This window comes from Micromonospora sp. WMMA1976, assembly GCF_027497335.1.
Lineage (GTDB): Bacteria > Actinomycetota > Actinomycetes > Mycobacteriales > Micromonosporaceae > Micromonospora > Micromonospora aurantiaca.
The window spans coordinates 2838409-2952826 of sequence record NZ_CP114912.1; the positions used below are offsets into that span (position 1 = coordinate 2838409).

The following is a 114418-nucleotide window of genomic DNA, read 5'->3' on the forward strand; positions in this document are numbered from 1 at the left end:
GCGCGCCGACAGTACCGTTCCCGCGCACGGTGAACGATTCCCGGCGGCGGTGCGTGAGAGCCGGTGAGCATCACCGGCGGCCGCCGGGGGTACTGCTGCGGGACACGGGAACGAACAGCCGGGAGGTCATGGTGGGGGACAGGGCGGGACGTCAGGGGCGCGGCCCGGTCGCCGGACTGGTGGTGGCCGCGCTGGTGGCGGCCGGTTGCATGGCCGGCGGCTACGACCAGGGCGAGCCGCAGCAGCCCGCACCCCCGCGCAGCGCGCAGCCCGAGTCGCAGACCACCCGCGCGGACGGCACGACGAGCGTGGCCGAGTTCAAGCAGGACATCCAGGACGCGGTCCGGCTGGCCGAACGCTACTGGGCGGAGCAGTTCCGCGCCTCGGGTCAGCGATTCACCCCGATCCGGCGGGTGGTGGCCTACAGCCGCGAGGGCGAGGTGGCCTGCGCCGGGCAGGGCCTGCCGCGCAACAACGCGGTCTACTGCTCGGCCGGCGACTTCATCGCCTACGACGTGAACTGGTCGGTGGCGGCGTTCCGGCAGATCGGCGACGCGTTCCTGTTCTACCTGCTCGGCCACGAGTACGCCCACGGCATGCAGGTGCGGCTGGGCATCCGCTACAACTTCACCATCCAGCAGGAGCTGCAGGCCGACTGCATGGCCGGGGCGTACCTCGGGGACAGCGTGCGGTCCGGGGCGCTGGAGCTGGAGGACGGTGACCTGGAGGAGTTCCGGGAAGGGCTGCTGGCGGTCGGCGACGACCCGGACCAGCCCTGGTTCGCCGAGGGCTCGCACGGCACCGCCGAGCAGCGCAGCGAATCGTTCTTCCGGGGGTACGAGAAGTCGCTCGGCGCCTGCGGCCTCCGGTGATGCCGCGGGTCACCCCGATCGGGGACGGTGACTGGCGCACCGGACGCGGCTGGCAGGATCGGCGGGGTACGCGTACCGAAGGAGGCCCCCGCTGAGCAGCAAGCACCCCGCCGCCGTGCTCTTCGACATGGACGGCACCCTGGTCGACAGCGAGAAACTGTGGGACGTCGCGTTGCAGGAACTGGCCGCCGTGTACGGCGGTGTCCTGTCCGATGACGCCCGCCGCGCGATCGTCGGCACCGGGATGGCCGACGCGATGCGGATCGTGCACGACGACCTGGGCCAGCCGGAGCGGGACGTGCAGGAAAGCGCCGACTGGATCAGCGCCCGGATCCTGGAGCTGTTCCGCACCGGGCTGCAGTGGCGCCCCGGCGCGCTGGCGCTGCTGCGGGCGGTACGCGACGCCGGCATCCCCACCGCGCTGGTCACCTCCAGCGGCCGGTCCCTGGTCGAGGTGGCCCTGGACACGTTGGGCCGGGACAGCTTCGACGCGGTGGTCTGCGGCGACGAGGTGGACTCGGCGAAGCCGCACCCGGAGCCGTACCTGACCGCCGCGCGTCTGCTGGGCGTGCCGGTCGAACGGTGCGTGGCGATCGAGGACTCACCGACCGGGGTGGCGAGTGCGCTCGCCGCCGGGGCGGCGGTGCTGGCCGTACCGGCCGAGGTGCCGCTCGCGCCCGCCGACGGCGTACACCAGATGGAGAGCCTGCTCGGGGCGGACCTGGAGTTGCTCGCGGCCCTGCTCAACCGATAGCGGAAAGGGGCCCCTCTCGACGAGAGGGGCCCCTTTTCCGGTGTGTCAGTCGTGGGCGATGGCGCCCAGGACGTTGATCCGCGCGGCGCGGATCGCCGGCAGCACCGCGGCGACCACGCCGATGATCGCGGCCAGGATCAGGAACGTCACCATCTGACCCCACGGCAGGACCAGGTCGCTGATGCCCTCGTCCTTGAGCGCCTCGACCACCGCCGCCCCGAGACCCGTGCCGACCACCACGCCGAGCAGCGCGCCGAAGATGGAGATCACCACCGCCTCGACCGTGATCATGCGCATGGTCTGGGCGCGGCGCAGGCCGATCGCCCGCAGCAGACCCAGCTCCCGGGTCCGCTCCAGCACCGACAGCGCGAGCGTGTTGATGATGCCCAGCACCGCGATCACGATGGCCAGCGCCAGCAGGATCTGGATCATCTGGAGCAGGGAGTCCAGCTGACCGGTCTGCTGCTCGATGAACCCGGCCCGGTCGGCCACCGACACCTCGGGGCTGTCCGCCAGCAGCCGCTCGATCTGCGGCTGCACCGCGTCCACCGACGTGCCGGGGGCGAGCTGCAGGAACCCCTGGATCGGCTGCGGGATGGCGAAGTCCGCGGCGGCCTGCGGCGGCAGCGTCACCGGGTTGGTCAGCTGCGAGCTCTCGTAGATGCCGCTGACCGTGTACGTGCGGGCGTCGCCGCGGGACAGCTGCACCGGCACCGTCGAACCGACGCTGAGGTTGCGTGCCTTCGCCGTGTCCGAGCTGACCAGCATCTGGTCCGGTGCCAGCTTGCCGATGTCACCGGCGGTGGCCTTCGCCCCGAAGATCTGCTGCAGCGCGGCCACGTTGCTCGACACGGCCACCCAGGTCCGCTCGCCGCCGACCACTGCCATGTCGCCGTACTCGCCGTCGACCATCTGGACGCCCGGGATCGCGGCGGCCTTCTCCAGCACCGCCGGGTCGAAGCTCGCCGGACGCGGCCCGGACGTGGACCCGGAGATCACCAGCTCCGCCTTGATGGTGTCCTCGGCCAGCTTGCCGATGCTGCCCTTGGCCGAGTCCAGGATCACCGTCACGCCGGTGACCAGGGCGATGCCCACCATCAGCGCGGCCGCAGTGATCGCGGTACGGCGCGGGTTGCGGCCCGAGTTGAGCCGGCCCAGCTTGCCCGGCACCGACCAGGAGAACATCGCGCCGAGCAGCGAGACCACCGGCCGGCTGATGATCGGCGTCAGCAGCGCCACCCCGATGAACGCGAACAGCACGCCGCCGAGGATGGTCGCCAGGGTGCTGTCGCCGGCGTGCCCGCCGAGACCGAGGAACAGCAGCACCGCGCCGATGCCGGTCACCACGGCGCCGCCGATGGTGACCTTCGTCAGCGGCCGGTCCGGCGTGGCGACGTCCTGCATCGCGGCGATCGGCGGGATGCGCGAGGCACGCAGCGCCGGCAGCAGCGCGGCGATCACCGTGATCAGCATGCCGACCGCGAACGCGCCGATCACCGCCGAGGCCGGCACGCCCAGCCCGGCCAGGGTCAGACCTCCGGCGAGCTGACCGAACAGGTACGCCAGCAGCGCGCCCACACCGATGCCGGCGGCGAGCCCCAGCACCGAGGCGATCAGGCCGACAGCGAGCGCCTCCAGCACCACCGAGCCGATGACCTGCTTGCCGCTGGCCCCGATCGCGCGCATCAGGGCCAGCTCACGGGTCCGCTGGGCCACGATGATCGAGAACGTGTTGAGGATCAGGAACGTGCCGACCAGCAGCGCCACCGCGGCGAACCCGAGGAGGATCTTGTTGAAGAACGACAACCCCTCCTTGAGGCCGGCCGACGCGTCGGCGGCGAGCTGCTCGCCGGTCTTGACCTGGTAGTCGGCGCCGAGCGTGCGGGCCACCTCGTCGCGCAGCGCGGCCGGCGTGGTGCCGTCGGCGGCCTGGACGCTGACGTTGCTGAACACGTCCGGCTTGCCCAGCATCAGCTGCTGCGCCACCGGAGTGGTGAAGTAGACCTCGTTGGCGCCACCGATCGAGTCCCGGCCGCCGCTGTAGCCGAACACGCCGACGAGCGTGAACTCCTTCTTCGGTGCGAGGGTCAGCACGCCGACCCGGTCGCCGACCTTGACCTTGCCCGCCTCGGCCAGCGCTGTGTTGATCACGATCTCGTCGTCGGCCTGCGGCGCGCGGCCCTCGCGGATCTCCACCAGGTCGCTCTCACCGAGCCAGTTCTGGCCCAGCTGCGGCGGACCGAACGAGGTGACCACCTTGCCGTTGCTGCCGATCATGCGGGCGCCGTCGGCGGCGACCACGCCCTTGGCGTCGGCGACGCCGGGCACCGCCTTGATCCGGTCGAGCACCGACGCCGGCATCGGGGTGCTCAGCGGCATGCCCTCCGCGGTGGAGACGTCGATCTTCGGCTTCGCCTCGACGCTGACGTCGACCTCGGCGTACGCGTCGGCGAAGACCGCGTCGAAGGACCGCCCGAGCGTGTCGGTGAGCACGAACGCGCCGGAGACGAACATGACGCCGAGCACCACCGCCAGGCCGGACAGCAGCAGGCGCAGCTTGCGCGCCAGCAGGCTCTTGAGCGTTGCCCGCAGCATCAGTTGCCCACCTCGACCGGGGCGTCCAGCTTCTTCATCGTGTCCAGCACCGTCTCGGCGGTCGGCTCGATCAGCTCCGAGACGATCTGCCCGTCGGCGAGGAACACGACGCGGTCGGCGTACGCGGCGGCGGTCGGGTCGTGCGTGACCATCACGATGGTCTGGCCGTGCTCGCGTACCGAGTTGCGCAGGAACTTCAGCACCTCGGCGCCGGAGCGGGAGTCCAGGTTGCCGGTCGGCTCGTCCGCGAAGATCACTTCGGGGCGGGCGACGAGCGCCCGGGCGCACGCCACGCGCTGCTGCTGGCCGCCGGAGAGCTGCGCCGGGCGGTGCCCGAGCCGCTCCCGCAGGCCGACCGTGTCGATCACCGTGTCGTACCAGGCCGGGTCGGGCTTGCGCCCGGCGATCGACAGCGGCAGCAGGATGTTCTCCTGCGCGGTGAGCGTGGGCAGCAGGTTGAACTGCTGGAAGATGAAGCCGACCTTGTCCCGGCGCAGCTTCGTCAGACCCGCGTCGTTGAGACCGGTCACCGTCGTGTCGCCGATCATCACGGTGCCCTTGGTCACCGTGTCCAGACCGGCGAGGCAGTGCATCAGCGTGGACTTACCCGAGCCGGACGGGCCCATGATCGCGGTGAACCGGCCGCGTTCGAACTCGGCGCTCACCCCCCGCAGCGCGATGACCTGAGCCTCACCGCTGCCGTACACCTTCCACACGTCGTTCGCCCGGGCCGCGGCCTGCTCTCGGCCTACCGTCGCGGTCACGTCATCTACCTCTTCCGTCTGTCGTTCTCATGCCGCACCGCCCCCGCTGGCCGGTGCGGCGGAATCCATCCTCGAGGTCGCGAGCCCGAAAGCCCTCCGACCTGGGGTGGAATCCGTGCCGATCTTCCGGTGAGGGTCGACCCCCATCCGGGCTCAGGGTGACCCCTGACCGGCAGGCGACGCCGACGTTAGGGCCTCACCTGGCGTGATGGTCAACACATCAGCCCCGCCGCTGGTCACGGTAGGTGACCCGCGCCACCTCAGCCGCCGGGACGGACCAGTCCCGTCTCGTACGCGAGCACGACCGCCTGCACCCGGTCGCGCAACCGTAGCTTCGTCAGCACGTGCCCGACATGGGTTTTCACGGTGGTCTCGCTGACCGACAGCACCCGGGCGATCTCCGCGTTGGACAGTCCGCGCGCCATGTGGGTGAGCACCTCGCGCTCCCGGTCGGTCAGCGGCGCCAGCGCCCGCGCCGGCGCGGCGGCCGGGTCCGGCAGCACCTGGGCGAAGCGGTCCAGCAGCCGCCGCAGGATGCGCGGGGACATCACCGCGCCCCCGGCGGCCACAGTGCGGATCGCCGCGACGAGGTCCTCGGCCGGCACGTCCTTGGTGAGGAAGCCGCTCGCCCCGGCGCGCAGCGACCCGACGACGTGTTCGTCCTGCTCGAACGTGGTGAGCACGAGCACCCGCACCGGCAGCCGGGCCGACACGATCGCCCGGGTCGCGGCCACCCCGTCCAGGCGCGGCATCCGGACGTCCATCAGTACCACGTCGGGCAGCAGCCGCCGGGACAGGTCCACCGCCTCCGCGCCGTCGCCGGCCTCACCCACCACGTCGAGGTCGTCCTCCGCGCCGAGCACCATCCGGAATCCGGTACGCAGCAGCGGCTGGTCGTCGGCGAGCAGAACCCGCACCGGCCGGGACACGGCGCCCTCGGTCATGCGTCCCCCTCGTCGTCCGGGGCGGGTGGTCCGGCCGGGACCCGGGCACCGGCACGCGCCCGCGATCCGTCCGGCGTGGAACCGGGCCGCCGCGAACCACCGTAGAGGGCGACGGCCGCCCGGCCGCCGATCAGGCCGCCCGATCCCGCGGGTTGGCCGGGCTCTGCGCGCCCGGCGAACACGGGATCGCGGGGCACCACGGTGACCCGGCGCCGCATTCGTCCGAGGGTGACCGGCATCCGATTCGCCCCGCGGTGACCTGCCACGGGACTCGCCCGGCTCGGGGAGCGCGGCGCGCCGGCTCGGCGAACCCGTCCCGGCCGGTGGTGCACGCCCCACACGCTCGATCGACTCCATTTCGCCGAGGTGGCTGCATCCCACCCCCGTCGACCCCGCCACCTCCCCGAGGTGGCGCGTCTACCCCGCCACCTCGGCGAAGTGGCCGCATGCGCCCAGGTGGCGGGAAGCGGGCGGTCAGGCGGGGGTTGGTTTCCCAGCGGGATCGCGGGCGGCTTGCGTGCTGGCCCTGCACGGGAGCGCCTGCCGATCCGGTGCCGCCCGGCCCGGCGTCAGCCCGGGCATCCTCCGGCGGGAACGGAGGTCACTCGTCGGCGCCGGGTGGCGCCGGGCGGGAGCGGGCGTCCACGAGCGGGTCGGGTGCGGCGGCAGCCACCGGGAACGGCGGCGGCGTCCCGCCGTAGCTCGGGCACAGCGCCTGGTGGTTGCACCAGTCGCACAGGCGGCTCGGCCGGGGACGGAAGTCCTGCCGGTCGGTGGCCTGCTCGATCGCCCGCCACAGCGCCACCACGGTGCGCTCGAAGCGCACCAGCTCGTCGGCGTCCGGCGCGTAGTCGCAGACCTCGGCGTCCTTGAGGTAGAGCAGGCGCAGCACCCGCGGCACCACGCCCCGGGTGCGCCACAGCACCAGGGCGTAGAACTTGAGCTGGAACAGCGCCCGCGCCTCGAACGCCTCGCGCGGAGCCCCGCCGGTCTTGTAGTCGACCACCCGCAGGGCGCCGTCCGGCGCGACGTCGAGCCGGTCGAGGTAGCCACGGATGAGCAGTTCGTCGTCCACCACCGCGGAGATCAGCGCCTCGCGCTCGGCCGGCTCCAGCCGGCGCGGGTCCTCCACCGCGAAGTAGCCGTCGAGCAGCGCCGTCGCCGACCGGAGGAACTCCTGCGGCCCGACGGCGTCGCCGTCGGCGAACAGCGTGGCCAGCTCCGGCTCTTCGGTGAGCAGCCGGTCCCACTGCGGGGCGACCAGGTCACCGGCCGACTCCGGGGTGCGCGCCGCGGCCGGCAGGTCGAACAGCCGCTCCAGCACGGCGTGCACGAGCGTGCCCCGGGCCTGCTCGACGGTCGGCCGCTCGGGCAGCCGGTCGATGCTGCGGAACCGGTAGAGCAGCGGGCAGGTCTTGAAGTCGGCCGCCCGCGACGGCGACAACGAGGCCCGCACCGTGACCGGCGCCGCTGCCGCCGTCTGGTCGCCGGGACTGTCGATCATCGGTTCCGCCGTCATGCCCGGAAGGTTAGGGCACGCGTGTGACAGGGCCCCCGTCGCCGCACCGAAGCATGATCGGAACCGCGCGACCGCGGCGGCTCGCTCCCCGCGCTCACGTAGCATCGGGCCGGTGCAGCAGCGGAGCCGAGGACCCCGCCGGCCGGGCCTCAGCCTCGGACGGGTGCTCGGGGTGCCGCTGCGCGTCGACGCCTCGATGCTGCTGCTCACGGTCGTGGTCACCGTGCTGTACGCGGCGCTGGCCCGCCGTCAGCTCGACCTCGGCCCGCTCGGCGGCTACCTCGTCGGCCTCGGGTTCGTGATCTCGCTGCTCGGCTCCGTGCTGCTGCACGAACTGGGCCACGCGCTGACCGCCCGCCGGTACGGCATCGGTGTGCGGGGGATCACGCTGGAACTGCTCGGCGGGTACACCGAGATGGACCGCGACGCCCCCAGCCCCCGGGTCGAGCTGCTGATCTCCCTGGCCGGGCCGGCCGTCTCCGCGGTGCTCGGCGCCGGCGCGGTCGCCGCCACCCTCGCCCTGCCCGCCGGCACGCTCGGCCACCAGCTCGCCTTCCAGCTCGCGGTCAGCAACGTCGTGGTGGCGATCTTCAACAGCCTGCCCGGGCTGCCGCTGGACGGCGGCCGGGCGCTGCGCGCCGCCGTGTGGGCGCTCACCCGCGACCGGCACCGCGGCACCGAGGTGGCCGGCTGGGTGGGCCGGGCCGTCGCGCTGGGCACGCTGGCGCTGGTCGTGGTGCTCACCATGCGCCGGGCGCTGGCCCCGCTGGCCCTGCCGCTGCTGCTGCTCGTCGCGCTGACGCTGTGGCGCGGCGCCGGCCAGTCGATCCGGCTGGCCCGCATCGGCCGCCGGCTGCACCTGATCGACCTGGCCCGGCTGGCCCGCCCGGTGCTGCCGGTGCCCGCCGGTACCCCGCTGGCCGAGGCGCAGCGCCGCCGCGACGAGGCGGGCACCCCCGACGCGGCGCTCGGCGTGGCCGACTCGGCCGGCCGTACCGTCGCCCTGGTCGACCCGGCGCGCGCCGCCCGCGTACCCGCGGAACGGAGGCCGTGGGTCGCGGTGGACGAGGTGGCCCGCGACCTGGCCGCCGTGCCGGCCCTGCCGCTCGGGGCCGACGGCGAGCGGGTGCTGGAGACGGTGCGCACCCACCCGGGCGCGCAGTACGTCGTGACGGCAGGCGAAGATGTGGTCGGCGTGCTGCACATCGCGGATCTCGCCCAGCTCCTGGAACCCGAACGGAAGACGAACACGTGACCGCAGAGATCTCCACCGTCCCGGCGTTGCCCCCGGTCCATCGCGGGCCGTTCCGGCCGGGCGACCGGGTCCAGCTGACCGACCCGAAGGGCCGGATGCACACCGTGACGCTGGAGCCCGGCAAGGAGTTCCACACCCACCGCGGGATCCTCAAGCACGACACCCTGATCGGCCTGCCCGACGGCAGCGTGGTCACCACCGCCGGCGGCGGCACGGCGTTCCTGGCGCTGCGGCCGCTGCTGTCGGACTACGTGCTGTCCATGCCGCGCGGCGCCCAGGTGATCTACCCGAAGGACTCGGCACAGATCGTCGCGATGGGCGACATCTTCCCCGGCGCCAAGGTGCTGGAGGCCGGCGCCGGATCCGGCGCGCTGTCCTGCTCGCTGCTGCGGGCCGTCGGCACCGAGGGCGAGCTGCACTCGTTCGAGGTACGCGACGACTTCGCCCAGATCGCCCGCCGCAACGTCGAGGCGTTCTTCAACGGCCCGCACCCGGCCTGGAACCTGCACGTCGGCGACGTCGCCGACTGCGCCGAGACCGGATTCGACCGGATCATCCTGGACATGCTCACCCCGTGGGAGATGCTCGACATGGTCGAGCGGGCGCTCGTGCCCGGCGGCGTGCTGATCGGCTACGTGGCCACCACCCCGCAGCTGTCCGAGCTGGTCGAGGCGCTGCGCGAGCGCGGCGGCTGGACCGAGCCGCGCGCCTGGGAGTCACTCGTGCGCGACTGGCACGCCGAGGGGCTCGCGGTCCGCCCGGACCACCGGATGATCGCCCATACCGCGTTCCTGGTGTCCGCCCGCAAGCTCGCCCCCGGGGTCACCGCGCCGCCTCGCCGCCGCAAGCCCAGCAAGGGCGCCGAGGCGTACGCGCAGCGCCGCGACGCCCTGCGCGCCGCCGCCGCGGCCCGCGCGGCGGAGGAGCCGCAGGAGTCCTGACCCCCGCCGCGCGGGCGCGCGCGCACGGGCGGATCATGTGTGCCGGTGGGGACGACACCTGAGCGGGTGGAGACGGTGGCATGAGCGAGCGGATCGGGGCGCGCGTCGGGCGGCGTGCCCGTGCCGGTGACCGGGACCGGTGGCAGTACGGCGGCGCGGCCGGGCGGGAGGCGGCGTGAGCAACCCCGGCTACGGCAACGGCGACCTGCCGGCCGTCTTCCCGGACTGGTCGCCCTACACGGATCTGGAGTCGGCCGCGCGGGCGTACCTGCGCGACCCGGACATCGCGCTGGAGGCGCTCGACGGCGTGCTGCGCGGCGCCTCCGTGCTCGGCTTCACGCTGGAACGCTTCGTCAACGAGGTGAACGGGGTGTGGCAGGAGGTCGTCGTCTGCGACGGCAGCCGGCTGGTGCTCTGGCACGGCGAGGACGTGCCGCCGGGGGAGGGGCCGCCCGGCGCGATGACCTCGTCGCTGCGGGTGGTGCCGTTGTCCACCGTCACCGAGGTCGGCTGCCGGCGGCGGCTCATGCGCGCCGACAACGGCACCGTACGGGTCGACAGCATCGACGTTTACCTGCTGCTCAGCTCGCTGGACGAGGCGCCGCCCAGCGACGAGGCGATCGGCGCGCCCCGGCACGACGCGCTGCGCTTCGGCAAGACCCTCGACGACGGCGGGGCCGGGCAGATCGCCCGGCTGGAGGAGTTCGCCCGGCTGGTCGCCTCGGTGGTCGGCCGGCCCCTGCTCTGAGGCGGACGCACGACGGGCCGGGGACGTGTCGTCCCCGGCCCGTCGTCTCCGTCCACGGTCAGTCGTCGGCCTCCGGGCCGGCCACCTCCACGCCGTCACTGCCGCGCACCACGTGGATGCACTCGCCCGGGCACTCCTTCGCCGAGTCGATCACCTCGAGGCGCAGGTGCTCCGGCACGTCCACCCGGGCGCCCGGGGCCTGCCGCAGCTCGCCGTCCGGGCCCTTGACGTACGCCAGGCCGTCGACGTCGAACTCGAAGACCTCCGGCGCGTACTGCACGCAGAGCCCGTCACCGGTGCAGAGGTCCTGATCCACCCAGACCTGCAACTGGTCGGTCGCGACGTCGGTCACGAAGCACCCCCCATGTTCTCCCGTCCCACACTCCGACGGTACCCGAACGCCCGTACCCGCCCCGCGACCAGCCCTTCGCGATCAAGCTTCGGTGACGAGCGCGTTGCTGTGGACCGAATCGGGCTCATAGCGGCTAGTGTTAGGTCAGAACGTTCAAGCCCCCCGGGGAGGTGGGACGTGGCACGCAGCGACGACGCGGACTCGCGCGCCGCACGGTGGGAAAAGGAAGCCCACGATCTCTCCACGCAGGTCGCGTTCCTGCAAGAGGAACTCGCTCTGGTGCGGCGCAAGTTGACCGAAAGCCCCCGACACGTCCGGCAGCTCGAAGAGCGGCTGGCGGCCACCCAGGCACAGTTGGCGCGGCTGACCGAGAACAACGAACGGCTCGTGAGCACCCTCAAGGAGGCTCGCGCGCAGATCGTGACGCTCAAGGAGGAGATCGACCGTCTCGCCCAGCCGCCGAGTGGCTACGGCGTGTTCCTGGCCAAGCACGACGACGGCACGGTGGACGTGTTCACCGGCGGGCGCAAGCTCCGGGTGGCCGTCTCGCCGTCGCTCGAGGTCGACGAGCTGCGCCGTGGCCAGGAGGTCCTGCTCAACGACGCGCTCAACATCGTCGACGCGTTCGGCTACGAGCGGGTCGGCGAGGTGGTGATGCTCAAGGAGATCCTGGCGGGCCCCGAGGGCGCTCCGGGTGACCGGGCGCTCGTGGTCTCGCACTCCGACGAGGAGCGCATCGTGCACCTCGCCGAGACCCTGATCGGCAGTGCGATCCGGGCCGGCGACTCGCTCATGATCGAGCCTCGCTCGGCGTACGCGTACGAGCGGATCCCGAAGAGCGAGGTCGAGGAACTGGTCCTGGAGGAGGTGCCCGACGTCAACTACGAGGACATCGGCGGTCTCCAGGCGCAGATCGAGCAGATCCGCGACGCGGTGGAACTGCCCTTCCTGCACTCCGACCTGTTCCGTGAGCACCAGCTCCGGCCGCCGAAGGGCATCCTGCTCTACGGCCCGCCCGGCTGCGGCAAGACGCTCATCGCCAAGGCGGTGGCGAACTCGCTGGCCAAGAAGATCGCCGAGCGTGAGGGCAAGGAGCGGCACACCAGCTTCTTCCTCAACATCAAGGGCCCCGAGCTGCTCAACAAGTACGTCGGCGAGACCGAGCGGCACATCCGGCTGATCTTCCAGCGGGCGCGGGAGAAGGCCGGCGAGGGCACTCCGGTGATCGTGTTCTTCGACGAGATGGACTCCGTGTTCCGCACCCGCGGCTCCGGCGTCTCCTCCGACGTGGAGAACACCATCGTCCCGCAGCTGCTCAGCGAGATCGACGGCGTCGAGGGCCTGGAGAACGTCATCGTCATCGGCGCCTCCAACCGGGAAGACATGATCGACCCGGCGATCCTGCGCCCCGGCCGGCTCGACGTGAAGATCAAGATCGAGCGGCCGGACGCCGAGGCGGCGAAGGACATCTTCTCCAAGTACATCCTCGCCGGCCTGCCGCTGCACGCCGACGACCTGGCCGAACACGGCGGCGACGCCCAGGCCACCGTCGCGGCGATGATCGACGCGGTGGTCCTGCGGATGTACTCCGAGACCGAGGAGAACCGCTTCCTCGAGGTCACCTACGCCAACGGCGACAAGGAAGTCCTCTACTTCAAGGACTTCAACTCCGGCGCGATGATCCAGAACATCGTCGACCGGGGCAAGAAGATGGCCATCAAGGAGTTCCTCACCTCCGGACGCAAGGGTCTGCGGCTGCAGCACCTGCTCGACGCATGCGTCGACGAGTTCCGCGAGAACGAGGACCTGCCCAACACCACAAACCCCGACGACTGGGCGCGCATCTCCGGCAAGAAGGGCGAGCGGATCGTCTACATCCGCACGCTCGTCTCCGGCGGCAAGGGCGCCGAGGCCGGACGGTCCATCGAGACCGCCAGCAACACCGGCCAGTACCTGTAGTCCGACCCCCTCGACGAAGGCCCGTGGCGTACGCGCCACGGGCCTTCGCGCGCATCCGGGCAAGCCGCCACACCGGACCCGGCGCTGCCGCCACGCCCCCTGCACGCGTGACGGCGACTACGCTCGACGTGACGGGGACCGGGACGGCGAGCGGAGCGGGCAGGTCGATGAGCGTTAGACGGATCATGGGCACCGAGGTCGAGTACGGCATCTCCGTGCCCGGTCAGGCCGGAGCCAACCCGATGGTCACCTCCTCCCAGGTGGTGAACGCCTACGGGGCGCGGCCGGAACTCAACCGGGGCGGCCGGGCCCGCTGGGACTACGAGGAGGAGTCGCCACTGCGCGACGCCCGCGGGTTCACCTACTCCGGCGCCGCGTACGACCCGGCCGAGGCGCTCGCCGACGAGGACCTCGGACTCGCAAACGTCATACTCACCAACGGCGCCCGTCTCTACGTCGACCACGCGCACCCGGAGTACTCCACGCCCGAGGTGACGAACCCCCTCGACGTGGTGCGGTGGGACAAGGCGGGGGAGCGGGTGATGGCCGAGGCGGCCCGCCGCGCCGCGACCATCCCGGGCACCCACCCGATCCACCTGTACAAGAACAACACCGACAACAAGGGCGCCAGCTATGGCGCGCACGAGAACTATCTGATGCGCCGGCAGACGCCGTTCGCCGACATCGTGGCGTACCTGACGCCGTTCTTCGTCACCCGGCAGATCGTCTGCGGCGCCGGGCGGGTCGGCATCGGCCAGGACGGCGGCCAGGCCGGTTTCCAGATCTCCCAGCGGGCCGACTTCTTCGAGGTCGAGGTGGGGTTGGAGACGACGCTCAAGCGGCCCATCATCAACACCCGGGACGAGCCGCACGCCGACGCCGACAAGTACCGCCGGCTGCACGTCATCATCGGCGACGCCAACCTCTCCGAGATCTCCACGTTCCTCAAGGTCGGCACCACCTCGCTGATCCTCGCCATGATCGAGGAGAAGGCGCTCGGCGCGGACCTGGGCATCGCCGACCCGGTGGCCGAGCTGCGCGCGGTCAGCCACGATCCGTCGCTCAAGCACCTGATGCGGATGCGCGACGGCCGCAAGCTGACCGCGCTGGACGTGCAGTGGGCGTACCTGGAGCGGGTGACCTCCTTCGTGGACGACCGCTACGGCAAGGACGTGGACGCGCAGACCGCCGACGTGTTGCGCCGCTGGGAGAGCGTGCTGGACCGGCTCGGCCGGGACGCCTTCGAGTGCGCCGACGAACTGGACTGGGTGGCCAAGCTGCGGCTGCTGGAGGGTTACCGGGAGCGGGAGAAGCTCGCCTGGGGCTCGCACAAGCTGCAACTGGTCGACCTGCAGTACTCCGACGTGCGGCCGGAGAAGGGCCTCTACCACCGGCTGGTGCAGCGCGGCTCGATGAAGACGCTGCTCACCGACGAGCAGACGCGTACCGCGATGACCGAGCCGCCGGAGGACACCCGGGCCTACTTCCGGGGCCGCTGCCTGGACCGGTACGCCTCCGAGGTGGTCGCCGCGAGCTGGGACTCGGTCATCTTCGACGTGGGCCGGGAGTCGCTGGTCCGGGTGCCGATGATGGAGCCCGAGCGGGGCACCCGCGCGCACGTCGGTGAGCTGTTCGACCGCTGCGAGAGCGCCAAGGATCTGCTGGAGACGCTCACCGGCGGGTGACCCCGATGCCGGAAGGCCCGCCGGGTGCCGGAAACGGGCACGCGACGGGCCTTTCGTCGCTCCCGCGAGGTAAGTTGATCGCAGGCGATCGTGGAGGAGGCACCACCATGGCGACGCAAGAGGGTGGGCAGACCCAGTCCGGCAAGTCCCGCGAGGAGGTCGACGAGGTCACCGCTGAGGCCAACCCCGAGGTGGCCGAGCGGCACGCCGAGATCACCGAGGACGTGGACGACCTGCTCGACGAGATCGACTCCGTCCTGGAGGAGAACGCAGAGGAATTTGTGAGGGGCTACGTACAAAAAGGGGGCCAGTAGGGCATAGCCGATCAAATCGGACATGCCCAGGGCTCTCGGCGACCGGGACGGCTACCGCCGTTGCCGGGACTGTGGCGAGTGGAAGCCGCTTGAGGAGTTCTGCGCCAACAGTCGTCGCCCTGACGGTCGGGGCAGCTACTGCAAGCCGTGCCACAACGAGAAGGGCAAGGAGACGAGGCTACGCCTGTACGGCGGTAGCCGCGAGTACCACCTGCGCCGTCGCTACGGGGTCGGGGAGAAGGAGTTCCAGGAGCTCCTGGCCGAGCAGGGCGGCGTGTGCGCGATCTGCCGGCGCCCCGATCCGGAACATCTGGACCACGATCATCGCACCGGATGGGTGCGCGGGATACTCTGCTTCAACTGCAACGGTGGTCTTGGCCAGTTCAAGGACAACGCCGACGTCCTGGCCAGGGCGATCACGTACCTGAGAGGAACCACGTGGCAGCGGGTTTTGATCCATCCGGGCGTCTTCCAGATGTGTTCACCAACGCGGGGACGTCCTCCTTCACAGCGTTCCTGAGCAAGGTGGCCCCCGAGATGCTGCCCGGCCGTCGGCCGCTGCCGCCCGGCATGGCCGCCGACATGGCGCCGCACGCGACCACCATCGTGGCCATCTCGGCCGCCGGTGGTGTGGTCATGGCCGGCGACCGGCGCGCCACGATGGGCAACCTGATCGCCCAGCGCGACATCGAGAAGGTGCATCCGGCCGACGCGTACTCGCTCGTCGGCATCGCGGGCACGGCCGGCATCGGCATCGAGCTGATGCGACTGTTCCAGGTGGAGCTGGAGCACTACGAGAAGATCGAGGGCGCGATGCTCTCGCTCGACGGCAAGGCCAACCGGCTGGCGTCGATGATCCGGGGCAACCTGGGCGCGGCCATGCAGGGCCTCGCCGTGATCCCGTTGTTCGCCGGCTTCGACCTGGCCGCGAGCGACCCGGCGCGGGCCGGGCGGATCTTCAGCTTCGACGTGACCGGCGGCCCGTACGAGGAGACCGGTTACGACGCGATCGGCTCCGGATCGCTGTTCGCCAAGTCCGCGCTCAAGAAGCGGTTCCGGGCCGGTCTGTCGGTCGAGGACGCGACGCGGCTGGCGGTCGAGGCGCTCTACGACGCGGCGGACGACGACACCGCCACCGGCGGCCCCGACCTGACCCGGCGGATCTACCCGGTCGTGATGACCGCTACCGCCGAGGGCACCCACCGGCTCACCGACGCCGAGACGGCGGCGATCGCGGAGAGCGTGGTGTCCGGCCGGATGGAGAATCCCGGCGGCTGATGCCGCTCCGCACCGTCCACCGAGTCAGCAGTCCCGCAGAAGGAGAACCGCCGCCGTGGCCATGCAGTTCTACGCCTCGCCCGAGCAGATCATGCGCGACCGCTCCGAGCTGGCCCGCAAGGGCATCGCCCGGGGCCGCAGCGCGGTGGTCCTGAGCTACGCGGGCGGGGTGCTCTTCGTCGCCGAGAACCTGTCCAGCACGCTGCACAAGGTCAGCGAGATCTACGACCGGATCGGCTTCGCCGCTGTCGGCCGGTACAACGAGTTCGAGAACCTGCGTCGCGCGGGCGTGCGGATGGCCGACCTCAACGGGCTCAGCTACGACCGCCGGGACGTGACCGGCCTGGCGCTGGCGAACGCGTACGCGCAGACGCTGGGCGCGATCTTCACCGAGCAGTCGAAGCCGTTCGAGGTGGAGATCTGCGTGGCCGAGGTGGGCGCCACCGCCGAGGACGACTCCCTCTACCGGGTGACCTACGACGGCTCGGTGAACGACGAGCCGGGCCGGATGGCGATGGGTGGCCAGGCCGAGGCGATCAGCGGGGTGCTGAAGAACGAGCACCGGCCGGAGATGTCGCTGTCGGAGGCGGTCCGCGCCGCGATGAAGGCGCTGAGCAGCGTCGGCGGCGAGGGCGGTGCGGCCCGCACGATCGCCGCGAACCAGCTGGAGGTGGCGGTCCTGGACCGGCGCCGGGTCGGGCGTACGTTCCGGCGGGTGACCGGCGCCGCGCTGACCGCGCTGCTGGAGGGCGACGCCGAGGCCGACACCGCGCCGGCACCGGGCCGGGCGAAGACGCCGGCCGTGCCGACGGAGGAGGCGAAGAAGCCGACCACGTCGGCGGGTTCGGCCGATCTGGAGGGCAACGCGCAGGACAAGCCCGGCGAGTGAGATCCGCGCTCGCGGACCCCGCCACCTCGCCGAGGTGGCGGGGTCTTTCGTGTACGGAGCCCGCCACCTCCACGATCCGGTGGGGGAGATCGCAAGCGGCGAGCGTCGGCGCTGCCCATCGGAGGCTCCGGGCGGCTAGTGTCTCATCATGGAGCGGCGAATCTTCGGCCTCGAAACCGAGTACGGCGTCACCTGCACCTATCGCGGGCAACGCCGACTGTCCCCCGACGAGGTCGCGCGGTACCTGTTCCGGCGGGTGGTGTCGTGGGGCCGGTCGAGCAACGTGTTCCTCCGCAACGGCGCCCGCCTCTATCTGGACGTGGGCTCGCACCCGGAGTACGCGACTCCGGAGTGCGACTCGGTGACCGACCTGGTGGCCCACGACCGGGCCGGTGAGCGGATCCTGGAAGGGCTGCTCGTCGACGCGGAGAAGCGGCTGCACGACGAGGGCATCGCGGGCGAGATCTACCTGTTCAAGAACAACACCGACTCGGCCGGCAACTCGTACGGCTGCCACGAGAACTACCTGGTGTCCCGGCACGGCGAGTTCGGCCGGCTGGCCGACGTGCTCATTCCTTTCCTGGTCACCCGGCAGTTGATCTGCGGCGCGGGCAAGGTGCTGCAGACGCCGCGCGGCGCGGTCTACTGCCTGTCCCAGCGGGCCGAGCACATCTGGGAGGGCGTCTCCTCGGCGACCACCCGCAGCCGGCCGATCATCAACACCCGGGACGAGCCGCACGCGGACGCCGAGCGCTACCGCCGGCTGCACGTGATCGTCGGTGACTCGAACATGAACGAGGTCACCACGCTGCTGAAGGTCGGCACCGCCGACATCGTGCTGCGAATGATCGAGGCCGGCGTGGTGATGCGCGACCTGACGCTGGAGAACCCGATCCGGGCCATCCGCGAGGTGTCGCACGACATCACCGGCCGCCGCAAGGTGCGGCTCGCCTCCGGCAAGGAGGTCTCGGCGCTGGAGATCCAGCAGGAATACCTGGCCAAGGCGACGGAGTTCGTGGAGCGCCGGGGTGGCGACCAGACCGCGAAGCGGGTGGTCGACCTGTGGGGGCGGGTGCTGCGCGCGGTCGAGACCGGCGACCTGGACCCGGTGGCCCGGGAGATCGACTGGGTCACCAAGCTGAAGCTGATCGAGCGCTACCAGCGCAAGCACGACCTGCCGCTGTCGCACCCGCGGGTGGCGCAGATGGACCTGGCCTACCACGACCTGCGGCGCGGGCGTGGCCTGTACGGGCTGCTGGAGCGCCGCCGCGAGGTGGACCGGGTGGCGACCGACCCGGAGATCTTCGAGGCGAAGGAGACGCCACCGCAGACGACCCGGGCACGGCTGCGCGGCGAGTTCATCCGGCACGCGCAGGAGAAGCGGCGCGACTTCACCGTGGACTGGGTGCACCTGAAGCTGAACGACCAGGCGCAGCGCACGGTGCTGTGCAAGGACCCGTTCCGGGCCTACGACGAGCGGGTGGAACGGCTGATCGCCAGCATGTGATCGTGCGGGCGGCCGGTGCCCGGCACCGGCCGCTCGTCCACGGGTACGCTGGCGTCGCGATGAACACTTCCGAATCCGCCGGTGGGCCCGGCCGCGAGACGTCCTCGGGCCGTGACGGCACCGAGAAGCTCAACTGGATCGACCGCCGCCGGGAGAAGATCCGCGCCGAGATCGAACGCAACAGGCGCGGCGACTACACGGTGCCGACGTGGGTACTGGCGGTGGCGCTGGCGCTGATCGTGGGCGCCTGGCTCGGGCTGATCATCTTCCTCGGCTGAGCGCCGCGCCGGTCGGCCCGGTCCCGCGACGCCGGCCACCGCGGTCCGGCGGCGGGCCGCGCCGGTCAGGTCAGCAGGCCCGCCGCGTACCGGCCGGCGGCGGCCGCGGCCAGGAAGTAGGCGTGGTCGGCGTCCAGGCCCCGGCCCATCGTGGACAGGCCGACCGGGCTGTTCCGCAGCGCCGCGTCCAGGCCGTCTGTGGGCACGGTGACGATCCGGTGCCGGTCGGCCAGCGGCCTCAGCGCCGCGGTGATCTCCGCGGCCAGGCCGGGGTCGAGACCGTCCGGCACGACCAGCTCCGCGGGGGCCAGCGCGACCCGGCCGTACGCGGTCAGGCTGTGGTGGGAGACGCCACGGTGCCGGGGCCGGGCGTCGGCGTCGGAGATGCGCAGCGAGCCGACCGGGCGTCCGCCCAGCGTGGCGATCGCGTTCACCGCCTCGCCGACGGCGACGCCGGAGAAGCCCCACCGGGTGCCGGTGCCGAGGTTGCCCGGCCCCTGGGCGACGATCGTCAGGTCGGCGTCGAGCACGTGCCGGGCGGCGAGCAGGCCGCTGTGCAGCGTGCTCGCCTCCAGGTCGCCGCCGAACGCCTGGCCCACGCTCACCGTGCCCACGAGGTGCCCGGCCAGCCCGGCCAGGGTGCGGGAGAACCAGGCCGGCAGCGCCCCGCCGTCGGTCAGCACGTACGCGACCCGGGCGTCGGGCGCGTCGGCGCGTACCCCGGCCAGGATCGCCGGCAGCGCGGAGTGCAGGTCGGCGATGACCACCGGCATGCCGTCGACGGTGTCGGCGGCGGCGAGCCGGTCGTGGTGCGGTGACGCTTCCTCGTCCACGCCGAGCAGGATCGGTTGCAGTGGCGTGTAGCGGGCCTTGACCAGATGCCCGGCGTCGCGGCTGTCGCCGGCCTGCGGCGGGTCCGGGGGCAGCCGGTCGGGCAGCGCGACGACCAGCGCGTAGCCGCCGGTGCCCAGGCCCATCAGCAGCGCGCCGGCGTTGAGCAGCACCCGGTCACCGGGTTCCGGCTCGCCGACCAGGGCCGGGTAGGCCAGGGCGCGCATCCTGGTGCCGTCGGGCAGGTCGACGTCGAGTTCGACGGCGCCGGTCCACCGTCGCCGTACCGTCGTGACCGTGCCGGACCGCCATCGCACCATGCGGTGCACGGTATCGGCCGCCACCGGGACGGGCGCCGGGCGGGTCAGGCGTCCGGGTCGTCGACCGGGCGGCCCGCCTCGTCCTGGGTGGTGCGGGCGGGCCGGCCGGCGGAGCGGGACCGGGTGGGGTCGAGGAAGACGTACGCGATCTCCGGGAAGTGCCCGAGGAGCCGGCGTTCGGCCTCGTCGGCGGCGGCCTCGATGTCGGCGCCGGTGGCGTCGTCGCGGAAGTCGACCTTGGCGGCGACGAGGATGTCGTCCGGGCCGAGGAACATGGTCATCAGCGTGTCGACCCGGTCCACCGTCGGCACGTCCGCCAGCTCCCGTTCGATGCGCCGGTGCAGCCGGTCCGACACCGAGCGGCCCACAAGCAGCGAGATGTTGCTGCGGGCCAGGACGGCGGCGACCACCAGCAGCAGCACGCCGATGAGGATCGAGGCGATGCCGTCGTACAGTTCGTCGCCGGTCAGGTGCGACAGGGTGAGCCCGCCGGCGGCGATCAGCAGGCCGATCAGCGCGGCGCTGTCCTCCAGGAAGACGGCCTTGACGGTGGTGTCGGCGGTCAGGCGCAGGTAGCGGCGCGGGGTGGTGCCCCAGCGGCGGGACTCGCCGCGCACCTGCCGGACCGCCCGGGCCAGCGACACCGACTCGATCGCGAAGGAGACCGCCAGCACCACGTACGCGACGAGGTATTCGCCGCTGTGCTCGTGCACCAGGATGGTGGTGACGCCGTGCGTGATGGCGAAGCCCGCCCCGGCGACGAAGGTGAACAGCGCGGCGAGGAACGCCCAGATGTAGCTCTCCTTGCCGTACCCGAAGGGGTGCCGGGTGTCGGCAGGCCGCGCGCCGCGGCGCAGCGCCAGGTAGAGCAGCACCTCGGTGGTGGTGTCGGCGAGCGAGTGGGCGGCCTCGGAGAGCATCGCCGCGGAGCCCGAGATCAGGCCCGCGACCAGCTTCGCGACGGCGATGGCGAGGTTCGCCGCGCCGGCCACCACGACGGTGCCCACGCTCTCGGTCTTGACCTCCGGTTCCGCCATGCGATCACCCTATGACCGGTCGATGCCCGCCGCCGTGTGGGAAGACCCCCGCGCCGCGCCGCGCGGGTGCCCGCGCGCCACGCGCGGGCTGCTAGCGTTTGGGCGTGTCCCGGACCCGTACCGAACGCCTGGTCAACCTGGTGATCTGCCTGCTGTCGACGCGACGCTTCCTGACCGCCGCGCAGATCGCCGCGACCGTGCCCGGCTACGAGCACGACCCGGACGACGCCAAGGACCACGAGGCGTTCCAGCGCAAGTTCGAGCGTGACAAGGCCGAGCTGCGTGAGCTGGGCGTGCCGCTGGAGACCGGCACGGCGAGCGTCTTCGACGCCGAGCCGGGTTACCGGATCGCGCCGCGCGCGTACGCGTTGCCCGACATCCCGCTCGAACCGGACGAGGCCGCCGCGGTGGGCATCGCCGCGCGGCTGTGGCAGCACGCCGGCCTGGCCGCTGCCGCGTCGTCCGGGCTGGCGAAGCTGCGCGCCGCCGGCATCGACGTCGACCCGCAGGCCACCCTGGGCCTGGAGCCGATGGTGACTGTCGACCCGGCGTTCGCGCCGCTCACCGCCGCCGCGCGGGACCGCCGCGAGGTGAGCTTCGACTACCGCGTGCCGGACCGGGACGCGCCCACCCGGCGCCGGGTGCAGCCGTGGGGCGTGGTGTGCTGGCGCGGCCGGTGGTACGTCGTCGGCCACGACCTGGACCGCGCGGCGACCCGCTGTTTCCGGCTGTCCCGGGTGGTGGGCACGGTGCGGGCGACAGGTGAGCCGGGCGCCTACGAGCCGCCCGCCGGTGTCGACCTGATCAGCCACGTGGCCCGCTGGTCCGGGCCGGTGGAGCGCACCGGCCGGGCCACCGTGCTGGCCACGCCGGGCCGGGCCGCCGGGCTGCGCCGCTGGGCGGTGGAGTGCCAGGCCGGTCCGGACGGCGACCGGCTGGTGCTGCCGTACGCCGACGCCGACTACCTGGCCGGCCAGATCGTCGGGTACGGCCCGGACGTGCGCGTGCTGGAGCCACCGGAGGTACGGGAGGCGGTCATCCAGCGGCTCAAGGAGGTCGCCGCCCGCCACGACGAGCTGGCAGTGACCGGGGGTGCCCGGTGACCCGCCCGGCGGCCCGCGCGGGCCGTGCCTCCGCCGACCGGCTGGCCCGGCTGCTCAACCTGGTGCCCTACCTGCTGGCCCGCCCCGGCATCGAGATCGCCGAGGCGGCGCACGACCTCGGGGTGACCGAGAAGCAGCTCCGGGAGGACCTGGAACTGCTCTGGGTGTGCGGGCTGCCCGGCTACGGCCCCGGCGACCTGATCGACATGGCGTTCGACGGCGACCGGGTGACCATCACCTACGACGCGGGCATCGACCGTCCGCTGCGCCTCACCCCGGACGAGGCCCTGGCCCTGGTGGTGGCGTTGCGGATGATCGCCGAGACGCCGGGCGTGGCGAACCGGGAGGCGGTCGAGCGGGCGCTCGCCAAGATCGAGAACGCCGCCGGTGACCTGGCCGGAGCGCCGGTCGAGGTCCGTCTGCCCGGTGACAGCGCCCGGGTACGCGAGCTGCGCGCCGCCGTCGAGCGCGGTCGGGCGCTGCGGATCACCTACTACACGGCGGCGCGGGACGAGACCACCGAACGCACGATCGACCCGCTGCGGATGCTGATGGTCGGCGGCCGGGCGTACGTGGAGGCGTGGTGCCGCCGCGCCGAGGCGGTGCGGCTGTTCCGGGCCGACCGGATCGACGCGGTGACCGAGCTGCCGGAGCAGGCGGTCGTGCCGCCGCAGGCCCGCCCGCACGATCTGAGCGACGGGGTGTTCCGCCCGTCGGCCGACCTGCCGCTGATCACGCTGCGGATCGGCCGGGGCGAGCGGTGGATCACCGAATACTATCCGTGCGAGCGGGTCGAGGCCGACGGCGAGCAGTGGCTGGTGTCGCTGCGCGTCACCGACCTCGGGTGGGCCCGGCGGTTCGTGCTCGGGCTCGGCCCGGAGGTGACCGTGGTGGCGCCGGCCGAGCTGGCCGAGCAGGTACGCGCCCAGGCCGTGGCCGCGCTCGACGCGTACGCCACCCCGGCCGGCAGCGCCGACCCGGCGGCCGCCGGCGTCACCCGATAGGCTGACCGCCGTGGTGAAGTGGATCGTGCTCGGGGTCGTGGTGTTCGCGCTGGTCGTACTGGCCCTGGCGATCCGTCCGGTGGTGAGCCGCCTGCCCGGGCTGCGCCGTTCCGCGCTGGCGTTGCAGCGCCGGGCGGGCGAGGCGGAGTCGCTGCGGTCGGCCGCCGAGCAGTTGCAGGCGCGGGCCGAGTCGCTCCAGGAGCGGGCGGCGCTCGCGCAGGAGCGGATCACGTTGATCAAGGCCAAGCGGGGCGACTGATCGACGGCTGTCGGCCCGGTGAGCGTCGTCTGCGCGTTCCCGGGTGGTTACGCGCAGGAATGCGCGGACCTGGACGGTTGACGGGACACTTCGGGTTGGTCGAAACTTCACCGATCGGGCCCGCACCGGCAGGCCCGCGGGGGTGGCAAGCCGCTGCGACACACGTACGATGGGCGACGACCCACCCCTCACCGACACAGAGCGACTGGAGCTTCCCATGGGTGCCCTCAAGCCGTGGCACATCGCCGTACTCGTGGTCGTGCTGATCCTGCTGTTCGGCGCGAAGCGGCTCCCCGACGCGGCCCGCTCGCTGGGCCGCTCGCTGCGGATCATCAAGGCTGAGACCAAGAGCCTGCACGACGACGACCGCGATCTCGCCGAGAAGGCCGACGCGCAGGCCGGCTACCAGCCGCTTCAGCCGCAGCAGCCCGTGCAGGGGCAGCCGTACGCCCAGCAGCAGTACACGCAGCAGCCGTACGCGCCGCAGCCGCAGCAGCCCGTGGCCCCGCCGGCCGACCCGGTGCAGCGCGTCCGCGAGAACTGATCCGAGAGGGCCTCAAACACCGTGGCCTTCGGGTTGAAGAAGCGCGGCCCGAGCAACTTCGCGCGGGCCGCCGACGGCTCGATGACGCTCATCGAGCACATCCGTGAGCTGCGTAACCGGCTGTTCCGGGCGTCGCTGGCGATCCTGGTCGGCTTCGGCTTCGGCATCTGGCTGGCCGAGCCGGTCCGGGTGTTGCTGTCGAAGCCCTACTGCGACCTGCCGCAGTCGTTCGACCCGGCGACCGGCAAGTGCAAGTTCGTGCAGCTCGGCGTCGCCGACGTCTTCCTGCTGAACCTCAAGATCGGCCTCTGGGTGGGCCTGATCATCGCCGCGCCGATCTGGCTCTACCAGCTCTGGGCGTTCATCGCGCCCGGCCTGCACCGGCACGAGCGGCGGTACGCGTACGTCTTCACCGCCCTGGCGGCCCCGCTGTTCGCGGCCGGCGCGGTGCTGGCGTTCTTCGTCACCACCAAGGGGCTCGAGTTCCTGCTCGACGTCTCCGGCGACGACATCGCGACCAACCTCGAGGTGACCCGCTACATATCGTTCGTCACGAACCTGATCCTGCTGTTCGGGGTGGCGTTCGAGTTCCCGCTGATCGTGCTGATGCTCAACTTCGTCGGCCTGGCCAGCGCGAAGCGGCTGCTGAGCTGGTGGCGGGTGGCGGTGTTCGTGTTCTTCGCGTTCGCCGCGGTGGTCACGCCGACACCCGACCCGTTCGGCATGACCGCGCTGGCGATATGCCTCTGTGCGCTCTACTTCGCCGCGGTGGGGGTGGCGTTCCTCAACGACAGGCGGCGCGGCCGTGGCCGTGAGGCCTACGCCGGCATCGCCGACGACGAGGTGTCACCGCTGGACCTGTCGGACGAGCCGGTGCCCACCGGTGGCCGGATCGAGGCGTCCGAGCCGATCGGCGCACCCGAGCCGATCGTCGCCCCCAAGCCGATCGAGCGCCGCTACGACGACATGACCTGACCGGCCTCGCTCACCGCCGGACGCCGTCCCCACCTCACGGGGACGGCGTCCGCGTTCCCACGGCAGCCCCTCCGAGCCTTCCCGGCACGCCCCACCCCATCCCACGTCGATCTTGGACTTTGTGCCCGCCCAGTGCCCGATATACACCCTTTGTCTGGGCCGAAACTGCAAGATCGGCGGGGCGGGGCGGGGCGGGTCAGGTGAGGCGGCGGGCTGCTGTGGGGTGGGGTGGGGGGACGGTGTCGGGGTGCAGGATGGCGGCTACGGTCTCGGCGCCGTCGACCAGGCGGGGGCCGGCGCGCACGATCAGCCCGTCCGCGTCCAGCGCCCACACCTGCGCGTCCGGGAACTGCCCGGCCACCGCGGCGGCCTGCTCGGCCGCGCCGTCGAGACGGAACCCGCACGGCGCCACCAGCACCACCTCCGGACGGGCGGCCCGCAGCGCCGCCCAGGTTGTCGGCACGGACCGGGCGCCGCGATGGGTGGCGACCGGCTCGCCGCCGGCGACGTCGACCAGGTCGGGGATCCAGTGCCCGGCGCCGAACGGCGGGTCGACCCATTCGACCACCGCGACCCGTGGCCGGGGCCGGCCCGCCACCGCCGCGCGGACCGCCGCGAGCCGGGCCCGCAGGCCGTCGACGAGGGCCTCCGCGCGGTCCGGCACCCGGGCCGCCGCGCCGACCGCGCGGATCGACTCCAGCACGTCGTCCAGGGTGTACGGGTCCAGCGACAGCACGTCCGCCCGGCACCCCAGGTGCTCCACGGCGTCGGCGACCCGGCCCGAGGGCAGCGCGCAGACGCGGCACAGGTCCTGGGTGAGGATCAGGTCCGGGTCCAGCCCGGCCAGCGCACCGGAGTGCAGCGTGTAGAGGTCGGCACCGGCCGCCACCTGCGCCTGGACGTACGCGTCGATGTCGCCGGGACTCATGCCCCGGGTGTCCCGGCCGCCGACGACCACAGTGGTGCCCGACCGGTACGACGCGGGCACCTCGCACTCGAATGTGACGCCGACCAGGTCGTCACCGAGGCCGAGCGCGTACACGATCTCGGTGGCGGAGGGGAGCAGGGAGACCAGCCGCATGCCGCCATCATGCCCCGCGCGCGGACCACCGCCGGCCGGGGCCGGACTTCGGTCGCCCTCGGGCCTTGCCGGGACGCCGTACCCGCTTAGACTCTGCTGACTCCGCCGAGCCCCCCGGGCGGTGTGCCGGGGTGCGTCGGCGCCCCGTTCCGGTCAGCCCGTCTGACCTGCGCTCCGGAGAACCCGATGAAGAGCCGTACCGCCGCCGTCCTGACCGTCCTCTGCGCGGCCACCGCGCTCACCGCCTGCGGTGACGACGAGCCCGCGCCGAAAGGCCAGCAGGTGCCGGTGACCGCCACCGACACCAGTTGCGAGGTCACCACCACGCTGTTCACCCCCGGCACCGTCACCTTCACCGTGACCAACCGGGGCCAGCAGGCCACCGGGGTATACGTCTACGGCCGGGAGGGCGACGCCTTCACCAAGGTGATCGCCGAGGTCGCGGACGTGCCGGCGGGCCGCACCGGCGACCTGCGCGCGTCGCTGCAGACCGGCACGTACGAGGTGGCCTGCAAGCCCGGCCGGCAGGGCGACGGCGTGCGCACGAAGATCATCGTGTCCGACGACGGCAACCTGGCCAGCGCCGCGGCCGAGGTGGCCTACGACCGGTCGGTGACGATCGAGCTGACGGACGACGCGATGACCGGTGTGGACGCCCTGATCGCGGAGCCCGGCGAGAAGCTCGCGTTCAAGGTGACGAACAAGACCGCCGGGGCCCGGACGCTGTACGTGCTCAACCCCGACGGCAAGCGGGTCGCCGAGATGAAGGCCGAGGCCAACGGCACGGCCGAGACGGTGGTGACACTGGGCGCGGCGGGGGACTGGTCGCTGAAGGTCAAGGGCGACGGCGTGCAGTCGGTGAGCAAGCGGCTGGTGGTGCGCTGAGGCGGCCGCGAAAACCGTCGATCCGGGTGCATCCACCGGGGAGGGTCGGGGCGAAGCAATGGTCGTGACGACAGTCACGGACCTGGTCGCTTCGACGAAAGGCTCCCCGATGAACATCGCTCGTCTCGCCGCCCGGCTGGCCGTGGGCGCCACCGCGGCGGCGGTGGCCACCACCGCCGTCGCCGTGCCCGCCCAGGCCGGCGCCAAGCAGCCGGGTACGCGGTCGCTGGCCGCCGTGCTCACCGCCGACAAGAGCGGCTTCGACCGCAACTCGCGGGACTTCGACGTCCTCACCAAGGCGGTCCTGACGGTGCTGCAGGCCAAGCCGGACTCGCCGGTGAAGGTGCTCACCGACGGCACCGTCGCGCTGACCGCGTTCGTGCCGAACGACTACGCGTTCCGCGAGCTGGTGCGGGACATCACCGCCGCGAAGAAGCTGCCCGGTGAGAAGGCCGCGTTCGACGCGGTCGCCGGCCTGGGCGTGGACACCGTGGAGGACGTCCTGCTCTACCACGTCGTGCCCGGCGCGACGATCGACCGGAAGGCGGCGCTGAAGGCCGACGGCGCGGACCTGACCACCGCGCTCGGCGCCACCGTCGAGGTGGACGTGAAGCGCTGCTGGTACGGCCGCGAGGTGCGCCTGGTCGACGCCGACACCAGCGACCGCAACGCGAAGGTGGTGCGGTACGACATCAACAAGGGCAACAAGCAGATCGCGCACGCGGTGGACCGGGTGCTGCGCCCGATCGACCTCCCCTGAACCACCCCCGCCACGGCGCCCGGCACCCCCTGCCGGGCGCCGTCGGCGTGTACCGCCCACCCGCCGTGTGACCTGGCTCTGGTGGGCGGCGCGAGCTGTGCCGTACGGTGCTCGCCGTGACCGCGCACGATCATGTCCCGCCCGGCCCCGTCGCCGTGCTCGCCAACCGGACAGCGGGCCGGGGGCGGCACCGCGGCCTGCTGCCCGGGATCCTGGGGCGCCTCGCCGCAGCGGGCCGCCCGGTCGAGTTGCTGCGCGCGCGTACCCCCGAGGAGGCGGAGGTGGCGTGCCACGCCGCGGTCGCCGGCGGCGCCGGGGCGCTCGTCGCGGTGGGCGGCGACGGCACCATGCACCGCGCGTTGCAGGCGGTCGCCGGCACCGATGTGCCGTTCGGGCCGGTCCCGGCGGGCACCGGCAACGACTTCGCGGTGGACACCGGCTTCCCGGCCGACCCGACGGCCGCCGTCGAGGTGATCACCGCGGCGCTCGCCGCCGGCCGCTCCCGGCCGGTGGACCTGGCGCGGCTGTCCCGGCCCGGCGAGGCCGACCGCTGGTTCGGCGCGGTGCTCGCGGCCGGCTTCGACGCGATCGTCAACGAACGCGCCAACCGGATGCGCTGGCCGCGCGGCCCGCGCCGGTACGACATGGCGATCGTGGTGGAGCTGGCCCGGCTGCGGCCGCGCCGCTACCGGCTGGTGCTCGACGGGGTGGCGCAGGAGGTCGACGCGGTGCTCGTGGCGGTGGGGAACACGGCCAGCTACGGCGGCGGCATGCGGATCTGTCCGGACGCCGACCCGCACGACGGCCTGCTGGACGTGGTGGTGGGCGGCCGGTTCGACAGGCGCACGCTGATGCGGGTCAAGCCGCAGATCTACCGGGGCACCCACGTCACGCACCCGCTGGCGCGCGTCTACCGGGCGCGGACGGTGGAGCTGGCCGCCGAGGGCATCACCACGTACGCCGACGGGGAACGTTCCCTCGACCTGCCGGTGACAGTCACCGCCGCGCCGGCGGCGCTGCGGCTGCTGCGCTGACCCCCGCCGGGTCCGCCGCAGACGGCGGGCCGGGAACGGCCGGCGGCGCCGGAGAAGGCGGCGCGGGCGAGGGCGACGGCGCGGCGGCGCGGACCGCGCCCGCGCTCGCGGCGACCACGAGCGCGATGGCGAGCACCTCGACCGGGCGCAGCGCCTGGCCGAGCACCAGCCAACCGGCCACCGCGGCGATCGCCGGACCGAGACTCATCATCACCGCGAACGTCGCGGTCGGCAGCCGCCGCAACGCGGCCAGCTCCAGGCTGTACGGCAGCACCGAGGCGAGCAGCGCCAGCCCGGTACCGAGCCCCAGCACCATCGGGTCGGCCAGCCGGCCGCCGCCGTCCGCAAGCCCGAACGGCAGCGTCAGCAGCGCCGCGACGGTCAGCGCGAGGGCCAGCCCGTCCGCGCCGGGGAACCGCGCGCCGATCCGCGCCGAGCAGACGATGTACGCGGCCCACATGGCGCCCGCCGTCAGCGCCAGCGCGGCGCCGGCCGGGTCGAGCCGGTCGAACCCGCCCTGACCGAGCAGGACCACACCGGCCAGTGCCAGCGCGGCCCAGCACCAGGCGGCCACCCGGCGGGCGGCGATCACCGACAGCGCCAGCGGCCCGAGCACCTCCAGGGTGACGGCCGGGCCGAGCGGGATCCGCTCGATCGCCTGGTAGAAGATCGAGTTCATGCCGGCCAGGGCCAGCCCGAACGCCAGCACCGCCGCCCAGTCGCGCCGTCCGTACCCGCGTACCCGGGGGCGGCACACCACGAGCATCAGCAGCGCGCCGATGGTCAGCCGCAACGTCACCGCCCCGGCCACCCCGGTACGCGGGAACAGCAGTGCGGCCAGCGCGGAGCCGAACTGCACCGACAGCGCCCCGCCGAGGACCAGCGCGACCCCGCCGAGCCGTCCCGGCGCACGCGGCGGCAAGGGGTGGACACCGGTCATGCCCCTGACGGTATCCGGTGCGCCGCGACGCGTTCGCGCCGCTGGGGTGTGCTCAGGCGGCCCCGGCCAGGTCGAGCACCGCGCCGAGCCCGTTCGGGCGGCCCGCGTCGGCGCAGGGCAGCACCAGCACCCCGCACCCTGCGGCCACCGCGCCCGCGTCGGCCGGCGTGTCGCCCACCATGAGCGTGCGCTCCGGGTCGACGCCGAGCATCCCGCAGGCCCGCAGGAAGATGCCCGGGTCCGGCTTGCAGCGCCCCACCTCGTACGACAGCGCGTACGCGTCGACGAACGCGTCGAGGCCCCAGGCGGCGAACAGCGGCCGCAGGTCGAAACCGATGTTGCTGACCACCGCCACCTTCACCCCGGCCGACCGCAGCGCACCGAGCACCGGGGCGGTGTCCGGGTACGGCACCCAGCCCTCGGGGACCAGCACCCGCTCGTAGAGCGCGTCGGCGAACCCGTCGATGCCGGTGTCCACGGTCTCCGCCAGCCCGGTGTACGCGCCCCGGTGCGCGTGCGGGTAGAGATCCCGGTCGGCCCACAGCTCGGCCAGCCGGGGCGGCACCCGCGCCGGTAGCGGGCCACCGGCACGCCCGGCGGTGAGCAGCCGGTCGGCCAGCGAGGTGGCCCGGATCCGGTCCAGTTCGACGCCGCAGGCGGCCGCGGCGGCGAGCACCCAGGCCAGCGGCTCCTCCACCTGGGCGAGGGTGCCGTGGAAGTCGAAGAGCACCGCCTCCACGGGCCGGCGGGACGGGCCCGGGCGGACGGCGTCGTCGGCGCCGCTCGAGACGTGGGGCAGTTCGGTACGGTCCGGCACGTCGTGCACCCTACCGACCGCTCCGACCGTCCTGCCGGATGGCCTTGACCGGTACTCCTCGGCAGCACCGATTAATCTTGGATCCATGTCGAGCCCCGCCGAGCGGTACGCCGCGGCGCGCCGCCGGGCCGCGCAGGCCTCCGCCTTCCCGGCCCTGGACGAATTCTCGCTGGATCTCGGGTTCGATCTCGACGACTTCCAGCGCGAGGCGTGCGAGGCGCTGGAGCGGGGCAGCGGCGTGCTGGTCTGCGCTCCCACCGGCGCCGGCAAGACCGTGGTGGGTGAGTTCGCGGTGCACCTGGCGCTGCGCGGCCGGCCCGGCGGCGACGCGCCCGCGACCCGGCGCAAGTGCTTCTACACCACGCCGATCAAGGCGCTGTCCAACCAGAAGTACCACGACCTGGTGGACCGCTACGGCGCCGAGCAGGTCGGCCTGCTCACCGGCGACAACGCGATAAACGGCGACGCGCCGGTGGTGGTGATGACCACCGAGGTGCTGCGCAACATGCTCTACGCCGGGTCGGCCACCCTGGAGGGCCTGGCGTACGTGGTGATGGACGAGGTCCACTACCTGGCCGACCGGTTCCGCGGCGGGGTCTGGGAAGAGGTGATCATCCACCTGCCCGAGTCGGTCACGCTCGTGTCGCTGTCGGCCACCGTCTCCAACGCCGAGGAGTTCGCGGACTGGCTGGTCACCGTGCGCGGCGAGACCGCCGTGGTGGTCTCCGAGCACCGTCCGGTGCCGCTGTGGCAGCACATGCTCGTCGGCAAGCGGATGTTCGACCTGTTCCACGACGCCGACGCGGCCCGCAAGCACGACGTGCACCCGGAGCTGCTGCGCTACACCCGGGACACGATGCGCCGGCTGGAGCTGGGCGAGGGCCGCAGCGCCGGCCCCGGCGGTGGCCGTCGCGGCCCCCGCTGGCGCGGCCCGATGCGCCCGGACATCGTCGACCGGCTCGACCGGGAAGGGCTGCTCCCGGCCATCCTGTTCATCTTCAGCCGGGCCGGCTGCGACGCCGCCGTGCAGCAGTGCCTCGCCGCCGGGCTGCGCCTGACCTCCCCGGACGAACGCGCCGAGATCCGCCGGGTGGTGGAGTCCCGGGTCACCGCCATCCCCGGCGAGGACCTGTCGGTGCTCGGCTACTGGGAGTGGCTCGACGGCCTGGAGCGCGGCCTGGCCGCCCACCACGCCGGCATGCTCCCCGCCTTCAAGGAGGTCGTCGAGGAGCTGTTCGTCCGCGGGCTGGTCAAGGCCGTCTTCGCCACCGAGACGCTCGCGCTGGGCATCAACATGCCGGCCCGCTGCGTGGTGCTGGAACGCCTGGTGAAGTTCAACGGCGAGGCCCACGTCGACCTCACCCCCGGCGAGTACACCCAGCTCACCGGCCGGGCGGGCCGCCGGGGCATCGACGTGGAGGGCCACGCGGTGGTGGTCTGGTCGCCGGAGACCGACCCCCGGCACGTGGCCGGGCTCGCCTCCACCCGCACCTACCCGCTGCGTTCCAGCTTCCGGCCCTCGTACAACATGGCCGTCAACCTGGTCGGCAGCGTCGGCGCGGCACCGGCCCGGGAACTGCTGGAGTCCTCGTTCGCGCAGTTCCAGGCCGACCGGTCGGTGGTCGGCCTGGCCCGGCAGGTGCAGCGCAACACCGAGACGATCGAGGCGTACGGCGCGGAGGCCGCCTGCCACCACGGCGACTTCGACGAGTACTTCGCGCTGCGGGTGGCGATCGCCGACCGGGAACGCGCCATCGCGCGGCAGGGGCAGACCCAGCGCAAGGCGGCGGCGGTCGCCTCGCTGGAGCGGCTGCGGGTCGGTGACGTGATCCGGGTGCCGTCCGGGCGGCGGGCCGGACTGGCGGTGGTGCTGGACCCGGCCACCGGCGGGTTCGGCGAGCCCCGGCCGCTGGTCCTCACCCAGGACCGCTGGGCCGGGCGGGTCACCCCCGGTGACTTCACCACCCCGGCCGAGGTGCTCACCCGGATCCGGGTGCCGAAGCACTTCAACCACCGTTCGCCCGCGGCCCGGCGAGACCTGGCCGCCGCGGTCAGCGGCACCGGCCTGGACCGGCACGGCGGTCGGCGGGGCGGCCGGTCCCGGCAGGCGGCGGGGGAGGACCACCGGCTCAGCCAGCTCCGCGTCGAGCTGCGCGCCCACCCGTGTCACGCCTGCCCGGACCGGGAGGAGCACGCCCGCTGGGCGGAGCGGCGGCGCCGGCTGGAACGCGACACCGAGGAGCTGCGTGAGCGGGTGTCCGGGCGGACCGGATCGCTGGCCCGTACCTTCGACCGGATCGTGGCGTTGCTGACCGCGCGCGGCTACCTGACCGCCGACGGCGAGGTCACCGACGCCGGGCGGATGCTGGCCCGGATCTGGACCGAGGCCGACCTGCTGGTGGCCGAGTGCCTGCGCCGCCGGGTGTGGGACGGCCTGTCCCCGGCCGAACTGGCCGCCGCCGTGTCGGTGGTGGTCTTCGAGGCCCGGCGGGACGTCGACGAGCGGGCGTCGCTGCCGCGCGGCGCGGTGGCCGACGCGGTCGACGAGACGCTCAAGCTGTGGGGCGACATCGAGGCGGACGAGGCGGCACGCGGCCTGGCCGTGACAAGGGAGCCGGATCTCGGCTTCGCCTGGCCGATCTACCGGTGGGCGCGCGGCGAGGCGCTGGCGAAGGTGCTTGCGAGCGGCCACCAGATCGACGGGGAGATGCCGGCGGGCGACTTCGTCCGCTGGGCGCGCCAGGTGGTCGACCTGCTCGGCCAGGTCGCCGACTCGGGTGGCGCCTCGGCCGAGCTGCGCGGTACCGCCCGGCAGGCGATCGCGGCGGTCAACCGGGGCGTGCTGGCCTACCACGCCTCCGCATAGGGTCACTTTCGGTCACCGGTCGCCGGGAATCGACGCACCGCTGCGTCACGGTGCTGCCACCCCGCGAATTGTCGGGGGGCCGATGCACGCCCTGGTCAGGGCCTATCCCATCATTGCCCCGGGCGCCGTGGGTCGCGCTGAGCCGAGGGTGAGGGAAGGGCGTCGTGGGCGAGATCAATCACTTCGAGTACGGGTGGATCACACCCGCGCTCAGCTACGCGTTGTCGGTGCTCGGCTCGGCGCTCGGCCTGGTCTGCGCCGGGCGGATCCGGACCGCCACCAGCGCCGGCCAGCGCGCCTGGTGGGGCCTGCTGGCCGCCTGGGCGCTCGGCGGCACGGCGATCTGGGCCATGCACTTCATGGCGATGCTCGGCTTCGCCGTCGGCGGCACCCGGATCCGCTACGACGTGCCGCTGACGGCCGCCAGCACGGCGATCGCGGTGGCGGCGGTCGGCATCGGGCTGGCGATCGTGGGCACCGGCCGGCTGGCCGCGCCCCGGCTGCTCGCCGGCGGGTTCTTCACCGGCGCCGGGGTGGCCGCCATGCACTACACCGGCATGGCCGCGATGCGCCTGGACGGCTCGTTCGGCTACGACCCGCTGCGGGTGACGCTGTCGGTGGTCATCGCGATCGTGGCCGCCACCGTCGCGCTCTGGCTGGCGATGACCGTCCGGCGGGGGCTCGCCATCGCCGCCTCGGCACTGGTCATGGGCATCGCGGTGAACGGCATGCACTTCACCGGCATGAGCGCGCTGTCGGTGCACCTGCACGAGAGCCGCGGACCGGCCTCCGGCACCGAGGTGAGCGGACTGCTGGTGCCGATCGTGCTGGCGGTGGTCTTCGGTGTGGTCGGGCTCGTCTACGCGTTGCTCGCCGCGCCGTCGGACGACGACCGGGCCGGGGCCGCGTACGTCAGCGCGCGTCTCGACGACGGGCCGCAGACCGTGGCCGCCGAGCCCGCGCCGGACCCGGTCGGCCTGCGCGCCCGCTCGACACTGGCGCAGCCCGGCGCTCAGTTCCCGACCCGCCGGAGCACAGACCGCCCCTAGTGATCAACTGATCACGATCGGTCGCCGGTCAGAGCGTCGACGAGGCGGCGGCACGAGCCGGCCAGGTTCCAGCGCTGCGCCAGCTCCAGCAGCCGGTCCGGGTCGGCGGGGGACGTCGGCAGTGCCGGGTCCAGCTGGGGCAGCGGCACGTCGGTGGCGACCCGGACCACCTTCGGCGCCACGGCCAGGTAGTCGCGGGCGGCGTCGAGCTTGGCCCGCAGCCCCGGCGCGAAACCGGAACGGGGGTCGTCGAGCGCGGCCAGGATGCCGTCCAGCCCGCCGTAGCGGTCGATCAGCCGCGCGGCCGTCTTCTCGCCGACACCGGCGACGCCGGGCAACCCGTCGCTGGGGTCGCCGCGCAGCGCCGCGAAGTCGGCGTACCGGTCGGCGGGCACGCCGTAACGGGTGCGGACCGCCGCGTCGTCGCAGTCGTCCAGCTTGGCCACGCCCCGGCCGACGTAGAGCAGACGCACCGGGTGCGCGTCGTCGACGAGCTGGAACAGGTCGCGGTCGCCGGAGACCACCTCGACCGGGCCCGGCTGGGTCACCGCGAGCGTGCCGAGCACGTCGTCGGCCTCGTAGCCGTCGGCGCCCACAGCGGGGATGCCGAGCGCGTCCAGCACCTCCAGGATCATCGGCACCTGCGGTGACAGCGTGTCCGGCACGACCTCGCCGCCCTCGGGTGCGACCCGGTGCGCCTTGTACGACGGCAGCAGCTCCACCCGCCACGCCGGCCGCCAGTCGTGGTCGAGCGCGCAGATCATCCGGTCGGGCCGGCGGGTGCGCACGAGCTGAGCGAGCATGTCGAGGAAGCCGCGAACGGCGTTGACGGGCTGGCCGTCGCCGGTCTTCGCGGCCGACTCGGGGATCCCGAAGTAGGCGCGGAAGTAGAGGCTGGGGGAGTCGATCAGAAGGATCGGCTGTCGGTGTGCCACGGCGACAAGCCTTCCACAGCCCTGTGACGGGATGGGGGAGGCGACCGCCGGACCGGAAAACCTGGGGGCGCACGGGGCATGGCATGAGCAGACTGGCGGGGTGAGCTTCGTACCCGGCCTGACCCTGGCCCGCCGGTTCCACGACGAGGTGGTGGGTCCGCTGCTGGCGCGGCGGCTGCCCGGCCTGCCGTACTCCGCCGGTCTGCTCGACGGCGGCTCCGAGCTGCTCGGCCTCGACACGCCCCGCTCCACCGACCACGACTGGGGTCCGCGTACCCAGGTCTTCGTGGGCAGCGCGCACGACGTGGCGCCGGTACGGGCGGCGCTGGACGCCGAGTTGCCGGCGCGGTTCCTCGGCTGGCCGACCCGCTACGCGAGCGGGCCGGAGGCGCGGCTCGGCACGGCCCGCGCCGACGGCGACCGGCACGGCGTTCCGGTGGACGAGCTGGGCGGGTGGCTGCGGGAGCGGCTCGGCGCCGACCCGCGCGCCGGACTGACGACGGCGGACTGGCTGGCGACGCCGACGCAGCGGCTCGCCGAGCTGACCGGGGGAGCGGTGTTCCACGACGGGCTCGACGGCGCGCTCACCGCCGTTCGCGCCCGGCTCGCCTGGTATCCGGACGACGTGTGGCGGCACGTGCTGGCCGCCGGATGGCAGCGGGTCGCGCAGGCCGAGCACCTGGCCGGCCGGTGCGCCGAGGTCGGCGACGATCTGGGCAGCCGGGTCGTGGTCGCCGGGCTGGCCCGGGATCTGATGCGCCTCGGCCTGCTGCTGCACCGGCGCTGGCCCCCGTACGCGAAATGGCTCGGCACGGTGTTCGCGGCGCTGCCGGGCGCGGCGCCGGTGGTGGACGGGCTCGCCGCCGCGCTCGGCCCGGGCGACTGGCCGGCCCGGCAGCCCGGCCTGGTCCGGGCGCTGGAGACGGTCGCCGGCTGGACGAACGGCGCGACGCTGGCGGCGCCGGTGGATCCGGCCGCGCGGCCGTTCCACGGCCGGCCGTTCCTGGTGCTGCACGCGGGCCGGTTCGTCGAGGCGCTGCGCGCCGCGATCACCGACCCGGAACTGCGCGACCGGCCGCCGGTGGGTGCGGTGGACCAGTACGTGGACAGCGTGGACGTGCTCACCCACGCGGACCGCGTCCGCCGGGTGGCCGCGGTGGTTGTCGGCCCGCCGGGCGGAGCCTAGACTCCGATTCGAGTCGCATCGATCCGCGACTGTCTATCTCGTCTCCGAGGGTCCGGGCCGCCCGTCGCAGGCGCCTCGCCGGCGAGGACGCCGCCCCGTGCGGCGTTCCCACCACCGAGGAGAACAGCATGCTGTCCAGAATGAGCAGACTCCGGCTGCTCGGCGCGGCGCTGGCCGCCGCCGGGCTCGCCGTCGCAGCGGCGCTCGCCGTCCCCGGGCCGGCCTCGGCCGCCGCGCTGACCGAGGTGACGAACTTCGGCGCCAACCCGAGCAACCTGCGCATGTACCTGTACGTCCCGGACACCGTGGCGGCCCGGCCCGGGCTGCTCGTGGTCAACCACTACTGCACCGGCAGCGGTCCGGCCATGTACTCCGGCACCCAGTTCGCGTCGCTCGCCGACCGGTACGGCTACATCGTGGTCTACCCGTCGGTGACCCGCAGCAGCAAGTGCTTCGACGTCTCCTCGCCCCAGGCGCTGCGCCGCGACGGCGGCAGCGACCCGGTGGGCATCAAGTCGATGGTGGACTACGTACGGCAGCGCTACCCGGTGGAGTCGCAGCGGATCTTCGTCACCGGCACCTCGTCCGGCGCGATGATGACGAACGTGCTGCTCGGCGACTACCCGGACGTGTTCCGCGCCGGTGCCGCCTTCGCCGGTGTGCCGTTCGGATGCTTCGCCACCACCAACGGCTCCGAGTGGAACAGCGAGTGCGCCAACGGCCAGGTGCTGAAGACCCCGCAGCAGTGGGGTGACCTGGTACGCAACGCCTACCCCGGCTACACCGGTCCGCGTCCGCGGATGCAGATCTGGCACGGCACCAACGACGAGACGCTGCGCTACCCGAACTTCGGCGAGCAGATCGACCAGTGGACGAACGTGAACGGGCTGAGCCAGACGCCCGCGTACACGGACAGTCCGCAGCCCGGCTACACCCGCACCCGCTACGGCGGCACCGGCGGCACCGCGACCGTCGAGGCGATCAGCATGCAGGGCGTCACGCACAACCTGCCGGTCGACGCGGCGCAGGTCATCCGCTTCTTCGGCCTGGACTCGTCCACGCCGCCGCCGACCACCGCGCCGCCGACCACGCCCCCGCCGACCACCGCGCCGCCCACCACGCCGCCGCCCACCACGCCCCCGCCCACCACGGCGCCGCCGACCACGCCGCCGCCGTCGGGGGCCTGCCGGGTCGGGTACGTGGTGAACGCCTGGAACAACGGCCTGACCACGGCGGTGACGATCACCAACACGTCCACCACGGCCATCAACGGCTGGAGCCTCGCGTTCACGCTGCCCGGTGGTCAGACGATCACCGGCGGCTGGAACGCGACGTACAGCCCGTCCAGCGGCGCGGTGACCGCCCGCAACGTGTCCTACAACGCGTCGATCCCGCCGGGCGGCTCGGTGGACATCGGCTTCCAGGCCACCCACACCGGCAACACCGGCAGTCCCGCCTCGTTCACGCTCAACGGCAGCACCTGCACCACCTCCTGAGCGGGTCGCGCCGGCGTCCCGGCCGCGCCCGCCCCGACCGGGGCGGGCGCGGCCGGGCATGACCGCACCGGCGGCGGGTACCCGTGCCGGACGGACACCGGCGGGAACCGAAGGAGCGGATATGAAGGTCCGAAGCTCCCTGCGCGCGCTCAAGCGCAAGGCCGACTCGATAGTGGTCCGGCGCCGGGGCAAGCTGTTCGTCCTCAACAAGTCCGACCGGCGGCAGAAGGCCCGGCAGGGCTGAGGCCGCCGTCGCCGCGCGACCGGCTCAGCAAGTTCGAGACGCAGGTGTGGGGCGCGACGGCGTGACGGTGGCGGCGGGCACGTCGTCCACCTCGGCGCGCCCGGCCAGGCGGGCGAGCGCGGAGGCGGCCAGCGGCCGGTAGATCCGTACCGAGTCGGCGAGCGCGGAGAAGTGCGAACCCGAGTTGTCGCCGTGGTAGCGGGTGGCGATCTCCACCTGCTCGACCGGCAGCCCGGCGCGGACCAGCCGCAGCAGCGCCGTCATCTCGTACTCGAAGCGGTCACCGGGGATCGTGGTGAGCCAGCCGAGCAGCGCGGCCGGGTAGGCGCGCAGCCCGGTCTGGGTGTCGCGCACGTCCCGGCCGGTCGCCAGGCGGAACGCCACCCGGGTCGCCGCGTTGCCGAACCGGCTGCGCGCCGGGACCTCACCGTCGAACTCGCGGACGCCGAGCGTCGGCGCTCCGGTGGCGCGCATCCGGTCCGCCACGGCGCACACGTCGGGCACACCGTGCTGGCCGTCGGCGTCCACACAGACCACGTCGCGTCCCGGGTGGTGCGTCGAGGCGTACCGGAAGCCGGTGCGCAGCACCACGCCCTTGCCCCGGTTGACCCGGCGGCGCAGCACGGTCGCGCCCCGGGCGCGGGCCGCGTCCAGCACTCCGGCGGCGGCCGGGCCGCTGCCGTCGTCGACGACGAGCACGTCCGCCCCGGGCAGGGCGCCCCGCAGGTCGCCGACCAGCGGCGGCAGCCGGTCACCCGGTCGGTACACGGGCACGAGCACGATCACGGAACCTCCCGGGTGGACTCGCCCGCCGGCAAGGCCCGCCGGGTCGATCGAGGACGCTCGTACCCCGGGCGCGCGGCGGTGAATCACCGCCGGGGCGTGAGGCGTCCGATCCGCTCGGCCGCGCGGGTCAGCGCGCGCTCGCGGCGCAGCGACGCCTCCGGGGTACGCACACCGAGGAAGCCGATCCGGCTGAACGCCCGGGCGGCCCGCTCCCGCCGGACGGGCACCGGGTCGGGCGCGGTCACCGGCACGTCGGCCAGCGCCGGACCGGACAGGCCGAGCACGCGCGCGGCGAGCATCCGGACGCGGGGCAGGTGCCACGGGTGGGAGACCAGCCCGAGCGGGTGCCGCGCGGTGAACTCCGCCGCGCCCAACAGCCCGTCCTGGACGGTGTGCGCCAGGTTCTGCAGCGTGGTGCGGGAGCGGGTCTCGGCCGCCGACCGGGCGTACGCGTCGAGCCCGGCCTCGCGCGCCAGCGCCCGCATCAGCTCCGCCTCCCGGTAGCCGGCGGGCGGGCCGGGCGCGCCGGCCGGGCCGTGCGGCCAGCCGCCGGTGAACACCACCCGGGCGTCCGGCGCGCGGCGGAACGCCTCGGCGTGCGCGCGGACGTAGGCCACCGCGGCCTCGGTGCGCGCGACGCTCTCCGCGGTGAGCCGGTAGCCGTCGTCGCCGGCCACCACCCCACGGCCGAAGACCAGCAGCACGGTGGCGGGAGACGTCATCCCTTCACGGTACGGCGCGGATCACTCGTCGTCCGGCGGCCAGGGTGGCGTGCCGACGCCGGTGATGCGGATGCCGCCCCACGGGTCCACCTCGGCCAGCCGGGCCCGGGTGACCCGTTCGCCGATCCGGACCTCCACGTCGCGGCGGCCGGAGCGCAGCAGCCGGACCAGGCGCGGTTCCGGCTCGACCCGCCCGGCCCAGTGGTAGCGGCCGTCGACCGGCTCGAACCGCCCGCCGCCGTGCAGCCGCACCGTGGTGCCGGCGATCCGGGCCGTACCCTCCCAGGTCACCTGTCGATCCGTTCGTGCGCGCGGGTCAGCTCCGGTGGCAGGTCCGCGCCCCGGCGGACCCCCTCGATGCCGCTCCACAGCAGCGTGGTCAGGTATTCGGTGAGCGCGGCCCGGTGAATCGGCTGCCCGTGCGTGGTCCACCAGTCGCCGACCGCCTGCACGAACCCGACCAGCCCGTACGCCCACGGCTCGGCCGGGCCGGCGTCGAGGCCGAGCGCGCGCAGCCGGTCGCCGATGACCCGGGCCAGCCCGGTCGCGACCTGTCGGCTGGTGCCCGTCACCACCTGCTGGATGCCGGGATGCCCGGACTCGTGCACGAGGAACCGGTAGAGCGACGGCTCGTACTCGACCACGCTCAGGTACGCGTCGATGGTCGCCTCGACCAGCGCGCGCTCCTCGCGTACCTGCTCCACGGCGGGGGCGATGGCGGCGACCACGCGCGCCGCGACCACCTCGCTGACCGCCAGCCAGAGCTGTGCCTTGTCGGCGAAGTAGCGGTAGAGCACCGGTTTGCTGACCCCGGCGGTGGCGGCGACCTGGTCCATGTCGACGCTCGGGCCGTGCTGCAGCAGCGCCTGCACGGCCGCCGCGATCAGTTCCTGCCGCCGCTGTTCACGGTGGTCGGCCCAGCGGTCGCGCCGCCCGCCGGAGCGGGGTGCGGCCGGCTCCCGGGGGGCGTCGGGGCCATTGACATCAGTGGTGGTCCGTCGCATGCTACCACTCGTAACAGTTACTCGAAGTTACGTCAATATGGAGGGGTCATGGCCGGATTCCCGCGCGAGGCGGTCGCCGACCGCCTGCTCTCCGCCTCGGTGCGCACCAGCTACGACCCGATGGTCGACATCGACTGGTCGGCGCCACCGGTGCCCGGCGCGTACTGGATGCCGCCGACGCGCAGCAGCCTCTACGGCACGTCCCTGTGGGACGGACTGACCGAGGACCAGCGGGTCGAGCTGACCAAGCACGAGGTCGCCAGCGCCGCCGCCGCCGGGATCTGGTTCGAGACGATCCTCATGCAGATGCTGATCCGGCAGTACTACGACGCGGACCCGACCAGCCGGCACGCCCAGTACGCCCTCACCGAGGTCGCCGACGAGTGCCGGCACTCCGTCATGTTCGGCCGGCTCATCGAGGCCACCGGTGCGCCGGTCTACCGCGCCGAGCCGTTCGACCACCTGCTCGGGCGATGGCTCAAGTCCACCGCGACCGGCCCGCAGATGTACGCGGCCATCCTGATCGCCGAGGAGATCCTCGACTCGTTCCAGCGCGAGATCATGGCCGACGAGTCGTTGCAGCCGCTGATCCGGATGGTGTCGCGCATCCACGTGGTGGAGGAGGCCCGGCACGTCCGCTTCGCCCGCGACGAGCTGACCCGCCAGGTCGAGGCCGCCGGGCCGGTGGCGCTCGCGTACGCGCGGCTGGTGATCGGCCGGGCCGCGTACTCGATCACGCGACGCCTGGTCCACCCGCGGGCGTACGCGGCGGTCGGGATCGATCCGGCGGCCGGGCGGGCCGCGGCGCGTACGAACCCGCACTGGCGGGCCACGCTGCGCTGGTCCGCGCAGCGGATCGCCGACCACCTGACCGACCTGGGTCTGGTCGCCGGGCCGGGCCTGGTGCTGTGGCGCCGGGCCGGGCTGGTGGAGGGCTGACCGGCGGCGACCCGAAGGGGAAAGGATCGCCGCCGGCCGCCCGGTCAGGAGGTGGGGAAGTCGTCGGCGGTACGGATCCGGTCGCGCATGTACGCGCCGGACTCGGTGAGCACCGACGTCCCGCCGAACGCGCCGGACGCGCAGGTGCCCGGCCGCAGCGCCGCCGAGCCCTCGGGGGCGTCGGAGAACGTCCAGTTCGCGTAGCTGATCTTCAGCCGGTCGAGCAGGTCGAGCCAGGCGTTGCTGCTCGCGGTGTCGACGGCGCCGTCACCGGTGTAGGTGACGGTGCCGAACTCGGTGACGAACAGCGGCAACCGGCTCGCCGCCCGCTGCACCTCGTTGCGGTAGTTGTCCTTGTGCGACGCGGCGTAGAAGTGGAACGTGTACATGATGTTCTGCGCCCGCACCGGGTTGTTCACGATCTCGTCGGAGTTACTGCCGTCGGACACACCCAGCGAGGACCATCCGCGGGTGCCGACGATGACCACCGCGTCCGGGTCGTTGGCCCGGATCACCGGGATGACCTGCTCGGCGTAGGTGCGGATGGTCGACCAGCTCACCCCGTTGGGTTCGTTGGTGATCTCGTAGATCACGTTCTTCTTCGCCGCGTTGCGCGCCGACACGGTGGCGAAGAACGTCTTGGCCCGGTCCAGGTTGTACATCGGGTCGCCGGGGGTCAGCGTGTGGAAGTCGATCAGCGCGTACATGCCCCGCGCCTCGGCCTTGTCCACGAGCGTGTTCACCTGGGCGGTGAAGCCGGCCGGGTTGGTCTCGTAGCCCTGCTCCTGCACGTACATCGAGACGCGCAGCAGGTCGGAGCGCCACTCGTTCGCCAGCACGTCCAGTGAGGCGTCGGTGTAACAGTTGGCGAACCACTGCAACCCGTGCGTGCTCATACCGCGCAGCTGGATCGGCCGCCCGTACTGGTTGCAGAGGTTGACGCCGCACACCTGGAGCTGGCCGTTGATCGCCACCGGCGTGGTGCCGGTCGGCGGCGGGGTGGTGGGTGGCGGGGTGGCGGGCGGGGGAGTGGTCGGCGGCGGCGTGGTCGCGGGCGGCGGGGTGCTCGTGCCGCCGGTGCAGACCGTGCCGTTGAGAGTGAACGACGTGGGGTTCGGGTTCGACCCGGTCCATGAGCCGTTGAAGCCGATCGTGGTGCTCGCGCCGGTGCCGAGCGTGCCGTTGTAGTCCAGGCTGCGCGCGGTGACCGCCGAGCCGCTCTGCTGCCAGGTGGCCGACCAGCCCTGCACCAGGCGCTGGCCGCCGTCGGGGAAGGTGAAGCCCAGCGTCCAGTTGCTCACCGGATCGCCGAGGTTGCGCACCGCCACGTTCGCGGTGAAGCCGCCGGGCCAGGAGTTGGTGGTGTAGGTGACGGCGCAGCCGGTCGCCGCCATCGCGTTCGGCGAGGGCAGGACGGCCACCGCCGCCAGGGCGAGCGCGCCGACCGCGCCGCCGGCGAGCAGGTGCCGCCGGGACGGGCGGGGAATCGAGAACATGCGGGAAGGTCCCATCGCTGGATGGTGATCGGACGGTGCCCGTCGTGAACCTGCCCGGAAAGCCCGACGCGGCGGCCTGGGGGGAGCGCTCCCAGACCGAGCGTAGAGGTGGACGCCGATGCGTGCAACAACTGCGGCTCAGCGGCCGCCGCGCCGCCCGCCGTAGAGCCGCAGCGCGTTGCAGACGTCGAACACACCCGGCACGTCCCAGGCCAGCTCGGCGGCGACCAGGCGGGTCTCCGGGTCGGCCACCAGGCCGGCGAGGATGACCACCCGGTTCTGCACGGTCACGGTGATCTGCTGCCGGCGGGTGGTCCAGTCGGCGCTGAGCCGCTGCGCGACGAGCGACGCGAGCCGGGTGTCCGCGTCGTCGGGCTCCGGTCCGCCGCCGGTGTACGGGAACTCGGGGTACGGCCAGGGCATCACCACGGGGAGGGCTCCTTCTGTTCGGTCAGGACCGGTCGCCGGGTTGCGGGGCCCGGCGCCGGGGCGCGGCCGTCGACGACGGTGAAGACGCCGTCGAGCCGCATGGTGTGCAGCACGGTGAGCACGAACCGCGACGGCGACAGCAGACACAGTTGCCGTCCGTCGCGCCGCGCGTCCTGGTGCGCGCGCACCAGCAGGCTGAGCCCGGCGGAGTCGATCACCTCCAGGCCGGACAGGTCGACCAGCTCCATGTCGTCGCGGTGGGAGCGCTCGGCGAGGGCGCGGCGGACCGCGGTGGCCGGGTCGACGTCGTGCGCCGCCGGGGTGCCGGCGACCTGTTCCAGATCGTCCATGCCCAGGCCGTCGTCGGCGATGACCGCCCGGGTGCTGCACCGGGGACAGTGGTGGGGGCCGGACGCGAACGGAGAGCCGACCCAGTCGTGCTCGAACACGAGCGTCCACACCACCTCGGCGTCGGGCAGCGTGGCGCCGGTGCCGGTGACGCTGTCGCCGCAGCCGTCGCAGATGAGCATCATCAGGTGGTCAGCGGGTACGACAGTCACACCTCCTCCTTCCGCCGGCCGCCGCCCGCACCGGGCGGCGTCTGGCCCTCCGGCTCCGGCCGGCCCGCGGCGACCACCGCCAGCACGACCGCCACGGCGGCGAAGCCGGTCTGCACCACCAGCGGCAGCACCGGCGATCCGTCGGTGCGGTGGTCCACCAGGCCGACCACGATCGCGCCGAGCAGCGCGGACGCCACGCCGAGCGCGAGTGTCAGCCACACCGGGACGGCCTTGCGCCCCGGCAGAACGAGGCGTCCCAGCCCGCCGACGGCCAGACCCACCACGAGCGCTCCGACGAGCGTGCTGCCGGTCACCACTCCTCCTCAGCGAGATGCGGACGCGACCCGGGCCCGGCCGCGCACGGCCGGACGGGGCGTGTCGACGACAGGTACGGCACCGAGCCCGGAGTTCTCCAGGATGCGCCGGATCCGTGGAGGTGGATTGCTCAGCGTGAGCAGGCCGCCCTGCCGCGCCAGCCGGCGGTGCACGTCCAGCAGCAGCGCGACGGCGGCGGGGTCCACATGCCGGCACCCGGCGAGGTCGACGGTCAGCTCGCGGGGCCGCAGCGCGAGGATGCGGTCCAGCACGTGGGCGACCTCGGCCAGCCCGGCGGGGTCCAGCTCGTCGGTGATGTCCACGCGCACGTGCGGCACGGCGGACTCCGGCGGGGACGGCAGGCTGGCAGGCATCGGGTCGCTTCCGTGACGGGATCGGGTCAGTCCCCACTCTGCGCAGGGATCTTGGAGGTCACCGGACGGTTGTATGACGGTTCGATGACAAAAACCACGAACGGCCCACGCGATTGGGCGACCCGTGCCGGGCCGGTCATGATGCCCATATGACGGCCGTACTGGTGATCGAGGACGACGACCGCATCCGGCTCGCGCTGCAGCTCGCCCTGGAGGAGGAGGGCTACGAGGCCGACGGCGCGCCGACCGCCGAGGACGGGCTGCGCCGGCAGCGGGAGAAGCCGGCGGACTACGTGCTCGTCGACCTCATGCTGCCCGGCATGAACGGGTTCGACTGCATCCGTCAGCTGCGCCGCGACGACGACGTACCGGTCGTGGTGATCAGCGCCCGCGACGACACCCACGACATCGTCGCCGCGCTGGAGGCCGGTGCCGACGACTACGTGGTGAAGCCGGTCGCGATCAAGGAACTGTCCGCCCGGCTGCGGGCGCTGCGCCGGCGCGTCCGCACGGTGGCCGGGCCGGTGCCCGCCCAGTTCTTCGGCGACCTGGAGATCAGCGCGGAGGCCGGCGAGGTGCGGCGCTCGGGCCGGCCGGTGCCGGTGACCCGCACCGAGTTCCGGCTGCTCTGCGAGCTGGCCGAGCACGCCGGCCGGGTGCTGTCGCGCCAGCAGCTGCTCAGCCGCGTCTGGGGCTACGAGACCGGTGACGAGCGGCTCGTCGACGTGCACGTGGGCCGGCTGCGCCAGAAGATCGAATCCGACCCGGCCAACCCGCGCCACCTGGTCACCCTGCGCGGCCTCGGCTACAAGCTCCAGCGATGACCCGCCCCGGCCTGCGCGCCCGGGTCACCGCGGCGTTCGCCGTCGGTGCGTTGCTGCTGTCGGCGCTGATGGCCCTCTTCTCGTACGACCTGACCCGGCGCTCGCTGCTCGACGAGCGGGAGCGCACCGCGGTCCGGGCCGCCTACTACGACGCCGCAGTGGTTCGCTCCGGCCTGGACACCGGCACCCCGGACGTGGTGGCCGTGCTGCGCTCGCTCGACACCGGCAGCGCCCGCCGTCCGCTGCTGCACCTGCCCGACGGCTGGTACGCCCGGACCGCCGACGTGGGCGCCCGCTCGGTGCCGGTGGAGTTGCAGCGGATGGTGGCCGACGGCAAGCCCGCGGTGCAGCGGATCCGGCTCGACGGGCAGCCCGCGCTGCTGGTGGGCGTGCCGCTGCCCGGCGCGCTCGGCTACTACGAGCTGACCTCGCTGCGGGAGGTCGAGGAGACGTTCCAGGTGGTGGGCCTGGCGCTGATCGCCGTGGCGATCATGGTCGCCGGCGCGGGCGCGGCGCTCGGCTGGTACGCCACCCGGCACAGCCTGCGGCCGCTCACGGCGGTCGCCGACGCGGCGGAACGGATCGCCGCGGGTGACTTCGCCACCCGGCTCGACCCGACCACCGATCCCGACCTCACGCGCCTGTCCAGCTCGTTCAACGAGATGGTCGACAAGCTGGTGCACCGGATCGAGCGGGACCGGCGCTTCGCCGCCGACGTGAGTCACGAGCTGCGTTCGCCGTTGCAGACGCTGGCCGCCGCCGCGAGCGTGCTCCACCGCCGCCGGGAGCACCAGGACGAACGCACCGCGACCGCGGCGGGCCTGGTCGCCGACGAGGTGACCCGGTTCCAGCGCCTGGTCGACGACCTCATCCAGCTGGCCCGCACCGAGCAGCCGGCCCACCGCGAGACGGTCGACGTGGTGGAGCTGGCCCGGACGGTCTGCCGGGAACGGTCGCTGCCGGAGAGCCTGGTGACAGTCGACGGCGACGCCCCGCGCCTGTGGTGGGTCGACCGGCGCCGGTTCGCCCAGACGCTTCTGAACCTGCTGGAGAACGCCGAGCGGTACGGCGGCGGACCGGTCACGGTACGCCTGGCCGGGCGCGACGGCGTGGGCGTGCTGGAGGTCGATGACGCCGGTCCGGGCGTGCCACCCGGCGACCGCGAGATCATCTTCGACCGGTTCGTCAGGGGGCGGGCGGCGCACGACCGGGCCGGCACCGACGGCACCGGCCTCGGGCTCGCGCTGGTGGCGCAGCACGCCGCCGCGCACGGCGGTACGGCCGCGGTGCTGGACCGCGAGCCCGGCGCCCGGTTCCGGGTCGAGCTGCCCGGGGCGCTGCGATGAGCCGGCGGCGGCTCCTGCCCGGCCTGCTCGCGGTCGTGCTGCTGGCCGGCTGCGGGGTGCCGGTGGACGACGAGCCCCGCCCGGTGCAGACGCCGCCGGGGGCGTTCCCGACTCCCACGGTGTCCTCGACCGCCGACGTGGACGGGCGGGTGGACGAGCCGTTCTGCTTCGTCCGCGACGACGGGCTGGTCGTGGTCACGCGCCGGGTGGACGGGCTGCCCGGCGTGGACGCGCATCTGCAGCACCTGCTGGCCGGGCCGGACGGCGGCGAGCGCCGTCAGGGGCTGGCCACGGCGCTGCCGGGCACGGTGGCGGTGGCCGGCGCGACGCTGGCCGGCACGCTGGCGACAGTCGACGTGCGCCAGGCGGGGGAGGAGACCGGCCGCAACGACGAGGTGCTGGCCTTCGGGCAGATCGTGTGCAGCCTCACTCAGCGGCCGGACGTGTACAGCGTGGCGTTCCGCCGGGACGGGCAGCCGCTGGAGGTGCCCCGCGCGGACGGAAGCCTCTCCGCGCTGCCGCTCACCGCCGCCGACTACCGGCCGCTGCTGCCTCGTTGACGCGCCCCTACCGGCTCTATGTCCGGATATGACACTAAATCTCCATCGTCCGTTCGGTTGATTTGATGGTGGCCTTTGGTCTAGTGTGGCTGGCACGACCGGTGTGGGAGGCCACCCGTTCTCCGAGGACAGGAAGGGCAGCATGACCACGATGACCATGGCATCGACCGCGACCGAGGTGCAGCGCGCGCCGCAGACCGGTGAGGAGAGCCGCGCCAGTGAGCTGATCGTGGCGCTCGCCGCGCTGCCCGCCGACCACCCGCAGCGGGCCGCCCTGCGCAACCAGGTCATCGAGGCGTGGCTGCCGCTGGCGAACCACCTGGCCGCCCGCTACAGCGGTCGCGGCGAGCCGGCCGGCGACCTGGCCCAGACCGCCGCGCTCGGCCTGATCAAGGCCGTCGACCGGTTCGACGCCTCGCGCGGTGTCGACTTCGCCGGCTTTGCCATCCCGACCATCCTCGGCGAGATCAAGCGGCACTTCCGCGACCGCACCTGGAACATCCGGGTGCCGCGTCGCCTCCAGGAGCTGCGGCTGCGCATCTCCGAGGCGAACAGCACGCTGACCCAGACGCTCAACCGGGCCCCGACCGTCGCCGACATCGCCGCCCACCTCGACGTCACCGAGGAAGAGGTGCTGGAGGGCCTGGAGGGCGCCCGCGCGTACAACGCGGTCTCGCTGTCCACCCCGATCGGCGACGGCGACAGCGCCACCGAGCTGGGCGACACGCTCGGCACCGAGGACAACGAGTACGAGCTGGCCGAGCTGCGCGCCTCGCTCGGCCCGGCGCTCGCCACGCTCGACGAGCGGGAGCAGAAGATCCTCACGCTGCGCTTCTACGGCAACCTGACCCAGAGCGAGATCGCCGCCCGGGTCGGTGTCTCCCAGATGCACGTGTCCCGGCTGCTCGCCCGCGCCCTGACCAAGCTGCGCGGCCAGCTCACCGAGGCCTGATCCACCCGCACCGCGACCCCCACCGGCCCGGCCGGCGGGGGTCGCGTCGTGTGTCGGGGTCGCGTCGTGTGTCACCAGCGCGAGGGCGGGGGCGGCGGCACCACCGGCGGCCGGTCGTCGCAGGTGACGGTGTTCGGCAGCAGCCACGGCGCCAGCCAGCCGCCGTCGTTGCCGCCGAGGTCGGCCAGGCCGAACTCCGACCCGTCCGGGGTGAAGTGGAACGACCCGCAGTTGTTCACACCGACCGCGCCCACGCTGCGGGCGTCCACGTTCGCGAAGCTCGCCCCGCCCGCCGTACGCGCGCTGACCACCGACGTGCCGGTGCCGTCGACCCGGATGTCGCGGAAGCGGACGTTGTCGATGCGGACGCTGTCCTTCACCGGCCAGTCGCTGACCAGCATGATCGCGTTGTAGGTGCTGTCCAGGTACGCGTCGCCGGTCACCTGGATGTCCGCGGCGTCGATGCTGCGGTCCAGCGCGTAGAACCAGATCGCGCCGAGGCCGATGTTCCAGTTCAGGTCGTACGTGCCGGCCCGCACCGTGGTGTTGCCGGTGATCAGCAGCCGGCCGGTGAACGGCTCGGCCCCGAACCGGGAGCCCACCTGGATCGCGCTGCCCTCGCGTACCGGGTCGGCGATCAGGTTGTGCGCGACGGTCAGGTCGGTGCCGCCGTACAGCGCGATGCCGTTGGCGAGCACCGGCGACTGCACGGTGTTGTACGCGAACGTGTTCGACGCGTTCGCCGTGCCTTCCGACCACATCGCCAGCGCGTCGTCGCCGCTGTTGCGGACCACCGAGTTCGTCACCGACGAGTGCGTGACGCCGGTGTGGAGGTTCAGCCCGTCGGCGATCTGGTCGGCGATCACCGTGTTCGTGACCCGCAGGCCGGTCATCGGCCCGTCGAACCACATGCCGACCTTCGTGTGGTGCAGGTAGAGGCCGTCGATCGTGCTGTGGTTCAGCGCCCCGCCGACTGCGTTGACCTGGTCGGTGTCGATCCGCTCGCGTACGTCGCCCTCGATCGCGAAACCGGACAGGTGCACGTCGCTGCTGCCGCCGTCGGCGGCGTCGCGGCCGTAGAAGCCGACACCCGTGTGCCGGGAGCCGTCGGGCGCTGGGGTGCCCAGGGCGACCTCGCGCCCCCGCACGATCGTGTACCAGCTCCCGGCCCCGGCGATCGTCACGTCGTCGACGACGATGTGCCGGTTGACCTGGTAGGTGCCCGGCGGCAGGTAGAGCGGGCGGTCCATCCGGCGGGCGTACGCGATGGCCCGGTCGAACGCGTCGGCGGACTCCCGCCGGCCGGTCGGGTCGGCGCCGAAGGACAGCGCGTCCACCGCGCGGGGGACCACGCGGGGCGGCGCGACCAGGTGCGCGTCCACCAGGTCGATGACCGTCCACGCGGCGGCCGAGCCGCGCGGCGCGGTCAGCCGGACCACCTCACCGCCCCGATGGGTACGACCGAGCAGCAGGCGCTGCTCGTCGTAGAAGTGGTGCGGCCGGAACGGCTTGCTGATAACCGGCGTCGGCGTGGTGGCCGCCGGGACGCAGGAGCACTCGGTGATCCACCAGTCCGGGTGCAGCAGGTCGGCGCCGGGGTCGTTGGTGAACGGGTACTGGTTGTAGAGCCAGGCGTACTGCGAGGTCAACGTCATGGTGCGGGCGCGCGCGTGCCCGACGGACACCCGCAGCGGCGCGGTGATCCCGCCGCCGCCCGGCGCGTCCGGGATGCTGTAGCGCACGGTCAGCGCGTTCGTGGGCCGGGGGAGCGTGAGTTCGACGTACTGGCCGGGCAGCAGCCGTACGGCCCGGCGGCCGGACGCCTCACCGGCGAGTGTGTACGCCGACCGGTCCGGCCCGATCACGGTGCCGGTGGTCCGGCCGTGCTCCGCCTCCTGTTCGACGTAGTCCACTGTCGCGCCGCGCCCGGCCACCAGCGCGGGGTCGAGCCCGGCGCGGGTCACCACGGGAGCCGGTCCGCGCGGCGGGCCCGCCGTGGCGGCGCCGGGCGGGACGAGCAGGGCGGCGGCGACGACCAGCGCCGCGAGGATCCTCGGCACGCTCCGCGACATCGGAGCACCCACTTTCTCGGGGGACGGGTGGCCCCGGCGGCGCAGGCCATCGACAAGGTTCCCCATGTTATTCCGCTGCTCTGTCGCCTTTCAAGCATCAATCTGCTCGCATCTTTCGGACCGGCTGCGGCCGTTCGCGGCAAGACCCGACCCGCTCCGGCTGTTCATTTCTTGCAAGAATCCGACGTACGATTGCCGCCGTGACGAAGCGCCTGACCGAGGTGGCCCGCAAGGCGGGCGTCAGCGAGGCGACGGTGAGCCGGGTGCTGAACGGCCGCGGCGGCGTGTCCGAGGCGACCCGGACCGCCGTGCTGACCGCCCTCGACGTGCTCGGATACGAGCGCCCGAGCAAGCTGCGCGGCGAGCGCGCCCGCCTGGTCGGCCTGGTGCTGCCGGAGCTGCAGAACCCGATCTTCCCGGCGCTGGCCGAGGTGGTCACCGGCTCCCTCGCGCAGCGCGGCTTCACCCCGGCGCTGTGCGCCCGCACCATCGGTGGCGTGCCGGAGTCCGGGTACGTGGAGATGCTGCTCGACCACCAGGTCAGTGGCGTCATCTTCGCCGGTGGCTCGTACGCCCTGGCCGACGCCTCGCACGAGCACTACCGGCGCCTGACCGACCGTGGCCTGCCGGTGGTGCTGGTGAACGCCGGCGTCGAGGAGCTGGGCTTCCCGCGGGTGTCCACGGATGACGCGGTCGCCGTCGAGCAGGCGTACGGGCACCTGCGCTCCCTCGGCCACGAGCGTATCGGCATGGTGCTCGGCCCGGCCGACCACGTGCCGTCGCGCCGCAAGCTCGACGCGATGGTCCGGGCCGCCGGCTGGGGCGAGGACCGGTCCCTGGTGGAGCGGTCCAGCTTCTCCATGGAGGGCGCGCGGGTCGCGGCCACGAAGCTGATCGAGCGCGGCGCCACCGGGATCGTCTGCGCCAGCGACGTGCTGGCGCTGGGCACCATCCGGGCCGCCCGCCGCCTGGGTTGCGCCGTGCCGGCCGACGTCTCGGTGGTCGGCTTCGACGACTCGGCGTTCATGACCTGCACCGACCCGCCGCTGACCACTGTGCGGCAGCCGATCGAGACGATGGGCCAGGCCGCCGTCGACCTGCTGGTGACCCAGATCGAGGGCGCCGGCGTGCTGCACGACGAGCTGCTGTTCGAGCCCGAGCTGGTGGTACGCGGCTCCACCGCCCCCGCCCCCCGCCGCTGACCCCCGGCGGGCTCCGCCCGCCCGCCCGCCCCGCGTCGCCGCGCCCCGCCGCGTCCGTCGATCTTGGAGTTGTGGCGCCCGGAATGCGGCCTAGTTCCGGTATCCGAGGTGCCACAACTCCAAGATCGACGAGCCACTCGCACCGCAGTCGAGTTCTTGCATTCCTGCGTTCGCATCTTGCTGGGTTCGGTACGCGTCGCTACAGTGACTCCACTCACACCTGACCCGGGGCGCGGTTTCCGGAGGCAGGGCGCGCGCGGCTGCCGTTCCACCACCTGAGGGCAGCCGCGCGGTCACCGCACATCAGTGAAGGCCATGGATACACCCGTTCCCGAAGGGATGGACAGATGTCCGTACCGCAGTATCGGAAGGTCGCGGCCGTGGCGCTCGCGGCCGGCCTCGGGCTCAGCCTTGCGGCGTGCTCCACAAAGAGCGACGACAGCAGCGACGCCGGCGGCAAGGTCACCATCACCGTCGACTGCCAGCCGGTCGGCGCGCAGAAGGAACTGCTGAAGAACTGGAACGACGACGTCGCCGAGTTCCAGCGGCAGAACCCGGACATCGTCGTCAAGAGCGTCAGCGTCGGCGAGCAGTGCAACAACCCGCCGGACTTCACCGCCCGCCTCGCCGGCGGCACCGTCACCGACGTGTTCTACGGCTACATGACCGACCTGCAGCAGGTGCTGGACTCCGGCCAGGCGATGGACATCGGCCAGTACGCCACAAAGGACACCATCCCCACCTGGGACAGCGTCGACCCGGCGCTCAAGGAGGTCTTCACCGACGGTGGCAAGCTCTACGCCGTACCGGTGAAGAACTACTCGATGGGCCTGATCTACAACAAGGCGCTGTTCCAGCGGGCCGGGCTCGACGTCAACAATCCGCCGAAGACCTGGCCCGAGGTGCGGGCCGCGGCCAAGAAGATCTCCGCGCTCGGCGACGGCATCGCCGGGTACGCCGAGTACAGCGCCGGCAACACCGGCGGCTGGCACTTCACCTCGCTGCTCTACTCCCAGGGCGGCCAGGTGCTCAGCGCCGACGGCAAGAAGGCCGACTTCAACAACGCGATGGGCAGGCAGGTCCTGCAGAACCTCAAGGACATGCGGTACGGCGACAACAGCATGGGTGCCCGGCAGCTGCTCCAGTGGGGTGACCTGCTCACCAACGCCGGCGCCGGCAAGGTCGGCATGTTCATCGGCGCGCCGGACGCGACACAGGCGATCGTCAGCCAGTTCCAGGGCAAGTACCAGGACTGGGCGATGGGCCCGCTGCCCGGCCAGGATGGCCCGGCCAAGGCGACGCTCGGCGGCGGCGAGGGCTACTTCTTCAAGAAGGGCCTGAGCCCGGAGCAGGTGAAGGCCGGCCTGAAGTGGCTCGCCTACCAGAAGCTGACCCCGGGTAAGGGCCAGTTCGACTACGTGCGCGCCAAGCCGCAGAACTACCCGGTCGGCCTGCCCCAGCCGCTGCTGTTCGCGAACGGCAGCGACGCGCAGAAGCAGGAGTTGGAGCTGCGCAAGGCCAACGCGAACGTGGACACCACCAACTTCGCGGTCTTCGAGGCCAACCCGGTGCCGATCAAGGGCGAACCGCGTAACGCCCAGGCGATCTACGCGGTGCTCGACGCCGCGATGTCCGGGGTGCTGACGAACCCGAACGCGAACATCGACGCGCTGCTCAAGACCGCCGAGGACAAGGTCAACCAGCTGCTGGCCGCGCAGAGCTGACCCGACCGGAGGTGGGGCCGGCGCACCGGCCCCACCTCCCCGAGCACCGCAGGAGTCGTCTTGGCGCTCACCACCGCCCCCGGTGCCACCCGCCGTCCCGGCCCCGTCGCGCCGCCGTCGTCGCGTACCGCCGGACGCCGCACCGGCCTCGGCCGCAAGGTCCGGGACAACCTCACCGGGCACACGTTCCTCATCGGCGCTGTCGTCTGCTTCGCCGTCTTCTCCTGGTACCCGATGGTCCGCGGCGTCGTGATGAGCTTCCAGCGCACCCGCCGGGGCGAGACCACCTGGGTGGGCTGGGACAACTACAGCCGGATCATCGCCGATCCGAGCTTCTGGACCGCCTGGAAGAACACGTTCGTCTTCACCGGCCTGGCGCTGGTGCTCGGCTACCTGGTGCCGTTCTTCGTCGCGATCCTGCTCAACGAGCTGCGCCACGCCAAGGGCTACCTGCGGGTGCTGGTCTACCTGCCGGTGATGCTGCCGCCGGCCTCAGCGCTGTTCCTGTTCAAGTTCTACGCGTACGACCCGAGCGAGGCGGGGCTGTTCAACGCGATCCTCACCGCGCTGGGACTGCCCACGTCGGAGTGGATGCAGTCGCCGACGATGACGATGCCGGCCATGGTGATCGCGTCGACCTGGATGAACATGGGCGGCGCCGTGCTGATCTACCTGGCCGCGCTGCAGAACATCCCCGGCGAGCTGTACGAGGCCGCCGAGATCGACGGCGCCGGGGTGTGGCGGCGCATCCGGCACGTGACGATCCCGCAGACCCGGCTGATCCTGGCGCTGCTGGCGATGCTCCAGATCGTCGCCACCATGCAGTTGTTCATCGAACCGCTGATCCTGGCCAACGGCGCCGGTACGCAGGACTCGGCGACCTCCGTGGCGTACCTGATCTACCAGCACGGGTTCTTCCAGAACGACCTCAACGGCGCCGCCGCGCTCGGCGTGATCATGTTGGTGGTGCTGGCCGGGTTCTCCGCCGTCTACCTGCGACTGACCGCGAGACAGGACTAGGATATGGCCGCCGACAGCACCAACCGTACCCTCATCTCCCACGCCCAGCTGCGGCGCGGTCGCGGCCGCGTCCTCTACTGGGTCGTGCTGTCAGTGGTCGTCGCCGGGTTCACGCTGGTGTTCCTCGGCCCGCTCTACTGGATGGTCACCGGCGCGCTGAAGTCCGGCCAGGAGATCGCCCAGACGCCGCCGACGCTGTTCCCGCGCGATCCGCAGCCGGGCAACTACGTCGACGCCTGGACCAACCTGGATCTCGCGAAGCTGCTGTTCAACACGTTCTACTACGCGGCCGGGGCGGTGCTGTTCCAGCTCGTGTTCGACACCGCCGCGGCGTACGCGCTGTCGAAGCTGCGCCCGGTGCTGGGCAGGCTGATCCTCGGCATGATGCTGGCGACGCTGATGATCCCGGCGATGGTGCTCATCGTCCCGCAGTACGTGACGGTGATCGACCTGCCGATCGTGCACGTCAACCTGCTCGACTCGCCGTTCGCGATCTGGCTGCCGCTGGTGGCGAACGCGTTCAACATCTTCCTGCTGAAACGGTTCTTCGACTCGATCCCGGAGGACCTGATGGCCGCCGCCGTGATGGACGGCGCCTCGCCGCTGCGCACGCTCTGGTCCATCGTCCTGCCGATGTCCCGCCCGATCCTCGGCGTGGTCGCGATCTTCGCGGTGACGGCGGTCTGGAAGGACTTCCTCTGGCCGAAGCTGGTCATGCCGTCGCCGGAGACGCGGACCGTCAGCGTCGGCATCTACGCCTTCGCCGGCGGCACCCCGATGAACGTGGTCATCGCCGCGTCGGTGATCGCCGCCATCCCCACCGTCGTGCTGTTCCTGATCTTCCAGCGCAACATCATGTCCGGCCTGACCACCGGCGGCCTCAAGGGCTGACCGGGCCGCCGCACGGCCGCCGCCGGCCGAACCCGCCAGCGCAGAACCGACCCCGCAGAAAGCAGGTGCCCGTGTCCATGGCCGACAACAGCCCGTGGTGGCGCTCCGCGGTGATCTACCAGGTCTATCCGCGCAGCTTCGCCGACGGCGACGGCGACGGGATCGGCGACGTCGCCGGCATCCGGTCCCGCCTGGACCACCTCGCCGCGCTCGGCGTCGACGCGATCTGGTTCAGCCCCTGGTACCCGTCGCCGATGGCCGACGCCGGCTACGACGTGTCCGACTACCGCGACATCGACCCGGTCTTCGGCACCCTCGCCGAGGTCGAGGCGCTGATCGCGGAGGCGCACGCGCTCGGCATCCGCAGCATCGTCGACGTGGTGCCCAACCACTGCTCCGACGCGCATCCGTGGTTCCGGGCCGCGCTCGCCGGCGGCCCGGGCGCGCCCGAGCGGGACCTGTTCTGGTTCCGTCCCGGCCGGGGACCCGGCGGTGACCTGCCACCCACCGACTGGACCGGTGAGTTCGGCGGCCCCACCTGGACCCGCATCACCGACCCGGACGGCACCCCCGGCGACTGGTACCTGCACCTGTTCGCCCCGCAGCAGCCCGACTTCAACTGGGACCACCCCCGGGTCCGCGCCGAGTTCGAGGACATCCTGCGCTTCTGGTTCGAGCGGGGCGTGGACGGCATCCGCATCGACTCGGCCGGGCTGCTCGTCAAGGACGGCACGCTGCCCGAGGTCGGCCCGGACCGGCCGCACCCGTTCCGCGACCAGGACGGCGTGCACGACGTGTACCGCGCGTGGCGGCGCATCGCCGACTCGTACCCGGGCGGGCGCGCACTGGTCGGCGAGGTGTGGCTGCCCGACCGGCAACGGTTCGCTAACTACCTGCGCCCGGACGAGCTGCACACCGCGTTCAACTTCGACTTCCTCGGCTGCGCCTGGGACGCCACCGCGCTGCGGGCGAGCATCGACGGCACGCTCGCCGCGCATGCCCCGGTCGGTGCGCCGGCCACCTGGGTGCTGTCCAACCACGACGTCACCCGCCACGTCACCCGGTACGGCCGCGCGGACACCCGGTTCAGCTTCGCCGCCAAGCGCGAGGGCATCCCCACCGACCTGGAACTGGGCACCCGCCGGGCCCGCGCCGCCGCGCTGCTGTCCCTCGCGCTGCCCGGCGCCGCCTACGTCTACCAGGGCGAGGAGCTGGGCCTCTGGGAGGTCGAGGACATCCCGTACGAGCTGCGGCAGGACCCGATGTGGGAGCGGTCCGGGCGGGTCGACCCGGGCCGCGACGGCTGCCGGGTGCCGCTGCCCTGGCAGGGCGACACCCCGCCGTTCGGGTTCAGCCCGGACGGCGCGACCGTCGCGCCGTGGCTGCCGCAACCGGCGGACTGGAAGGACCGCACGGTCCGCGCCCAGACCGGCGATCCGCACTCGATGCTGGAGCTGTACCGGGCCGCGCTGGCGCTGCGCCGCGCCGAACCGGCGCTCGGCGACGGCACGCTCGCCTGGCTGCCCGCACCGGACGGGGTGCTCGCGTTCGCCCGCGAACCCGGCTTCACCTGCCTGGTCAACCTCGGCGGCGCGGCGGTGCCGCTGCCCGCGCACGACCGGCTGCTGCTCGCCAGCGGCCCACTCGACGACGACCGGCTGCCACCGGACACCGCGGTCTGGCTGCGTACCCGATCGGCCTGACCGCGGCGCCGGCGGCCCCGTCCCGCCGCCGGCGCCGCGACACCGGCGGCCCGTCCCGGCCGCCACCGCGCGACACACCTGGGGAGGAGGAAGGAGAGGCAACGCCGCACGGGGGGATCTGGCCACCGACGAAAGGGAGCACACCCCGCATGGCCGAGCACCGCACCGCGCACCGCCACCGCACCACCGGCGTGGCCGCCCTGGCCGCCGCCGCGCTCGCCGCCTCGACACTCGTCGTCGTGGCGCTCACCACGACCGCCACCCCGGCGTCCGCCGCCGGACTGTCCCCGTTCGACATCACCGGACGCGGCGCCACAGTGCCGTTCCGGGAGCAGGAGGCCGAGCAGGCCGCACACACCGGCACGAAGATCGGCCCCGACCGGCGCTACGGCACGCTGCCGTCCGAGGCGTCCGGCCGGGAGGCGGTCACCCTCGACGCCGTCGGCGAGTACGTCGAGTTCACGCTCACCGCCCCCGCCAACGCGGTCACGTTCCGGTACAGCCTGCCGGACAACGCCGCCGGCACCGGCCGCGACGCCACCATCGACCTGCGCGCCGACGGCACCCTGGTCAAGGCGGTGCCGGTCACCTCCCGGTACGGCTGGTACTACGGCGGCTACCCGTTCCACAACAACCCGGGCGACACCAACCCGCACCACTTCTACGACGAGACCCGGACCATGTTCGGCACCACCTACCCGGCCGGTACGAAGATCCGCCTCCAGGTCTCCTCGACCGCCCAGTCGCCCACGTTCACCATCGACCTGGCCGACTTCGAGCTGGTCGGAGGGCCGATCACCAAGCCGTCCGGCGTGCTGGACGTGGTGACCGACTTCGGCGCCGACCCGACCGGAACCACCGACTCGACGGCGAAGTTCCAGGCCGCCGTGGACGCCGGCAGGGCGCAGGGCCGGGCGGTGTGGATCCCGGCCGGCACGTTCACGCTCTGGGACCACGTGGTGGTCGACGGCGTGACGCTGCGCGGCGCCGGCCCCTGGTACTCGGTGCTCGGCGGCCGGCACCCGACCGACCGTAAACGCGCCGCCGGCATCTACGGCAAGTACGTGCCGGGCGGCGGCTACTCCGGCGAGATCCGCCCGCACGAGGCCGGCGGGCCCAGCCGCAACGTCACGCTGCGGGACTTCGCCATCATCGGCGACATCCGGGAACGCGTCGACGAGGACCAGGTCAACGCCATCGGCGGTGCGATGAGCAACTCGGTGGTGGACAACCTGTGGTTGCAGCACACCAAGGTCGGCGCCTGGATGGACGGGCCGATGGACAACTTCACCATCCGCAACAGCCGCATCCTCGACCAGACCGCCGACGGGGTGAACTTCCACTGGGGCGTCACCAACTCCACAGTCACCAACACGTTCGTCCGCAACACCGGTGACGACGCGCTGGCCATGTGGGCGCAGAGCGTGCCGAACGTCGGCAACTCCTTCACCCGCAACACCATCGGTGTGACGATCCTGGCCAACCACCTGGTCACGTACGGCGGGCGGGACATCACCATCGCCGACAACGTCACCGCCGACTCGGTTACGAACGGCGGCGGCATCCACGTCGCCAACCGCTATCCGGGCGTCACCGGGCCGACCGCCGTGGCCGGCACCATCACCGTGGCCCGCAACACGCTGATCCGTAACGGCAACTCCGACTACAACTGGCAGTTCGGCGTGGGCGCGATCTGGTTCTCCGCGCTCAACGAGCCGATCCAGGGCGCCGCGATCAACATCACCGACACCGACATCCTGGACAGCTCGTACGCGGCGCTGCACTGGATCGAAGGCCAGACCAGCGGCATCTCGTTCGACAACGTCCGCATCGACGGCGCGGGCACGTACGCGCTCCAGGTGCAGGCGCCCAGCCAGGTCCGGTTCACGAACGTGCGCGCCACCGGCATCGCGCAGTCCAACCCGATCCACAACTGCGTCGGCAGCGGCTTCCAGATCACCCAGGGCGCCGGCAACTCCGGCTGGTACACGCCCACCCCGTACTGCGGGCCGTGGCCGCAGCCGCAGTGGGGCAACGGCCCGTCCAGCCCGCCCCCGACCAGCCCGGCGCCGACCACGGCAGCGCCGACGACGGCCCCGCCGACCACCGCGCCGCCGACCACGCCGCCGCCGGCCGGCGGGAACCTGGCCCTGGGCCGGCCGGCCACAGCCACCAGCACCACCCAGACGTACGCCGCCGGCAACGCCGTCGACGGCAACCCGGCCAGCTACTGGGAGAGTGCCAACAACGCGTTCCCGCAGTCGCTCACCGTCGACCTCGGCGCGTCCCGCACCGTCGACCGGGTCGTGCTCAAACTCCCGGCCGGCTGGGAACGGCGCACCCAGACGCTCGCCGTGCTCGGGTCCACCGACGGCTCCTCGTACACCACGCTGGCCGCGTCGGCGGGCCGCGTCTTCGACCCGGCGGCTGGCAACAGCGTGTCGATCGCGCTGCCTCCCGGCGACCGCCGGTTCGTCCGGGTCACCGTCACCGGCAACACCGGCTGGCCGGCGGGCCAGCTCGCCGAACTGGAGGTGTACGGCGGCGGCACCACGCCTCCGCCCGCCACGACAGCGCCGCCCACCACCGCGCCGCCGACCGGCAACCTGGCGGCGGGCCGGCCGGTCGCGGAGACCAGCCACGCCGACGTGTACGGCGCCGCGAACACCGTCGACGGCAACGCGAACACCTACTGGGAGAGCGCCGGCAACGCCTTCCCCCAGTCGGTGACTGTCGACCTGGGCAGCGCCCGGCCGGTGGCCCGGGTGGTGCTGAAGCTGCCCCCGTCCGCGGCCTGGCAGACCCGTACCCAGACCGTGGCGGTGCTCGGGTCCACCGACGGCTCGTCGTTCTCGACGCTGAAGGCGGCGACCGGCTACACGTTCGACCCGGCGGGCGGCAACAGCGTGTCGATAGCGCTGCCCGCCGGTGACCGCCGCTTCGTGCGGCTGACCTTCACCGGCAACACCGGCTGGCCGGCCGGCCAGCTGTCCGAGTTCGAGGTGTACGCCTCCTGACCCGGCGCGGCGAGGCCGCCCCGGTCCCGCCGCGCCACCGCACCCCCACCCCCGAACGCCTCTCCACCTCCCCCGGGAAGAAGGTGTCCGTCCACCATGTCCAGACCTCGTACCGGAATCGTCGCGGTGCTCGCCGCGGTCGGCCTGGTCGTCACCGCGGCCCCCGCCCCACCGGCCCTCGCCGCCGGCGGCCCGAACCTCGCCGCCGGGCGCACCGCCACCGCCAGCAGCGTCAACGGCCCCTACGTCGCGGCCAACCTGACCGACGGCAACCAGGGCAGCTACTGGGAGAGCAGCGGCGCGCTGCCCCAGTGGGCGCAGGTCGACCTCGGCACCAGCCGCGCCGTCGACCAAGTGGTGCTGAAGCTCCCGGCCGCCTGGGAGGCCCGCACCCAGACGCTGTCCGTGCAGGCCGGCGCCGACGGCAGCGGCTTCACCACAGTCGTCGCCTCCGCCGGCCGCACGTTCAGCCCGGCCGCCGCCAACACCGTGACGCTCGGCTTCACCGCCACGAACGCCCGCTACCTGCGGGTCGTGATCACCGCGAACACCGGCTGGACCGCCGCGCAGCTCGCCGAGCTGGAGGTGTACGGCGCGGCCACCTCCTCGACCAACCTGGCGCTCGGCCGGACCATGACCGAGAGCGGCCACGCCGACGTGTACGGCGCCGCCAACGCCAACGACGGCAACGCGTCCACCTACTGGGAGAGCCCGAACAACGCGTTCCCGCAGTGGATCCAGGCCGACCTGGGCGCCGCCACCAGCGTCAACCGGCTGGTGCTGCGGCTGCCGTCCGGCTGGGGCGCGCGCACCCAGACGATCACCGTGCAGGGCAGCACGAACGGCTCCACGTTCGGGACGCTCGTCGGCTCGGCGTCGTACGCGTTCGATCCGGGCGGCGGCAACACCGTGACAGTCACAGTGCCCACCGCGTCCACCCGGTACGTGCGGCTGCTGTTCACCGCCAACAGTGCCTGGCCCGCCGGGCAGCTCGCCGAGCTGGAGGTCTACGGCCCGGTCACCGGTGACACCCAGGCGCCGAGCGCGCCGGGCAACCTCGCGTTCACCGAGCCCGCCACCGACCAGGTGCGGCTGACCTGGACCGCCTCCACCGACAACGTGGGCGTCACCGGCTACGACGTGTACGCAAACGGCGTGCTGCGCACCAGCGTCGGCGGGTCCACGCTGACGTACACCGACACCCAGCCGGCCGGGACGACAGTCTCCTACTACGTGCGGGCGCGGGACGCGGCCGGGAACGTGTCGGCGAACAGCAACACGGTCACCCGCACCGGCAACACCGGGGACACCGTCGCGCCCACCGCGCCCGGCAACCTGGCCTACACCCAGCCGACGAGCGGGCAGATCCGGCTGACCTGGACCGCGTCCACGGACAACGTGGGCGTCACCGGCTACGAGGTGTACGCCAACGGCACGCTGCGCACCACGGTCAGCGGGTCCACGCTCGCCTACACGGACAGCCAGCCGGACAGCGCCACCGTCTCGTACCACGTGCGGGCCCGCGACGCCGCCGGGAACGTGTCGGCGAACAGCAACACGGTCACCCGCACCGGCAGCAGCACCGGCGGCACCAACCTGGCGGTCGGCAAGCCCGCCACCGCGTCGTCGATGGTGCACGTGTTCGCCGCCGCCAACGCCGTCGACAACGACGTCACCACGTACTGGGAGGGCGCGCCCGGCGCGTACCCGAGCACGCTCACCGTCGCGCTCGGCGCCAACGCCGCCATCAGCGCCGTCGTGGTGAAGCTCAACCCGGACCCGGCCTGGGGCGCGCGCACCCAGACGTTCCAGGTCCTCGGCCGGGAGCAGTCCGCGTCCGGGTTCACCAGCCTGGCCGGCTCCGCCACGTACTCCTTCAACCCGAACAGCGCCAACACGGTGACCGTCCCGGTCTCCGCGACCGCCGCGGACGTCCGGCTCCAGTTCACCGCGAACTCCGGCTCCTCCAACGGCCAGGTCGCCGAACTCCAGGTCATCGGCGTCCCGGCGCCGAACCCGGACCTCACCGTCACGGCCGTCACCGCGTCGCCGTCCGCGCCGGTGGAGACCGACACGATCACGCTGTCCGCCACCGTGCGCAACGCCGGCACCGCGACCTCCACCGCCACCGCCGTCACCCTCTACCTGGGTACGACGAAGGTCGGCACCGCCGCCGTCGGCGCGCTCGCCGCAGGCGCGTCGAGCACCGTCTCGGCGAGCATCGGCGTACGCGACGCCGGCAGCTACCCGCTCACCGCGAAGGTCGACGAGTCGAACGCGGTGATCGAGCAGAACGAGGCGAACAACTCCTACACCAGCCCGACCCCGCTGACCGTCAGCCCGGTCGCCAGCTCCGACCTGGTCGCCTCCGCCGTCACCTGGTCACCCGGCACGCCGAGCGCCGGCGCCACCGTCTCCTTCGCGGTGACGCTGCGCAACCAGGGCACCATCGCGTCGGCGAGCGGCGCGCACGGCATCACGCTGACGGTGCGCGACCAGTCCGGAGCGGTGGTCCGCACGCTCACCGGCTCGTACAGCGGCACGATCGCCGCCGGGGCCAGCGCCGGACCGGTGTCGCTGGGCACCTGGACCGCCGCGAACGGCCGGTACACGGTGCGGGTGGTGCTCGCCGACGACGCCAACGAGCTGCCTGTCAAGCGGCAGAACAACACCAGCGACCGGGCGCTGTTCGTCGGTCGCGGGGCGAACCTGCCGTACGACGCGTACGAGGCAGAGGACGGCACGACCAGCGGCGGCGCGCAGGTGATCGGCCCGAACCGGACCATCGGCGACCTCGCCGGGGAGGCGTCCGGCCGCCGCGCGGTCACACTGAACACCACCGGCGCGTACGTCGAGTGGACCACCCGTTCGGCGGCCAACGCCCTGGTCGCCCGCTTCTCCATCCCGGACGCGCCGGGCGGCGGCGGGATCGACTCGACCATCAACGTCTACGTCAACGGCGTGCTGCACAAGCCGATGAGTCTCACCTCGAAGCACATCTGGCTCTACGGCGCCGAGGCCGGGCCGAGCGACTCGCCGAGCGCCGGGGCACCCCGGCACCTGTACGACGAGGCGAACGTACTGCTCGACACCACGGTCCCGGCCGGTAGCCGGATCCGGCTCCAGAAGGACCCGGCGAACACCACCACGTACGCGATCGACTTCGTCGACACCGAACTGGTGTCTCCGCGCGCCAACCCCGACCCGGCCCGCTACAGGGTGCCGACCGGGTTCAGCCACGCCGACGTGCAGAACGCGCTCGACGCGGTACGGATGGACACCACCGGCACCCTGGTCGGCGTCTACCTGCCCGCCGGCACGTACGAGACGGCGCAGAAGTTCCAGGTGTACGGCAAGGCGGTGCAGGTCGTCGGCGCCGGCATGTGGTTCACCCGCTTCCAGACGCCGCGCAACCAGCAGAACACCGACGCCGGTTTCCGGGTCGAGTCCTCGGCCAGCGGCTCGACCTTCGCCCACCTGGCGTTCTTCGGCAACTACACCAACCGGATCGACGGGCCCGGCAAGGTGTGGGGCGAGTTGAAGGACGTGGACGACCTGACGCTGGACAGCGTCTGGGTGGAGCACACCGTGTGCGCGTACTGGGGGGTGAGTGTGGACGGGCTGACCATCCGGGACAGCCGGTTCCGCAACACCTTCGCCGACGCGGTGAACATGACCAACGGCAGCACGAACAACCTGGTCACCAACTCGGAGGGCCGCTCCAACGGCGACGACGCGTTCGCGCTGTTCTCCGCCACCGACCAGGGCGGCTCCGGCGGCAACCACGGCAACGTGTTCGAGAACCTGACCGCCACGCTGACCTGGCGGGCGGCCGGGCTGGCGGTGTACGGCGGCTACGACAACGTGTTCCGCAACCTGTACATCGCCGACCAATTGACGTACTCGGGCATCACGATCAGCTCGCTGGACTTCGGCTACCCGTTCGTCGGGTTCGGCGCCAGCCCGCCCACCCGGTTCGAGAACATCTCACTGATCCGGTCCGGCGGGCACTTCTGGGGGGCGCAGACGTTTCCGGCGATGTGGTTGTTCTCCGCGTCCAAGGAGTTCCGTGGCATCCGGGTGACCGACGTGGACATCGTCGATCCGACGTACTCGGGGATCATGTTCCAGACCAAGTACAACGGCAGCCAGCCGGAGAACCCGATCACCGACACGGTGCTGACGAACGTGTCGATCTCGGGGGCGCGGCGCAGCGGTGACGCGTTCGACGCGAAGTCGGGCTTCGGCATCTGGGTCAACGAGATGCCCGAGGCGGGCCAGGGCCCCGCGGTCGGCGCCGCCACCTTCACCAACCTCCGCCTGACCGACAACGCCCAGGACATCAAGAACACCACCACAACCTTCACCATCACCCGCAACTGACCCCGACCCCCGCCCCCGCCACGCCCCCCTCCCACCCCCCGCGATCTTGCGCTTTCGGCCCCCGTGATGCCGGATTACTCCTGGTATGAGGGGCACCAAACTGCAAGATCGCGGGGCGGGGGCGGGGGCGGGGCCAGGGCGGGGCCCGGGCGGGGCCGAACGCCGATCTTGGAGTTGTGGCGCCTCTGATAGCGGGGCGAAGCCGGCAAGATGTGGCACCACAAGTCCAAGATCGACGGTGGTGTGAGCCGTTGCCGTGGTCAGTGGGGGAGGGTGGTGGAGAGGCGGCGGATCGCCTCGTCCATCTGCTCGGGAGGGGCGGCGGCGTAGGTCAGGCGCAGGTGGGGTGCGGGGGGTTCTGCCGCGTACCAGGGGCGGCCGGGGAAGACGGTCACCCCCGCTGCCGCGGCCGCCGCTGTCACCGCTACGTCGTCGGTGTTGTCGGGCAGGCGTATCCACAGGTGCAGGCCACCGCGCGGGACGGCGCGCGGGGTCAGCGACGGCAGGTGCCGGTCCAGCGCGGCGAGCAGCGCCTCCCGTCGGGCGCGCAGCTGTACGCGCAGGCTGCGGCGGTGCCGGTCCCAGGCCGGCGCGCTGAGGAATTCGACTGTGGCCTGTTGCAGCGGCCCGGCCACGAAGAGGTCGTCGAGCAGGCGGGCGGCGCGCAGTCGCGCCCCGGCCGGCCCGCGCGCGCCGATCGCGGCGATGCGCAGGCCGGGCGCTGTGGACTTGGTCAGCGAGCGCAGGTAGACGACGTGTCCGTCCGGGTCGTCGGCGGCCAGTGGCGGCGGGGCCTCGCCGTCGATGGCGAGGTCGCGGGCGTAGTCGTCCTCGACCAAGAACGCCCCGGCCTCGCGCACCGCCTCCGCCACCTCGCCACGCCGGGCGGCGGACAGGGTCGCGCCGTGCGGGTTGGCGTACAAGGGCTGGCAGTAGAACAGGCGGGCGCCGGTACGGGCGAACGCGGCGGTGAGCTGGTCGGGGCGTACCCCGTCGGTGTCGGCGGGGACGGGCACCACCCGCAGCCCGGCGGCGCGCGCGGCGGCGAGCGCGCCCAGGTAGGTGGGCGACTCGACCAGCACCGTGTCCCCGGGGACGGTGAGCGCCCGCAGCGTGGAGGAGAGCGCGGCCTGCCCGCCCGGGCAGATCACCATGTCCTCGGCGCGCAGGCCGCCACCCGCCTCGCGGGCGAACCAGGCGCGCAGGTCGGCGCGTCCCTCGACCGGGCCGCGCTGCCACGCGGCGGGCTGCCGGGACGCCCGGGCGAGCGCCGCACCGAGCGCGGCGGCCGGCTGGAGGTCCGGGTCCAGGTAGCCGCCGGTCAGCGGGATCGCGCCCGACGGCGGTAGCGCCAGCAGCGCCTGCATCTCCTCCTCGCCGCCCCGCCGCGAGCCGAGCGCGACTGTCTGCCACGACAGGTCCGCCCGCGGTGAGTCGGCTCGGCGGGCCGCTACGTACGCGCCGCGGCCCGGACGTGTCTCGACCAGCCCGTCCGCGACGAGCCGCCGGGTCGCCTCGGCGACCGTGACGGGGGAGACGTGATGGTGCGCGGTCAGCTCCCGTACCGACGGCAGCCGCGTGCCGGGCGCGGCGTCAGCCGCCAGCGCACCCAGATGCCGGACCACACGGTCGATAGCGCTACCATCGTTCATGACGGAACAGAGTAGCGCTACTGCACCGACGACGGTAACGGTGAGACCGGGCGCCGGGATCGCCCTCGGCGCGCTGGGCGTACTGGCCTTCAGCATGTCGCTGCCGGCCACCCGCGTCGCGGTGCACACACTCGACCCCTGGTTCGTCGCGTTCGGACGGGCAGTCGGCGCGGCGCTGCTCGCGTGGGCCTACCTGCGGCTGACCGGTGCGCCACGCCCCACCCGGGACCAGTGGCGACGGCTGTCGATCGTCGCGCTAGGCGTCGTGGTCGGCTTCCCGCTGTTCACCTCGCTCGCGCTCACCACACAGACATCAGCGCACGGCGCCGTGGTCGTCACCGTGCTGCCCGCCATGACCGCCGTGTTCGCGGTGCTGCGTGCCGGTGAACGGCCGCCGCCGCTGTTCTGGCTCGCCGGTGCCGCCGGCCTGGCGCTGGTGCTCGCGTTCCTCGCCGCGAGCGGCTCGATGCGCGGCGCCCTGTCGGCCGCCGACCTGTTCCTGCTCGCCGCCGTGGTGCTCTGCGGACTCGGGTACGCCGAGGGCGGCCGGCTGGCCCGCGAACTCGGCGGTGCCCGGACGATCTGCTGGGCGTTGCTGCTGTCGCTCCCGGTCACCGTGCCGGTCACGGCGGTGGCCGCTCTCGTCCACCCGCCGCAGGGCGGCGCCGCCGCCTGGACCGGGTTCGGCTACCTCACAGTGGTGTCGATGTTCCTGGGCTTCTTCGCCTGGTACGCCGGGCTGGCCCGGGGCGGTATCGCCAAGGTGGGGCAGATCCAGCTCGTCCAGCCGGTGCTCACGCTGATCTGGTCGGCGGTGCTGCTCGGTGAGGCGGTCACGCCCGGCGCGCTGGTGGTGGCGGGCGCGGTGCTGGCCTGCGTGGTGCTCATCCAGCGCACCCGGGGCGGCGCGGTGCCGGCGCACGCCCCGGGCGAGCCGGCCTCAGCAGGCCGCGATGGTGCCGGTCACGCTGGAGACGTACGCGTGGCTGACGAAGTGTCCTGACGCGAGGCGGTTCCACTGGCTGGTGGTCCGGTACGGGCCGCTCACCGACTGGCCGGTGACGGAGCACTCGATCGGCACGTCGGCGTACGTGGCGGCCAGCCCGACGACGGGGTTGCTCGTGCTGGGGCCGGAGCGGATGTTGAGCGGGCCGCTGCCGATCCGGCCCCGGGTGCCGGTGCCGGTCCAGAGGTAGGCGACGTCGACCCAGGCGTTGTCGGTCAGCAGCAGGCCGTCCCAGAACGTGCCGTCGGCGAGGTCGATGCCGGCCGGGCTGCCGACCACCCGTCCGAACTGGTCCCGCCCTCCGTTGTAGCCGCTCTGGTACGCCGCCTGCGCCTCGGGCCGGCCCTGCGGCAGGTCCTTCCACATCTCCCGGGTGCTGCTGGGGTTCCAGTAGTCGTCCCTGGTGTTCCACGGTCCGACGTCCCAGACCGGCGCGTACTCGCAGCGGCTGCGGGTGGTGGTGCAGACCCGCACGGTGTAGTCGCCGGTGTTCTTCGGCGCGAGGCCCCGGAACGAGGGCAGCGCGACGAAGTGGTCCCGGGAGACGATCACGTGCCCGTTGGCGGTGGTGCCGCCGACCAGGCCCTCGCGGGTGGCGTACACCCGGTAGGTGAGGCCCGGGGTGGCTGCCGTGACGGCGGCGACCGAGTCGGCGGTGAGCCGCACCCGGCGCAGGGCGGGCGCGGCGGCCGGCCGGCCGGCGGTGAGCGCGACGCGGATCTGCACCCGGGTGACCGGCTGGTCGAAGACGGCGCCGCCGGCGGCGGAGCGCCACTCGGTCCACCCGCCCGATCGCCAGCCGCGCGCCGCCACCTCGACGGCGCCGTCGGGGCCGGGTGTCGCGACGATGTCGGCGCGGACCCGGTTGGCCGGTACGGCGAGCGAATGCGGCGTGACGACGAGCGTGCCCTCGGCCGCGATGCCGTGCCGGGCCGCGGGTCGGTGGGCCGGGTCGGCGAGGCGGAGTTCCGTGCCGGTCCAGCGGACGTTGACGTCGTCGGAGTCGACGGCAGTGAGGTCGGCGCTCCACGTGTTCTCGGTGGCCGCCGGGGCCGTCAGTGGTGCGGCGGGTGCCGGCGAGGCGGCCAACACGGCGGCGACGACGCCGGCGACCGCCGCGAGCGGGCGGGTCCTGCGGGAATGGGGCATGACGCTCCTCGTGGGGGCATGAGGTAGACAAACTTCGATGCCAGGGTGGGGTGCAGGCAATCATCGATCTCGCGTCCCGTCAAGGCGGCGCCCTCCCGCGCCCGGTGGCCGGAGTAGTGCAAAAAACCTGCAAACGCCAGCTCTTGCCTTCCTGGAAAGCGCTTTCATACGATTGCGTTACATCGATGTTTCATGTGCGGGCCGGGCATCGCAGATGAACCACATTCGCTGGCGGCGCGCCTGATCGCGTCGCGGCTCCGCATTATTCCCATTCGGTGACTGCCGCTGCTCGGCGGCAATTCCCGCATGCTCGAAAAAGGAATGAGGCGACATGAGAAGAACAGTCGCGCTGCGACTCTCCGCGGCACTGGCCACGGCGGCCGTCGGTATCGCCGTCGCCGTGGTACTGCCGTCCCCGCAGGCGTCGGCGGCGGCCGGAAGTGCCACCGGCTACGCCACCCAGAACGGCGGCACCACCGGCGGCGCGGGCGGCCAGACCGTACGCGCCACGACCGGCACCGCCATCCACGCCGCGCTGTGTGGCCGGGCCAGCAGCAGCACCCCGATCATCATCGAGGTGACCGGGACCATCAACCACGGCAACACCAGCAAGGTCTCCGGATCGAGCTGCAACACCGCGGACGGCGTGATCGAGCTCAAGCAGATCAGCAACGTCACCATCATCGGCGTGGGCAGCGGCGCGGTGTTCGACCAGCTCGGCATCCACATCCGCGACTCCCGCAACATCATCATCCGCAACGTGACGGTGCGCAACGTCAAGAAGTCCGGCTCGCCCACCTCCAACGGCGGCGACGCGATCGGCATGGAGAGCAGCGTCCGCAACGTCTGGGTCGACCACGTCACGCTGGAGGCGTCCGGCGGGGAGTCGGAGGGCTACGACGGCCTGTTCGACATGAAGGACGACACCCAGTACGTGACGCTGTCGTACAGCATCCTGCGCAACTCCGGCCGGGGTGGCCTCATCGGATCGAGTGAGAGCGACCGCGGCAACGGCTACATCACGTTCGAGCACAACCTGTACGAGAACATCGACTCCCGTACGCCGCTGCTGCGCGGCGGCATCGCCCACATGTTCAACAACCACTACACCGGGCTGCACGAGTCGGGCATCAACTCCCGCGCCGGCGCGCGGGCCAAGGTGGACAACAACTACTTCCGCAACTCCAAGGACGTGCTCGGCACGTTCTACACCAGCGAGCGCGGCACCTGGCAGGTCAGCGGCAACATCTTCGACAACGTGACCTGGTCCTCGCCCGGGAGCGACAACTACCCGGCGGGGCCGAACGTGACGTCCACGACCACCGTCAGCGTTCCGTACTCGTACCGGCTCGACGCGGCGAGCTGCGTGCCGGACATCGTGCGGCAGACGGCGGGCGCCAACACCGGCCTGCGGGTGTCCGACGGCAACTGCACGCCGCAGTCCCCGGCGCCGACCACGCCCGGGCCGACCACGCCCGCACCCACCACGCCGCCGCCCGGGACGACCACCCCGCCGCCGTCCGGCGGGACCAACCTGAGTCTGCTCTCCGGCGCCGGCGCGGACGGGTCCAGCAAGGCCGACGGCACCAGCTACGGCAACGTGCGCGACGGCAACCTGAGCACGTACTGGTCGCCGTCCGGGTCGACCGGCACCGTCTCGATCAAGTGGGGCTCGGCCACCACCGTGTCCCGCGTGGTCATCCGCGAGCCGTCGGGCACCTCGGGTTCGATCGGGTCCTGGCAGCTCGTCAACAACGACAACGGCGCGGTGCTGGCCTCCGGCGGCGGGGCCGGCCAGATCACCTTCGGCGCGACCTCGCTGAAGAAGATCAACTTCAAGATCAACAGCTCCAGCGGTACGCCGAGAGTCGGCGAGTTCGAGACGTACGCCAGCTAGCAGGTCACACGAGCGGGGGCGGCCGGTCCGGCCGCCCCCGCCCTTGTTCGTGTCCCCGGTCAGAGGGTGAGCACGACGGTGGAGATGCTCCGCGCGCCGACGTTCACGGTGACCTGGTTGCCGTTCACGCCGACCGGCTGGCTCGCCGCGCTGGCGTTCTGCGACGTGGCCACGTACTCCGCCCGGCTGACGTTCTGCGGCGCCTGGATGATCGCGTTGTTCACCGCGCTGGTGGACCGGTTGAGGATCACCAGCGTGACCTTCCCGTCGCCGGAATAGGCGGTCACCTCCAGCGGCGACGCCTTCGAGCTCTTGGTCAGGGCGACCCGCTGGTAGCCGGGCCGCACGTACTTCGCGTACTGCGAGAACGCGTACCCGCGCTTGAGCGGCGCGCCCGCCACGGTGCCGTACGCGGACTCGCCGTCACCGATGAACGAGTAGTAGCGCTTGCCGTACCACCAGACGTACGCGCTCCAGTTCGACTCCATCGACTTGTGCACGGTGCGCATGATGTCGTCGAGCGTCTCGTTCCAGGCCGCGGCGTTGGCCGGGTTGCCCCAGATGTTGGAGCCGCCGCCGTCGGCCTCGTGCAGGTTCCACTCGGTCATCCACACCGGCTTGTTGTACTGCTGCGCCAGCGTGTACGGCTTCAGCCGGCCGGACGCCTCGGTGCCGTAGAGGTGACCGCCGATGTAGCCGATGTTGTTGCGGGCCGCCGCGTCGTTGAGCGTCGGGTCTGTGTAGCTGTAGTTCAGGTTCACCGCCTCGGCGACCATCAGCTTGGTGTTCTGCACCTTGGCGCCCTGCTCCCGCACGAAGGTCTGGAGTTCGGTGCCGCTCCAGTCCATCGAGTCGTAGTCCGGGTGCCAGTCCGGCTCGTTCTGCACGGACGTGACGTCGATCGTCACGCCCTGGTTGCGCATGTACTGGACGTAGCTGTTGAGGTGGCCTGCGTAGTCGTCGTAGTAGTCGGTGCGCAGCTTGCCGCCGTTGATCCGGCTGTTGTTCGTCTTCCAGGCCGCCGGGGCGGTCCACGGCGACGCCATGATCTTCACGTTCGACCCGTACGACTTCGCCGTGCGCAGCGCGCTGACCTGGGTTCCCCACTCGCCGGACACCGGCGAGATGCCGGTACGCACGATGGACAGGCCGAGCTGGTTGGGGCCGAGCCCGACGAGCGTCTGCGTCTCGGCCGTCGACCAGGCGCCGCCCCAGATCGACACGGCGGCGCCGAACCCGTCGATGGTCTGGTAGCGGCTGGCGGTGTTGACGGTGATGTCCGCCGCCCCGGTGGGCGGCGGGCTGCTCGGTGAGGTGGTCGGCGAACTCGTCGGCGACGTGGACGGCGAGGTGGACGGCGACGTCGGCGTCGTGCCACCGGTGCAGGTCACCCCGTTGAGCGCGAAGCTCGTCGGCGCGGGGTTGCTGCTGGTCCAGGCCCCGTTGAACCCGAACGACGTGCTGCCGTTCGTGGGGATGGACCCGTTGTAGTCGACGTTGCGGGCGCTGACCGCCGCTCCGCTCTGGGTCACCGTGGCGTTCCACGCCTGGGTGACGGTCTGGCCGGCGGCGTAGGACCAGGTGAGCGTCCAGCCGTTGACCGGATCACCCAGGTTGGTGACCGTCACGTTCGCGCCGAAGCCGCCCTGCCACTGCGACGACACGGCGTAGGTGACCGCACAGCCGGCGGCCGCCGCCCCGGCCGGCAGCGCCGCGGCCATCGCGGTCGACGCCAGCAGGACGGCCCCGGCCGACAACACCGCGGTACGGGTCGTTCTGTGCCTTCTCATCGGACCTCTCTCTCCTCGATCGGCCGGCTCAGCGCTGGAGGGTGAGCAGTCCGGGTCGGTAGGGCAGGAGGCCGTAGTCGCCGCCGGAGTTGGGGGAGCGGCCCTGGTAGAGCAGTTGGAGGTTGCAGGGGTCGACGGTGAAGGTCTGGTCGGCGGTGGTGCGGATGAGTTCGCCGTGGCTGATGTCGTTGGTCCAGGTGGCGCCGCTGTTGGCCTTGCCGGCGAACGGGTTGGACTCGGTGGCGGCCTGCGGGGTCCACGATCCGCCCAGGCTGGTGGCGGTGAAGGAGCGGAAGTAGCGGCCCTGGGAGCCGATGGCCTCGACGATCATGAGGTAGCGGGTCTGGCCCTGGAGTTTGTAGACCTGCACGGCTTCGAACAGGTTGTTCGTCGAGTCGCTCATGATGGTGGTGTAGTTGGAGCCGAAGCTGCCGGGGAAGTTCCCGATCGGCATGCTGGAGCGGTAGATCTTGCCGTTGTCACCGGCGAAGAACAGGTACATGTTCTGGTCGTCGGCGATCAGGGTCTGGTCGATCGGGCCGGTGCCGGAACCGGAGATGCTGCCGGTGAACAGCGGCTGCGCCGAGGACCAGCCGTTCGGGTTCGTCGGATTCGTCGAGGTGCGGTAGGAGAACGCGGTCGGCCCCCACTGGTAGGCGAGCACCCAGATGTTGCGCGGCGCGAAGTAGAACAACGTCGGCGCCACAGTCCCCGACGACATCGCGTTCTGGCTGGCGGAGGCCATCTGCGACCAGTTCGAGAACAGACCGAAGTTCATCGACCCCCACGACGACCCGGTGTCGTGCGTGGTGGCGTAGACCAGGTGCTGCCCGTTGTACGGCACCACCGTGAAGTCCTTCAACGACACCCACCCCGAACGCGGCTGCGCCAACGCACCGGTCGAGGACCACCGGTACGACGACGGCAGGCTGCAGGTGTTGCCCGGCGGCGGCGTCGTGGGCGGCGCGGTGGTCGGCGGCGCCGTGGTGGGTGGCGCGGTGGTGGGTGTGCCGGTCGGGCTACCGGTCGGCGTGGTGGTGCCGCCGGTGCAGGTCACCCCGTTGAGCGCGAAGCTGGTCGGCACCGGGTTGCTGCTGGTCCAGGAGCCGTTGAAGCCGAACGACGTGTTGCCGTTCGTCGGGATCGACCCGTTGTAGTCGACGTTGCGCGCGGTGACAGCGGACCCGCTCTGGGTCAGGCTCGTGTTCCACGACTGGGTCACCGTCTGCCCGGCGCCGAACGACCACGTGAGCGTCCAGCTCGACACCGGGTCGCCGAGGTTCGTGATGGTGACGTTGGCGCCGAAGCCACCCTGCCACTGGGACGAGATCGCGTAGTTCACCGAGCAGCCCGCGGCTGCGGCCCCAGCGGGCAACTGCGCCACGGCGACCGACGCCGACGCGAGCAGTGCGGCGCCGGCCGACGCCAATATGGCATTGACTGACCTGGATCTGGACATGAATTGACCTCCTGCGGGGGCGGCGGCTCTGGCATTGGCGGTGGCGATTGTTTTGTGAGCGTTAACAGCCGCGTCAGGGATGTTACGGGAGCGCTCCCAAGCACTCAACAACCCATTTCCGCACCCACCGAACCAGCCGTCACGCCCACCTCACGCCCACTCGCGCACCGCCCACCCGCCCCAGGCTGGGTCGATCATGAAGTTGACCGCATTCAATGCGGACGAATCCGCGGCCTAACCTCATGATCGACGCGGTTCAGGGGTGCGGGCGGGAGGGGGAGAGGGAGGAGTCAGGCGGGGGTGCAGGGGGTGTTGTCGGCGGTGCAGGCGGCGGGGGCGTTGTGTGAGGGGTCGGGGTCGCGGACGTCGAAGCGGATGGTGGCGGACTCGCCGCCCGGCAACGCGCTCCCGGTGAACGTGACCACGGTGCCGTCCTGGGTGGCCTCGGCGCCGCTCACACTGCCCACTGTGGCGCCGTCGTGCAGCGTCACGGTGACCGTCCAGGTGGGACGTTGTGACGGGCCGGGATTGCGCAGCACCACCTGACCCCGGTAGCCGAAGACCCGGTCGGTGACCGTCTCGTAGGTGGCGCTCAGCGGTGCCGCCGCCACCGTCGAGGGCGTCGCGCTCGGCGTACGGCTGGGGGTGGGCGACGGTGTCGGCGAGGGCGACGCGCTGCGGCGGCTGGCGCTGGGCGTGGGTCGCGCGGTAGTGGGCCGGGCCGACGGCGTGGCGCTGGACGGCATGACCAGCGACCCCGTCGGGGCCGGCGCGGCCGGTGCGGGTGGCTCGCCGGCGGTGGCCCACACCGTCGCCCCGGCCGCGGCGGCGATCAGCGTCACCGCGCCGACCGCCAGCAGCACCCGGCGCCGCCCGGACCGGCGCTGGTCGTCGCCGAGCAGCCGGACCACAGGCAGTTCGGCGGTCAGGCCGCCCTCGGCGCGGCGCAGGTCGACGTTCTGGAACGCCAGCCAGTCGAGGATCGCGGGCAGTCGTCCGGTGACCGCCTGCTCGTGCTGCTCGGCGCGGGCGTCGGCGTCCCAGTCGCCCTCCTCGAGCACCTCGCGGACCGACAGCCGGGTGCCGTGCGCGGTGGGGGTGAGGTCGCAGGCGAGCCGGGTGGCCCGGCCGGCCTCCCGGCAGCGGACCACCAGCCGGTGCGGCGCGCGCAACTCGACGGTCTCCACCTCGGTGTCGCCGTCGTAGCCGGGCAGCGCGGCGGTGGCGAGGATCCACCTGTCGGACCCGGGCGCGCTGTCGGCGAACCACTTGGCCAGCAGCGCACGTTCCGTGAGCGCCCGCCAGGTCCGGGCGGGCGGGTGGAACAGGTCGACCTCGGTGACGATCTCGATCACGCGGAGACTCTAGGGCCTGTGTCAAGGTCGCTGTGGGGCGCTGTCGCCCCCGTCGCGCCAGCGGGACCGCCAGGCGGCCTCGCTCTCCTCGGCGCTGGCCTTCTCCTCGTGCATCAGCCGGCGCAACGCGACCCGGGAGTCGGCGAAGATCACCAGTTCGGCCGCCACGAGCGCCACGCAGATCGCGGTGAGCAGACCCAGCGCGCCGAGCGCCGGCAGGTGGCGGCCGACCGGCAGCGCCGCGGCGAGCAGCACCACGGTGCCGACCCGGGTCCAGGACAGCGTCCGCAGCGCGCGCCACTGGAACGCCATGTTCGCGGCGAAGTAGACGAGCACACCACCGAAGAGCAGCGGCACCGCCGGTCCGTGGCCGCGCTCCATCGGGCCGCCGGCCGGGTCGGTGACGATGCGGACCAGTTCCTCGGCGCCGATCGCGAACAGGATCACCCCGGCGATCATGGGCAGGTAGAGGTAGGCGTACGCGTCGCGGGCGAGCGTCACCCGCGTGTGCCCCTGGGCGGCGTGCAGCGCGATCCGGGCGGCCGGGCCGATCATGTCGAAGTGCGCCCACCAGAGCGCCGCGGTGAACAGGATGCCGAAGATCGCCGCCGGGATGGCCGGCCAGGTCACGGGCTGGCCGAGCAGGTTGCCGCCGACGCCGACCGAGATGACCGACTCGCCGAGCGCGATGATCAGGATGAGGTCGTACCGTTCGGTCCAGTGCTCGGCCGAGGTGATCTTCCAGCCGTCGGTGCCGGCCAGCAGGCCACTGCTGTACTGGATGGCGACCACCGCGATCCACAGTCCGTCGCGCAGCCACGGGCCGACCTCCGGGGACACGCGCGGCGGCAGCAGCGCCGCCACCAGCAGCAGGCCGGCCGAGAGCAGCGCCTCCGGCAGGAACAGCCGCAGCTTGCGCCGGGCCGGCGGGTCGTCGCGCGTGGCGTACCAGTACAGGGAGGTGTGCACGAACCGGATCACCACGTAGCTGATGGTGACCAGGATCGGGCCGGCGCTGCCCTTGTCCAGGTCGCCGAACGTCTGCGGCAGCGCGAGCGCGAACGTGAACAGTGCGATCATGCCGACCACCATGAGGATCGGCACGAAGCCCTCGCCCAGGCGCAGCCGGGCGGCGACCGCGCTGTGCACCACCCAGCACCACCAGAGCACCGCGAGCACCAGTAGCGCGTGCAGCAGCTCGCCTGGGGTCACGTTGGCGGCGGTGGCGCGCGTGATGATGAAGAAGGACACCACGAAGACGAGGTCGAAGAAGATCTCGAACCGGTCGACCCGGGTGGCGGGGGCGACGCCGGTCGCCGGCCCGAGCCCTTTGCGCCACCGGTCGCCACCCACCGGGCGAGTGTGTCAGCCCAGGTCAGGCGGGGTGCTGCTTTCGCCGGCCATTCCACCGGTCCGACGGGCGAGCGGCGCGCTCAGCCCCCCGTGGGGGCGGCCAGGGCGAGCACGTCGCGCAGCACGTCGCGCAACGACCGCCCCGGGTGCTCCAGCCACTCGTGGGCGGCGATCCGCAGGGACGCGAGGAAGGTCGCCGCGACGATCCGGGCCCGCAGCACCGCGTCCGGTCCGGTCAGCCGGCGGGCCAGCTCCGCGGCCATCTCCCGCTCCAGGGCCGCGTACGCGCCGACCTGGTGGGCGGCGAGGCTCGGGTGGCCGTGCAGCCGGCGGCGCCGGCTGAGCCAGGGCTCCGCCGGGTCGTCGTAGCCGTCCTCGGCCTGGGCCAGGGCGGCCCGGGTCAGCGCCGCCCACGGCGACAGCTCGGCCGGTTGTTCCGCGACGAGCCTGAGGAGCCGGCGCAACCGCAGCGTGTCACCGTGGAAGAGGGCCTCCTCCTTGCCGCCGAAGTAGTTGGAGAACGTCCGCCGGGAGACGTTCGCGGCGTCGGCGATCGCCTCGACGGTGATCCGGTCGGGCCCGTGCTCGACGGCGAGGGACAGCGCCGCCTCGTGCAGCGCCAGGCGGGTGGCCGCCTTCTTCCGCTCCCGCAGCCCGGTGCACTCCTCCATGACAGCCAGCGTAGGTGACCGATTTCTCAATGGGCAAACTTGCCTACCGGGCAAGGTTTAGTGTTGATTGCTTGAGGCAACGAAGCGGCCACCCCCGTATCGACACACCTGGAGGACGCGCGCATGAGCGCACCCACCATGACGGCTGAGGCCGCCCCGATGAGCAAGCGCAAGACGCTGGAGGCACTCAGCGGTCTGCTGCTGGTGCTCTTCGTGGCCATGCTGAGCAGCACCGTGGTCTCGACGGCCCTGCCGAAGATCATCGGAGCGCTCAACGGCTCGCAGACGCAGTACACCTGGGTGGTCACCGCCACCCTGCTCACCGCCACCGCGACCACCCCGATCTGGGGCAAGCTGGCCGACCTGTTCAACAAGAAGCTGCTGATCCAGATCGCCATCGTGGTGTTCCTGGTCGGGTCGATCGCGGCCGGCTTCGCGCAGAGCGCCGGGCAGCTCATCGCCGCCCGCGCCTTCCAGGGCATCGGCGTCGGCGGCCTCCAGGCGCTCGTGCAGGTCGCCATCGCGGCCATGATCCCGCCGCGTGAGCGGGGCCGCTACAACGGCTACCTGGGCGGCGTCATGGCGCTGGCCACCGTCGGCGGCCCGCTGCTGGGCGGCCTCATCGTGGACACCTCCTGGCTCGGCTGGCGCTGGTGCTTCTTCGTCGGCGTACCGGTCGCGGCCGTCGCGCTGTTCCTGCTGCAGATCACCCTGAACCTGCCCACCGTGCGCCGGGACAACGTCAAGATCGACTATCTGGGCGCCACGCTCATCGCCGCCGGCGTCAGCGTGCTGCTGATCTGGATCTCGTTCGTCGACGACTCGTTCGCCTGGCTGTCCTGGCAGACCGGCGCCATGGTCGGCGGCTCGGTGCTGCTGCTCGCGCTCGCCGTCTGGGTGGAGGCGCGGGCCGCCGAGCCGGTGGTGCCGCTGCACATCGTCCGGGAGCGCACCACCGCGCTGGCGATCCTGGGCAGCCTCGCGGTCGGCATGGCGATGTTCGGCGGCGCGGTCTTCCTGGGCCAGTACTTCCAGATCGGCCGCGGCTACAGCCCGACCGAGGCCGGCCTGCTCACCATCCCGATGATGGCCGGTGTGCTGATCTCCTCGATCGTGGCCGGCCGGATGATCACGGCCACCGGGAGGATCAAGCCGTACATCGTGTTCGGGGCGGTCGTGCTGGTCATCGGGTTCGCCATGCTCGGCACCATCGACCACGAGACCTCGCTGGTCTTCGTCGGCATCGCGATGTTCATCGTCGGCGTCGGTGTCGGCATGACCATGCAGAACCTGGTGCTCGCGGTGCAGAACACCGTCGCGCTCAAGGACATCGGCGCGGCCAGCGCCAGCGTCGCGTTCTTCCGCTCGCTCGGCGGCACCATCGGCGTGTCGGTGCTCGGCGCGGTGCTCGCCCGCCGGGTCAGCGACCGGATCACTCACGACCTCGCCGCGGCGGGCATCCCCACCACCGGCGGAGGCGGCGGCAGCACGCTCAACCTCGACGCGCTGCCCGAGCCGGTACGGCAGATCGTGCGGGCCGCGTACGGGGACGCAACGGGGCACATCTTCCTGATCTCGGCCGCCATCGCGGTGGTGGGTATCGTGGCGGCGCTGCTGCTGCGTCCGGTCACCCTGCGTTCCAGCCTCGATCTGCCGGACACCGGCCGATCGGTGGCGGTGGGAGCGGACGCCGTCGACGGCGCGCCCGCCTTCGACGAGGTGAGCGTGGACTCGGCCGGCCGGGAGGAACGCACCCGCCGCTGAGCCCGTACCCCCAGGGCCGTCGCCGACCCCGGCGGCGGCCCTGGCCCATGCGGGGACGACCGAAGGAGGAGCCGTGGACGTCACGCGGACCGCGCCCACCCGTCTCGCCGCATGGCAGCGGGCCGCGCGTGAGCTGGCGCTCGTCGCCGTGCTCTTCCTGGCCTACAAGGCGGGCCGGCAGGTGGTGGCCGGGCACGCCGAGGTGGCCCTGGCCAACGGCGAGTGGGTCTGGCGGCTGGAACGGCTGCTGCGCCTGCCCGACGAGATGCTCGTGCAGGGGCCGCTGCTGTCGCACGAGCTGCTGGTACGTGTCGCCAACTCGTACTACGCCTACGTGCACTTCCCGGCCACCGTGCTCTGCCTGGTCTGGCTCTGGCTGCGCCGCCCGGCCCACTACCTGCGGCTGCGCCGCGCCCTGGCGTCGCTCACGGCGGTGGCGCTGGTGCTGCACGTCTGCGTTCCGCTCGCGCCGCCCCGGCTGACCGCGCTCACCGGAATGGTCGACACCGGCACCCGGTTCGGCCCGAGCGTCTACGGACCTCCCGACACCGACCAGCTCAGCAACCAGTACGCGGCCATGCCGTCGCTGCACGTGGGCTGGGCGCTGGCGATCGCGCTGGCGCTGATGGCGGTCACCACCGGACGCCGCCGCTGGCTCTGGCTGCTCCACCCGCTGGCGACAGCGCTCGTGGTGGTGATCACCGGCAACCACTACTGGCTCGACGGTGTCGTCGCGGTGGTGCTGCTCGTGGCGATCCTGGCCGTCCTGCCGACGGCCGTGCCGGAACCGCCCGTGCTCCCGTCCGGGCCGGTGCGCCCGCACGTGGTGCCCGCGCCGCGCCGGGCCGGCCGCCGCCGGAACCCGAAGGTCCCGGCGGCGGCCGACGTACGGCTGCGGCCACCCGGCCGCGGTTGAGGGCGCCTCAGCGCACCGTGCAGACCGTGCCGTTGAGGCGGAACGCCCCCGGCGGCACGTTCGGCCCGCTGTACGCGCCGACGAAGCCGACGGTCGTGCTGCCGCCGTCGGCGGCGAGCCGCCGGTTGTCGGCGGTGGGCGTCACCCGGACGGTGCGGCCCTGCTGGTCCCAGGTGGCGCTCCACCCGCTGCTCACCCGCTGCCAGGCGGTCGGCCAGGTCCAGGTGAGCGTCCAGCCGTCGACGGCCTTCGCGCCCGTGTTGATGACCTCGACGTTCGCCACGTACCCGTTGCCCCAGTCGTTGTCGTCGTTGAACCGCACCGCGCAGGAGCTCTCGGCGGGGCTGCCGGTGGCGAACGTCAGCGGCGGCGACGACCAGGAGACCCGCCCGGCGGTGTCCCGGGCCAGCACGTTGACCGTGTAGCGGGCGCCCGGTTCGAGGTTGCGCACCGTCAGCGACGTGCCGGCGGTCTCGCCGAGCTGCTCGCTCACCGCGCCGTACTGCCGGTGCACCTCGTACTTGGCGATCGGGGACGCGCCCGGCGTGGCCGCCGGCCAGGAGATGGTCGCCGCGCGGTCGGTCACCGCGCTCGCCGTCGGCCGGCCCGGGGCGCCGGGCCGCCCGGCCGAGCTGCCGGCCGGTCGCAGCACGAGCGTGGTCAGCGAGTACGGCGGCAGCGTGCGGGTGCTCGCGTCGCCCGAGCGGCCGGTGCTGATCCCGGTCGCGCCGTTGGTGAGCGTGTGCACCGTCGGCGCCTCGTCGGCCGGGGTGAACCCGGCGTAGTCGAGCGCCACCGGGTGGGCGTTGTCCGGGTCCTTGTTGAGCAGCAGGACCGCGACGCTGCCGTCCGGCCGGCGTACCGCGTGCGCGGCGACCAGCGGCTCGTCCGTCCCGGCCCGGACCAGTTGGTCCCCGGGCCGGACGAACAGGTTCATCATGGACAACGCGTGGTACGGCGCGAACGGCGTGTTGAACGCCGGCTGGCACACCTCGCCGTCGCTGGTGCAGTTGCCGCTGGACAGCAGCCCGAAGTCGCCGTAGTCGGTCTGCCCGGCCACCTCGGAGACGGTGCCGATGCCGTTGTGCACGTTCCACCACTGCACGGTGAACACGCCCTGCTCCAGCAGGCCGCTGTAGGCGTCGGCCAGGAACAGCGCGCCCGGTGCGGTGGTGCGGCCGGCGTCCACGTTCAGCTCGGTGAGGCTGATCCCGATCCGGTCCGCGCCGGTGCCGGCGTACCGGGCGATCTGCTGGCGCAGCAGCCAGGCCGCGTCGGGCAGGTGGTTGGTGCGGGCCAGCGAGTCGGCCGCGCTGCCGCCCGGGTACCAGTGCACGTCCACGAAGTCGATCTTCGGGCCGGCGATGGACAGCACGGTCTGGTTCCACGGCCCCGGATCCGATCCGGCGGTGATGCCGTCCGGCCAGTTGCCGGGCATGGTGAGCACCGCGCCGACCTTGATGCTCGGGTCGACCGCCTTCATCGCGTCGGCGTACTCGACCACCAGCCGCGCGTACTGGGCGGCGCTCTTGTCCGGGTGGTCGTCGGCCTCCCAGGCCGAGCCGTAGTGGCCGTTGCCGTAGTTCTCGTTGCCGACGGTCCACCACTTGGCGCCGTAGCCCTTTGTGACGTTGGCGTAGCGGACCCAGGCCGCCGCCTCGGCGGGTGTGCCGGTGCCGTAGTTCGCGATGATCATGGGCTCGGCGCCGACGCGGCGGGCGCCGGCCATGAACGTGTCGAAGTCGGTGTTCGGCGCGACGTAGCCGCCGGGCGCGGTGTGCGTCTCCCAGTGGTAGATGTCGGCGTACGAGCCGCCGGGGTAGCGCAGCATCTTCACGCCCGCGGCCTTGAGCAGGTCGGACGTCTCGGCGCTGCCGAGCTGCGAGTCCCAGATGGCGTGGTTGACGCCGAGCGCGGTGGCCGGGACGGTGGCCAGCCCGGCGCGGGTGTTCACGATGACGGTGACCGGGTCGGTGGGTTCGGCGGCGGCCGGTCCGCCGGCGGTGCCGAGCGCGGTGGCGAGCAGCAGCAGGCCGGCCGCGAACGCAGTGGGTCTTCTCATCCGGGGATGTCCTTCGGGGAGTGGAACGACGGGGAGATGCCCGGTTCTGCGTCGTCCTCCCGGAGCCGCGACGGCGGCGGGATGCCCACGAACGACGATCGGCTCCGCGCGGCGAGCCATCGATCAGGATCATACGCCCGGCGCCCGGGTGTGCAGGGCTTAATTTATAGACAGGAGTCTTTACTGTTAACAATGTTTAATTTATGTTCGGGGCACCTTCCGTTCCCCCCGAAGGAGTTGCCACCATGCGCCGAAGAATCACCCTCCCGCTGCTCACCGCCGGTGCCGTCACCGGGACGCTGGCGCTCGCCGCGCCCGCGCAGGCCCACGGCTACGTCTCCTCGCCGCCCAGCCGCCAGGCGCTCTGCGCGCAGAACCGGGTGCCCGACTGCGGTCAGATCAAGTACGAGCCGCAGAGCGTCGAGGGCCCCAAGGGCCTGCGCAGCTGCCACGCCGGCATCGCCCAGTTCGCGGTCCTCAACGACGACAGCCGCAACTGGCCGGCCACAGCGGTCGGCAGCAGCGTCACGTTCACCTGGGTCAACACCGCCCGGCACGCCACCGCCAACTGGGAGTACTGGATCGGCGGCACCCGGGTCGCCGTGGTCGACGGCGGGGGACGCCAGCCCGGCGCGACCGTCTCGCACACGGTCAACCTCGGCGGCTTCTCCGGCCGGCAGAAGCTGCTCGCGATCTGGAACATCTCCGACACCGCCAACGCGTTCTACTCCTGCGTCGACCTCCAGATCGGCGGCGGAGGCGGCAACCCGACCCCGTCACCCACCCCGACCGCGGTGCCCACCACCCCCGCGCCCTCGCCCACGCCCACCCGGACCAGCACCCCGGCGCCGGGCGGTACGTGGACCGCCGGGCGGGCGTACCAGGTCGGTGACACGGTGACCTACGACGGCCGCAGCTACCGCTGCCGCCAGGCGCACACCGCCATCGCCGGCTGGGAGCCGCCGAACGTACCGGCGCTGTGGCAGCAGATCTGAGCCCGCGTACCCGCGCGGCGGAGCCGGCCGGTCCCCGGCTCCGCCGCGCGTCCGCCGCCACCCTGCTCGGCGTGGTGCTGGCCCTGACCGGGTGCGGCGGGCCGCCGACCGCCGATCCGTCCCCACCGGTCCCGCCCGCCACGGCCTCGGTCCCGGGCGGCGCGGACGCCACGATCAGTGGGATCGACGCGCTGTTCCTGGCCATGATGGTGGCGCACACCGAGCAGACGCTGGAGATCGTCCGGCTCGGCCTCGACCGCGCCACCGACCCGCGCGTCCGCACGCTCATCGCCGCCGTCCGGGCCACCGAGACCGACGAACTGGCCACCATGCGCGGATGGCTGCGCGACGCAGGCCCGTCGGCCGCCGCCGCGGCCGCCCGGCACGATCACTCCGGGCACAGCGAGGCCGCCGCCGGACTGGCCCGGCTGCGCGCCGCCACGCCCGCCGACGCCGACCGGGTGCTGCTCGACGTGCTCAGCCGGCACCAGCGCACCGCGGCCGACCTGGCCCGCGCCCAGGTCGCCGCCGGGACCGCCGAGCGGGTACGCGACCTCGCCCGCCGCATCGACCGCTCGCGTACGGCCGAGGTCGACCTGATGGCCGGCCTGGGCTGAGCGGCCTGCCCCACGAGGTGGCGGTGTGGGGCATGACCTTCGTCACGGTCGCGCCCGCCGGCCTCGCCCCGACAAGGCCGGCGAACCGGCGCGCACCAGCCCTTTCCGCGAGCCGGTCGAGCAGATCGGGGCCGGTGGCGCGGCCGGTTCGGGTGCCGCCGCGGTTCTCCCGTCGGCAAAACCGGCCGCGTCTCGTCCCAGGTCATGGCTACGCTGTCGCCCGGACGTCGCCTCGCCGCGCGTTCCGCCCGCGCTCCGCAGACGGCGCGCGGCGCCGCCACCGCCTCCCAGTGCCGGACCGGATCCAGGAGACCGTCAGTGACCCAGCAACCCGTAGCGACGTCGACGAAACTCGACGCCGCCGTACTCAAGGTGGCCGGCGTCGTCGTGCTCGGTGCGATCATGTCGATCCTCGACGTGACAGTCGTCAGCGTGGCGCTGCCGACGTTCCAGAGCGAGTTCGACGCCACGTACGCCCGCGTCGCGTGGACCATGACCGGGTACACGCTCGCGCTCGCCACGGTGATCCCGCTCAGCGGCTGGGCCGCCGACCGGTTCGGCACGAAACGCCTCTACATGGTGGCGCTGGCGCTGTTCACCATCGGCTCCGGGCTGTGCGCCACGGCCGACTCGATCGGCGAGCTGATCGCCTGGCGGGTCGTTCAGGGCCTCGGCGGCGGCATGCTCATGCCGCTCGGCATGACGATCATGACCAGGGCCGCCGGCCCGCACCGCATCGGCCGCCTGATGGCGGTGCTCGGCATCCCGATGCTGCTCGGCCCGATCACCGGCCCGATCCTCGGCGGCTGGCTGATCGACGTCGCGAGCTGGCACTGGATCTTCCTGATCAACCTGCCGATCGGCGTGGTCGCGCTGGTCTACGCCCAGCTCGCCCTGCCGAAGGACAACGCCGAGCCGTCCGAGTCGTTCGACTTCCTCGGCATGCTCATGCTCTCGCCGGGTCTCGCGCTGTTCCTCTACGGCATCTCCACGCTGCCCGAGACCGGCACCGTCGCCGACACCAAGGTCTGGCTGCCGATGCTCGCCGGCGGCGCGCTCGTGGTCGCCTTCGTGCTCTACTCGTTCCGGCCCCGGCACCCGCTGCTCGACCTGCGGCTGTTCCGTAACCGCAACCTGACCATCGCCGCCGTCACCATGTTCGTGTTCATCATCGCGTTCATGGGCGCCGGCCTGCTGTTCCCCAGCTACTTCCTCCAGGTGCGCGGCGAGACGACGCTGACCGCGGGCCTGCTGATCGCGCCGCAGGGCATCGGCGCGATGCTGACCATGCCGATCGCCGGCATGCTCGCCGACCGGGTGCCGGTCGGCCGGACGGTGCCGTTCGCGCTGGTGCTCATCGCGGCCGGGTTCTTCACCTTCACCCAGCTCGGCACCGACACGTCGTACTGGCTGCTCTGCGGCTCGCTGTTCGTGATGGGCCTCGGCATGGGCGGCACGATGATGCCGATCATGACCTCCGCGCTGAAGACGCTCAGCGCGGCGGAGGTGGCGCGCGGCTCGACGCTCGTCAACATCCTCCAGCAGATCGGCGGCTCGGTCGGCGCCGCGGTCATGTCGGTCATCCTCACCAGCGAGCTGAACGGCTCGCGGCCGATCCCCGGCGTCACCGACCCGGCCACCGGCGCCCCGCTGACCGAGGCCCAGCTCGCCATCGCCTCCCAGCAGCAGCCCGAACTGATCCAGCAGTTCCCGGTGCCGCCGTCGCTGATCGAGCGCGGGCTCGACTACGCGGCGAACTCCTTCTCCACCACGTTCTGGGTCGCCTTCGGCCTGGTGCTGCTGACCTTCATTCCGGCCGCGTTCCTGCCCCGCCGCCGTGAGCCCTCGCACCTGCTCGACGGCGACCCGGGCGAGGACAAGCGTCCGGTGCCGGTCCCGATCCACTGACCGCCGCCGTCACCCAGGGCCGGACGCACATGCGTCCGGCCCTGGGCCGTTCCGGCGCCGCGATCCGCCACCCCGGCCACGGCCGGCGCCTAGGATCGGAGACGGAACCGGAGGAAGGCGGCCAGCGTGAGCGCAGACGACGCGCAGCGGTCGGCGCGACGGCGTAACCGGCTGCTGCTCGCGGGCCTGCTCGCCGTCGTCGGGCTGATCCTGCTGCTGCTCGGCCTCACCGTCGCCACCGGCACCGTCGCCGGCGTCGAGGTGGTGCTCGCGTTGTTGCTGCTGGTCACCAGCTACGCGATCCAGCGGGTGGCCCGCCGCGAGACCGTCTACCGCGACGAGCGGCGCTGACCGGTCCGGCGGTCCGGCCGGGCTAGGCTGCCGGTGTGGATCACGAAGACCGGATTGCGCTGTTCCTCGACTACGAGAACCTGGCCCTTGGCGTACGGGACCATCACGGTGGTCGGCCCTTCGACTTCCGGCCGATCGCCGACGCGCTCGCCGAGCGGGGACGCGTGGTGGTACGCCGGGCGTACGCCGACTGGTCGTACTTCGACGAGGACCGGCGGATGCTCACCCGCTCACACGTCGAACTGATCGAGATCCCCCAGCGGATGGGTGCCTCGCGCAAGAACGCCGCAGACATCAAGATGGCGGTGGACGCGGTCGAGCTGGCGTTCGAGCGCGGCTACATCTCCACGTTCGTGATCTGCACCGGGGACAGCGACTTCACCCCGCTCGTGCACAAGCTGCGCGAACTCAACAAGCGGGTGATCGGCGTCGGGGTGGAGAAGTCCACCTCCGCGCTGCTGCCGCCGGCGTGCGACGAGTTCCTCTACTACGACCGCCTCGAAGGCGTGGACGTGCCGCCACCGGCCGCACGCCGGTCGCGCCCGGCCCGGCCCTCACCGGCGGAGCCGGCGCCCGAGCCCGCCGTCGAGACCGCCCCGGCCGAGGAGGAGTCGGCCCGGGACGTCGACACGCTCGCCGTCCAGCTGGTGCAGACGGTGGCCGGCATGCAGGGCAGCTCCAGCGGCGACGTGACCGCCTCCGCGCTCAAGCGCGCGCTGCTGCGCAAGGACCCCACGTTCAGCGAGTCCGACTACGGCTTCCGGACCTTCGGGGAACTGCTGCGCCACCTCGCGGCGCACAACGTGGTGGAGCTGGCCGCCGGGCCGGCAAAGGGCGACCCGGAGGTGTCCCTTCCCGAGCAGGGCGACCGGGAGGTCGCGTTCGGGCTGCTCCGGTCCGTGGTGGTGGACCTCGCCGCGGACGGCGGGGCGGTGGCGCTGTCCGGCCTGAAGGACCAGCTGCGGCGGGCCCGGCCCGACTTCAGCGAGAAGAAGCTCGGCTACCGCAGCTTCCTCCAGTTCTGCAAGGCCGCCGCGACGAGCGGCGTGGTGGAGTTGCGCTGGAGCCCCGACGACGGCGACTACCTCCTCACTCCCCGGACTCCCTGACCGAGCCCTCCCCGCCCTTCGCCGCCGCCCGGCCGCCGCCCCCGCGATCTTGCACTTGCTGACCCGTGAAAGCGGGATGAATCGCCCATCCCGAGGGCAGTAAGTGCAAGATCATCGGGGCTCGGAGACACCTCGGCTTGATCCACGCCAGCTCGCCGAGGTGGCGGGGTCCGAGCCCGCCGGATGCCGCCACCTCGGCGTAATGGTGTCGATCAAGCGGCCGCCACGGCAACCGTCCGGGCGCGGACACCTCGTTCGCCGTCCTCGGCGGGACGTGAGGACGGCGGCACCTTCGTCCCCGGCTGGCACTCGGCTCTGCGAGGTCAGGAGAGGGCCGCGGCTATCTGGACTGTCGCGCCGAGCCCCACCGCCAGGCCGAGCCGTCGGCCGACCTGGCCCACCAGGTCCAGCAGTGGCGGCTCGGAGGAGACCGTCGGGCTCGGGTCGCCGGTGGGGCCGGGCTCCCCGGTCGGGTCCGGGTCGCTCGTCGGGCTCGCGGTCGGCGCCGGAGTCACCTGGCCGGCGGGAGGGCTGGGTGGCCCGACAGGCGTCGACGGCACGTCGCCGACCCGTGCCGGCGGCGACCCGGCGACGGGCGGTGCGGTGGTGAGGATCCGCGCCCCGGACCCCGCGGTCGCGTGCGGGGGACGCTTCGGTGGCGGCGCGGATCGGGTCGGCCGGACCACCGGCGACGACGGGTCGACCGGAGTCGCCACGGGCGGCACCCCAGGGACGGGAGGTGCGGCCGTGGTGGCGGGCGCGGTCGCCGGTTCGTGCGCCGGGTCGGTCTGCCCGGCTGTCGCCGTCCAGGTGCCGGCGGACGTGACGCCCAGCAGCACGGCCACCGCCGCGACGCCCGCCGCGGCCAGTCGCTGGGGGAGTGCCCGGTCGGCCGGGGCGTCCCACGGGCCGAGCGGCCGGGGTGGCCGGGGCCGGGCGGCCCGGTGGGCGGACCGCAGCGCCTCGACGTCCTCGACGAACGCCTCCCGCGTACCGGTGGCGTCGGCGTGGGCCAGGGTGAGGTAGAACCTGGCGTTCGCCGCGCCGGGGGCCGGTACGCGCAGGCCCGCCGGAGCGCCGCCGTCGGCGTCGTGCAGCAGGGTGACCGGACGGTCCGGGTGGTGCCCGAGGCCGCGTACGTCCCGCAGCGACCAGTACCGCCGGGCGTCGTGCCCGGCGAAGGCCACGCGCCGGTCGGTCACCACGGCGGTGCCGCTGTCGACCACGCGCAGTCCCGCCGGCAGCGGGCCGCCGGCCGGGTCGAGACAGCCGGCGAGCGTGCGACCCGGCACGGGCAGCCCGGGCAGGTGCCGGGCCGTGGCCTCGACCAGGTCGACTGTGGGCAGGATGCGGTAGACGACCTCGCCGTCGTCCAGCGCCACCGGCAGTGCGGTGCCGGGCAGTGTGCAGCCGCGGAAGCCCGCCGCCTCCATCGACAGGCGGTCGAGGTGGTCGGCGCGGCGGCGCCAGATCCGGGCCGCCGTCTCGTACGCCTGGCGCCGGCGCTCGTTCTCGCGCCGCGCCCAGGCCAGTCGCCGCTGCGGATGAGCCCCGATCGCGTCGGGTCGCCTCGCCGTCACACCTGGTACAACGCCCTGCGAAGAGCCCGGATACGTGAGCGCGGCTATCGTCCGGTTTGGCGGTGTTATGCCCGCGATTAGACTTCGGGCATGCCGCGGATCGTCCAGTTGCTGGCCTCGCCCGTGCACCGGTACGTGGGCCGCCCGGCGGACGGACCCGCCCCCGCGCCACCTGGTGAACTGGTCGACCGGGTGGAGCTACGCGCCGGGCTCGGCATCGTCGGTGACCGCTACTTCGGCCGCCCCGCGCACCGGCAGGCGAGCGTCACGCTGATCGCGCGGGAGTCGCTGCCGCCCGGCGCGGACCTCACCCAGCTGCGGCGCAACGTGCTCACCGAGGGCATCCCGGTGGACGATCTGGTGGGCCGCGTGCTCACGCTCGACTCCGGCGACGGCCCGGTCCGGCTGCGGGTGCACCGAGCCGCGCCGCCCTGCGCCTGGCTCGACGTGGTGGTCGCTCCCGGTACGTGGAAGGCGATGCGCCGCCGCGGCGGCGTCCGGTGCGCCCCGCTCACCGACGGCGTGCTGCGGGTCGGGCCGGTCACCGTGTCCGTCGACGACTGACGGCGAGGGAACTTTCCCGGCCCGCCGGCCGACCAACCGGAGGGCGAGCGGCACTGCGGCGCCGGCAGGAGGGACGCGGAATGAACCGAGCGGGGCGCGCATCCGTACCGTCCGGCATGAGCATGCCGGACCGGCGGGCCGGCCGCGGATGAGCCCGGACGCCGACGACGAGCAGGTGACCGGGTGGGCGCGCCGCGCCGCCCGGGGCGACCAGCTGGCCGCTGCCGCGTTCGTGCGGGCCCTCCAGGCGCCGGTGTGGCGCTTCCTCGCTCATCTGGCCGGGCCGGCCGAGGCCGACGACCTGGCCCAGGAGACGTTCCTGCGCGCGCTGCGCAGCCTGCCCGGCTTCGCGGGCCGGTCGTCGGCGCGTACCTGGATCTTCACCATCGCCCGCCGGGTCGCGGTGGACCACGTGCGGGCGGCGACCGCCCGGCCCCGGGTGGCCGCGCTGCCGGACTGGCAGGCCGCCGCCGAGGCGGCCGGCGCGGTGACCGGCGGCGGGGACGACGGCGTGGTGCTGCGCGGACTCATCGCCACGCTGGCGCCGGACCGGCGGGAGGCGTTCGTGGCGACCCAGGTGCTCGGCCTGTCCTACGCCGAGGCGGCCGAGGTGTGCGGCTGCCCGGTGGGCACCATCCGCTCCCGCGTGGCCCGCGCCCGGGAGGACCTGGTCGCCGCCTGGTCCGGCGACGCCCGTGACCGCCGGGCCCGCTGAGACCCGCCCGCTGACACCACGACCGCCGGGCCCCGCCGGGATCGCGACCGGCCGGGTGAGCCGCGACCCGGTGACCCGCGCCGAGGGCCGTCAGGCGGCGCGCCGGTCGCGGGCCTGTGCGGGGTACGGGCCGGGCGGCACCAGCCGCAGCGCCGGCGCGGCCGGTTCCTCGGCCGGCAGCGCCCACCGGGATCCCTCCGACCGGCGCTGCCCGGGCGGGGTGTCGCCGGGGCGCCGGCCGAGGCGGGACAGCACCAGCATGACGGCCCAGCCGACAAGCAGGAAACCGTGGCTGACCAGCCGGGTCATCGCCACCTGCCCGGTGATCAGGTCGTTGACGGACAGCAGTACGAGCGTGGCGACGAACGCGCTGAGCATCGGCAGCAGGCCGGACGGGGCGGACCGGCGCGCGGCCACGTAGAGGAACCCGGCGCCGACGGCGACGTTCCACGCCGCCGACTCGTGCCACAGGTGCTGGCCGGAGGCGTGCGCGTGCTCGACGACGGCCTCCCGGCCGATCTGGGCCAGGCCGAGGACGAGCTGCACCGCGCCGAGCAGGCCGAGCGCCCCGCGCAGGCCGAGCGTGATCCGGTGGCGGCGGCTGGGCCGGGGCGGGGGAGCGGCGGCCAGGACCGCGTCGACCAGGTCGGGCACCTGCGGGGCGAGCTGGGTACGGGCCCGCCGGGTCACCGACGCCGCGGAGTCGAACCAGCCGCGGCAGCCGGCGCAGCCGGTCAGGTGCGCCTCGGCCGCCTCGATCTCCGAGCCGGACGCCTCACCGTCCAGCTGTGCCGACAGGATCTCCCGCCACTGCTCACACGCCATGTAGGGATAGTCGTCGCCAGAGCCGCGCTGGTTCCCGGCGGGGTGCGGGTCACGCCTCGGTCAGGCGGGATTTCTGCACCTTGCCCATAGCGTTGCGGGGCAGCGCGCCGACCAGCCGTACCTGCCGGGGGCGCTTGTGCGCGGACAGGTGCCGCGCCACGAAGTCGATCAGTTCGGTCTCGGCCACGCCGTCGCCGACCACGTACGCGGTCACCTGCTGGCCCAGGTCGGGGTGGGGCGTGCCGACCACAGCCGCCTCCCGGACGCCCGGGTGGGCCAGGAGGGCGTCCTCCACCTCGCCGGCCCCGATCCGGTAGCCGCCGCTCTTGATCAGGTCGGTGGCGGCCCGGCCGACGATCCGGTGCGCGCCGTCCGGGTCGACAGTCGCGATGTCGCCGGTGCGGAACCAGCCGTCGGCGGTGCGGGTGGCCGCGTCGGCGTCCGGCCGGTTCAGGTAGCCGTCGAACAGCGTGCCGCCGCGTACCTGCAGCTCACCCATTGCGGCGCCGTCGGCGGGCAGCGGGCCGCCCTGCTCGTCCACCACCCGCGTGCGCACGCCGGGCAGCGGCACGCCCACCGTGCCGGGCCGCCGGGGACCGTCGGCGCGGGCGCTCACCGTCACGAGCGTCTCGGTCATGCCGTACCGCTCCAGCGGCCGGTGCCCGGTCAGCCCGGCCAGCGCCGCGAAGACCGGCTCGGGCAGCGCCGCGCTGCCGGACACGAGCAGCCGGGCGCCGCGCAGCGCCCGCGCCGCCGCGGGTCGCGCCGCGATCCGCGACCAGATCGTGGGTACGCCGAAGTACAGCGAGCCACCGGCTGCCGCGTACCGCTCGGGGTGGGGCCGGCCGACGTGGTGCAGCCGGCTGCCGACGCGCAGCGGGCCGAGCACGCCGAGCACCAGCCCGTGCACGTGGAACAGCGGCAGGCCGTGCACCAGCAGGTCGTCCGGGGTCCAGGCCCAGGCGTCGGCGAGCCCGTCCAGGCAGGCGGCGACCGCGCGGCGGGACAGCACCGCGCCCTTCGGCGCGCCGGTGGTGCCGGAGGTGTAGAGGATCAGCGCGGTGGCCGCCGGGTCCGGTTCGGGATGCGCGGTGTCCGAGCGCCGGGCCAGGTCCAGCGGTACGACAGGCGGCGAGCCGGCGTGCGGTGTGCCGGGCGGCGCGAGCAGCAGCTCCACGCCGGAGTCGCGCAGGATGTGGTCGCGTTCCATCGGGCCGGCGTCGGGCGGCACCGGCACCACCGCCGCGCCGGCGAGCAGCCCGCCGACCACGCCGACCACCGTCTCCAGACTGGCCGTGGCGGGCACCGCCACCCGGGTCGCGCCGCGCAGGTCGTCGGCGACGGCAGCGGCCGCCCGGCGCAGTTCCACCCGGGACAGCGACCGGTCGCCCACCCGGACCGCGCCGGGGCGTTCGTCGGTGGACCCGGCGAGCCCGCTCAGCAGCGACATGCGCACCCCTTTTCGGTATGCCCGCCCGATGTACCGCGACCGTAGCCGGGCCGGCCACCCCTGCCGGACGTGCCGTCGGGTATGTGTCATCGTGGTCGGCGGCGAGGGAGGGTGGCATGTCGGGTCCGTTGCACGGGGTGCTGGTCGCCGACTTCTCCCGGATCCTCGCCGGCCCGTACGCGACGATGCTCCTGGCCGACCTCGGCGCGGACGTGGTCAAGGTGGAGGCGCCCGGCGGCGACGACACCCGCGGCTGGCGGCCCCCGGTGCGCGACGACGTCTCCACCTACTACCTGGCGGTCAACCGCAACAAGCGCTCGCTGGTGCTCGACCTGACCGATCCCGGCGACCTGACGCTCGCGCACCGGCTGGCCGGCCGGGCCGACGTGCTGATCCAGAACTTCCGCCCGGGCGCGCTGCGCCGCTTCGGCCTCGACCACGACACGGTCACCGCCCGCAACGCCCGCCTGGTGTACGCCTCGATCAGCGGCTTCGGCGACGCCGGGGGCGCCGACCTGCCCGGGTACGACCTCATGGTGCAGGCCGCGGCCGGGCTGATGAGCCTCACCGGGGACGCGGACGGCCCGCCCTACAAGGCCGGGGTGGCGGTGTTCGACGTGATCGCCGGGCTGCACGCGGCGGTCGGGATCCTGGCCGCGCTGCGGCACCGGGAGGAGACCGGGCGCGGGCAGCACGTCACAGTGGATCTGCTCTCCTCGGCGCTGTCCGGGCTGGTCAACCACACCAGCGCGTACGTCGCGGGTGCGGCGGCCCCGCACCGGATGGGCAACGCGCACCCGAGCATCGTGCCGTACGAGCCGCTGCCCACCGCCGACGGCGAACTGGTGGTGATCGCCGGGAACGACGCCCAGTTCCGCACCCTCTGCCGGGTGCTCGGCGTGCCGGAGCTGGCCGGCGACGCGCGGTTCGGCCGCAACGCCGACCGGGTCGCGCACCGCGACGAGCTGCGGCCGCTGCTGGTGGCGGCGCTGTCCCGGCGCGGCAGCGCGGAGTGGTTCGCCGACCTGCGGGCCGCCGGCGTGCCGTGCAGCCCGATCAACTCGGTGGCCGAGGGGGTGGCGCTGGCCCACGGGCTGGGCCTGGACCCGGTGGTGACGACCGGCGGGGTGCCGGGCATCCGGAACCCGATCGGCCTGTCCGGGGCGCCGCCCCGCTACGACCTGCCGCCGCCGGAGCTGGACGAGCACGGCGCCGCACTGCGCGCCTGGCTCGCCGCGGAGTGACCGGCCCGGCCGCCGTCAGAGCGTCTCGACCAGCCGGAAGCGTTCCAGCACGGCCGCTGTGTCGTCGTCGACGGTGAACGCCGGGTCGCCGAGCCAGCCGCGGTAGTCCTCGCCGTGCCAGAACCGCTCGTGGCCGGCTCGCCAGGCGGCGATGGTCTCGAACCCCTCGCCCTCGTCCCGGGCGTGGTCGAGGTCGACGTCACCGAGGCGGGCGACGCGGACCTCGACCAGCTCGATCACCGCCACCCGCCGGCCGTCGGAGTCGATCACCGCCGAGCGGGTGCCGACCGCCGGCAGCGGCTCGCCGTCGATCTCGTAGTCCTGGACCAGCCCGGTGGTGGTGGTCTTGCTCCCGTCGAGCACCGCGGCGACGAGCTGGTCGCGCAGCGGGCCGGGGAAGGCGAACTCGAAGGTGGGCAGGTCGGCGTCCATGCGCGGCAGCGTAGCCGGGCCATGCGGGGCGGGCGACCGCGTTCTGCGGCGCCCGGCTGTTCAGTCCGGCCACTCAGCCCGGCAGCGGCAGCGTCCGGCCGAGCCAGTCCAGGAGCACCCGCTCGTACTGCGGGCTGACGCTGTCCAGACTCTCGCCCTCGCCGAGCGTGGGCGCATGATCGCAGCCGGCCAGCCGAGCCACCGTCAGCTCGGCGTGGCGCGCCGCCCGTCGCCACACCGCGAGGCTGTCCTCGATCGGGATCCACGCGTCCGTCTCGCCGTAGCAGAGCAGCACCGGGCAGGTCAGCCGCGCCAGCACCGGCGCCGGGTCGTAGTCCATGTCGGTCCAGGTGCCGGCCGTGGCGGGCAGCTGCTCGGGCAGGAACGCCAGCGGGAACCACGGCTGCCGGGCCGCCGCGTCGATCGCCGCCTGCGCCACTGGGCGCGGCACCTCACCGCGCTGGTAGCCCTCGGCGACGCGGCGCAGCCCGGCCAGCTCGGCGAGCTCGGCCGGGCCGTAGCCGTTGCGGCGGAGCTGCTCGGCGGTGCCGTGGCGCATCTGGACCGCGGGGCTCACCGCGCTGCACCCGACGAGGACGAGGAAGTCGACCGGGTGCCGGACGGCGGTCAGCGCCGCCGCCCACGCGCCCTGGCTGAAACCCCAGAGCCCGACCGGGGCCGTCCCGACGTGCCGGCGCAGCTCGGTGAGCGCGGCGGACGCGTCGTCGGCCTGCTCGGCCAGCGGCACGTCGTGCCCGTCGATCCGGGCGCGGCGGTCGTAGCGCAGCACCGCGACCCCGGCCGGCGGCAGCAGCCGGGCCAGGTGTTCGTAGAGGAAGTAGGACCGCTGCTCGGCGTGCGAGCCGTGCAGCACCACCAGGCCGCCGCGTACCGGCCCGGCCGGCAGATCGAGGACCGCCGGCAGGCCCGCCGCGCCGATCATCGTCTCCATGCCGGGCAGTGAACCACGAACCGTCCCGCCCGGTGGTCCCGGCCGCCGTCCGGGACACCCGCCTGCGTACGCTGACCAGGTACGTCGCCGCGACCGTGGAGAACCGCCATGACCAGCCCCGCATCCCGTACCGTCCGGGTCGCCCGCGCCGAGGACGTGACCGCCCTCGTCGACCTGATCGAGTCGGCGTACCGGGGTGAGCGCAGCCGGCAGGGCTGGACCCACGAGGCGGACCTGCTGGCCGGGCAGCGCACCGACCCGGAGATGGTGGCTGCCGCCGTCACCGGCCCGGGCGGCGTGGTGCTGGTCGCCGAGCAGGACGGCGGCCTGGTGGCCTGCTGCCAGCTGGAACGTCGCGACGACCACGTCTACTTCGGCATGTTCGCCGTCGCCCCCGGCCGGCAGGGCGGCGGCCTGGGCCGGGAGCTGCTGGCCGAGGCCGAGCGCTACGCGGCCGAGCAGTGGCACGCCGGTGAGATGCGGATGACAGTGATCGTCCAGCGCGACGACCTGATCGGCTGGTACGAGCGGCGCGGCTACGTCCGCACCGGCGAGCTGAGCCCGTTCCCGTACGGCGACGAGCGGTTCGGTGTGCCGCTGCGGCCGGACCTGGCGTTCGAGACGCTGCGCAAGAAGCTCGGCTGACTCAGCCCGCCAGATCCCGGCGACCGTAGGCCCAGCCGCCCAGGGCCGCCAGGACTAACGCCGCCGCGACCAGCACGCCCTGAGCCGTCCAGTTCGGCGCCGCGTCGGGCACCGCGGCGAGATGCGCGTACGGCGACAGCGCACCGACCCAGGCGGGGGCGCGCACGCTCTCCGTCACCACTGCCAGCAGGAAACCACCCGCTGTGGGCAGCATTCCCAGCACGGGAACCAGGCGGGGCGCCGCCCCGACGGCGAGGGTGGCCGCCCCGGCGCCGACCAACGCCAGCGGCAGCACGTTGAGCGTGCCCGCCAGGGCGGCGGTGAGCGGCAGGCCGGCGCCGACCACTGTGGTACCCAGCCACGTCGCGAGAGCGGCGGCGACCGCCAGAGCCACCGCCCCGGCGGACGCGCTGCCCACCTCGGCGGCGAGCAGCCGGGTCCGGCTGACCGGACCGGCCCGCAGCAGCGTGAGCCGGCCGGCGGCCTCGGCGGCGACGAAGGCGTTTAGCCGCGCGGTGGCGAACGCGCCGATCGGCACCGTCAGCAGCGCGAACAGTGTGGCCACGTACCCCCGCACCCGGTCGAGCCCGCCGAAGCCCGCCCGCGCGGCGAGATCGGCGAAGGCGGGATTCTGCTCGAGGAAGCCGGTCAGCGACGTGGCGAGCACGCCGATCAGCAGGAAGTAGGCGGTGACGCCGACGGTCCAGCCGGCGAGCGGGCGCAGGGCGCGTCGCATCGCGAAGGTCGGCACCGAGCCGAGCAGGCCGCGTCGCGGTGCGCGGCCGGCCGGTGGGCGCAGCAGTCCGGCGCCCACGTCGCGCCGCGAGCACAGGGCCAGCGCCGCCCCGGTCAGCAGGACGACGGCGGCCAGCGACACGAGCAGCGGCGTCCACCGGTTCTCGTGATAGGGACGGGTGAGCGCGAGCGGACCGTATGGCGGAAGCAGTCGGAGCCACGCCGGCGCCGCCCCGGAGTCGCCGGTCATCCGCGCCAGGAGGCCGGCCCCGAGCACGGCCAGGCCGCTGCCGGCCGCCCCCGCCCGGGTCGGCTGGACCTGCACGACGACGGCGCCCACCGCGACCGCGAACGCGCCGGCCGAGGCGACACCGGCACCGTGCAGCAGCGCCCCCTGCCACGGCGTGCCGGCGATCGTCAGCGCGGCCGCGAGCAGTGTTCCGGCCAGCGCCGATGCCGCCGTCAACGGTGCCAGGTGACGCCGCAGCACCGCCGCCGGCGTCAGCCGGCCGGCGAGCAGCAGCCCCCACCGGCCGGCCTCCTCCTCGCCCCTGGTCAACCGGACGGTCGCCAGCAGGCTCCACACACTGACCAGCACGGCCAGCACCATGCCGGTTCGCCACACGGTGAACCCGCCCGCGGTGTCCAGTGCGACGGGTTCGCCGAACAGGGTGCGGATCGCGGGGTTGCGCGCCAGCGCCTCCAGGCCGGAGGCGCCCATTCCCTCGCCGACGGTGCGCGCGTAGGTGCCCACCACGAGGACGGACATACCGACGGTCACGCCGGTCACGACGAGGGCCGGCCGCCAGATCCCGCGGGCGGCGAGCAGGCTGACCGCTGTGCCGGCCGGGCGCGTCACGCCTGCTCCCCGTAGTAGTCGAGGAAGATCTCCTCCAGGCTCGGCTCGCGCACCGTCAGCGTGCTGATCTCCGCGCCGGACAGGGCTCGCAGCGCGGCGGCGGGCGGGCCGGCGAGGGTGAAGCGCAGCAGCCCCTCCCGCTCCTCGACCGCTTCGACGCCGGGTACGCCGGCCAGATCCGGCGCGGGGTCGGTGAACCGTACCGTCACCTCGCTCCGGTGCAGTCGCCGCAGCTCCGGCACCGGGGCGACGTCCACGAGCCGGCCGGCCCGCAGGATCGCCACCCGGTCACAGACCGCCTCCACCTCGGCGAGCTGGTGTGAGCAGAGCAGCACGCTCTGCCCGTTGTCCCGCGCTTCGCCGACCGCACGGCGGAACTGCAGTTCCATCAACGGATCCAGGCCGCTCGTCGGCTCGTCGAGCACGAGCAGCGGCGCCCGGGTGGCGAACGCAGCGACCAGGGCGACCTTCTGCCGGTTTCCGGTCGAGTAGGTGCCGGCCGGGCGGGACAGGTCGAGGGCGAACCGCTCGACGAGTTCGCCCCGGTAACGGGTGTCCGCACCGGGTCCGGTCGCGGCGAGCAGGTCGAGGATCTCCGCACCGGTGAGCTGCGGCCAGAGCGCCACGTCGGCCGGGACGTACGCCAGCAGCAGGTGCGCCTCACGCACGTCTGCCGCATCCGCCTCGAAGATCCGGGCCTCGCCCCGGGTGGGACGGGCGAGGCCGAGCAGCAACCGGATGGTGGTGGACTTGCCGGCGCCGTTCGGACCGAGGAGGCCGAGCACCTCACCCGCCTCGACGGTCAGATTCAGGCCGTCGAGGGCCACCAAGCGGCCGTAGTGTTTGGTCAGATCACGGGTGCGTACGGCGGGGCGGGCTCGCATCGCGCGGCTCCTGAGTCGGCGGGGCAACGACCGCCGACCAGGCTTCCCGGCACACCACGACCACCGTACTGCCGACGCCTCGCCTCTGGGAAGCCCCGCCGGGCGCCGTCACGGCCCCGGCGGCCGGTCGACCAGCGCGACCAGCTTCTTCGGGGCCAGCACGCAGTAGCTCTCGGTGAGCAGTTCGGCGACCTCGGTCCAGTCCGTGCCCGCGTCCAGTCGCAGGCCCACCACGTCGGCGGCCCAGTCCGGCTTGAAGAAGTGCGGCCCGGCCGCGAGCAGCCCGGCGATCTCGTCGCCGGGGGAGCGGAACGTCATCACGCAGACCGGCTCGTCGGTCGCCGCGGCCCGCGCGTACGCCGCCTGGTGGCCCGGGTCGACGGTGAGCACGTGGGCGAACGTACGGCCGCGGATCCGCCACCGCACGCCCACCCAGGCTGCTTCCTCGTAGGTCTCCGGCAGGCCGAGGCAGACCGGCCGCAGGCGGTCGAGGTGCTCGGGTGGGACGTCTCCGGGGCCGGTCATGCGCGCAGGCTAGCCGCAGCCCCCGACATTCCGGCCGCACCGGCGTGGCGACGCTGCCACAGGCCGTCCGACCAGGAAATGTCGTAGCCGGGGAGTACGACAGCGATGAGTTTCGGTGAGCCGCACGGTCATTGCCGGGAGAACCCCCTCGGACGAGAGGACGAGACATGAGCGGCATACGAGTACTTGTCGGCACGCGCAAGGGCGCGTTCATCCTGACCTCGGACGGCAAGCGTGACGACTGGACCGTCGGCGGACCGCACTTCGGCGGCTGGGAGATCTACCACCTGACAGGTTCACCAGTCGAACCGGACCGGCTGTACGCGTCCCAGTCCGGCGGCTGGTTCGGGCAGCTGATCCAGCGCTCGGACGACGGCGGCCGGACGTGGACGACGGCCGGCAACGACTTCGCCTACAGCGGCGAGGTGGGGCAGCACCTCTGGTACGACGGCACCCCACGGCCGTGGGAGTTCAAGCGGATCTGGCACCTGGAGCCGTCCCGCCACGACCCCGACACCGTGTACGCGGGCGGCGAGGACGCCGCCCTCTACCTGACCACCGACGGCGGCCAGAAGTGGTCCGAGCTGACCGCCCTGCGGCAGCACCCGACCGGCCCGTCCTGGCAGCCCGGCGCGGGCGGGATGTGCCTGCACACGATCCTCCTCGACCCGGCCGACCGGGACCGGATCTACGTGGCGATCTCGGCGGCGGGCGCGTTCCGCAGCGACGACGGCGGCGCGAGCTGGCTGCCGATCAACAAAGGGCTGCGCTCGGGCGAGATCCCGGACACCGACTCCGAGGTCGGGCACTGCGTGCACCGCCTCGCCCAGCACCCGTCCCGGCCGGACACGCTGTTCATGCAGAAGCACTGGGACGTCATGCGCACCGACGACGCGGGCGCGAACTGGCGGGAGGTCAGCGGTGACCTGCCGACGGACTTCGGTTTCCCGATCGCGGTGCACGCGCACGAGCCGGAGACGGTCTACGTGGTGCCGATCACCAGCGACTCGCTGCACTACCCGCCGGAGGGCAAGCTGCGCGTCTACCGCAGCCGCACCGGCGGCGAGCACTGGGAGCCGCTGACCGAGGGCCTGCCGCAGTCGCACTGCTACGTCAACGTGCTGCGCGACGCGATGGCCGTCGACACGCTCGACCCGTGCGGCATCTACTTCGGCACCACCGGCGGGCAGGTCTACCACTCGGCCGACGGCGGCGACACCTGGGCGCCGATCGTGCGGGACCTGCCGGCGGTGCTCTCGGTCGAGGTCCAGGTGCTGCCGTGATCCGGGTGGTGCTGCCGGCGCACCTGAAGAACCTGGCGCACGTCGCCGGCGAGGTACGCGTCGAGGTGGCCGGGCCGCCCACCCAGCGGGAGGTGCTCGACGCGCTGGAGACCGCGTACCCGATGCTGCTCGGCACGATCCGCGACCGGCACAGCGGGCAGCGCCGGCCGTTCGTCCGCTTCTACGCCTGCGAACTGGACCTCTCCAACGAGTCCCCGGACGCTCCGCTGCCGGAGGAGGTGGTCGCCGGCAAGGAGCCGTTCATCGTGCTCGGCGCGATGGCCGGCGGCTGAGCGGCGCGACCGGCGGTCGCGCCGCGCGATCGGGTGTCGAGCGGCACGGCCGGCGGTTGGGACGGCGCGATCGGGAACCGCGCCCGTCACCGCCACGTCTGACCGGCATGACAGGTCACGGACCCCGGACGCTTGGATGGACGATGGCCGCCGCGCTGGCTCTCGCCGGCTGCACCGCGTCACCCCCGGCCGCCGAGCCGCCGGCCGCCGGCCCGCCCGCCGGGCAGGTCGTGCCGGCCGGCGGGCTGCGGCTGGTGGCGTTCGACGGCTGCGACGAGGCGCTGCGGCAGCTCCGCACGGCCGCGAAGGCGGCGGTCGGCCCGTGGGGCTTCGGACCGGACGTCCTCCGGCAGTTCAGCGCGGAACGGGCGACGGCGCTCGGCGGCGCCGCCAAGGATGCGGGCGCGGCGGCCTACTCCGGCACCAACGTGCACGAGGCCGGTGTGGACGAACCGGACATGGTCAAGACCGACGGGCGGCGGATCGTCACTGTCACCGGGGGCGTGCTGTCGGTGGTCGATCCGGCGAGCCGCCGCGTGACCGGCCGGCTGGCGCTCGATCCCGACGCCGAGCGGTTCGCCGGTGACGAGGGGAGCCTGCTGCTGCACGGCGACCGGGCGCTCGTGCTGCTGCACGCGGGCCGGATCGTCAAGGGCCCCGTACCGGACGGGCAGACCCGCCCGGGCAGGACCCCGCAGGCCCGGCTGGTCCTGCTGGACCTCGCCGGACCGCCCCGCGTGGTCGGGGAGTACCGGATCGACGGCCTCCTGGTCGACGCCCGCCAGTCCGGTACGACCGCCCGGGTGGTGATCCGGTCCACGCCCCGGCTCGACTTCCCCTTCCGCTCCGACCGTAAGACCGACGCCCAGCGGATCGCCGCCAACCGGGCGATCATCGACAAGGCCACGCTCGACGACTGGCTGCCCCGCTACGAGATCCGCGACGGCGTGCGGACCGTCGGCACCGGACGGGTGGGCTGCGACCGGGTCAGCCGGCCGACCGGCTTCTCCGGCGCCTCGATGGTCACGGTGCTCAGCTTCGACCTGGGCGCGTCCGCGCTCGACGCCGGTGACCCGGTCACCGTGGTCGCCGACGGTGAGACCGTCTACAGCAACGGCCCGCGCCTCTACGTCGCCAACGACCAGCGCTGGCGGACGTGGCGTGGCGCGCTGTCCGGGGCGCGTGACGCCGGCACCGAGATCTACCAGTTCGACACCGCGGGGGCCACGCCACGCTTCGTCGCCGCCGGGTCGGTGCCCGGCTGGCTGATCGACCAGTACGCGTTGTCCGAGTGGGACGGTCACCTGCGGGTCGCCACCACCACCGGCGACACGTGGAGGCGGGAGAGGTCCTCCCAGTCCGGCGTCTACGTGCTGCGCGCCGACGGGGCCACGCTGAAGCGGGTCGGCGCGGTCACCGGCCTCGGCAAGGGCGAGCAGATCTTCGCGGTGCGGTTCGTCGGCGGCACCGGATACGTGGTCACGTTCCGGCAGACCGACCCGCTGTACGGCGTGGACCTGCGCGACCCGGCCGCGCCCCGGGTCACCGGCGAGCTGAAGATCAACGGGTACTCGGCGTACCTGCACCCGGCCGGCGACGGCCGCCTGATCGGCGTCGGCCAGGACGCGACCGGCCAGGGTCGGGTGACCGGCACCCAGGTGTCGCTGTTCGACGTGGCCGACCCGGCCCGGCCGGCCCGGATCGCGCAGCACCACATCCCCGGCGGCTGGTCCGAGGTGGAACACGACCCGCACGCGTTCCTGTACTGGGAGCCGGAGCGTCTGGTGGTGCTCCCGGTGCGGCAGCCGGGCGTGGTCACCGACCGCGCCGACGGCACCAGGCGTGCGCCGTCCGGCGGGGTGCTGGCGCTGCGCGTCGGCGACAAGGGCTTCACGGTGGCCGGGGCCGTCGACCACCCGGGCGCCCTGGACGACGGCCGCGAGTGGGCGCCGATCCGCCGCTCGCTGATGATCGACGGCGTGCTCTGGACGGTCTCCGACGCCGGTCTCAAGGCGACCGCCCTGGCCGGCATGACCACCCTGGCCTGGGTGCCGCTGACCTGACACCGGCCGGACCTCGCCGCGCGCGTGGGCGCGCGACGAGGTCCGGCACGTCACTGTTCCAGCGCCGCCTCGGCCGCCGCGACCTGTGGCCCCACGCGCAGCGCGTACGCGACGACGCCGCCGAGGAGGAAGGTCGCCGCGGTGACGGCGGCGATCCGGTTGCCCGGCTCCTGTGCCATCCACAGCGCGACCTGCCGCCATTTCGGCCCGCCCGGCGCGGCCAGCAACGCGCCCAGCGCGGCCCAGGCGGTCGGCACCTGCCAGGCGGCCCGGGCGCCGGCCAGCGCTGCGCCGAGCCCGACCAGCCCGATCAGGCCGGCCGTGTCGCGGGCCAGCACTGACAGCGGCCCGAAGTCGGCGCCGAGCACGCGGGCGGCGGCCAGCAGTCCGACCACCAGTGCGCCGTACCCGATCAGGTGCCCGGCCCGGCGCGGCGCCCACTGCCACGCGGCGGTCCGCTCCAGCGCCGGGTCGGTGCCGGCGAGCGTCGGCCCGAGCGGCGCCACCGCCAGCGCGGTGGTGAGCACGGCGAGCCGGGCGGGTACCTCGGGACGGTCGGTGAAGGCGGACCAGGAAAGAGCCATCACGGCGACGGCGACTGCCGATCCGGCCAGGGCGGCGGGTATCCGGCGGGACCGCACGTACAGCGGCAGCCAGCGGGTCACGGCGCGGCCCGTCCGGTGAGCGCCGGCATCAGGTCCGGCTCGCACCGCGCGGCCGCGTCCCGCAGCGCGGTGACCCGCCGCAACTGCTCCGGGGCGGGCAGGGCGCGCAGCTGCCGCACCCCGGCCCGGATCTCGTCCTGCTGCTCGTCGGCGTACCGGTATCCGGTCCAGGAATCCCACAGCCGTACGGTCTCGGCGTCGAGCAGCCAGGCCGCGGCGATCGCCGGGGCGATGTCGTCGCCGCTGCGCCCGCAGCCGGACCAACCGGTGCCGCCGCCCAGGGCGATGCGTTCGGCCACGTCCGCGGGCCGGCCGGTGTCCGGGTCGACCTCCAGGAGGAACTGCACGCTGCCCGGTGCCGGCTTGGGCCGGTGCCACTGCTCGCTGTCGTTGCTGCCGATGGTGTCCAGCCGCACTTCCACCGCGCGGGCCGGCGCGTCCGGCAGTTTCGCCAGCGCGCGCAGTCCTCGGCGGGCCTCGGGAGTGATCTGGGGCAGCAGGTGCGCGTTGACGGCGGTGACGCACACCTGCGGCGTGCCGTCGGCGCAGACGTAGCGGCGCGCAGACTGGTCGAGCTGCCAGATGCCGGCGGGGCCCGGTGCGCTGATCAGCAGGAGTCCCGCGACACCGGCGGCGAGGCTCGCCGCCGCGCCGGCCCGGAGCGGCCACGACCGGCCCGCCGTCAGCAGCAGTCCGGCGAGGACCAGCCCGACACCCAGCGCCAGGCGGCTGAGCAGTAGCCGGTCGGACAGCGTCTCCCACGGCGTGTCCGGCGGCCAGGAGATCATGAGGGACGCGTTCGTCAGCCGGCTACCGGCCGGACCGCCGAGCATGGCGGTGCCCTCCTGCGCCACCAGGCCGGCGGCGGCCAGCAGTGGCGGCAGCAGCGGTGAGGACCACAGCCGGCCCGCTGCCACACCGACCCAGGCCGCGCCCACCAGCACCAGCACGTCGATCAGCGGCCCGGCGAATCCGCGTACGCCGAGGTAGGTGCCGCCGGTGGCGATCACCGCCGCGCTGGCGGCGACCACGAGCAGGTGCGCGGCGGCGGCGGCGACGCCGAGCGCTGTCATCGCCGGCAGCGCGCGCTGCCAGCGGGGCCGTCCGGTGCTGTTCATCAGCTCGTCGGCGCGGGTACGGCGGTCCCGGCGGCCGAGCACCGCGCCACCGGCGAGCGCGAGCGGCATCAGCAGGAAGACGTTGGAGGCGTGCACGTAGCCCAGCCGCAGCCACTGTCCCTGCCAGAAGTCGTACATGCTGGCGGTGCCGAGGACGCCGACGGCGATCAGCAGCACCGCCACGGCCGGCGCGTTGGAGCGGCGCAGTTCGACGCGTACCTGTCGGATCATCGGGCGCTCCGGTGCTGCTGGAGGAGGTACGAGTAGCCGCGCTCAGCGGCGCTGTCGCCGACGCCGCCGGTCTCGCCGTGGCGGACCAGGTCGGCGGGCAGGCCCTGGAACACGCGGGCGCCGTGATCCATCAGGATGACGTCCGAGCAGGCCGCCACCACGTCCTCCACCAGGTGGGTGGAGACCAGCACGCAGGCGTCCGCGCCGAGTTCGCGGATCAGTTCACGGAACTCGATTCGCTGTTCCGGGTCCAGGCCGACTGTCGGTTCGTCGAGCAGCAGCAGGTCCGGTTCGTTCACGATCGCCTGGGCGATGCCGGCCCGGCGCAGCATGCCGCCGGACAGCGACTTGAGCTTGGCGTCGGCCCGGTCGGTGAGGCGTACCCGGTCGATGGCCCGCTGGGCCGCGCCCGGCACCGCCGAGGCGGGCATCTCCCGTAGCCAGGCCACGTACTCGACGTACTCCCGCACGGTGAACCGGGGGTAGTAGCCGAACTGCTGCGGCAGGTAGCCGAGCCCGCGGCGCACCGGCCGCAGCTCACGCGACGCGGTCGCGTCCGCGCCGAGCAGCCGCAGCACGCCGGCGTGCGGCCTGACCACTGTGGCGAGCGCGCGCATCAGCGTGCTCTTGCCGGCGCCGTTCGGGCCGAGCAGCCCGTGCACGCCGGCGCCGAGTGTCAGGCCCAGGTTGTCGACGGCCAGGTGCCGCCCGGCCTTCACCGACAGTCCCACCGCCTCGATCCGCCAGGCGTGCCGGGTCGGCGCCACCTCGTCGGCGCTCACTGCGCGTACCAATGTCGTCTCCTTCTCGGGGCAGGGTGATCCGCGGCACCGTCGGGGCGCCGTGGCGTGGTTCCGGGGGCCGGCGTCAGCCGGCGGGCCGCCGCAGGTGTTCGGCGCGCAGCGTGGTCAGCACGGTGAGCACGACGGCGGCCGCCGCCCAGGCGGGCATGGTCGCGGGCCGGAGCAGGGCCTCGGTCGTGGCGGCGGCGCGGGCCGCGTCGGCGGCGCCGGTGAACGACATGGCCGCGACCGCTGCGAGCCAGCCGCCGCCGAGGAGCGCGGCGGCCAGCGGCACCCCGACGCGGCTGCCGAGCAGCAGCGTCGCCGCGGTGAACGTCAGGCAGGGCAGCAGCCACAGCGCGGGGTTGCGGCCGACCGCGAACCCGGCTATGGCGAGCACCGGCGCCACCAGGAGCAGAACCGCGAGGGTACGGCGAAGCAGCAGCTCCAGCCCGGCGCGGGCGGTGCCGGCGACCACCTCCCAGTTCGGGTTGGCGCGATGTGACCAGGCCACCGCGAGCCCCGCGAGCGGCGCCACCGGCGCGAGCAGCAGCACCGCCGAGGGCTGCTCCGGAAAGTTGCGGTCCAGCAGCACCGCCGCGAGGATCGCCGTGCACGTCATGGCTGCCCAGGCCAGCATCGACCAGTCGGTCCAGCGCAGCCACCACCGTCGCAACGGGCGCCGGCGCACCGGCTGCGGCCCGGTGCGCGCCTGTTCCAGGATCGCCTCCCGGGCGTCGCCGAGCAGCGCCCGCAGTGGCGGTGCGGCCAGGTCGCCGAGCCGGTCGCGGCACTCGGCGCAGCCCTCCAGGTGCACCTCGATCGTCCAGGCGGCGGCGTCGTCGTCGGGGCCGCCCGCCGCGTACGCGGCCAGTGCCGGCGGGGGAACGTGAGCCGTCATGCCAGTGCCTCCCGTAGCGCGTTGCGGGCACGCCGCGCCCGGCTCTTCACGGTGCCCTCCGGCACCCCCAGCAGGACGGAGGTCTCCCGGACGGTCAGTCCGTCCAGGACCATCGCGGCGAGCACCGCCCGCAGTTCCGGGGCCAGCGCGTCCAGCGCGGCTCCCACCTCCGAGCCGAACGACCCGGCGAGCGCCTCGTCCTCGGCGGCCGGCGAGCTGCGCACCGGCAGGATGTCGGTCGGCACCTCCTGCACCCGGGCGCGGCGGCGCAGCGCGTCGACCAGGCGCCGGGCCGCGATGGTCCAGATCCAGCCGGCGGCCGAGCCGCCCGGCGCGTCCGCGCCACCGGAGCGCCGCAGCCCGCTGAACGAGCCGGCGGCCCGCCACACCGTGAGGTACGTGTCCTGGAGGACCTCGGCCACGATGCCGTCGTCGGCGCACCGCCGCCGCAGCCGGATCGCGAGCCACGGCGACGTACGCCGGTACAGCTCGTCGAACGCGTCCAGGTCGGCGCGCGCGACCCGCCGCAGCAGCCGCTCCTCGTCCTGTTTGCTTCCTCCCACGCCTAGATGGTCGATCACGGACCCTCCGACGGATCACGGCGCGGCGTGACCTGGGTCACACCACGCCGTGGGTAGGTGTCCGTCACTCCGCCGCGGCGAACGGTCCCTTCGGTCCGAACGCCAGCGCGGCGAACCGCTCGCCGATGCGCCGGTCGGCGGCCGGGTCGGGGTGCAGCTCGTCGGGCAGCGGCAGCTCGGCGTAGTCGGCCTCGCCGTACAGCTCCAGCCCGTCGAGGTAGTGCAGGTTCGGGTCGGCGCCGGCCCGGGACGCCACGATCCGGGCCAGTTCGGCGCGGATGACGCGCAGCGAGAGCCGGCCGGATGCCACGTCGGCCGGGTCGCCGGTGGCCCGGAACCGCACCTTCCCGTCGACGAGGTCGACCGCGCCCGGGCCGGGCGTGTCCTCCTGGACCGGGCACAGGATCGACGACACGACAAGCAGCGGGGTCTCCGGATGCCCCTCGCGGATGGTGTCCAGGAAGCCGTGCACGGCGGGACCGAACGCGCGCAGCCGCATCAGGTCGGCGTTCACCACGTTGATGCCGATCTTGACGCTGATCAGGTCGGCCGGGGTGTCGCGCATCGCCCGCGCGGTGAACGGGTCGAGCAGCGCGCTGCCGCTGAACCCGAGGTTGACCAGCTCCACGCCGGCGAGCGTGGCGGCGATCGCCGGCCAGGTGCCGGTGGGGCTCTCCGCGTCCGAGCCGTGGCTGATCGAGCTGCCGTGGTGCAGCCACACCCGGCGGCCGTCCGTGCCGGCCGGCTCGACCGGCGCGTCGGTGCGCAACGCCACCAGCTCGGTGATCTCTCGCTGCGGCAGCCAGATCACCACCTCCTTGTCGGTGGCGGGCAGGCCGGTGAAGCGCACCGTGGCGACCGGACCCGGCTCGACGCCGGACGTGCCGGTGGCCAGGTCGACGGTGAGCACCTTGCCGCCGTCGGCGGTGGCCTGACCGGCGAGGTGGCCGTCGACGACCAGGTCGTAGCGGCCGTCGGGACGCGGCCCGGTGCCCCGGTAGACCATCTTCATGGGCAGCACGTCCAGTTCGACTGTGGTGGCGCGGGTCCGGAACGCCAGCCGTACGCCCGACGGCATCGCCTCGGCCATCGTCAGCTGCGGGTCGGTGTTCTGCGCCCGGGCCCACGCGGGCAGCCGGTGCGGCAGCACCCCGTCCGCTGTCTGTTCCAGGTCGAGCGCGCCGCGCAGCAGGTCGGTGGTGATCGGGGTGGTGAGGTGCGGGGATGCCATGATCCTGATCCTGCCCCCGGATTCGGGGGAGCGGCCACCTGATTCATCCGACAGGCCGGACTCGTGACGCTGGGTCAGTCCGTGAGCACCAGGTCCACGTACCGGGCGGTCATGGTGGCGAGCACCCGGTCCGGGTCGGTGGCCCACACCTCGGCGTTGAAGATCTCCACCTCGACGTCACCGGTGTAGCCGGCGGCCTCCACCGCGCGGCGCAGCGGCGGGAAGTCGATGTGCCCGTCGCCCATCATGCCGCGCCCGAGCAGCACGTCGGCCGGCAGCGGGGTGAGGAAGTCGCAGATCTGGAAGCTCGCGATCCGTGCCCCGGCGCGGGCGATCTGCCGCCACACGTCCGGATCCCACCAGACGTGGAACGTGTCCACCACGACGCCGACCTGTTCGGCCGGGAACGCCTCGGCCAGGTCGAGCGCCTGCCCGAGCGTGGACAGCACCGCCCGGTCGGCGCAGTACATCGGGTGCAGCGGCTCCAGCGCGAGGCGTACCCCGCGCTCGGCCGCGTACGGCGCCAGCTCGGCCAGCGCGTCGGCGACCCGCTGCCGCGCACCGGCCAGGTCGCGGGAGCCGGGCGGCAGGCCGCCGCCGACGAGCACCAGGCAGGCGGCACGCAGTTCGGCGGCCTCGTCGATCGCGCGCCGGTTGTCCGCGAGCGCCGCGGCCCGTCCGGCGGCGTCGGCGGCGGTGAGGAACCCGCCCCGGCACAGCGACGACACCCGCAGCCCGGCGTCCGCGACGAGCCGCGCGGCGGCCGGTACGCCGATCTCCGCCACCGGCTCGCGCCACAGCCCGATCGCCGGGATGCCGGCGCGCACGCACCCGTCGACCGCCTGCGCCACCGACCAGCGCTGCGTGGTGCGCTGGTTGAGCGACAGCCGCGCCAGCCGGGGATCGGCGGTCATCCGGGCACGCCCGCGACGTCCAGGTACGCGCGCATCCGCCGCGCCGCCAACTCCGGGTCACCGAGCAGCCCGGCGGCGTCGGCCAGCCGGAACGCCTCCACCAGGTGCGGGACGCCGCGCCCGCCGTGCAGACCGCCGAGCATGGTGAAGCCCGGCTGCCGTCCGTTGAGCCAGGACAGGAACGCGATGCCGGTCTTGTAGTACGGCGTGGGCGGGGCGAACAGGTGCCGGGACAGCGGCACCGTCGGGTCGAGGATCGCCCGGAACCCGGCCCGGTCGTCCGCGTCGAGCCGTTCCAGCGCGGCCGACGCGGCCGGGGCGATGGCCGCGAACGCGCCGAGCAGCGCGTGGCTGAACCGCTTGCCGTCGCCCTCGATCAGCTCCGGGTAGTGGTAGTCGTCGCCGGTGTAGACCCGCACGGCCGGTGGCAGCAGCTCCCGCAGCCGCACCTCCCGGGCGGCGTCCAGCAGCGACACCTTCACCCCGTCGACCAGGCCGGCGTGGGCGTGCACCAGCGCCGCGAACGTCGCGGTGGCCTCGTCCAGGTCGGTCGAACCCCAGTAGCCGGACAGCGCCGGGTCGAACATGTCGCCGAGCCAGTGCAGCACCACCGGCGCGCCGGCCTCCCGCAGCACCCGCTCGTAGACGCGCAGGTAGTCGTCCGGGCCGGTGGCGAGCGCGGCGAGGTGCCGGCTGGCCATCAGCACCGGCGTGGCACCGCACTCCTGGACCACGGCGACCTGCTCGGCGTACGCGGCGACCACCTCGTCGAGCGTGCCGGGGACACCGGTGAGCTGGTCGGTGCCGGCCCCGGCGACGATGCGCCCGCCGCAGGCGGCGGCCTCGGCGGCGCTGCGCCGGATCAGCTCCCGCGTGGCCGCCCAGTCCAGCCCCATCCCGCGCTGCGCCGTGTCCATCGCCTCGGCCACACCGAGGCCCCACGACCACAGGTCACGCCGCACCGCGAGCGTCGCGTCCCAGTCCAGCCCCGCCGGGCGGCCGGGGGAGTTGTCGGCGTACGGGTCGGCGACGACGTGCGCGGCCGCGTACGCGATCCGGCCGGCCGGTGGCCCGGACGGTCGTCGCCACGCGGGTGGTTCGCGCAGCGTCAGCTTCTCGGTGCCGCCGTCCGGTGTGGGCAGCGTGATGTGCTTGCTCACCGAGGGATCTCCTCGATCGTCACCCGCCGCCCCTCGCGGGCCGAGCGCAGCCCGGCCTCGGCGAGTTGCACGCCGCGCGCACCGGCGAGGAAGTCCCACGGGAACGGCTCGTCGTCGACGACGTGGCGCAGGAACGCCTCCCACTGCACCTTGAACGCGTTGTCGTGCTCGCCGTTGTCCGGCACGGTCTGCCACTGCGCGCGGAACGGCTCGGTGACCGGCAGGTCGGGGTTCCACACCGGCATCGGGGTGGCGCCGCGGTGCTGGATGCGGCAGTCGCGCAGCCCGGCGACGGCGCTGCCGTGCGTGCCGTCGACCTGGAACTCGACCAGTTCGTCCCGGTGCACCCGGACCGCCCAGGAGGAGTTGACCTGCGCAACGATGCCGCCGGCCAGCTCGAAGATGCCGTACGCGGCGTCGTCGGCGGTGGCCCGGTAGCGGACGCCGGACTCGTCGACGCGCTCGGGGATGTGCGTGGCGGTGACAGCGGTGACCGCGGTGACCGGGGCGATGATCTGCTCCAGCACGTAGTGCCAGTGCGGGAACATGTCCAGCGTGATGCCGCCGCCGTCCTCGGCGCGGTAGTTCCAACTCGGACGCTGCGCGGCCTGCCAGTCGCCCTCGAACACCCAGTAGCCGAACTCGCCGCGCACGGACAGGATCCGGCCGAAGAAGCCGCCGTCCACGAGCCGCTTCAGTTTGCGCAGCCCGGGCAGGAACAACTTGTCCTGCACGACGCCGTTGCGGACGCCCTTGGCGGCGGCGAGCCGGGCCAGCTCCAGCGAGGCGAGGAACCCCTCGGCGAGCGGCTTCTCGGTGTAGACGTGCCTGCCGGCCTCGATCGCCGCCCGGATCGCCTTCTCCCGCGCGGTGGTCACCTGCGCGTCGAAGTAGATCTGGTGGGCGTCGTCGGCGAGCGCCGCGTCCAGGTCCGTCGTGTACGCCGTCAGTCCGTGCCGGGCGGCGATGGCGGCGAGCCGGTTCTCGTCGCGGCCGACGAGGGTCAGCTCGGGCCAGATGCGGCTGCCGTCGCGGGCCGGCACGCCGCCCTGCTCGCGGATGGCGAGCAGGGACCGGACGAGGTGCTGCCGGTAGCCCATCCGGCCGGTGACGCCGTTGAGGATGATGCCGACGGACGTGCGTTCCACTGGGCCTCCCCGCAGGTGAATGCGCTTTCAGTAAGCGCTTTCAGGGTGCTACCGTAGCCACGCCGGAACACCGGGTCAAGACGTTCCGCAGGGAGACGCATCGATGTCGCACGTGACGCTGGAAGACGTGGCCAGAGCGGCCGACGTCTCCCTGGCCACCGCCTCCCGGGCACTCAACGGCAGGCGCGTCACCCCGCACCTGCACGACCGCGTCCTGGCCGCCGCCGCGCGCCTCGCGTACACCCCGAACGCCCACGCCCGCGCGCTGGCCGGCGCGTCCCGGCGCAGCGTCGGCGTGGTCTGCCACGACGTCACCGACCCCTACTTCGCCGCCGTCGCCGGCGGCGTCATGCGGGTCGCCGCCGACAACGACCTGCTGGTCATGCTCGCCAGCACGTTCCGCGACCCGGAACGCGAGATCGCGTACGTGTCGATGCTGCGCGCCGAACGTGCCCCGGCGATCCTGCTCATCGGCTCCGGCTTCGAGGATCCCCGCTGGGAGCGGGCGATGGCCGCCGAGCTGGCGCCCTACCTCGACGGTGGTGGCCGGGTCGCGGTGGTCAGCCGGCACCGCACCCTGAAGGTCGACAGCGTGCTGCCGGAGAACCGGGCCGGCGCCGCCGAACTGGCCCGCACGCTGCTGGGCCTGGGGCACCGTCGCTTCGCGGTGCTGTCCGGTCCGCCCGAGCTGACCACCGTCGCCGACCGGCTCGGCGGGTTCCGCGACGAACTGGCCGCCGCCGGTGTGGCGCTCGACCCGGGCGCGGTGGCCGAGGCGGCGTTCACCCGCGACGGCGGCTACCGGGCGATGACCGAGCTGCTCGACCGCGGGCTCGACGCCACCTGCGTGTTCGCGTGCACCGACGTGATGGCCGTCGGCGCGTACGCGGCGCTGCGCGACCGCGGGCTGTCGGTCCCCGGCGACGTCTCGGTCGCCGGCTTCGACGACATCCCTGTCGTGCGCGACCTCACCCCGCCGCTGACCACAGTGGCGCTGCCGCTGCACCGGCTCGGCGAGGAGGCGATGAAGCTGGCCCTGACCGAGAACGCCGGCCGCCGCCGCCGGATCGTGCGCCTGCCCGGCGAGGTGGTGCTGCGCGCCAGCACCGCGCCTGTGGCCTGAGCCCGGCCGGTGGGGTGCCGTCATGATCGAGGACGCACCGCGCCGCTTGTCGGCCTGGCCAGCAGCCGCGGCGCCCAGGTGTTCGGCACCGCCCGGGTACTCGGCCCGGAGCACCCCGACCGGGCCCGCCACTGGGCCGCGTTCCGCTGGGAGAACGAGCACGCCGAGCGGGGCCGGTCGCTGTCCGAGCCGCCCGAGGACCCGCTCGTCGTGATCGAGGCCGACCGGATCGTCTACACCGAACACTGGCTGCGCCGCGAGGGCTACGCCCCACGCCAGCACTGGCGCCGCTGACGCCGTCGGCGCCAGGCGGCCGGAACACTACAGGCCAGCGGGGGAGCGGGCGGCTTGCAGCAGGTTGCCGGCCAGGCGCAGGTCCGCGCCGCCGACCCGGGCGAGCACGTCGATCGGCTCGATCGTGACGTGCGTCCAGAGCGGTGCGGGGAAGGCCGCGCGCAGCGTGTCCGCGTCCAGGCCCCAGCCCTCGCCCGCGTCTGGCGACACCGCCAGCACGAACACCGCGCCGCCGGGCGCGGTCAGGCGCGGCAGCAGAGCCAGGTAGTCGCGTACGGCAGCGCCCCGCCGGTCCAGCGAGTGCAGCAGCCCGGAGTCGAACACCGAGTCGTACGGCACCGGCGGCACCGGGATCCGGGTCGCATCGCACACCTCGAAGCGCACCGGCAGACCCGCCGCAGCAGCCTTGGCCCGGGCCTGGCCGATCGCCACCGGTGAGATGTCGACGCCTGTCACGTCGTGGCCGCGGCGAGCCAGCGCGAGCGCCAGCTCACCGGTGCCGCAGCCGACGTCGAGCACGCGCGGGCCGCGTACCCCGGTGTCGAGGACCGCGGCGAGCGCCGGCTGCGGGCCGCCGATCTCCCAGGGCGGGCGCTCGGCGTCGCGATAGAGGCGGTCGTAGTGGACGTCGTCCGGCTCGTCGGTCATCGCGTACCCCCTCGGTCGGCGCGGCCACCCCCGAGCGTGTCACGTCCGGCGGCGATCAGTGCCCCGCCGGGGTCAGAACCGCAGGCGGCGCAGGTAGCGGTAGCCGACGGCGGCGGTCTGCTGCGGCGTCACATCAGGGGTGTCGTTCTCCACGATGTACTCCATCACCTGGTGCCCCCGGAAGATCCGCGCGAAATCGATCATGCCGGTGCCCAGGTCCGCCATGTCGCCGGTGGCCGGGTCGCGGTCCTTGACGTGGTACTGCAACACCCGCTGCGGCGCCGAGCGGATCACGTCGAGCGTGAAGCCCTCCGGGTCGTCGACACCCTCGCCGGAGGTGATGCCGCCGGTGACCGCCCAGTAGATGTCGATCTCCAGGTGGACCAGGCGCGGGTCGAGTTCCTCGGTCAGCACGTCCCACGGCCGCCGCCCGTTGCCGAAGTCGATGGTGAACTTGTGCGCGTGGTTGTGGTAGCCGTACCGCAGGCCCGCCTTGCGCGCCGCGGCGGCTTCGACGTTCATCTGCTCCGCCCAGCGCTTCCAGTCGTCCTCGCGGTCGGAGTTCAGGTACGGCACCACCATGAACCGCTGGCCCAGCGTCCGGGCGTTCGCGATCTTCTCCTCCAGCGCGGCGGCGTCGGCGGCGATGCCGTCGTGGCTGGAACTGGCCTTGATGCCGATGCCGTCCAGGAAGCGGCGCAGCTCCCGCGCGGTACGGCCGAAGTAGCCGAGTGCCAGCTCGACCCGCGGGTAGCCGATCCGGGCCAGGTGCGCCAGCGTCGCGTCGTAGCCGGGAGGGCTGTTCAGCGCGTCGCGGACGGTCCAGAGCTGGAGGCTGATCAGCTCCTTCGGCACCGGGCGCCGGCCGTGATGGTGCCCGCCGCCCGCCTGGGCCGCAGTCGCGCCGAGCCCGGTGGCGAGCCCGATCCCGGCGAGCGCCGCCAAGGAGCCGCGCAGCAGGTCGCGCCGGTCCAGCGACTGCCGCAGCGCGGCGTGTCCGTCGAATCCATAGCACATGGTCGCACTCCTTCGTCGCCTGTGACCGACGCTACAAAAGGCATGTCGATATGTCTATGGCTTTCGGTGCCGTGAATAGAACTTTCGATCGGAGCGGCGGAAAGTCGGTACTGCGCGTCGCCGGTGCCGCGTGGCAGGCTCGGGGAGTGGCCGCATACGACGTCGCTCTCGTCCTGCTCGTCGACCCGACCGGCGCGATCCTCATGCAGCACCGTGACGGCAACGCGCCCGTCTCCCCGTACCAGTGGAGCCTGCCCGGCGGCAGCATCGAGCCCGGCGAGACACCGGAGCAGGCCGCCCGGCGCGAGCTACGCGAGGAGACCGGGCTGACCGCCGGTGAGCTGCACCTGCTGTGGAGCGGCCCCCGCCCGCACGAGGACGGCTTTCCGCACACCGTCACCGTGTACGTCTTCCGCGGCGCCACCGACGCCCGGCAGGAGGACGTCGTGCTCGGCGAGGGACAGGCGATGGTGTTCGTGCCCCGCGACCAGGTGCTCGACCGCGAGCTGGCGGTGAGCGCCGCGAAGGTGCTGCCGCTGCACCTCGCGGAAACCGTCTAGCGCCCGGTCAACGCCCCGGCCAGCACGCCGGCGAACCGGGGGAGCAGCTCGTCGTCGGGCAGATGATCCGGGTTGATCTCGGTGACCGACAGCCCGGCGAACCGCGGGCTCGCCACCAGCTCGGCCAGCGTCGCCGCCGCCTCGTCGAGCCTGAGCCCGAACGGCTCCGGCACGTCCGCCAGCGGCGCGTCCACGAAACTCAGCACGTCCACGTCGAAGTGCACCACGAACCGTTCGGCCGCGCCCTCGGCCACCGACCGGGCCCGGCGCGCCGCCGCCCGCGCGTCGGCGTGCACCTCGTCGGCCGGCACGTACGCGAGCCCCAGCTCCGCCACCAGCTCACGCTCGTGGTCACCGCGGGGCAGCGAGTCCCCGTACACCACCACGCGCTCCGGCGACAGCAGCGGCACCGCCGGCCCGACACCCGCCACCTCGGGCAGCGTCCCCGGCAACCCGAGCATGTGCGCCAACCCCATGGCGTCCAGGTTGCCGTTCGCGCGGGTCTCCGGCGTGTAGAGATCCGGGCCGCCGTCCACGTACACCAGCGCCGGAGACAGCCCGGCCCGCGCGCAACCGGCGACCAGGCCCACAGTCACCGTGCAG

At 73.2% G+C, this 114418-nt stretch carries 106 protein-coding genes and 1 pseudogene (2 of these 107 running past the window's edge); 57 read left to right on the forward strand and 50 right to left on the reverse strand.

Annotated elements, in window-relative coordinates; translation table 11 throughout:
* Positions 1–28, reverse strand: partial view of a hypothetical protein gene (locus O7546_RS13120; RefSeq protein WP_194801593.1) — the 5' end (the start) only. 221 nt of this gene lie to the left of the window's left edge; only the first 28 of its 249 coding nucleotides appear in the window; the start codon lies at positions 26–28; the stop codon falls past the left edge of the window.
* A gap of 103 nt (positions 29–131) precedes the next feature.
* Here O7546_RS13120 and O7546_RS13125 point away from each other — a divergent pair, with 103 nt between their 5' ends.
* Both O7546_RS13125 and O7546_RS13130 read left to right on the forward strand, forming a co-directional pair.
* Positions 132–872: a neutral zinc metallopeptidase gene (locus tag O7546_RS13125; RefSeq protein WP_194801789.1), complete on the forward strand. Its 741-nt coding sequence runs from the start codon at positions 132–134 to the stop codon at positions 870–872.
* A gap of 115 nt (positions 873–987) precedes the next feature.
* On the forward strand, positions 988–1626 hold the full coding sequence (locus O7546_RS13130) for an HAD family phosphatase (protein ID WP_194801592.1): 639 nt from the start codon (positions 988–990) through the stop codon (positions 1624–1626).
* Between the two features lie 45 nt (positions 1627–1671).
* On the opposite strand, the gene O7546_RS13135 is transcribed toward O7546_RS13130, so the two are convergent.
* The 4 genes from O7546_RS13135 to O7546_RS13150 all read right to left on the reverse strand — a co-directional run bounded on the left by O7546_RS13135 (position 1672) and on the right by O7546_RS13150 (position 7433).
* Positions 1672–4221 (reverse strand): ABC transporter permease, encoded by a 2550-nt coding sequence (locus O7546_RS13135; RefSeq protein ID WP_194801591.1) that lies wholly within the window; start codon positions 4219–4221, stop codon positions 1672–1674.
* Positions 4221–4985, reverse strand: a complete 765-nt coding sequence (locus O7546_RS13140; protein WP_281600974.1) for an ABC transporter ATP-binding protein — start codon at positions 4983–4985, stop codon at positions 4221–4223. The genes O7546_RS13135 and O7546_RS13140 overlap by 1 nt, the downstream gene beginning before the upstream one ends.
* A 260-nt stretch (positions 4986–5245) precedes the next feature.
* Entirely contained in the window at positions 5246–5929 is a 684-nt protein-coding gene (locus O7546_RS13145) for a response regulator transcription factor (RefSeq protein ID WP_269696876.1), read from the reverse strand.
* Between the two features lie 601 nt (positions 5930–6530).
* Positions 6531–7433, reverse strand: coding sequence for a PD-(D/E)XK nuclease family protein (locus O7546_RS13150; RefSeq protein ID WP_194801788.1), 903 nt, complete (start codon positions 7431–7433; stop codon positions 6531–6533).
* 211 nt (positions 7434–7644) lie between these two features.
* Between O7546_RS13150 and O7546_RS13155 the strand changes: the two genes are divergently transcribed.
* From O7546_RS13155 to O7546_RS13165, 3 genes are all read left to right on the forward strand, one after another.
* Entirely contained in the window at positions 7645–8703 is a 1059-nt protein-coding gene (locus O7546_RS13155) for a M50 family metallopeptidase (RefSeq protein WP_269698092.1), read from the forward strand.
* Positions 8700–9644 carry a tRNA (adenine-N1)-methyltransferase gene (locus tag O7546_RS13160; protein WP_194801588.1) on the forward strand — a complete coding sequence of 315 codons (945 nt, stop codon included), beginning with the start codon at positions 8700–8702 and terminating at the stop codon, positions 9642–9644. Before O7546_RS13155 ends, O7546_RS13160 begins: the two co-directional genes overlap by 4 nt.
* A gap of 175 nt (positions 9645–9819) precedes the next feature.
* Positions 9820–10392 (forward strand): hypothetical protein, encoded by a 573-nt coding sequence (locus tag O7546_RS13165; protein ID WP_013476950.1) that lies wholly within the window; start codon positions 9820–9822, stop codon positions 10390–10392.
* 58 nt (positions 10393–10450) lie between these two features.
* Here O7546_RS13165 and O7546_RS13170 read toward each other — a convergent pair whose 3' ends face one another.
* Positions 10451–10744, reverse strand: coding sequence for a ferredoxin (locus O7546_RS13170; RefSeq protein ID WP_043324386.1), 294 nt, complete (start codon positions 10742–10744; stop codon positions 10451–10453).
* A 177-nt stretch (positions 10745–10921) separates the two neighbouring features.
* Between O7546_RS13170 and arc the strand changes: the two genes are divergently transcribed.
* The 8 genes from arc to O7546_RS13210 all read left to right on the forward strand — a co-directional run bounded on the left by arc (position 10922) and on the right by O7546_RS13210 (position 18654).
* Positions 10922–12703: a proteasome ATPase gene (gene arc, locus O7546_RS13175; RefSeq protein WP_018784497.1), complete on the forward strand. Its 1782-nt coding sequence runs from the start codon at positions 10922–10924 to the stop codon at positions 12701–12703.
* 167 nt (positions 12704–12870) lie between these two features.
* Complete coding sequence (gene dop, locus O7546_RS13180; protein ID WP_348651252.1) at positions 12871–14388, forward strand: depupylase/deamidase Dop; 1518 nt, start codon at positions 12871–12873, stop codon at positions 14386–14388.
* 107 nt (positions 14389–14495) lie between these two features.
* Positions 14496–14702: a ubiquitin-like protein Pup gene (locus tag O7546_RS13185; RefSeq protein WP_030504127.1), complete on the forward strand. Its 207-nt coding sequence runs from the start codon at positions 14496–14498 to the stop codon at positions 14700–14702.
* Between the two features lie 22 nt (positions 14703–14724).
* Positions 14725–15222, forward strand: coding sequence for an endonuclease VII domain-containing protein (locus O7546_RS13190; RefSeq protein ID WP_194801587.1), 498 nt, complete (start codon positions 14725–14727; stop codon positions 15220–15222).
* Positions 15141–15980 (forward strand): proteasome subunit beta, encoded by an 840-nt coding sequence (gene prcB, locus O7546_RS13195; protein WP_181726645.1) that lies wholly within the window; start codon positions 15141–15143, stop codon positions 15978–15980. The genes O7546_RS13190 and prcB overlap by 82 nt, the downstream gene beginning before the upstream one ends.
* A 55-nt stretch (positions 15981–16035) precedes the next feature.
* Positions 16036–16869 (forward strand): proteasome subunit alpha, encoded by an 834-nt coding sequence (gene prcA / locus O7546_RS13200; RefSeq protein WP_194801586.1) that lies wholly within the window; start codon positions 16036–16038, stop codon positions 16867–16869.
* A gap of 148 nt (positions 16870–17017) precedes the next feature.
* Positions 17018–18376: a Pup--protein ligase gene (pafA, locus tag O7546_RS13205; protein WP_013286109.1), complete on the forward strand. Its 1359-nt coding sequence runs from the start codon at positions 17018–17020 to the stop codon at positions 18374–18376.
* Between the two features lie 59 nt (positions 18377–18435).
* Positions 18436–18654: a hypothetical protein gene (locus tag O7546_RS13210; protein ID WP_194801585.1), complete on the forward strand. Its 219-nt coding sequence runs from the start codon at positions 18436–18438 to the stop codon at positions 18652–18654.
* 65 nt (positions 18655–18719) lie between these two features.
* On the opposite strand, the gene O7546_RS13215 is transcribed toward O7546_RS13210, so the two are convergent.
* The gene (locus O7546_RS13215; protein WP_281600975.1) at positions 18720–19805 is read right to left on the reverse strand and encodes a DUF3866 family protein; all 1086 of its coding nucleotides are present in this window, start codon (positions 19803–19805) and stop codon (positions 18720–18722) included.
* A 44-nt stretch (positions 19806–19849) separates the two neighbouring features.
* Entirely contained in the window at positions 19850–20842 is a 993-nt protein-coding gene (locus O7546_RS13220; RefSeq protein WP_194801583.1) for a cation diffusion facilitator family transporter, read from the reverse strand.
* Positions 20843–20946: 104 nt separating this feature from the next.
* Between O7546_RS13220 and O7546_RS13225 the strand changes: the two genes are divergently transcribed.
* From O7546_RS13225 to tatC, 5 genes are all read left to right on the forward strand, one after another.
* The gene (locus O7546_RS13225; RefSeq protein ID WP_013286115.1) at positions 20947–21945 is read left to right on the forward strand and encodes a WYL domain-containing protein; all 999 of its coding nucleotides are present in this window, start codon (positions 20947–20949) and stop codon (positions 21943–21945) included.
* On the forward strand, positions 21942–22949 hold the full coding sequence (locus O7546_RS13230) for a YafY family protein (RefSeq protein WP_194801582.1): 1008 nt from the start codon (positions 21942–21944) through the stop codon (positions 22947–22949). The genes O7546_RS13225 and O7546_RS13230 overlap by 4 nt, the downstream gene beginning before the upstream one ends.
* Before the next feature lie 10 nt (positions 22950–22959).
* Positions 22960–23208: a hypothetical protein gene (locus tag O7546_RS13235; RefSeq protein WP_194801581.1), complete on the forward strand. Its 249-nt coding sequence runs from the start codon at positions 22960–22962 to the stop codon at positions 23206–23208.
* Positions 23209–23425: 217 nt separating this feature from the next.
* Positions 23426–23752: a Sec-independent protein translocase subunit TatA gene (tatA, locus tag O7546_RS13240; RefSeq protein WP_194801580.1), complete on the forward strand. Its 327-nt coding sequence runs from the start codon at positions 23426–23428 to the stop codon at positions 23750–23752.
* Between the two features lie 21 nt (positions 23753–23773).
* On the forward strand, positions 23774–24727 hold the full coding sequence (gene tatC / locus O7546_RS13245) for a twin-arginine translocase subunit TatC (protein WP_194801579.1): 954 nt from the start codon (positions 23774–23776) through the stop codon (positions 24725–24727).
* 196 nt (positions 24728–24923) lie between these two features.
* Here the strand turns inward: tatC and O7546_RS13250 are convergent, their stop codons facing one another.
* The gene (locus O7546_RS13250) at positions 24924–25808 is read right to left on the reverse strand and encodes an ABC transporter substrate-binding protein (RefSeq protein WP_281600976.1); all 885 of its coding nucleotides are present in this window, start codon (positions 25806–25808) and stop codon (positions 24924–24926) included.
* A gap of 186 nt (positions 25809–25994) precedes the next feature.
* On the opposite strand from O7546_RS13250, the gene O7546_RS13255 reads away from it, so the two are divergent.
* The 3 genes from O7546_RS13255 (at position 25995) to O7546_RS13265 (ending at position 28487) form a co-directional block, all read left to right on the forward strand.
* A complete protein-coding gene (locus O7546_RS13255; protein ID WP_194801577.1) occupies positions 25995–26693 on the forward strand; it encodes a hypothetical protein in 699 nt (232 codons plus the stop codon).
* Between the two features lie 109 nt (positions 26694–26802).
* A complete protein-coding gene (locus tag O7546_RS13260; RefSeq protein ID WP_187694154.1) occupies positions 26803–27453 on the forward strand; it encodes a fasciclin domain-containing protein in 651 nt (216 codons plus the stop codon).
* A 107-nt stretch (positions 27454–27560) separates the two neighbouring features.
* Positions 27561–28487, forward strand: coding sequence for a diacylglycerol kinase family protein (locus O7546_RS13265; RefSeq protein WP_194801576.1), 927 nt, complete (start codon positions 27561–27563; stop codon positions 28485–28487).
* Here the strand turns inward: O7546_RS13265 and O7546_RS13270 are convergent.
* Positions 28450–29427, reverse strand: a complete 978-nt coding sequence (locus tag O7546_RS13270; protein WP_281600977.1) for an EamA family transporter — start codon at positions 29425–29427, stop codon at positions 28450–28452. The two genes, O7546_RS13265 and O7546_RS13270, sit on opposite strands and share 38 nt — an antisense overlap.
* Before the next feature lie 52 nt (positions 29428–29479).
* Positions 29480–30226 carry an HAD-IA family hydrolase gene (locus O7546_RS13275; RefSeq protein WP_228532411.1) on the reverse strand — a complete coding sequence of 249 codons (747 nt, stop codon included), beginning with the start codon at positions 30224–30226 and terminating at the stop codon, positions 29480–29482.
* 103 nt (positions 30227–30329) lie between these two features.
* On the opposite strand from O7546_RS13275, the gene O7546_RS13280 reads away from it, so the two are divergent.
* The gene (locus O7546_RS13280) at positions 30330–33110 is read left to right on the forward strand and encodes a DEAD/DEAH box helicase (protein ID WP_281600978.1); all 2781 of its coding nucleotides are present in this window, start codon (positions 30330–30332) and stop codon (positions 33108–33110) included.
* A 164-nt stretch (positions 33111–33274) separates the two neighbouring features.
* Positions 33275–34159 (forward strand): MHYT domain-containing protein, encoded by an 885-nt coding sequence (locus O7546_RS13285; RefSeq protein ID WP_281600979.1) that lies wholly within the window; start codon positions 33275–33277, stop codon positions 34157–34159.
* 11 nt (positions 34160–34170) lie between these two features.
* Here O7546_RS13285 and O7546_RS13290 read toward each other — a convergent pair whose 3' ends face one another.
* On the reverse strand, positions 34171–35094 hold the full coding sequence (locus O7546_RS13290) for a 5'-3' exonuclease (protein ID WP_194801571.1): 924 nt from the start codon (positions 35092–35094) through the stop codon (positions 34171–34173).
* Positions 35095–35194: 100 nt separating this feature from the next.
* On the opposite strand from O7546_RS13290, the gene O7546_RS13295 reads away from it, so the two are divergent.
* The 3 genes from O7546_RS13295 (at position 35195) to O7546_RS13305 (ending at position 38020) form a co-directional block, all read left to right on the forward strand.
* The gene (locus tag O7546_RS13295) at positions 35195–36280 is read left to right on the forward strand and encodes a DUF4037 domain-containing protein (protein WP_281600980.1); all 1086 of its coding nucleotides are present in this window, start codon (positions 35195–35197) and stop codon (positions 36278–36280) included.
* A gap of 128 nt (positions 36281–36408) precedes the next feature.
* Complete coding sequence (locus O7546_RS13300; protein ID WP_269696880.1) at positions 36409–37776, forward strand: PHB depolymerase family esterase; 1368 nt, start codon at positions 36409–36411, stop codon at positions 37774–37776.
* Between the two features lie 121 nt (positions 37777–37897).
* On the forward strand, positions 37898–38020 hold the full coding sequence (locus O7546_RS13305; RefSeq protein WP_043324353.1) for a ribosomal protein bL36: 123 nt from the start codon (positions 37898–37900) through the stop codon (positions 38018–38020).
* 24 nt (positions 38021–38044) lie between these two features.
* Here O7546_RS13305 and O7546_RS13310 read toward each other — a convergent pair whose 3' ends face one another.
* From O7546_RS13310 to O7546_RS13325, 4 genes are all read right to left on the reverse strand, one after another.
* A complete protein-coding gene (locus O7546_RS13310) occupies positions 38045–38800 on the reverse strand; it encodes a glycosyltransferase family 2 protein (protein ID WP_269696881.1) in 756 nt (251 codons plus the stop codon).
* An 89-nt stretch (positions 38801–38889) separates the two neighbouring features.
* The gene (locus O7546_RS13315) at positions 38890–39528 is read right to left on the reverse strand and encodes a YdcF family protein (RefSeq protein WP_194801567.1); all 639 of its coding nucleotides are present in this window, start codon (positions 39526–39528) and stop codon (positions 38890–38892) included.
* A 21-nt stretch (positions 39529–39549) separates the two neighbouring features.
* Positions 39550–39819, reverse strand: coding sequence for a DUF4873 domain-containing protein (locus O7546_RS13320; RefSeq protein WP_194801566.1), 270 nt, complete (start codon positions 39817–39819; stop codon positions 39550–39552).
* Entirely contained in the window at positions 39816–40532 is a 717-nt protein-coding gene (locus O7546_RS13325; RefSeq protein WP_135239979.1) for a TetR family transcriptional regulator, read from the reverse strand. The genes O7546_RS13320 and O7546_RS13325 overlap by 4 nt, the downstream gene beginning before the upstream one ends.
* 48 nt (positions 40533–40580) lie before the next feature.
* Between O7546_RS13325 and O7546_RS13330 the strand changes: the two genes are divergently transcribed.
* On the forward strand, positions 40581–41471 hold the full coding sequence (locus O7546_RS13330) for a diiron oxygenase (RefSeq protein ID WP_194801565.1): 891 nt from the start codon (positions 40581–40583) through the stop codon (positions 41469–41471).
* 44 nt (positions 41472–41515) lie between these two features.
* Here the strand turns inward: O7546_RS13330 and O7546_RS13335 are convergent, their stop codons facing one another.
* The 5 genes from O7546_RS13335 to O7546_RS13355 all read right to left on the reverse strand — a co-directional run bounded on the left by O7546_RS13335 (position 41516) and on the right by O7546_RS13355 (position 44645).
* A complete protein-coding gene (locus O7546_RS13335) occupies positions 41516–42967 on the reverse strand; it encodes a cellulase family glycosylhydrolase (RefSeq protein WP_281601156.1) in 1452 nt (483 codons plus the stop codon).
* Between the two features lie 138 nt (positions 42968–43105).
* Complete coding sequence (locus tag O7546_RS13340; protein WP_176739676.1) at positions 43106–43390, reverse strand: BON domain-containing protein; 285 nt, start codon at positions 43388–43390, stop codon at positions 43106–43108.
* Positions 43390–43956, reverse strand: coding sequence for an STAS domain-containing protein (locus O7546_RS13345; RefSeq protein WP_194801564.1), 567 nt, complete (start codon positions 43954–43956; stop codon positions 43390–43392). The genes O7546_RS13340 and O7546_RS13345 overlap by 1 nt, the downstream gene beginning before the upstream one ends.
* Positions 43953–44270 carry a hypothetical protein gene (locus O7546_RS13350; protein ID WP_194801563.1) on the reverse strand — a complete coding sequence of 106 codons (318 nt, stop codon included), beginning with the start codon at positions 44268–44270 and terminating at the stop codon, positions 43953–43955. The genes O7546_RS13345 and O7546_RS13350 overlap by 4 nt, the downstream gene beginning before the upstream one ends.
* 9 nt (positions 44271–44279) lie before the next feature.
* A complete protein-coding gene (locus tag O7546_RS13355) occupies positions 44280–44645 on the reverse strand; it encodes an STAS domain-containing protein (protein ID WP_194801562.1) in 366 nt (121 codons plus the stop codon).
* A gap of 149 nt (positions 44646–44794) precedes the next feature.
* Here O7546_RS13355 and O7546_RS13360 point away from each other — a divergent pair, with 149 nt between their 5' ends.
* The 4 genes from O7546_RS13360 (at position 44795) to O7546_RS13375 (ending at position 48327) form a co-directional block, all read left to right on the forward strand.
* Positions 44795–45469 carry a response regulator transcription factor gene (locus tag O7546_RS13360; protein ID WP_194801561.1) on the forward strand — a complete coding sequence of 225 codons (675 nt, stop codon included), beginning with the start codon at positions 44795–44797 and terminating at the stop codon, positions 45467–45469.
* Complete coding sequence (locus tag O7546_RS13365) at positions 45466–46815, forward strand: HAMP domain-containing sensor histidine kinase (protein WP_194801560.1); 1350 nt, start codon at positions 45466–45468, stop codon at positions 46813–46815. The genes O7546_RS13360 and O7546_RS13365 overlap by 4 nt, the downstream gene beginning before the upstream one ends.
* Complete coding sequence (locus O7546_RS13370; protein ID WP_194801559.1) at positions 46812–47375, forward strand: GerMN domain-containing protein; 564 nt, start codon at positions 46812–46814, stop codon at positions 47373–47375. The genes O7546_RS13365 and O7546_RS13370 overlap by 4 nt, the downstream gene beginning before the upstream one ends.
* A 142-nt stretch (positions 47376–47517) precedes the next feature.
* Complete coding sequence (locus tag O7546_RS13375) at positions 47518–48327, forward strand: SigB/SigF/SigG family RNA polymerase sigma factor (RefSeq protein WP_194801558.1); 810 nt, start codon at positions 47518–47520, stop codon at positions 48325–48327.
* 71 nt (positions 48328–48398) lie between these two features.
* Here the strand turns inward: O7546_RS13375 and O7546_RS13380 are convergent, their stop codons facing one another.
* Positions 48399–50399, reverse strand: coding sequence for a glycosyl hydrolase family 28-related protein (locus O7546_RS13380; protein ID WP_194801557.1), 2001 nt, complete (start codon positions 50397–50399; stop codon positions 48399–48401).
* A gap of 200 nt (positions 50400–50599) precedes the next feature.
* Here O7546_RS13380 and O7546_RS13385 point away from each other — a divergent pair, with 200 nt between their 5' ends.
* The 7 genes from O7546_RS13385 (at position 50600) to O7546_RS13415 (ending at position 64339) form a co-directional block, all read left to right on the forward strand.
* Positions 50600–51601: a LacI family DNA-binding transcriptional regulator gene (locus O7546_RS13385; protein ID WP_194801556.1), complete on the forward strand. Its 1002-nt coding sequence runs from the start codon at positions 50600–50602 to the stop codon at positions 51599–51601.
* A 347-nt stretch (positions 51602–51948) separates the two neighbouring features.
* On the forward strand, positions 51949–53325 hold the full coding sequence (locus tag O7546_RS13390; RefSeq protein ID WP_269696884.1) for an extracellular solute-binding protein: 1377 nt from the start codon (positions 51949–51951) through the stop codon (positions 53323–53325).
* A gap of 60 nt (positions 53326–53385) precedes the next feature.
* The gene (locus tag O7546_RS13395) at positions 53386–54345 is read left to right on the forward strand and encodes a sugar ABC transporter permease (protein ID WP_194801554.1); all 960 of its coding nucleotides are present in this window, start codon (positions 53386–53388) and stop codon (positions 54343–54345) included.
* Positions 54346–54348: 3 nt separating this feature from the next.
* Entirely contained in the window at positions 54349–55236 is an 888-nt protein-coding gene (locus O7546_RS13400; RefSeq protein WP_194801553.1) for a carbohydrate ABC transporter permease, read from the forward strand.
* 77 nt (positions 55237–55313) lie between these two features.
* Positions 55314–56939, forward strand: a complete 1626-nt coding sequence (locus O7546_RS13405; RefSeq protein WP_281601157.1) for a glycoside hydrolase family 13 protein — start codon at positions 55314–55316, stop codon at positions 56937–56939.
* Between the two features lie 149 nt (positions 56940–57088).
* A complete protein-coding gene (locus O7546_RS13410; RefSeq protein ID WP_281600981.1) occupies positions 57089–59956 on the forward strand; it encodes a discoidin domain-containing protein in 2868 nt (955 codons plus the stop codon).
* Between the two features lie 96 nt (positions 59957–60052).
* Complete coding sequence (locus tag O7546_RS13415; protein WP_281600982.1) at positions 60053–64339, forward strand: discoidin domain-containing protein; 4287 nt, start codon at positions 60053–60055, stop codon at positions 64337–64339.
* Positions 64340–64599: 260 nt separating this feature from the next.
* On the opposite strand, the gene O7546_RS13420 is transcribed toward O7546_RS13415, so the two are convergent.
* Entirely contained in the window at positions 64600–65991 is a 1392-nt protein-coding gene (locus O7546_RS13420) for a PLP-dependent aminotransferase family protein (protein ID WP_281600983.1), read from the reverse strand.
* A gap of 40 nt (positions 65992–66031) precedes the next feature.
* Here O7546_RS13420 and O7546_RS13425 point away from each other — a divergent pair, with 40 nt between their 5' ends.
* Positions 66032–66994 carry a DMT family transporter gene (locus O7546_RS13425; RefSeq protein ID WP_281600984.1) on the forward strand — a complete coding sequence of 321 codons (963 nt, stop codon included), beginning with the start codon at positions 66032–66034 and terminating at the stop codon, positions 66992–66994.
* Here O7546_RS13425 and O7546_RS13430 read toward each other — a convergent pair.
* Positions 66932–68146 (reverse strand): hypothetical protein, encoded by a 1215-nt coding sequence (locus O7546_RS13430; protein ID WP_269696890.1) that lies wholly within the window; start codon positions 68144–68146, stop codon positions 66932–66934. The genes O7546_RS13425 and O7546_RS13430 overlap by 63 nt on opposite strands.
* 331 nt (positions 68147–68477) lie before the next feature.
* On the opposite strand from O7546_RS13430, the gene O7546_RS13435 reads away from it, so the two are divergent.
* Complete coding sequence (locus tag O7546_RS13435; RefSeq protein ID WP_281600985.1) at positions 68478–70043, forward strand: pectate lyase; 1566 nt, start codon at positions 68478–68480, stop codon at positions 70041–70043.
* Positions 70044–70102: 59 nt separating this feature from the next.
* On the opposite strand, the gene O7546_RS13440 is transcribed toward O7546_RS13435, so the two are convergent.
* The 5 genes from O7546_RS13440 to O7546_RS13460 all read right to left on the reverse strand — a co-directional run bounded on the left by O7546_RS13440 (position 70103) and on the right by O7546_RS13460 (position 76671).
* Positions 70103–71833, reverse strand: a complete 1731-nt coding sequence (locus tag O7546_RS13440; protein ID WP_194801546.1) for a cellulose binding domain-containing protein — start codon at positions 71831–71833, stop codon at positions 70103–70105.
* A gap of 28 nt (positions 71834–71861) precedes the next feature.
* Positions 71862–73292 carry a non-reducing end alpha-L-arabinofuranosidase family hydrolase gene (locus O7546_RS13445; protein ID WP_281600986.1) on the reverse strand — a complete coding sequence of 477 codons (1431 nt, stop codon included), beginning with the start codon at positions 73290–73292 and terminating at the stop codon, positions 71862–71864.
* A gap of 290 nt (positions 73293–73582) precedes the next feature.
* Complete coding sequence (locus O7546_RS13450; protein WP_281600987.1) at positions 73583–74647, reverse strand: SRPBCC domain-containing protein; 1065 nt, start codon at positions 74645–74647, stop codon at positions 73583–73585.
* A 21-nt stretch (positions 74648–74668) separates the two neighbouring features.
* The gene (locus O7546_RS13455) at positions 74669–76000 is read right to left on the reverse strand and encodes a low temperature requirement protein A (RefSeq protein ID WP_281600988.1); all 1332 of its coding nucleotides are present in this window, start codon (positions 75998–76000) and stop codon (positions 74669–74671) included.
* 80 nt (positions 76001–76080) lie between these two features.
* Positions 76081–76671, reverse strand: a complete 591-nt coding sequence (locus O7546_RS13460) for a TetR family transcriptional regulator (RefSeq protein WP_194802407.1) — start codon at positions 76669–76671, stop codon at positions 76081–76083.
* Between the two features lie 123 nt (positions 76672–76794).
* On the opposite strand from O7546_RS13460, the gene O7546_RS13465 reads away from it, so the two are divergent.
* Positions 76795–78435, forward strand: coding sequence for an MDR family MFS transporter (locus O7546_RS13465; RefSeq protein WP_269696894.1), 1641 nt, complete (start codon positions 76795–76797; stop codon positions 78433–78435).
* Positions 78436–78508: 73 nt separating this feature from the next.
* The gene (locus O7546_RS13470; protein ID WP_194802409.1) at positions 78509–79351 is read left to right on the forward strand and encodes a phosphatase PAP2 family protein; all 843 of its coding nucleotides are present in this window, start codon (positions 78509–78511) and stop codon (positions 79349–79351) included.
* 7 nt (positions 79352–79358) lie between these two features.
* Here the strand turns inward: O7546_RS13470 and O7546_RS13475 are convergent, their stop codons facing one another.
* Entirely contained in the window at positions 79359–81413 is a 2055-nt protein-coding gene (locus O7546_RS13475; RefSeq protein WP_281600989.1) for a cellulose binding domain-containing protein, read from the reverse strand.
* Positions 81414–81658: 245 nt separating this feature from the next.
* Here O7546_RS13475 and O7546_RS13480 point away from each other — a divergent pair, with 245 nt between their 5' ends.
* From O7546_RS13480 to O7546_RS13500, 5 genes are all read left to right on the forward strand, one after another.
* On the forward strand, positions 81659–82408 hold the full coding sequence (locus O7546_RS13480; RefSeq protein ID WP_281600990.1) for a lytic polysaccharide monooxygenase: 750 nt from the start codon (positions 81659–81661) through the stop codon (positions 82406–82408).
* A complete protein-coding gene (locus O7546_RS13485; RefSeq protein WP_281600991.1) occupies positions 82393–83025 on the forward strand; it encodes a DUF305 domain-containing protein in 633 nt (210 codons plus the stop codon). The genes O7546_RS13480 and O7546_RS13485 overlap by 16 nt, the downstream gene beginning before the upstream one ends.
* 318 nt (positions 83026–83343) lie before the next feature.
* Positions 83344–84933: a DHA2 family efflux MFS transporter permease subunit gene (locus tag O7546_RS13490; RefSeq protein ID WP_194802412.1), complete on the forward strand. Its 1590-nt coding sequence runs from the start codon at positions 83344–83346 to the stop codon at positions 84931–84933.
* 126 nt (positions 84934–85059) lie between these two features.
* Complete coding sequence (locus tag O7546_RS13495; RefSeq protein ID WP_013286169.1) at positions 85060–85284, forward strand: hypothetical protein; 225 nt, start codon at positions 85060–85062, stop codon at positions 85282–85284.
* Positions 85285–85319: 35 nt separating this feature from the next.
* Positions 85320–86393, forward strand: coding sequence for a PIN domain-containing protein (locus tag O7546_RS13500; protein WP_194802413.1), 1074 nt, complete (start codon positions 85320–85322; stop codon positions 86391–86393).
* 323 nt (positions 86394–86716) lie between these two features.
* Here the strand turns inward: O7546_RS13500 and O7546_RS13505 are convergent, their stop codons facing one another.
* Positions 86717–87973 (reverse strand): hypothetical protein, encoded by a 1257-nt coding sequence (locus O7546_RS13505; protein WP_281600992.1) that lies wholly within the window; start codon positions 87971–87973, stop codon positions 86717–86719.
* 90 nt (positions 87974–88063) lie between these two features.
* Here O7546_RS13505 and O7546_RS13510 point away from each other — a divergent pair, with 90 nt between their 5' ends.
* Together O7546_RS13510 and O7546_RS13515 are read left to right on the forward strand one after the other, a co-directional pair.
* Complete coding sequence (locus tag O7546_RS13510; protein WP_194802414.1) at positions 88064–88537, forward strand: molybdenum cofactor biosysynthesis protein; 474 nt, start codon at positions 88064–88066, stop codon at positions 88535–88537.
* 148 nt (positions 88538–88685) lie between these two features.
* Positions 88686–89252: a sigma-70 family RNA polymerase sigma factor gene (locus tag O7546_RS13515; RefSeq protein WP_120570026.1), complete on the forward strand. Its 567-nt coding sequence runs from the start codon at positions 88686–88688 to the stop codon at positions 89250–89252.
* 90 nt (positions 89253–89342) lie between these two features.
* On the opposite strand, the gene O7546_RS13520 is transcribed toward O7546_RS13515, so the two are convergent.
* Positions 89343–90077: a zf-HC2 domain-containing protein gene (locus tag O7546_RS13520; protein WP_281600993.1), complete on the reverse strand. Its 735-nt coding sequence runs from the start codon at positions 90075–90077 to the stop codon at positions 89343–89345.
* Positions 90078–90126: 49 nt separating this feature from the next.
* Positions 90127–91527: an acyl-CoA synthetase gene (locus tag O7546_RS13525; RefSeq protein WP_281600994.1), complete on the reverse strand. Its 1401-nt coding sequence runs from the start codon at positions 91525–91527 to the stop codon at positions 90127–90129.
* Between the two features lie 116 nt (positions 91528–91643).
* Here O7546_RS13525 and O7546_RS13530 point away from each other — a divergent pair, with 116 nt between their 5' ends.
* Positions 91644–92771, forward strand: a complete 1128-nt coding sequence (locus O7546_RS13530; protein WP_281600995.1) for a CoA transferase — start codon at positions 91644–91646, stop codon at positions 92769–92771.
* Between the two features lie 15 nt (positions 92772–92786).
* Here O7546_RS13530 and O7546_RS13535 read toward each other — a convergent pair whose 3' ends face one another.
* Together O7546_RS13535 and O7546_RS13540 are read right to left on the reverse strand one after the other, a co-directional pair.
* Entirely contained in the window at positions 92787–93203 is a 417-nt protein-coding gene (locus O7546_RS13535) for an ASCH domain-containing protein (protein ID WP_194802418.1), read from the reverse strand.
* Between the two features lie 73 nt (positions 93204–93276).
* The gene (locus O7546_RS13540; protein ID WP_194802419.1) at positions 93277–94155 is read right to left on the reverse strand and encodes an alpha/beta hydrolase; all 879 of its coding nucleotides are present in this window, start codon (positions 94153–94155) and stop codon (positions 93277–93279) included.
* A 108-nt stretch (positions 94156–94263) separates the two neighbouring features.
* Here O7546_RS13540 and O7546_RS13545 point away from each other — a divergent pair, with 108 nt between their 5' ends.
* Positions 94264–94800, forward strand: coding sequence for a GNAT family N-acetyltransferase (locus O7546_RS13545; protein WP_194802420.1), 537 nt, complete (start codon positions 94264–94266; stop codon positions 94798–94800).
* 1 nt (position 94801) lies between these two features.
* Here O7546_RS13545 and O7546_RS13550 read toward each other — a convergent pair whose 3' ends face one another.
* From O7546_RS13550 to O7546_RS13560, 3 genes are all read right to left on the reverse strand, one after another.
* Positions 94802–96394 (reverse strand): hypothetical protein, encoded by a 1593-nt coding sequence (locus O7546_RS13550; RefSeq protein ID WP_281600996.1) that lies wholly within the window; start codon positions 96392–96394, stop codon positions 94802–94804.
* On the reverse strand, positions 96391–97278 hold the full coding sequence (locus O7546_RS13555; RefSeq protein ID WP_281600997.1) for an ABC transporter ATP-binding protein: 888 nt from the start codon (positions 97276–97278) through the stop codon (positions 96391–96393). Before O7546_RS13555 ends, O7546_RS13550 begins: the two co-directional genes overlap by 4 nt.
* A gap of 108 nt (positions 97279–97386) precedes the next feature.
* On the reverse strand, positions 97387–97803 hold the full coding sequence (locus tag O7546_RS13560; RefSeq protein WP_194802423.1) for an MmcQ/YjbR family DNA-binding protein: 417 nt from the start codon (positions 97801–97803) through the stop codon (positions 97387–97389).
* A 167-nt stretch (positions 97804–97970) separates the two neighbouring features.
* Between O7546_RS13560 and O7546_RS13565 the strand changes: the two genes are divergently transcribed.
* The 3 genes from O7546_RS13565 to O7546_RS13575 all read left to right on the forward strand — a co-directional run bounded on the left by O7546_RS13565 (position 97971) and on the right by O7546_RS13575 (position 101442).
* Complete coding sequence (locus O7546_RS13565; RefSeq protein WP_194802424.1) at positions 97971–99086, forward strand: exo-alpha-sialidase; 1116 nt, start codon at positions 97971–97973, stop codon at positions 99084–99086.
* Positions 99083–99379, forward strand: coding sequence for a MoaD/ThiS family protein (locus tag O7546_RS13570; RefSeq protein ID WP_135240025.1), 297 nt, complete (start codon positions 99083–99085; stop codon positions 99377–99379). Before O7546_RS13565 ends, O7546_RS13570 begins: the two co-directional genes overlap by 4 nt.
* Positions 99380–99522: 143 nt before the next feature.
* A complete protein-coding gene (locus tag O7546_RS13575; protein WP_281600998.1) occupies positions 99523–101442 on the forward strand; it encodes a beta-propeller domain-containing protein in 1920 nt (639 codons plus the stop codon).
* Between the two features lie 50 nt (positions 101443–101492).
* On the opposite strand, the gene O7546_RS13580 is transcribed toward O7546_RS13575, so the two are convergent.
* The 9 genes from O7546_RS13580 to O7546_RS13620 form a co-directional block, all read right to left on the reverse strand.
* Entirely contained in the window at positions 101493–102107 is a 615-nt protein-coding gene (locus O7546_RS13580; RefSeq protein ID WP_194802426.1) for a hypothetical protein, read from the reverse strand.
* Positions 102104–103456, reverse strand: a complete 1353-nt coding sequence (locus O7546_RS13585; RefSeq protein ID WP_281600999.1) for a hypothetical protein — start codon at positions 103454–103456, stop codon at positions 102104–102106. The genes O7546_RS13580 and O7546_RS13585 overlap by 4 nt, the downstream gene beginning before the upstream one ends.
* Positions 103453–104250 carry an ATP-binding cassette domain-containing protein gene (locus tag O7546_RS13590; RefSeq protein ID WP_281601000.1) on the reverse strand — a complete coding sequence of 266 codons (798 nt, stop codon included), beginning with the start codon at positions 104248–104250 and terminating at the stop codon, positions 103453–103455. The genes O7546_RS13585 and O7546_RS13590 overlap by 4 nt, the downstream gene beginning before the upstream one ends.
* A gap of 73 nt (positions 104251–104323) precedes the next feature.
* Complete coding sequence (locus O7546_RS13595) at positions 104324–105139, reverse strand: zf-HC2 domain-containing protein (protein ID WP_194802429.1); 816 nt, start codon at positions 105137–105139, stop codon at positions 104324–104326.
* Positions 105136–105720, reverse strand: a complete 585-nt coding sequence (locus O7546_RS13600) for an RNA polymerase sigma factor (RefSeq protein WP_269696904.1) — start codon at positions 105718–105720, stop codon at positions 105136–105138. Before O7546_RS13600 ends, O7546_RS13595 begins: the two co-directional genes overlap by 4 nt.
* Before the next feature lie 64 nt (positions 105721–105784).
* The gene (locus O7546_RS13605) at positions 105785–106951 is read right to left on the reverse strand and encodes an SGNH/GDSL hydrolase family protein (protein ID WP_281601001.1); all 1167 of its coding nucleotides are present in this window, start codon (positions 106949–106951) and stop codon (positions 105785–105787) included.
* Positions 106952–107025: 74 nt separating this feature from the next.
* Entirely contained in the window at positions 107026–107865 is an 840-nt protein-coding gene (locus O7546_RS13610) for a sugar phosphate isomerase/epimerase family protein (protein ID WP_281601002.1), read from the reverse strand.
* Positions 107862–109025, reverse strand: a complete 1164-nt coding sequence (locus O7546_RS13615) for a dihydrodipicolinate synthase family protein (RefSeq protein ID WP_269696907.1) — start codon at positions 109023–109025, stop codon at positions 107862–107864. Before O7546_RS13615 ends, O7546_RS13610 begins: the two co-directional genes overlap by 4 nt.
* Complete coding sequence (locus O7546_RS13620; protein ID WP_281601003.1) at positions 109022–110173, reverse strand: Gfo/Idh/MocA family oxidoreductase; 1152 nt, start codon at positions 110171–110173, stop codon at positions 109022–109024. Before O7546_RS13620 ends, O7546_RS13615 begins: the two co-directional genes overlap by 4 nt.
* 103 nt (positions 110174–110276) lie before the next feature.
* On the opposite strand from O7546_RS13620, the gene O7546_RS13625 reads away from it, so the two are divergent.
* Together O7546_RS13625 and O7546_RS13630 are read left to right on the forward strand one after the other, a co-directional pair.
* The gene (locus O7546_RS13625; RefSeq protein WP_135240037.1) at positions 110277–111296 is read left to right on the forward strand and encodes a LacI family DNA-binding transcriptional regulator; all 1020 of its coding nucleotides are present in this window, start codon (positions 110277–110279) and stop codon (positions 111294–111296) included.
* A gap of 39 nt (positions 111297–111335) precedes the next feature.
* Positions 111336–111590, forward strand: a pseudogene (locus O7546_RS13630) (pyridoxamine 5'-phosphate oxidase family protein); the annotation flags it as partial.
* A 27-nt stretch (positions 111591–111617) separates the two neighbouring features.
* Here the strand turns inward: O7546_RS13630 and O7546_RS13635 are convergent.
* Together O7546_RS13635 and O7546_RS13640 are read right to left on the reverse strand one after the other, a co-directional pair.
* Positions 111618–112238 (reverse strand): class I SAM-dependent methyltransferase, encoded by a 621-nt coding sequence (locus O7546_RS13635; RefSeq protein WP_281601004.1) that lies wholly within the window; start codon positions 112236–112238, stop codon positions 111618–111620.
* A 72-nt stretch (positions 112239–112310) separates the two neighbouring features.
* Complete coding sequence (locus O7546_RS13640; RefSeq protein WP_281601005.1) at positions 112311–113255, reverse strand: sugar phosphate isomerase/epimerase; 945 nt, start codon at positions 113253–113255, stop codon at positions 112311–112313.
* Between the two features lie 146 nt (positions 113256–113401).
* Between O7546_RS13640 and O7546_RS13645 the strand changes: the two genes are divergently transcribed.
* On the forward strand, positions 113402–113815 hold the full coding sequence (locus tag O7546_RS13645; protein ID WP_281601006.1) for an NUDIX domain-containing protein: 414 nt from the start codon (positions 113402–113404) through the stop codon (positions 113813–113815).
* On the opposite strand, the gene O7546_RS13650 is transcribed toward O7546_RS13645, so the two are convergent.
* A protein-coding gene (locus O7546_RS13650) for an arginase family protein (protein WP_281601007.1) crosses the window boundary here: on the reverse strand, positions 113812–114418 show its 3' portion. The gene runs 284 nt beyond the window's last position; 607 of the gene's 891 nt are visible here — the last part of the coding sequence; its start codon lies beyond the right edge, outside the window; it ends in the stop codon at positions 113812–113814. The two genes, O7546_RS13645 and O7546_RS13650, sit on opposite strands and share 4 nt — an antisense overlap.

Coding starts and splice junctions, on each gene's coding strand:
- dop (WP_348651252.1), top strand. CDS start 12,871: ATGAGCGTTAGACGGATCATGGGCACCGAGGTCGAGTACGGCATCTCC.
- O7546_RS13460 (WP_194802407.1), bottom strand. CDS start 76,671: ATGGAGGAGTGCACCGGGCTGCGGGAGCGGAAGAAGGCGGCCACCCGC.
- O7546_RS13315 (WP_194801567.1), bottom strand. CDS start 39,528: ATGACGTCTCCCGCCACCGTGCTGCTGGTCTTCGGCCGTGGGGTGGTG.
- O7546_RS13410 (WP_281600981.1), top strand. CDS start 57,089: ATGGCCGAGCACCGCACCGCGCACCGCCACCGCACCACCGGCGTGGCC.
- O7546_RS13610 (WP_281601002.1), bottom strand. CDS start 107,865: ATGACCGCCGATCCCCGGCTGGCGCGGCTGTCGCTCAACCAGCGCACC.
- O7546_RS13635 (WP_281601004.1), bottom strand. CDS start 112,238: ATGACCGACGAGCCGGACGACGTCCACTACGACCGCCTCTATCGCGAC.
- O7546_RS13545 (WP_194802420.1), top strand. CDS start 94,264: ATGACCAGCCCCGCATCCCGTACCGTCCGGGTCGCCCGCGCCGAGGAC.
- O7546_RS13555 (WP_281600997.1), bottom strand. CDS start 97,278: ATGCGAGCCCGCCCCGCCGTACGCACCCGTGATCTGACCAAACACTAC.
- O7546_RS13280 (WP_281600978.1), top strand. CDS start 30,330: ATGTCGAGCCCCGCCGAGCGGTACGCCGCGGCGCGCCGCCGGGCCGCG.
- O7546_RS13220 (WP_194801583.1), bottom strand. CDS start 20,842: ATGGCGGAACCGGAGGTCAAGACCGAGAGCGTGGGCACCGTCGTGGTG.
- O7546_RS13440 (WP_194801546.1), bottom strand. CDS start 71,833: ATGAGAAGGCACAGAACGACCCGTACCGCGGTGTTGTCGGCCGGGGCC.
- O7546_RS13325 (WP_135239979.1), bottom strand. CDS start 40,532: ATGCGACGGACCACCACTGATGTCAATGGCCCCGACGCCCCCCGGGAG.
- O7546_RS13380 (WP_194801557.1), bottom strand. CDS start 50,399: ATGTCGCGGAGCGTGCCGAGGATCCTCGCGGCGCTGGTCGTCGCCGCC.
- O7546_RS13375 (WP_194801558.1), top strand. CDS start 47,518: ATGACCACGATGACCATGGCATCGACCGCGACCGAGGTGCAGCGCGCG.
- O7546_RS13585 (WP_281600999.1), bottom strand. CDS start 103,456: ATGATCCGACAGGTACGCGTCGAACTGCGCCGCTCCAACGCGCCGGCC.
- O7546_RS13510 (WP_194802414.1), top strand. CDS start 88,064: ATGCCGCGGATCGTCCAGTTGCTGGCCTCGCCCGTGCACCGGTACGTG.
- O7546_RS13465 (WP_269696894.1), top strand. CDS start 76,795: ATGAGCGCACCCACCATGACGGCTGAGGCCGCCCCGATGAGCAAGCGC.
- O7546_RS13340 (WP_176739676.1), bottom strand. CDS start 43,390: ATGCCCTGGCCGTACCCCGAGTTCCCGTACACCGGCGGCGGACCGGAG.
- O7546_RS13405 (WP_281601157.1), top strand. CDS start 55,314: ATGGCCGACAACAGCCCGTGGTGGCGCTCCGCGGTGATCTACCAGGTC.
- O7546_RS13185 (WP_030504127.1), top strand. CDS start 14,496: ATGGCGACGCAAGAGGGTGGGCAGACCCAGTCCGGCAAGTCCCGCGAG.
- O7546_RS13400 (WP_194801553.1), top strand. CDS start 54,349: ATGGCCGCCGACAGCACCAACCGTACCCTCATCTCCCACGCCCAGCTG.
- O7546_RS13415 (WP_281600982.1), top strand. CDS start 60,053: ATGTCCAGACCTCGTACCGGAATCGTCGCGGTGCTCGCCGCGGTCGGC.
- tatA (WP_194801580.1), top strand. CDS start 23,426: ATGGGTGCCCTCAAGCCGTGGCACATCGCCGTACTCGTGGTCGTGCTG.
- O7546_RS13595 (WP_194802429.1), bottom strand. CDS start 105,139: ATGACGGCTCACGTTCCCCCGCCGGCACTGGCCGCGTACGCGGCGGGC.
- O7546_RS13190 (WP_194801587.1), top strand. CDS start 14,725: ATGCCCAGGGCTCTCGGCGACCGGGACGGCTACCGCCGTTGCCGGGAC.
- O7546_RS13540 (WP_194802419.1), bottom strand. CDS start 94,155: ATGGAGACGATGATCGGCGCGGCGGGCCTGCCGGCGGTCCTCGATCTG.
- O7546_RS13260 (WP_187694154.1), top strand. CDS start 26,803: ATGAACATCGCTCGTCTCGCCGCCCGGCTGGCCGTGGGCGCCACCGCG.
- O7546_RS13355 (WP_194801562.1), bottom strand. CDS start 44,645: ATGCCTGCCAGCCTGCCGTCCCCGCCGGAGTCCGCCGTGCCGCACGTG.
- O7546_RS13535 (WP_194802418.1), bottom strand. CDS start 93,203: ATGGACGCCGACCTGCCCACCTTCGAGTTCGCCTTCCCCGGCCCGCTG.
- O7546_RS13420 (WP_281600983.1), bottom strand. CDS start 65,991: ATGAACGATGGTAGCGCTATCGACCGTGTGGTCCGGCATCTGGGTGCG.
- O7546_RS13475 (WP_281600989.1), bottom strand. CDS start 81,413: ATGAGAAGACCCACTGCGTTCGCGGCCGGCCTGCTGCTGCTCGCCACC.
- O7546_RS13575 (WP_281600998.1), top strand. CDS start 99,523: ATGGCCGCCGCGCTGGCTCTCGCCGGCTGCACCGCGTCACCCCCGGCC.
- O7546_RS13330 (WP_194801565.1), top strand. CDS start 40,581: ATGGCCGGATTCCCGCGCGAGGCGGTCGCCGACCGCCTGCTCTCCGCC.
- O7546_RS13445 (WP_281600986.1), bottom strand. CDS start 73,292: ATGTCCAGATCCAGGTCAGTCAATGCCATATTGGCGTCGGCCGGCGCC.
- O7546_RS13430 (WP_269696890.1), bottom strand. CDS start 68,146: ATGCCCCATTCCCGCAGGACCCGCCCGCTCGCGGCGGTCGCCGGCGTC.
- O7546_RS13370 (WP_194801559.1), top strand. CDS start 46,812: ATGAGCCGGCGGCGGCTCCTGCCCGGCCTGCTCGCGGTCGTGCTGCTG.
- O7546_RS13560 (WP_194802423.1), bottom strand. CDS start 97,803: ATGACCGGCCCCGGAGACGTCCCACCCGAGCACCTCGACCGCCTGCGG.
- O7546_RS13625 (WP_135240037.1), top strand. CDS start 110,277: ATGTCGCACGTGACGCTGGAAGACGTGGCCAGAGCGGCCGACGTCTCC.
- O7546_RS13520 (WP_281600993.1), bottom strand. CDS start 90,077: ATGGCGTGTGAGCAGTGGCGGGAGATCCTGTCGGCACAGCTGGACGGT.
- O7546_RS13300 (WP_269696880.1), top strand. CDS start 36,409: ATGCTGTCCAGAATGAGCAGACTCCGGCTGCTCGGCGCGGCGCTGGCC.
- O7546_RS13435 (WP_281600985.1), top strand. CDS start 68,478: ATGAGAAGAACAGTCGCGCTGCGACTCTCCGCGGCACTGGCCACGGCG.
- O7546_RS13605 (WP_281601001.1), bottom strand. CDS start 106,951: ATGGCATCCCCGCACCTCACCACCCCGATCACCACCGACCTGCTGCGC.
- O7546_RS13530 (WP_281600995.1), top strand. CDS start 91,644: ATGTCGGGTCCGTTGCACGGGGTGCTGGTCGCCGACTTCTCCCGGATC.
- O7546_RS13155 (WP_269698092.1), top strand. CDS start 7,645: ATGCTGCTGCTCACGGTCGTGGTCACCGTGCTGTACGCGGCGCTGGCC.
- O7546_RS13150 (WP_194801788.1), bottom strand. CDS start 7,433: ATGATCGACAGTCCCGGCGACCAGACGGCGGCAGCGGCGCCGGTCACG.
- O7546_RS13145 (WP_269696876.1), bottom strand. CDS start 5,929: ATGACCGAGGGCGCCGTGTCCCGGCCGGTGCGGGTTCTGCTCGCCGAC.
- O7546_RS13360 (WP_194801561.1), top strand. CDS start 44,795: ATGACGGCCGTACTGGTGATCGAGGACGACGACCGCATCCGGCTCGCG.
- O7546_RS13640 (WP_281601005.1), bottom strand. CDS start 113,255: ATGTGCTATGGATTCGACGGACACGCCGCGCTGCGGCAGTCGCTGGAC.
- O7546_RS13525 (WP_281600994.1), bottom strand. CDS start 91,527: ATGTCGCTGCTGAGCGGGCTCGCCGGGTCCACCGACGAACGCCCCGGC.
- O7546_RS13335 (WP_281601156.1), bottom strand. CDS start 42,967: ATGTTCTCGATTCCCCGCCCGTCCCGGCGGCACCTGCTCGCCGGCGGC.
- pafA (WP_013286109.1), top strand. CDS start 17,018: ATGGAGCGGCGAATCTTCGGCCTCGAAACCGAGTACGGCGTCACCTGC.
- O7546_RS13215 (WP_281600975.1), bottom strand. CDS start 19,805: ATGGTGCGATGGCGGTCCGGCACGGTCACGACGGTACGGCGACGGTGG.
- O7546_RS13480 (WP_281600990.1), top strand. CDS start 81,659: ATGCGCCGAAGAATCACCCTCCCGCTGCTCACCGCCGGTGCCGTCACC.
- O7546_RS13250 (WP_281600976.1), bottom strand. CDS start 25,808: ATGCGGCTGGTCTCCCTGCTCCCCTCCGCCACCGAGATCGTGTACGCG.
- O7546_RS13255 (WP_194801577.1), top strand. CDS start 25,995: ATGAAGAGCCGTACCGCCGCCGTCCTGACCGTCCTCTGCGCGGCCACC.
- O7546_RS13305 (WP_043324353.1), top strand. CDS start 37,898: ATGAAGGTCCGAAGCTCCCTGCGCGCGCTCAAGCGCAAGGCCGACTCG.
- O7546_RS13390 (WP_269696884.1), top strand. CDS start 51,949: ATGTCCGTACCGCAGTATCGGAAGGTCGCGGCCGTGGCGCTCGCGGCC.
- O7546_RS13210 (WP_194801585.1), top strand. CDS start 18,436: ATGAACACTTCCGAATCCGCCGGTGGGCCCGGCCGCGAGACGTCCTCG.
- O7546_RS13270 (WP_281600977.1), bottom strand. CDS start 29,427: ATGACCGGTGTCCACCCCTTGCCGCCGCGTGCGCCGGGACGGCTCGGC.
- O7546_RS13565 (WP_194802424.1), top strand. CDS start 97,971: ATGAGCGGCATACGAGTACTTGTCGGCACGCGCAAGGGCGCGTTCATC.
- O7546_RS13365 (WP_194801560.1), top strand. CDS start 45,466: ATGACCCGCCCCGGCCTGCGCGCCCGGGTCACCGCGGCGTTCGCCGTC.
- O7546_RS13515 (WP_120570026.1), top strand. CDS start 88,686: ATGAGCCCGGACGCCGACGACGAGCAGGTGACCGGGTGGGCGCGCCGC.
- O7546_RS13135 (WP_194801591.1), bottom strand. CDS start 4,221: ATGCTGCGGGCAACGCTCAAGAGCCTGCTGGCGCGCAAGCTGCGCCTG.